This window comes from Pseudomonas soli, from assembly GCF_021283165.2.
In the GTDB taxonomy this organism is placed as follows: domain Bacteria; phylum Pseudomonadota; class Gammaproteobacteria; order Pseudomonadales; family Pseudomonadaceae; genus Aquipseudomonas; species Aquipseudomonas soli.
Genome location: NZ_CP128543.1, coordinates 2,482,907 through 2,598,249, shown reverse-complemented (window position 1 = coordinate 2,598,249; position 115,343 = coordinate 2,482,907). Strand labels below are relative to the sequence as shown.

Below are 115,343 nucleotides of genomic sequence, written 5' to 3'. Positions count from 1 at the left end.
CGCGGCGAGTTGGAGGGCGTCATGCTGTACAGCCCGGTGAGGTGCCACTGGAACTTCTTCTCGTCCTTCCAGCACTTGCCCCCGTTGTTCGCGCACAGGTCGAGCACCGGGTTCAGGGCAACGGCATCCTTCGGTCGGTAGGACAGCTCGGTGCCCACCGCCCAGTCGCCGAGCGGCAGGTTGGCACTGATGCCATACATCATCCGGTCTTCGGGATAGACCCAGTTCTGCGACACGGCGAAGGTGTCCGGATCAAGCAACCGAGTGGTCAGCGAAGGCAGCTTGTCGTGGTAGCGCATCACGTACACGCCCACGTTGAGGTCGCTGTCCTGGGGCTGCCAGCGCAGCGAAAGCCCCCACTGGCCGCTGTCGCGGGCGTTCTTGTCGTCGAAACCGTACGACTTCATGCCCTTGCCGAGCGCGGTGGTGTACGACCAGTAGCTGCCCACCGGCGGCAGTTCGCTCTTGTTCCAGGCGAACTGGTAATAGGCCTCGACGTTGATCCCGGCCCCCAGCCCAGAGGCGACGCTGAGCATCGGCGCCGGCAGCACGGCTTCCTTGAGCTGCACGCCCGGGCGCGACAAGGCCTGCACATCGTAGGCGTTGGTGTTGTTGATACCACCCTGCACGAACAGGCTTTCGCCCCAGTTGATCACCTGGTTGCCCAGCCGGGCGCGTACGCGCTGATCGCCCACGTCGAAGCCCTTGCTCACCCACAGGTCGAGCAGGCGCGCCTTGAACTCGAGGTCATCACGTGCCGAACGGGTCAGGCCGTCGCTACCCACGTCCGCCGGTGTGTTGAAGGACAGCGCACCCGTCGTGTCGCTGGCGGCGAAGTCGCGAATCCAGCTGCCCCGGGCCATGAAGGTGAAATCCTCGGGCATCTTGAGCAGCAGCTCGTGAGTGCCCTTCAGGTAGTGGGTGAACAGGTCGCCCTTGTCGTAGTTGAGATCGCCCTGGTCGCCGATACCTGAAGTCTGGGCCAAGCACCCCGCAGGAGGGTGATGGCCCGTCGCCCCCTGATTGATCAGGTTGCAACCCCGGGACTCGGTGCGTACGCCCATGCCATAGGAAATCGTCGAGTCGAAAGCCCCCCTGACGGATTCGGTTTCAAAGGTGAACCCCATTGCCAAGGGGGTCATGCACGCAATAGCAAGGCCTGAAACTTTTGTGATTGTTTTTTTCATGACGGCGCTCTAGAGGTGAAGGTTCAACGTTCGCTGATGGCCCGCAGGTTGTCGGAGGTGTAGAAATCGCGCTTCAGGCGCGGGTTACCGGCATCCTCGGTGAGCCAGCGATGATCCTTGTTGCCAACGCCGATGGAGGTCATGTCGTAGAGATAGCGGCCATCGACCAGGTTGTACTGGGCCTGGGCCTCCATGTCGCAGGTGCCGGTCTCGTAGACCGGGATGGTGTAGCCCTCGCGAACCTTCCAGATCTGCCCCTGTTTGTCGTAGTCGACCGCCATCAGGCCGTTCCAGCTGTCCTCGTCGATGTAGAACACCCGCTTGGGCGCCTGGTGACGCATGCCTTGGCGCACGTTGGCCTCCACCACCCAGACCCGGTGCAGCTCGTAGCGGCGTGCCTGGGGCGCGATGGCGCTCTGCTGCGCGACATCCTCGATGCGCGCCGAACCGTCATAGGCACCGAACGCGTTGTACGGCACCAGCAGCTCCTGCTTGCCGACCAGCTTCCAGTCGAAGCGATCCATGGGGCCGAAGAAGATGTTCGACTCGTCGATGGTGTACTGGTTGTCCAGGCCGATCTGCGGTGCATCGTAGGAGTACGACGGCATGCGCCGTACCCGTCGCTGCCCGGGGAAGTAGTAGAAGGTGCTGGCCTGCTCCCCGGCCTTGGTGGTGACCACCCCCGCCTGGCCCGCCAGGGCGGCCGGCTCGTAGTAGTTGAAGTAGGTGGCCACTTCCAGGCGGTCGAACGAGGAGAACAGCGCACTGCCCTTCTGCCCCCAAGGGGTATACATGAACCAGTCGGTGGAAGTGCGCAGCCAGCTTCCGCCCGCCTCGCGCGGCGACAATCCGGAGACCGTCTTGGACATGTCGAAGCCGACCCCGCGGTAGCGCATCTTCATGTTCCACATGACCTCGGCCCCCGTCGTGGGCAGAGGGAACGGAATGCCGGGAACATGGGCCTCTTGCAACGCCAGGCCTTCGCGGTCGAGAGTGGCGAAGCCGACGTTCTTGCGCGTGTTGTCGACCACGAAGTCCGGCGCGCCGCAGCTGCGCCGCGTCGGGTAGACGTCCATGCGATAACCCGGGATCTTCTTGAACAGCTCGAGCTGGCCGGGCGACAGTTGCTGGGCATGTTGTGCCACATTGCCGGCGTCGATGCTGAACAACGGCTTGTCGTCCTTGAACTTCCAGTGCTGGCCGCGTACCTGGCCATAGCTCCATCCCGAGTCCTGTTTGCCGGGGACCACCCAGGCCGGGATCGAGCCGTCTGCGTTGGCCGCCACCTCGCCGCCCAGGGGGGTCAGCTTGCCGCCCAACTGCCCGGCGTCAGTCCCGGCAGCCTGGGCCGAGCCGAAGACGGCCAGGGCCGCGAGCGCCACCACCAACGGCCGGGCTACTGCGCAGCAGGCATGGCCGCCATAAAGGTGCTGAATCACGTCTTTCATTGGAAGGTCCTCATAGGCTTTGAGCTGCCGCCGGTCATTCCTGATGCCAGGAGTGAGGACGACAGGGTCAGTTCGACACCCCGGGCGCGTACCCGGGCAGAAAGCCTTGAGCAAACCACATGCCAATTTCGTAACAAGTGTTTTCTACATATTTATCATTTAGTTATCATTTTTATAACGATTGATATGTGATACTTGAAAACTCATCAGTGCACGTTGTTGGGACTACGCCTGCACCAAAAGCGTGAATTTACGAAACATGTGTTACCTAAATATGTTGTCGCTCCGGTCAGGCAATAAGGTGAGTGGTGGGGTTTTGCGCACCTATCAAAACGAGTCCCCTGCGCTCTGGTCTCCGACAAGCTCCCTTCCCAGCCAAACGATGAACGCTTGCACTGGCGGACACTCGAGCTTTTGGCTCACCTACCCGCACGCCACCCACGACAGGCACGGGCCGCTGCGCCTGGCGGCAAAGGTCCACGCCTGGCGTGAAGCGATACCGGGTGACGGTTTCCGCCCGCACATGACCAATGAATGGATCGACCTGGACGACGACCCACACTTTCCCCAAACGCCCCTGCAGGGTGGTTACGTGCTGCGCACAGGGCGCCATGGGCTGGTCGAACTGCTGGAGGAATGGCGCGAGGCCGGGGTGAACCACGCCGCGCTGGGACTGCAGATGGCCAGGCGTCCAGCACAGGAGATCATCCAGGAGCTGGCCGAGGAGGTGTTGCCATTGTTTCCGACGCTGCCTGGGCCGCAGCCTCATTCACAAAGCTGGTAGCGCCAGGCAGCCGCAGAGCCTGTCCATCGCGGTATGTCGGGTGGCCCCAGCCATGTGCGCCACCCGACCTGCCCGACGTGGATCAGAATGCGTAGACCAACGTCGCCGTGGCACTGCGCGGGGTGCCGTACCACCCGCGCCCACCGATCGCGGAGTAGTACTTCTCATCCAGCACGTTGTTGAGGTTCAAGGCGACGCTGGTCTGCGGCGTGAACGCGTACTGCGCCATCAGGTCGACCACACTGTAGGCGCCTTGGTTGAACGTCTCCTGGTTCGGGCCGGCGTTCTTCTTGTACTCCATCCCCTGCCAGCGCACACCGCCGCCAATCTTCAACTGTGGCAAGGACTGCAGTTGGTAACTGGTGAACAGCTTGAAGGTATCGCGCGGCACCTCAGTGAGCAGACGCTTGCCATCGGAATCTTCGGCCTGGGCATAGGTGTAGCTGGCGGAAACCTGCCAGTCAGGCAGGATCTGCCCCGCCATTTCCATCTCGAAACCACGGGTCTTGGTGCCGGATTCGGCGCGGTAGGCCTGGTCGCCGTTCGGTGCTAGCTTGTCGCCATCAGCCACGGCCAGGTTGTCCTGCTGCACCTCGAAGACACTGAAGGCGGTGGTCAGGCGCTTGTCCCAGAACTCGCTCTTGATACCCAACTCGTAGTTCACACCTTCCAGCGGCTCGATGTAGCCGCCACTGGCATCCTGTCTGCTCTGCGGCTTGAAGATCGCGGTATAGCTGGCGTAGGCCGACCAGTTCTCGGCGAAGTCGTAGACCAGCCCCACGTAGGGCGTGACAACCCCGGTTTCGCTGCGCGAGGTGCGCGTGGTCGCGCCGCTTGACAGGGTGGTCCCGGTTTCGTCGCGTTTCCAATCGATCACCCGCGCGCCGGTGATCAGCGACAAGTCATCGGCCAGGCTCCAACGCACCGACGCCACCAGGCCGTCCTGGGTTTCGTCCAGCGCATCTTGCGAATACTTGTTGTGGATGGCGTCCGGAATCGCCAGCGAACCGTCCCAGGTATGAATGTTGTCGATCGGCTGGCTCGTCCATAGCTGGTAACCGGGATTACGGTAGTAGGCCCGGTAGTGGCTGGCGCCGAGGTACGCTTGATGCTCGCGAGAAAGCAGCTCGAACGGGCCGCTGGCGGACAGGTCGAACGACGTCTGCCGGGGCTCACCCGCCCAACGCCCGGTCCAGGTGCTGATACCGCTGCCATCGGGCTTGACGCTACCGGCGGCGGCAGTGGCGAAGGTGTCGTCATAGCTGCGGCGACTGTGCTCGGCATTCAGTTTCAACTGCCAGCCGTTGTCCAGCTGGTGTTCCAGCGTGGTGAACAGCGTTTTCGTGCGGCGCTTGTGGTAGCTCCAGTCCGAAGCCGAGTTGAACGATCGCGACGGTTTGAAGTGACTGCCATCGGAATTGAACATCGGGAAGCCGTGGTTGCCTGCGCCGTCGTTGTCCATCTCCTGGTACTCGGCGCCCACGGTCAACATCGTGTTGTCGGTGACGTCCCACTCCACCACGCCGTAGGCTACCTGGCGCTCCAGCGACTGCCGGTCGACATGGCTCTGGCTGTCGGTGGTCGAGGCGACGAGACGCCCGCGCACGTGGCCGCTCTCCGACAGTTTGCCGGACAGGTCCAGCTCGGTACGGTAGCTGTCCCAGGAGCCCGCCTTGAGGGTCAGCTTGCGCTGCGTCTCGAGGGTCGGCTTCTTGCGCACCAGGTTGATGGTGGCACCGGGATCGCCAGTCCCCGACATCAGGCCGGTCGCTCCGCGCACCACCTCGACCCGGTCGTACGACACCATGTCGGCCAGGTCGTCGCGAAAACCGAAGGTATCGGGGCGGTTGACGCCATCGACCTGGATGCTGCCGACCTGGAAGCCGCGCACATAGATATGGTTGGCGTCGCTGCCGGCCGGCCCCATGCTGTCGACGACCACGCCCGGCGTCTGCTCGAGCACCTGGGTGACGTCCGTCAGGTTCTGGTCCTCGATCTGCTGACGGGTGACCACGCTGACCGACTGCGGCGTCTCGCGTGCCGACAGGCGCAGGCCGGTCGCGGTGCTGGCAGAACCTGTGGTGTAGCTGCCGGTGCCTTCGCTGGTGCTGCCCAGGCCCAAGGCATCGACGCTGGTAGCGCCAAGCTCGACGGCGCCGTCGTTCTGCACCTTGCTCAGCACATAGCGCTTGTCGCCCACCTGCTGCACGCGCAGCCCCGATCCCTGCAGCAACGCGGAGAAACCTTGCTCCAGCTCGAAGCTGCCGTGCAGCCCCGAGGAATGCAGCCCGCTGGTTTCGTCATTGCTGAAGCTGATGGTCACGCCGCTGGCGGCGGCGAACTGGCTGATCGCGGAAGCCAGGCTGCCGGCCGGGATATCGTAGCGCTGCGCGGCGGCCCAGGCGGTCGAGGTCGCCAGCGCGGCGCCGCAAAGGCTCAGTGCGAGGGTCGCCTGGCGAATACTGCAGGCTAGCGAGGTACGGCGTGCGGACATGAAAAAGGGTTCCTGTTTCGGGTTGGCTTGGGCACGCTTGATGCGCGCGCCCTCAAGAGCCGAAGCAGCGAAGGAAATCTGCTACCCCAAATGCGAAAAATTCTCGAATGTTTGAGAGCGGATGAGATTTCACCCACGGTTCCCGGCTCGGGCCTCCACGATCGTGGGCCCCCTACCCCTTGCCGATTGGCTCCATGCGCACCCAGTAGCGCGTCATGCGCCGTGCGCGAACCGGCAACGCGTCTTCCAGGCTGGCCAGGGCGACGTCGGTGTCGTCCAGGTTGAATGCGCCAGACAGGCGCAAGCCCGCGACCTCACCGGCGCAGCCGAGATAACCGGGGCGGTAGCGCGCCAGCTCGTGGACCACCTCGTCCAGGCGCCAGTCGACACTGACCAGCATGCCCTCGGCCCAGGCCTGGCCGCCGGGGGCCAAGGGTTGCAGGGGGCCGATGTGGTCGGCGGCAAAACTCAGGCTGTACCCACTGTCGATACGCACCACCTGCGACGCCCGGCTGGGCCGCACCTCCACGGCATGGGCGGCCACCGCCACATGGCTCACGTCGTTGTCCTGACGCACGCTGAAGCGGGTACCCAGGGCCAGGATGTCGCCTGCCACGGTGCGCACGCTGAGTGGCCGCGCATCCTTGGCGGTTTCCACCAGGATCTCGCCGCGCTGCAGCTGGATCAGGCGCTGGCCCGCGTCGTAGCGAACATCGACACGGCTGTCGGTGTTGAGGTCCAGGCGCGTGCCATCGGCCAGGGTCAGTCGGCGGCGCTCGCCGATCCGTGTCGCATAGTCGGCACTCCAGGGCGAAGCCCGGTACCCCTGCCAACCAACGGCCCCGACGCCGAGCAACAGCGCCAGTGCCTTCACGGCATGGCGCCGGTCGCGCCGGGCGATTTCCAGAGTCTGTGCGGCACCGCGGGGGGCGCTGCCCAGGCGGCCTTGCAGTTGCTCCAGGCGCGCCCAGGCTGCGGCGTGGCGAGGGTCGGCCGTGCACCAGGCTTGCCATGCGGCGCGGGTGGCGTCATCGACATTGCTGTCATGCAGGCGCACGTACCAGTCCACCGCCGCGCTGAGAATGGCCTTCATGCGTCCTCGACCAGCAGGCAATGCATCAGCGCGCGGGCCAGGTGCTTGCGCACGGTGCTCACCGAAACACCCAGGCGTTCGCCAGTCTTCTCGTAGCTCAGGCCATCCAGTTGCACGGCAAGAAACACAGCCCGCGTGCGCGGGCCCAGCCCATCGAGCATACGGTCGATGGCCATCAGGGTATCGAGGATCGCGGCGTGGGTTTCGGCCGAGGGCGCATAACGCTCCGGCTGCTGCGCCAAGGCTTCAAGGTAGGCGCTTTCCAGGCTGCGGCGGCGGTACAGGTCGATGGTCAGCCCGCGCGCGATGGTCGCCAGGTAGTGCCGCGGCTCCTTGAGGGTGCCGGCGGTGCGCGCCAACAGCACCCGGATGAAGGTGTCCTGGGCCAGATCCGCGGCATCGGCGGAGTTGTTCAGACGCTGGCGCAACCAGCCGTGCAGCCAGCCGCTGTGCTCACGGTATAGTGTTTCCAGGCCGGTGTGCGCAGTGCCATCGGGAACAACGGTGGACATCACGCCTCCCTAAAAAAGATTACCAGGTGCAAATAAGAACTTGTCTCAAGTGTACTCAGTGAGGAAGGGATTGGGAATGCTGGCATGTGAAAGGGTTCGCAGGGATTGAGGTCCGGCAGAAAAACTCCTCATGAAGCCAAACTCACGACGCCAATGCTGCCCCTGGCAGCGGAGCGTTCTAATCTCAGGCTAGGCATGGGTTCGTGGCTGCCCTGTCAGTGCAAGCTTTGCCAGGCGCGCAGCACTGCATAACCGCGCCAGGGTCGCCAGCCCTGCGCGGCTTGCGTTGCCGCCTGTGCGCTGCTCACCCCCAGGGCTTTTTGCAGCGCCACATCGCCCGCCGGGAAGGCATCGGGCCAGCGCAACGCACGCAAGGCGATGTATTGCGCGGTCCAGTCGCCGATCCCCGGCAGTGCGCGCAAGCGGGCACAGGTGGCCGCGATGTCCACACCCGGGCTCAGGACCAGGCCACCCTCCAGCACCGCCTCGGCCAGTGCCTTGAGCGCCGCCTGGCGTTGGCGCGTGATGCCCAGCCGGCCCAGTTCATCCCCGCTGGCCGCAATCAGCGCGGCGGGCGTGGGGAACAGACGGTCCATGCCAGCCAGCGGCGTTGTGATGGGTTGCCCGAAAGCCGCGGCCAGGCGTGCGCCCAATGTGCGCGCAGCGGCCACGGTGATCTGTTGGCCCAGCACGGCGCGCACGGCCAGCTCGAAACCGTCAACCGTTCCCGGAACGCGCAGGCCCGCGCCCGAAGGGAACGCACTGTGCAGCACGGCGTCGATGGCGAGCGGGTCGGCATCCAGGTCGAGCGCGGCGCGCACGCGGTTGATCACCGTGGGCACGACGCCCGTCAGGGAATCGCTGATCCTTACTCGCACCTGGGTGCCCGCCTCGTCAAAGGCCACGCTCAACCAGCCGCAATGTTCCTGACCGTCCTGCATGAGATGCAGCGTACGGGTGTATATCCCCTCCTCCACACGCTCCACGCCGGGTATCGCCCGCAGGCGCAGAAAGCCGAGCATTGCGGCAGTGTCATAGGGCGGACGCCAGCCCAGGGCAACACAGCCGTTCGAGCGCGCATCGTGCGCTTTCAGTGCCAGGTAACAGGCGTCGTTTTCGGTAGTGTCGTTGATATTGGCCATGGGTGACATGGTAGCCCCTGTGGGTAGCAGTGACTCGCCATTTTCGTACCGGCGCCCTAGTGTGGTGTTTTGCAAATACGACCAATAAATCGCGAGCGATTTTTGCGCTCAGGCAAGGCGTCGCGACCAGTCGTAGCCCAGCTACGGCGAGGAGCGACAACACCGCATGAGCGCAAAAAGCGCCGCGAGTTATGGTCGTTATTTGTGAAACACCACACTAGCGACCAGGCACAAAAAATCCGATGCCTTGCGGCATCGGATCTTCATGCGGTGATCAAGCCGACAGGCCTCGACTGTCGGGCATCAGGCACGTCTGCCGGATGCTAGCTCGATCAGGCGTCGGTGGACGCCGTGGCCTTGTTGCCACTGTTGATCAGCGGCCCGTAGCGCCGGCTGAACTCCTGGTTGTAAGGCACGTGGTTCTTGTTGACCCCGCTGTCCCAGTTGACCGACCAGGTCATCAGGCCCTTGATCGACACGCCCTTGGCGTAGAGACGCTTGAACGCGTTGGTCACTGCCGTCGGGTTGATCACATAGCCGGTGGCGGCGGCGTCGACGTTGGCCGGCAGGCCGATGACGAACTTGTCGGCCGGGATCCGGGTGAAGCCGCGGGTGCCACTAACCAGGCTCTCGGTCAGGTAGAACAGGAAGTCCTCCTTCATGGCATCGTTGTTCTGCGCGATCCAGGCGCCGTTGCCATTATTGGCCTCCTGCACCCAGAGTCCGTCGCCCCCCTGGTTGTAGAACTGCGGGGCGATGAAGTCGTAGTACCCCTCCAGTGCCTTGAGGTAGTCGACGTAGCGCCCCGCGCTGGTCAGGTAGGGGAACTCCGGTGCCATGCTGATGATGAAATGCTTGCCCTCGGCGGCGTAGTGATCCTTCACCAGTTTCAGAGCGGCAGGCAGGACCGTCTTGTTGGCGGCGAAATCGATCGCGCTCTGTTCAAGGTCGATGTCCAGCCCGTCGAAACCGTAGGTCTCCACCAAGCGGATGATTTCATTGGCCAGCGGCTGTTCATGGCCCGGGTTCAAGGCGATATGCGCATCGGCGCCGCCCAGGGACATCAGCACCGCCCTGCCCTGGCTGTTGAGCACGCCAACCTGGCGCCGGAACTCGGCATCGGACAGGTTGTAAGGCTTGAAGGTCGGTATGCCGCTGCCCTTCATGAAGGCCACCGCCACCACGTTGTAGTCGCGCGGCACCTCCTCCAGGCTCATGTTGGCGAACTGCCCGCGTTGGTAACCATCCGCCGGGCCGGCCGGCCAGTTGTGCCAGTAGCCCATGAGGATCTTCTTGCCCGCCAGGCTGGGCATCCGCGATGCAGCGTCATCCTGCGCTGCCTTGAGTTGGGTAAAGTCAATCGTTGCCATGTTCTAATCCTTCAGAACGTGTGTAGATCCCGCGGACTTACTGGAAGTCGACGTCGAATGCCTGGTAGAAGGCGTTGCCGGTATTGGCGACGATCCACATCAGCACGATCACGTGACGGCCCTTTTTGTTGGCCGGCAGCTTCACTTCGTGATCGACCTTGGCCTTCAACTCGCCGGCGTGGCTGTAGTACGGCACCTGCGGGTAGAAGTCCTCGGCGAACGGCTTGTCTTCCAGTTGCGCACGGGTGATGCGTTGTTTCGGGTCCCAGCCGTCCTTGGTGATCAGCCAGCGATAGCCGCGGGTGGTATGCGGCGCGGTGTAGCGCCAGGTCACCTTGAACACTTGCCCGGCGTCGACATTGATCAGCGGCCAGGTGAAGGCGCGGTTGAGCTTCTTGCCCATCTCCTCGTCGGTGAAGTTGACGCAGTCACGGGCGTCGGTCTTGCCACCGCTGAGGATGTAGCCATCGGCGGGCGGGGCGACGCTCGGGTTGTCCGACTGGAACGGCGCCGGGAACGGACCGGCGGCCAGGGCCGGGAAGTTCTTGCCGCCTTCCATTTCATCGACCTGCCAGCCACTCAGCACGCCGAGGTCGATGGCGACCGCGCCACGCGAGGCTGGGGAGGTGACACGACCGTGACGAAGCGGGTTCTGGTTTTCTGGTTGGTTCATCGTTGTAACTCCATGTGGTTTGTGAACTCTCCCTTTCCGAAGGAGAGGCCTTCAAACTAACGGAGCTGGATTTATTGTCCACGCAGCCATTTTGGGCCCTGGCGTACCCGAAGCATGGAACCTCCAACAAATACTGGATGGATATACAGCACACCCTAAAATGTACTACCTACCTTGAAGGAAAACACCTACACACCAGCGCGACATTTGGCCAGTGTCCGCGCCTCCGGGCCAATGAAGCACTGCCCAGACCAACACCACGACATGGGTGCCGGCGATGGCGCGAACGCGCAGGTAGTCGCCAGTAGCGGGTGCTCGCCTGGGTGCGCTCCGTGCAGGAAAGCTACTTGAAGGATGCACGAACCTTGATCTGCTGGTTGTCTGGAGTGCCGCCGGCTGGGCACGGCGTCGGCCCGAGCTGCTTGTCCAGGCAGACCCAGAGCTCTTTCAAACGGTTGCCCGAACCCACCGATACCCGCAGGCTCTGCGCAGGCAGCGCCGGGTTATGGGCCAGGAACGCCTGCTTGATGTCGCTCACCTTGGCGTCCACCAATTGGTTGGGGCCCGCTTCGCTGCCGAGCATTTCCTGCAGGGAGGGCCGCTGCAGCGAGTCGTAGACCCGCTGGATATCGGCAAAGTAGCGCTCCGGCGACGACCAGCCGCAGGTACCGTGGGCCTGCCATTCGTTCTGCATCAGGTCCGGCCCGGGCATCATGCACAGGTGCTGCCTGACCAAGGGTGCCGGTAGCGAACCGACTGTCTGGCAGTTGCGCGGATGGTCCTGGTTGGACCTGGCGTAGCCATTCTGCGGCCACAGGCCGTGCACCACCCATTCGAAACGATTGCCCGAGAAGCACTGGAAGGCATGCTTTTCGCGTTGCGCCTTGGGCTTGTTGCGCTGGGCTTCACAATGCTCCGGCGACCAGGACAGCACCAGGGCCAGGTAATCCGTGGGCAGGTCCTTGTTGACGTAGTCCACCGGGCGGGCCGGCGCAGGCTCGACGCTGTCGGGCAGCGCGCAGATTTGCTCGGCGAAGATAGGCGAGGCGGCGGCTGCCAGGCAGCCAAAGAGCAGCGCTTTCAGGCAGGTTGCAGATTGTGGCGTCCATTGCATGATGACCTCCTTGTCGGGTGCGACAGGCTCCGTGCCTGTCGCTCGGTTAAACCCGTCAGCTGATGGTGTAGCGCGAATATGACGATTCGTCAGTGGCGGTTTGCTGTATCGTTCGCCCTGCGGCCGCACCCAGCGTCAATGAAGTGGAATAACATGAACCGTCGTAAAAAGATCAACCAGCTGTTGAAAGCCCACGCCAAGAAGGCCAGTGCCAAGTTGGCGCCGAAAAACAGGAACCCCTACATTTCCAAGGCCGACCGGTTGAAACTGGCGGCCGAGGCCGGCCAGCCCGAAGCAGACTCGGTGAGCGACGTCGCGCCGGCACAGCCCTGAACCTTCTGCATGAGCGAGCAATGCGATGGACCTCAAGTTCAGCCACGTGGATGTACTGGTCGCCGATCTGGACGCCGCCTGTAGCTATTACGCACAAGTGCTGGGCGCCGACATTTCCCGCCCGCTGGTCTGGGAACGCGGCGGCCTGCACGTCCACTATGCGATCGCCCGGGTCGGCCAGGAGCGTTTCATGCTGGTCCAGCCGCTGGCGGGCAACCTCAAGGACCTGCTCGATACCCACGGCGAAGGGATGATCTACCGCCACTGCTACTCCACGCCGGACATCGAGCAAGCCTATGACCAACTGACGGCCAATGGCATCCAGCCCGAGGACGAGAACGGCAAGCCACTGGCTCGCGAGCACCTGCAGTCGCCTGCCGGAGCCCGCATCATCTGGTTGCCCAAGCGTTTCGGGCATTTCTCGATCGAGATCATCGAGGCCCAGGCCCTCGAAGCCTTCATCGCAGACGCGTTCAGCCCTTTGGCCGTTGCAGGCTGACTGCAGCGCCCGTCACTCGCCTGGCCCGGCAAACGCCCGCACCAACTGGTCGATCACCGCGCGCACCCGCGCCGTGTGGCGCAGGTCCTGGTGGGTGACCATCCACACCTCGTAGGGCTGGCTGCGCGTACGCTGGGGCCAGACTCGCCGCAAGCCGTCACGCTGCCCCAGCTCCACCGGGATCTCCCCCAGGCCCAGGCCTTCGGCGATGCCGCGGCGCAGCATCATGCTGGCGTTGGCCGCCATCACCACCCGCCCTTCGCCCATGGGCACGTCCACCAGGGTCGGTTCGGCACGGTCGCGCCAATACGGCTCATACACCACCAGGTCGTGGCCGGCAAAGCTGCCCTCTTCCGGCACGCCCCGGCGCGCCAGGTAATCCGCCGAGGCGAACAGGCCCATCTGCCAGCTGGCCAGCTTGCGCAGCACCAGGTCGGGGCTGTCCGGGCGCTGATTGCGGATGGCGATGTCGGTTTCGCGTTGCGACAGGTTGACGATCTCCGAGCTGCCGCTGAGCACCACGCGCACCTCGGGATGGGTCTCGTGCACCTGCCGCAGTGCCGGGATGACGAATTCCAGGGCCAGGGAGTCGGTAGTGGCGATGCGCACTTCGCCGGCCTCCTCGTTATCCGCGCCTCGGGTTCGGCGGGCCAGTTCCAGGGCCGCCTGTTCCATCTTCTGCGCCATTTCCACGGCCACTTCACCGATGGCGGTCAACTGGTAGCCGGCCGGCGTGCGCAGGAACAGGGTCGAGCCCAGGTCCGCCTCCAGCGCCGCCACTCGCCGGCCCACCGTGGCCTGGTCGACCCGCAGCACGCGGGCGGCGCGGCGCAGGGTCTGTTCGCGGCTCAAGGCCAGCAGCATGCGCGCATCATCCCAGTTCATTGGTCTACTCCTGATTCAGCGCAGCCACTGCCGGCTGAAGAAAATCTGCAAAGGTGCGTCGCAAAATCGCCGCGCGACCGGGCAACCCGGCTTGCATACCCTGTGATGCAACGGGCCGACACGGCCTTTCTTCAGAATGACAGAGGTCTTCATGCGTCACATCATCCCCAGCCAAATGAGCGCCATCGACATCACCCGGCCAGGCGGCCCCGAGGTCCTGCAGGTTGCCAGCCATGCCACGCCCCAGCCAGGCCCGCGCGAGGTGCTGGTGCAGGTGCATGCCGCCGGCGTCAACGGCCCCGACCTGCTGCAGCGCAAGGGCCTGTACGATCCACCCGCCGGCGCGCCGGCCATCCCGGGCCTGGAGATCGCCGGCAAGGTGGTGGCCATCGGCGAGCAGGTCCGTCACTTTGCCCTCGGCGATGCCGTGATCGCGCTGGTCCAGGGCGGTGGTTATGCCGAGTACGCCGTGGCCGACGAACGCACCACCGCGCACCTGCCGGAAAACCTGTCGATGGTCGAGGGCGCGGCGCTGCCGGAAACCTTCATGACCGTGTGGGTCAACCTGTTCCAGCGCGGCGGCTTCAAGGCCGGTGAAAGCGTGCTGATCCATGGCGGCGCGTCGGGCATCGGCACTACCGCGACGCAGCTGGCCCGGGCCTTCGGCGCGGCGAAGATCTTCACCACGGTCAATGGCGCCGGGCAACAGGCCGCAAGCCTCGAACTTGGCGCCGACGTGGCCATCGACTACACCCGCGAGGACTTCGTCGAGCAAGTCATGGCGCACACCGACGGCAAGGGCGTGGATGTGATCGTCGACATCATCGCCGGCGACTACGTGGCGCGGAACTTCAGGGCCGCCGCCATGGACGGGCGCATCGTGCAGATCGGCGTGGTCAAGGGCCCGGCCACCGAGGTCGACCTGTTCCCACTGCTGACCAAGCGCCTGACCCATATCGGCTCGACCCTGCGCGCGCGCAGCGCCGACGACAAGGCGGCGATCCTCGGCGAGTTGCAAGCCAAGGCCTGGCCCCATGTACGCAGCGGCGCGGTCAAGCCGCTGATCCACGCCACCTTCCCACTGGCCGCGGCCAGCCAGGCCCATGAACTGATGGAGTCGGGCCGGCATATCGGCAAGGTGGTGCTGAACGTCGCGCACAAGGGCTGAGTCAGTCGAGCGCACCGCTGCCCAGGGCGATCCTGATCGCCTGGGCGGTGGTGCTCACCCCCAGGCGCCGGCGGGCGGCGCGCAGGTGGTTTTCCACCGTGCGCAGTGATAGTCCGAGGGTGGCGGCGATATCGGCCTGGCGCTGCCCGGCGGCGGTCCAGGCCAGGACCTGGCGCTCACGCTCGGACAAACGCCCCTGGCCGCTGGGCACTTCCAGCAGCCGCCGAGCGCCCGCGAACGCGGCCTGGGCCAGCAGCGTCAGGGCCAGGCGTGCGGCAGGTGTCGCCACGACCTGCGCTCCACCGAAACTCATGGCGCCCTCCAGGCCTGCGGGACCGAACACCGGCACCTGCAAGCCGTGGATACCCGGCCCGCTCGGCGCCCGCACCACGCGATAACGCTCGTTGCCATCGTCCAGCCGCTTGCTCCAGAAGAACGGCTCGCGTGCCGCCAGCAGGTGACGGGTCACCGGACAGTGGCGCACGTAGGTCTGGGCGTCGACCGCCTGGCCATCGCCGAACCAGTCCCCCTCCACCCAATGGATACGCTCGACCACCTCGTCCCGCGCAGCGCTGGCGCTGAACAGCACGAAGCGGTCATAGCCCAGCGGCCGGGCGACATTGCGCACGGCCGACTGGATATCCGCGAGGTCAGTGGCCTGCGCGATCCGCTGGACGGCTTGCACCACCTGGTCGAATGGCAGGTCCCTCATCCGCCGTTGACTGCCTTGAGCAGCGCCGAGGCGGCCAGCTTGCCCAGGGCATTGCCGGCCAATGGACTGTCGCCGGTGAGCAGCTTGCGGTCCTGGTGGACGGCACCGGAGATACCCTCGTTGATGATCTCGACGCCTTGGGCCTGCAAGCGTTCGCCGAACTTCCAGGTCAGGTGTCCGGGCATGTAGCCGATGTCCGGGGTCTTGGCATCCAGATCGTCAGGGAAGGCGCAGATCTTGTAGCCGTCGTAGAGCTTGCCGCCGGCCAGCAGCGCCGCCGGGCCGTGGCACAGGGTGATGACGAACTTGTCGTGGTCCGCCGCCCATTTCAGCACTCGCCCGACTTCCTCGCTTTCCGGCAGGCCGATCAGCGCGCCGTGGCCGCCCGGGATGAACACACCGATATAGTCCGAGTCCTCACCCAGGGCCTGTTCCAGCACATCGGCGAGCTTGCGCGGCTGCTTGAACGCTGGCTTGTAGCGATCGAACAGGCCCAGCACCTCGGTGTCCTCGCCGGGCATGGCCCAGTATTCGAACTTGACCGGGTTGCCCGACAAGGTCGCGACGTCGAAGGCGAAACCGGCCTTGTCCAGGTGGTACATCGGCAGCAGGGTTTCCACCGGGTGGTTGCCGGTGGAGAACAGCGTGCCGTTGTCGGTGAGCAGGTAGCGCTCGTCGGCGCCGATCAGCAGGACCTTCCAGCGTCCGCCACGGTAGGCGTCGGGATAGTCGGCGCCGCTGAGGTCGGACTTGCGCGAGGTGAACTGGCTGAGGGAGTACGGCGAAGGGAAGAAGGCGTTGTCCTCGGCCGGGTCGGGGGTTGGGCGTTTGTCGTCGTTGGGGCTGGTCATGGTAGTGCTCCTGTGGCCTGGGGTAGGTAACCGGATCCATGCTAGGAGGCCGCCGGATGAGCGGCAATGAGGGTTTTCCCTCAATGGTGGCGTCGGTGACGCAGCGGCCCCCGGGCAGTCTAGCCGAGCGCCGAGGGCGTATCGACGTCGCGCAGCACACCGCTGTCCTGCAATTCCAGGAGCAAAACGCTGCTCGCATGCCGCCGCAGCACCGAGCGCGCCCCTTCATCACCAACCAACAGCGTCAGCTCGGCCCAGTAATCCCGGCCGAACACCACCGGGTGGCCGTTCTGCCCCTGATGACGCGGCACCACGATGACCGAGGGCGCCGCCGAGGCGAGCAGACGACGGAAGGTCTCCGCCCCGATCCACGGCATGTCCCCGAGCAGGATCGCCACTGCCTGCGCCTCGCTGTCACCCAGCGACGCCGCGCCGGCCGCCAGGCTATGACCCATGCCCAGGCCCGCCTCGGGGCTGTGGACGACCCGGCAGGCTGGCGGCAGCCCAAGATCCTCGGCCCGCTCGCCTGCGCGCAGCACCACGCGCACCTCGTCGAACACCGCCAGGGCGCGCTCGACGCAGTGCTGCAGCAGGCTGCGCCCATCGGCCAGCAGGGCCTGGCGCTTGTCCGCGCCGAAGCGCGCGCCCTGCCCGGCCGCGAGCACCAGGGCGACGACCTTCACAAGGCCTCGCGGGCGATGCCGCTGCGGGTCCGCAAGATATCTGCGAGTACCGCCAGGGCGATCTCCGCCGGCGTCTTGCTGCCCAGGTTCAGGCCGATCGGCGCATGAATGCGCGCCATGTCGGCATCACCCAGCTCACCGATACGGCGCAGGCGCTCACGACGCTTGGCCGAGGTGGCCTGTGAACCCATTACCCCGATGTAGAACGCTTCGGTACGCACTGCTTCGAGCATGGCCAGGTCGTCGATCTTGGGGTCGTGGGTGAGCGCCACCACCGCGGTGTCGCGATGGCAGCCGCCGTTGGCGATGAACAGCGAAGGCAGTTCACGACGGATTTCTATCCCGTCCAGCGCCACGTTGTCCATCACCTCGTCGCGAGGGTCGCACAGCACCACCTCGAAGCCCAGGCCCTTGCCGAATTCGGCGCAGAAATGCGCGACGCTCGAATACCCCGCCAGCAACAGGCGCTGGGCGGCGCCGATGCGCAGGCGCACGCAGTGCTCGCCACGCTCCACCCGTGGCCCCTGGCCGAGGTCATCGCTCAGCCGCCGTTCACCGCTGCGCAGGTCGACCTCGCGCAACAGCCGCCGACGACCGAGCAAGGCGCTCTCCAGCTCGGCAAGATGCGCCTGGGTGGCGCAGTCGCCGGGCAGGTTCTCCACCAGCACGTCGAGAATGCCGCCGCACGGCAAGCGAATGTTGCCGCGGGTGTCGCTGCCGTCGCCATAGCGCACCACGGCAACCGCCGTGGCGAATTCGCCGGCGGCGACCCGCTCGAGGAAGTCATCCTCGACGCAGCCGCCCGACAGCGATCCCACCCAGTGCCCGCCCTCGCTTACCGCCAGCAGCGAGCCCGGCGCGCGCGGCGCCGAGCCATAGGTGCACAGCACGCTGCACAACCATACGCGCAGGCCGTCGCGCGACCATTGCGCCGCCTGGCGCACCACCTGCAGGTCGAGATGCTGCACGGGTCAATCCGCCTTCAGCTGGGCCAGCTGCTGGGTGGTCAGGTCGCCCGGCAGGCCGCCCCAGGCTTCGCGCAGGTAGTTGACCATGTCGGTCAACTGCTGGTCGTCGAGCTTGTCGGCAAAGCCCGGCATCGGCTGCATGCGCTCGAAGCCGGTGAACTGCTGTTCGCGGATGCCGTCGACGATGGCCTTGACCAGGTTGCGCGAGTCGGCCTGGCGCAGCACGGTGTTGCCCTGCATGGCCACGGCGATGTGCGGCTTGCCCTCGCCATCGCCGCCGTGGCAGCCGGCGCAGACATTGAGGTACTGCTGGCGGCCACGCTTGGCGCTCTCGCCCAGGGTTTCATGGGCCACCGCCTGCACCACCTTGGCCGCCGGCGGCTGGTCGCCCAGCAGGTAGGTGGCCATGGCCGACAGGTCGCTGTCTTCAAGGTGCTGGGTGCTGTGGTGCACCACCGGGTACATCTCGTTGAACATGCTGCCCTGGGCACTGATACCGTGCTTGAGGAAGGTCGCCAGGTCGGCCTGGTTCCAGCCGCGGTCGGCCAGGTCCTGGGCCAGCAGGCTCGGCGCCAGGTAGCCCAGCAGCAGGCCGCCGGTCAGGCGTTTGTCCTGCTGCAGCGCGCCGATGGGGTTGCGCGGGGTGTGGCACTCGCCGCAATGGCCGAGCACTTCGACCATGTACTGGCCGCGCTTCCATGCCTCGCTGTTGCCCTTGCCTTCCTCCAGCTGCACGCTCTTGCCGTACAGCAGGTTCCAGCCCATCAGGCCGGTGCGCACGTTGAACGGGAAGCTCAGGCTGGTTTCCGGCGCCGGCCGGTTGATTGGCGCCACGCTCATCAGGTAGGCGTGGATCGCATCGGAATCCTCACGCTTGATCAGGTGGTACGAGGTGTAGGGCATGGCCGGATAGAGGTTGGCGCCGTCCTTGCGCTTGCCCTCGGTGAGGGCGGCGAAGAACTCGTCGCTGCTGTAGTTGCCGATGCCGTGCTGCTTGTCCGGGGTGATGTTGGTGCCGTAGATGGTGCCGAACGGCGAATGGATCGGCAGACCGCCGGCGTAGGGCGCGCCGCCTTCGGCGGTGTGGCAGGCCATGCAGTCGGCGGCGCGGGCGAGGTATTCGCCGCGCTTGATCAATGCCTCGTCGGCCGCCTGGACATTGCAGGCGACCAGCGCGCCAATGGCCAGGGCCAGGCTGCTCAGAACTCGCGTCATGCTCAACCCTCCTTGACCAGGCCGAGGTCGCCCAGCACGTCGCGGGTCCCCTCGTAGTAGCGCACATAGCCGGTGCAGCGGCACACATGGTGGCCGAGGCTGGCTTCGATGGCCTGCTCCAGCTCGCTCTTTTTCAGCGGCTTGCGCTGGGCCTTCTCCACCAGCACCGTGGCGGCGTTGACGAAGCCCGGGGCGCAGTAGCTGCACTGGAAGGCGAAGCGGTCGACGAACTTCTGCTGGATCGGGTTCAACTCGGTGGGGTTGCCCGCATCGTCGCGCTTGGCGTGGCCTTCGATGGTGCGCACTTGCTTGCCCTCGAAATAGTGCGCGCCGGTGATGCAGGTGCGCACTTCCTCGCTGGTGCCGTCGGGGTTGTCGACGATCACCACGCAGGCATGGCAGATGCCCTGCCCGCAGCCCAGGCGCGAGCCGGTGAGGTTCTGGTACTCGTGCAGGTAGTCGATCATCGCCAGGTCATCGGGGACCACCTCGGTGACGACAGATTGACCGTTGAGGGTCAGTTGCAGCTTGCGGTCAGCCATTGAGGGCCTCCTTGACGCGGGCGGGGGTGATGGGCAGGTCGCGGACACGCTTGCCGATGGCATGGGCCACGGCGTTGCCGATGGCGCCGACCACCGGGATCATCACCACCTCGGCGATGCCCTTGGACGGGTCGGTCGGCGACAGCGGCGGCAGGATCTCGGACGTCTGTTTCCACACCGCCACATGCCGGGCCATCGGCAGGCGGTAACGGTTGAAGTTCCAGTCGCCCTCGCCCGGGCCACCCTCGTACAGCGGCATCTCCTCCAGCAGCGCATGGCCGATGCCCATGGCGATACCGCCCTCGAGCTGGCCCTTGACCAGCTCGGGCACCAGCACCCGGCCGCACTCGACCCAGCTGTGGTGGTTGAGCACGCTGACCTCGCCGCTGCCCTTGTTCACCTTGACCTCGACGATGGTCGCCACCGGGCTGTAGTAGGTGACCATGGCGTTGTTCAGCTGGGTGGCCGGGTACTCGACGTTCTGCCGGTCGAGCAGGTGGAAGCCGGCGCTGTTCATCTGCGCCTTCTTCGCGTTCAGCGCACCGTCGCCGTACTTCACCGCCAGGGCATCGAGCGGCAGGCGCTCGCGCACGCCGTCGATGACGAAGTCGGCCTCGGCCCAGCTCCAGCGGTTGAAGCCATGTACGCTGACGCCGGTAATCAGGCCCATCTCGTGGGCCTTCTTGGCAAGCTCCGCGAACGGGATCGGCTCCAGGCCATTGCCGGTCAGCGCGCCGTTGACCCACACCGCGTTCTCGCGGCGCACCACCAACGGATTGGCCTGGCCGCCGAACGGGCCCTGGCTCCACAAGGCCATGGCCGCCGGCCACAGGCCGTGGTTGAACAGCACTCGGGCCGCCTCGCGGGTGGCGTGGCTGAAGTAGAACGCCGAGTTGGTCGCCGACGACGGCGAAGCCAGCTTGGCGACCCAGCGCGGGTTGCGCAGCGCGGCGTCCTGCTCGGCCTGGCTGATCAGGTAGGGGTTGCCGCTGGTGCTCAGTTGCAGCTCAGGCCATTCGGTCTGGGCGGTCTGCACGTGATCGGCGACGCGGCCGAGGAAGTCGCTGACCACCAGGGCCTGGGAGGTCGACATGCCGGTGCCCAGCTCGGTGCCGATATGGCGCAGAGTAATCTGGCCATCGGCAGTGAACTCGACCGCCGCCATCGGCGCTTCGGCGCCGGTGCCGAAGTCCTTCTGGGTGATGGCGAAGCCCACGCCGTACCAGTTGTCGTGGTCCTTGGCGTCTTCGGCCTGCTTGCGCGCATGGCGGTTCTTCCACCAGTCGTGTTCCGCGGCCTTGTCGAGGATCTCGTGCAGGCGCAGGGCACCGGCGGGTACCGCGCCCTGGGTGTTCTTCATGCCCGACTTGAGCGCGTTCTTGCGGCGCAGCTCGATGGCATCCACGCCCAGGCGATCGGCAATCTCGTCGACCATCATCTCGGTGGCGGCCATGCTCTGCAGGGTGCCGTAGCCGCGCATGGAGCCGGCCTCGACGCCGCGCGAGTGGTAGGCGGTGACCGACAGGTCGTTCTGCGGCATGTAGTAGATCGACTGCGCGGCGGTAGCGCCCACCGAGGCCACTGACGGGCTGTAGTTGATGCGCCCGCCGCCGTCGACGGTCATGTCGGCGCGGAAGATCTTGAAGCTCATGTCCTTCTTGTCGACGGCCAGCTGGTAGCGGATGTCGAACGGGTGGCGCTTGATGCCGCTCTGGAACTGCTCGTAGCGGTCGTTGGCCAGGCGGATCGGCACGCCCGCGCCGTACAGGGCGGCGACGGCGGCGTAGAACACGAAGATGTTGTTGTCCTTGGAGCCGTAGCCGACGGTGTAGCCCGGGTGCATGTTCAGGTGCTTCAGGCCGAAACGCGATGGCTTGATCATGTGCACGCATTCCTGCGCCACTTCGAACGGACACTGGGTGGCGACGACGAAATGCAGGGTGCCGGTGGCCGGGTCGAACCAGCCGTTGCCGTTGTCCGGCTCGAGGGCTGCGGGCTCGATCGACGGGGTCTTGTAACGCTCGTCGAACAGCAGCCAGTCTTCCGGCGGCTGCTTGAGCTGCTCGTCGATGCGCTGGGCGTAGAACATCCCCTGCTCGGTGAGGGTGCCATGCTGCTTGGGCTCGGCGGTCCATACCGGCTTGCGCGCCAGGATGGTGGGGAACAGCATGGTGTTCTTCAGGCTCGAGTATTCGTCCTCGTCGAACGGCGTCTTGCCGGCCACGCGCACGAAACGGAAGCTGCCGTAAGGATCGCGCTGGTACAGCGGGGCCTGGGCGCCGTAGCGGATCGCCTGGTCGTTGAACTGCAGCTTGAGCTTGGCCTTGCGGAAGCGCTCGAAGTCGTTCCAGATCAGGATCGCCACCGGGTGGCCGATGAACATCGGTACCTGGCCGGGCGGCAGCAAGGGGTCTGGCGAGTGGGCCTCGGGCCAGGCGATGCCGTCCTTCTTCAGGTCATCGGCGCTGACGACGCGGTCCGGCTGCAGCTCGGCGCCCAGCAGCGACAGGTCGTAGCCCGCGTAGATACGGTCGGCCTTGGTCGCCTTGAGCAGCATGGCGTGGCCTTGCTGCTGTGGCCAGCCAGGCATGTCCTTGGCACGGATGTCGCGGGCGAACACCTTGTTGCCGCAGACCTTGGACAGCGCGTCGTTTCGCAAACGCACCTTGCCGTCGTGGTTCATCCACTTCTGCGGCGAGGTGGTGACCTTGCTCTCCATCAGGGCGGCGAACGCCTGGCTGCCGAGCGGCGCCATGGTCACGCCGACACCGGCGATCAGCCCGCCTTGCAGGAACGAACGCCGGGAAATATCACGGTTGGACATGGTTGATCCTCTGGGCAGCTCTTGGGTTGCCCATGCTTTTTCTGCTGCTTGAGAAACTGAAAGGGCGCGCACGATCACAAAATCTGACCATGAAGTCAAGTTAACGATCGTAGGGTACCCTGCAAGTCAAGCAGACAACTTGTCGCGGGGCGCCGCGAAGGTTTAATCGGGCAAGCGATAGCGCTCGGCGAAGTACTGGCGGAAGAACTCCACCGCCACCCGCACCTTGGCCGAACCTGCCAACGGCGCGGTATAAACCGCCCAGATATCCGCCGCCTGCTGGTACTCGGGCAGCACTTGCACCAGGCGCCCGTCGGCAATGCTGTCATGCACGTCCCACCAGGAGCGCAACAGGATCCCCTGCCCATCCAGGCACCATTGGTGCGCCACCTCGCCGTGGTTGCTGGAAAGCCCGCCGGTGACGCGCACGCTTTCCTCGCCCTGGGGGCCTTCCAGGTGCCACAGGCCGAACGGGTGGTCGCGCTCCTTGATCACCAGGCAGTCATGGCTGGCCAGGTCGGCCAGCACCCGCGGCGTGCCATGCGCGGCCAGGTAGCCAGGGGCGGCGCACAGCACCCGACGGTTGCGTGCCAGGGGCTTGGCGATCAGGTGCGGGGCGATGACGTTGCCCACGCGGATGTCCAGGTCCACCCCTTCGGCGATCAGGTCCACCAGGCGGTCATGCACATCCAGGCGAATGTCCAGCCCTGGGTATCGCGCCGCCAGCTCCGACAGCGCCGGCGCCACGAAGCGCCGCCCCAGCCCAAGGCTGCTGGCGATGCGCAGCTGCCCCGCCGGCTCGCGCTGGCCGGCGTTGAGGTCGTCGTCCATGCGCCGCAGGGTCTCGAAGATCTGCTGCGCCCACTGGTACACGCGCTCGCCCTCCTCGCTCACAGTGACCCGCCGGGTGGTGCGGTGCAGCAGGCGCACGCCGAGGCTTTCCTCCAGCAAGCGAATACGCTTGCTGATGAACGCCGCCGACATGCCGCGCTCGTCCGCCACTGCGGCGAAGCTGGCGCGGCGGGCCACCTGCAGGAAGATGTCGAGGTCATCCAGGTTCGGCAGATTATTCACGTTTCGTGTACCAAGAATTGATGGATTGCCGGATTATCTCCGAAGCACAGCCTTATAGCATGGCGTGCATCTTCCCTGGACACGAGATGCGCCCCATGACCAAGACCTTCAAGATCGCCGCCATCCCTGGTGACGGCATCGGCAACGAAGTCCTCCCCGAAGGCCTGCGCGTGGTCGAGGCCGCCGCCCGCAAGCACGGCCTGGACCTGCAGTTCGAGTTCTTCGAATGGGCCAGCTGCGACTACTACCTGGCCCACGGCAAGATGATGCCCGACGACTGGTTCGACCAGCTCAAGGGCTTCGACGCCCTGTACTTCGGCGCCGTCGGCTGGCCCGACAAAGTCCCGGACCACATCTCGCTGTGGGGCTCCCTGCTCAAGTTCCGCCGCGACTTCGACCAGTACGTGAACATCCGCCCGGTGCGCCTGTTCCCCGGAGTACCCTGCCCGCTGGCGAACAAGCAGCCCGGCGACATCGACTTCGTGGTGATCCGCGAGAACACCGAGGGCGAATATTCCTCCCTGGGCGGGCGCATGTTCGAAGGCACCGACAACGAGTTCGTGCTGCAGGAATCGGTGTTCACCCGCCGCGGCGTCGACCGCATCCTCAAGTACGCCTTCGACGTGGCGCAGACCCGCGAGCGCAAGCACGTGACCTCGGCGACCAAGTCCAACGGCATGGCCGTGAGCATGCCCTACTGGGACGAGCGCACCGCCGCCATGGCCGCCCACTATCCCGAGATCAGCTGGGACAAGCAGCACATCGACATCCTCTGCGCCCGTTTCGTGCTGCAGCCGGAGCGTTTCGACGTGGTGGTGGCCTCCAACCTGTTCGGTGACATCCTCTCCGACCTTGGCCCGGCGTGCGCCGGCACCATCGGCATCGCGCCGTCGGCCAACCTCAACCCCGAGCGCAAGTTCCCCTCGCTGTTCGAACCGGTGCATGGCTCGGCGCCGGACATCTACGGCAAGAACATCGCCAACCCGATCGCGATGATCTGGTCCGGCGCGCTGATGCTCGAGTTCCTCGGCCAGGAAAACAACGATGCCCGCTACCAGGCGGCCCACGACGACATCCTCAAGGCCATCGAGACGGTGATCGCCAACGGCGACACCACCCGCGACATGGGCGGCAGCCGCTCGACCCAGGAAGTGGGCAAGGCCATAGCCGAGCTGCTCGGCGCCTGATTAGGCATCAGGTTATCGCGGGGCCGATGCGACTTGCCCCGCGATATCGCCAACCCAGCCCAATCATCCGGATTGTCCGACGATCCTATTGCCACCCACTTCGATTCAATGCAGAATCTGTCAACCAAAAGATACTTGTTATCTATTAGTTAACAGAAAGGAAACACAGAACCTCGATACGGACTTCCCAACGCCTGACGCCTACTACAAAAAAAATGCTCCAGGAGACAATTGATGTCCCCCAATAACAAAAAGATCGACGTGTTCCTGATCGCCGTGAGCCTGTTGGCCGTGCTGCTCACCGTGATCGGCCTTGCCGCCTTCCCTGCCCAGGCCGAAACCCTCGCCAACCAGCTGTTCGAAGTGGCCACCCGCACCTTCGGCACCAGCGTCCAGGTACTGGTGTTCGGCAGTTCCCTGGCCGTGCTGTACCTGGCCTTCAGCAAATACGGCAACATCCGCCTGGGTGCCGGTAAGCCCGAATACTCCACCGCCACCTGGGTGTTCATGTTCATCTGCGCCGGCATGGGTTCCTCGACCCTGTACTGGGGCGTGATGGAATGGGCCTACTACTACCAGACCCCAGGCCTGAACATCGCGCCGATGTCGGCCAAGGCCCTGGAATACAGCGTCAGCTACTCGTTCTTCCACTGGGGCATCAGCGCCTGGTCGATCTACGCCCTGGCCTCGCTGGCCATGGCCTATCACTTCCATGTGCGCAAGAAGAGCGGCCTCAACCTGGCCTCGATCATCGAGGCAGTCACCGGTTTCAAGGCCACCGGCCCGGTCGGCCGCGCCGTCGACCTGATCTTCCTGCTGACCATGATGGGCGCGCTGACCGTGTCGCTGGCGCTCACCGCCTCGACCCTGACCCGCGGCCTTGCCGACCTGGCCGGCACCCCCAACACCTTCACCGTGCAGTTGCTGGTGATCGGCGCGGTGGCGCTGCTGTTCTCGCTGAGCTCGTACATCGGTATCGACGGCGGCCTGCAGCGCCTGTCGAAGATGGTCTGCATCGGCGCCCTGGTGTTCGCCGCCATCGTCCTGCTGGTCGGGCCGACCCAGTTCACCCTGAACAACACCGCCAATTCCATCGGCCTGATGCTGCAGCACTACGTGCAGATGAGCCTGTTCACCGACCCCGCCGGGGACGGCGCCTTCACCCGCAACTGGACGGTGTTCTACTGGCTGTGGTGGGTGTCCTACGCCCCTGGCGTGGCGATGTTCGTCGCCCGCGTGTCGCGTGGCCGACTGATCAAGGAAGTGGTGTTCGCCCTGCTGCTGGGCGGTAGCTTCGGTTGCTGGTTCTTCTTCGGCGCGCTGGAAAGCTACAGCATGCACCAGTTCATCAACGGCCAGATCGACGTACCCAAGCTGCTCGGCACGCTGGGCGGCGAAGCCGCGGTGACCGACCTGTTGCTGGCCCTGCCCTGGGGCACGCTGTTCCTCGCCGCGTACCTGTTCATCATGGCGGTGTTCTGCGCCTCGCACATGGACGCCGCCGCCTACGCCGTGGCCGCCACCAGCACGCGCAACCTGCGCGAAGGTGAAGACCCAAGCCCCACCCTGCGCCTGTTCTGGTGCGTGGTGCTGACCCTGGTGCCACTGGCCATGCTCTTCGCCAAGGCCTCGCTGTCGACCATGAAGACCGCCGTGGTGCTCACAGCGATCCCGTTCATGGTGATCCTGCTGGTAAAGATCTACGGGTTCTTCAAGTGGCTGGCGGCCGACTACGGCCAGGTGCCGGCGTACCGCATCGAGGAAGAGGCCACCCGCCTGGCAGGTGAGGAACCGCAGCCGCAGGCACCGCGTAGCGCTGCCGTGGTGCACTGAAATACAACCTGGGAGGCGGGCTTGCCCGCCCCCGTTCTGGCAAATTTTTTTGCCCAGATTGTTAACCAACAGATACGCGTTAACCAATAAGAACCGAGATAGAGCCATGAACGATTTCAAACGCCTGCCCGCCGACTTCTGCGCCAACCCCGAGGAGGCCTTCACCCTCCCGGCCAAGTTCTACACCCAGGCCGCCGTCTTCGAACACGAGAAGGAAGCGATCTTCGCCCGCAGCTGGATCTGCGTCGGCCACCGCAGCGAAGTCGCCGAGAAGAACGCCTACATCACCCGCCAGGTGATCGGCGAGAGCATCATCGTCGTGCGGGGCCGCGACGACGTGCTGCGGGCCTTCTACAACGTCTGCCCGCACCGCGGCCACCAACTGCTCGAAGGCAGCGGCAAGGCCAAGAACGTGATCACCTGCCCGTACCACGCCTGGACCTTCAAGCTCGACGGCGAGCTGGCCCATGCGCGCAACTGCGAGAACGTGGCCAACTTCGACAAGGACAATTCAACCCTGGTGCAGCTGCGCGTGGAGGAATACGCCGGCTTCATCTTCATCAACATGGACAACGACGCAGGCTCCGTCGAAGACCAGCTGCCGGGCATGCAGAAGCGCATGCGCGAAGCCTGCGCGGTGATCGACGACCTGCATCTGGCCGCGCGCTTCGTCAGCGACACTCCGGCCAACTGGAAATCCATCGTCGACAACTACCTGGAGTGCTACCACTGCGCTCCGGCCCACCCCGGCTTCTCCGATTCGGTGGACGTCGGCCAGTACAGCCACAGCCTGCACGGCAACTGGACCCTGCAATACGGCCTGGCCAAACCGTCGGAGCAGTCATTCACCTTCGACGAGTCGGTGAAAGACCCGTCCTTCGCCGGCTTCTGGGCCTGGCCATGCACCATGTTCAACGTACCGCCAGGGGCCAACTTCATGACCGTGATCTACGAGTTCCCGGTCGATGCCGAGACCACCCTGCAGCACTACGACATCTACTTCCTCAACAAGGAACTCAGCGCAGAGCAGCACAAGCTGATCGACTGGTACCGTGAAGTATTCCGCCCCGAGGACCTGCGCCTGGTCGAGAGCGTGCAGAAAGGCCTGAAGTCCCGCGGCTACCGTGGCCAGGGCCGGATCATGGTCGACGCCCAGCGCAGCGGCGTCAGCGAGCACGGCATCGCCCACTTCCACAACCTGATCGCGGTCGCCCATCTGGACGACTGAACACACCCAAGCTCCCCCGCCCCGCGCCAGGGCCTGGCGCGGGGCTTTGTTGTCGAGGTACGCCATGGCCAAGCAATACGAGATGTTCAAGGTGCGCGTGACCGGTGTGGAACAGGCCACGCCGCAGATCAAGCGCTTCACCCTGGCCCGCGCCGACGGCGGCCCCCTGCCCGCCTTCAGCGGCGGCAGCCACGTGATCGTGCAGATGCAGTCGCCCTGCGGCAGCCAGTTCAGCAATGCCTATTCGCTGATGAGCGACCCGCGTCAATTGCACAGCTACCAGATCGGCGTGCGGCTCGAGGAGCAGTCCAAGGGCGGTTCGGCGTTCATGCACAACCAGGTCGCGGTGGGCAGCGAGCTGACCATCTCCACCCCCAACAACCTGTTCGCCCTGGACGCCGATGCCGGGCGCCATGTGCTGATCGCCGGCGGCATCGGCATTACCCCGTTCCTGGCGCAGTTGCACGAGCTGGAAGATGGCGCCACCCCCTACGAGCTGCACTACGCCTTCCGCGCCCCGGAACACGGCGCCTTCCAGGGCGATCTGGAACAAGGCCCGCATGCCGGCAACACACGGTTCTACATCGACAGCCTGGACCGCAAGCTCGACCTCGCCGCGCTGTGCGCGGGCCTGGCCGATGACGCCCACCTCTATGTGTGCGGGCCCAAGCCGCTGATCGACGCGGTGATCGCCACCGCCGCCGCCGCTGGCATCGCCGAATCGCGGGTGCACTGGGAACAGTTCGCCGCCGCCGCGCCGGCCACAGGTGCGGCCTTCACCGTGGTCCTGGCCCGGTCGGGCACCGAACTGCAAGTCGAGGAAGGCATGACCATCCTCCAGGCCATCGAGAAGTCCAAGGCCGCGAAGGTCGAGTGCCTGTGCCGCGAAGGCGTGTGCGGCACCTGCGAAACGGCGATCCTCGAAGGCGAGGCCGAGCATTTCGACCAATACCTCAGCGACGAGGAAAAGGCTGCCCAGCAGAGCATGATGCTGTGCGTGTCGCGGGCGCGCTCGGCGCGGTTGGTGCTGGATCTCTGAGGGGCAGAGCCAGAGCGTGTCCCACGGGGCCGAACGATGCCAACTCGGGGCAAGCCCGCGCCTGCAGGAATAGCGCGTGACCTGCAGGAACGGGCTTGCCCCGCGATAGCTTCGGGGGCGTCGATGCAAATGCGGGCCAGTGGATCAATAAATTGTTATGAGATAACATCTCAAATCCTCCGTTTGCGACTTTTCCAATGACCCGCCTCCAACTCCCCCAACGCCTGCAAAGCATCGACGCCCTGCGCGGCCTGGTGATCCTGTTCATGCTGCTGGACCACGTGCGCGAAACGTTCTTCCTGCACCGCCAGGTCAGTGACCCGATGAACATCGACGCCACCGAACCCAGCCTGTTCGCCAGCCGCACCCTGGCGCACCTGTGCGCGCCGGTGTTCGTGCTGCTTACCGGGCTATCGGCCTGGTTGTATGGCGAGAAGCACCAGGGCCGTGGCGATGTCTCGGTGTTCCTGTTCAAGCGCGGTCTGTTCCTGGTAGTGCTGGAATTCACCCTGGTCAACTTCGCCTGGACCTTCCAATTGCCACCGAGCGTGATCTACCTGCAGGTGATCTGGGCCATCGGCCTGAGCATGCTCGCCCTGTCGCTGCTGGTGTGGCTGCCGCGCCCGGCGCTGCTCGCCCTCGGCGCGCTGATCGTCGCCGGTCACAACCTGCTCGATGGCCTGCACTTCGGGCCGGAATCGGCGCTGCATGTGCCATGGGCGATCCTGCATGAACGCAGTTGGCTGGAGGTGGGCGAACATCTGCGCCTGCGCACGTCCTACCCGCTGTTACCGTGGATCGGCGTGATCGCCCTGGGTTATGGGCTCGGGCCGTGGTTTTCCCGGGGCAGCGACGCCGGCAAGCGCCAGCAGCGCCTGCTATGGGCCGGCGTGGCGTTGCTGCTGGGGTTCGGTGCGCTGCGCCTGCTCAATGGCTACGGCGAAGCCCCCTGGAGCCTCTACGCCAGCGTAGGGCAGACGCTGATGAGCTTCTTCAATATCACCAAGTATCCACCATCGTTGCTGTTCCTGGCCCTGACCCTAGGCGTCGGCCTGCTCCTGCTGCGCGGCTTCGAGCGTGCCGGCGACGCCCGCTGGATCGGCCCGCTTGCGGTGTTTGGCGCAGCGCCAATGTTCTTCTACCTGCTGCACCTGTATGTGCTCAAGCTGCTGTATGTGGCGTGCGTGGCGCTGTTTGGCCTGAACCAGGGCGGCTATTTCGGTTTCGATGGCATGGGCGCGGTATGGCTGACCGCCGTGCTGCTGCCACTTGCGCTGTACCTGCCGGTGCGCTGGTTCGCCCGGCTGAAAGCGCGCCGGCGCGATATCGCCTGGCTCAAGTACCTGTAAAAGCGTTTTCACCCGACAGCCCGATGGTCTACCATGCCGCCCGCCGGTTTCCACACGGAATCAAAAGGGAATCCCGGGCTCGCCACTGGCGATCCAAAGGGAACTGCCCCCGCAACTGTAGGTGCCGAGCCTGCGCCATCGATGCCACTGGGTCTGCCGACCCGGGAAGGCTGGCGCCGGCCTGGACGCACCAGTCAGGAGACCTGCCGGCACGCATTCACCAACCGGCGGGGTGTCCGGGATGGTCATCCGCCCCTGGCCGCGTGCTTGCGCACGGCTACCCGGCGATGCCTGTCCGTGGGCCATTCCGTGCACCACCCAGGAGATCGCCCCACCATGCCGTACCGCCTCGCCGCCCTCCTCGCCGGCCTGTCCCTGTCATGCCTGGCCCATGCCAGCGCCACCCAATACCCGCTGACCGTCGACAACTGCGGCTTGCCGCAGACCTTCACACAGGCCCCGCAACGGGCGGTGACCGTCGGCCAGGCCGGCACCGAGCTGCTCTATGCCCTGGGCCTGGGTGAGCGGCTGGCCGGCACCTCGCTGTGGTTCAACAACGTGCTGCCGGAATTCAAGGCGCAGAACGACAAGGTCCCGCGCCTGGCCGACAACGAACCGAGCTTCGAGGCGGTGGTCGGCAAACGTCCGCAACTGGTGACGGCGCAGTTCGAATGGATGATCGGCGCCCAGGGCGCGGTCGGCACCCGCGAGCAGTTCCAGGAGCTGGGCATCCCCACCTACCTGCTGCCCTCGGACTGCGAGGGCAAGGACAACCTGGTGGGCGCCGACGGCACCCGCCTGCAGCCGTTCAAGGTGCAGAGCATCTACAAGAGCGTCAGCCAGCTGGCCGAGATCTTCGACGTGCAGGAGCGTGGCGCGCGCCTGAATGCCGAGCTTCAGGGCCAGCTGGAACAGGCCAGGCAGCGCCTGGCCGGCCAGGACCTGGCGCACACCAGCGCGCTGTTCTGGTTTTCCAGCGCCGACCTCAAGACCGACCCCTATGTCGCCGGCCGCCAGGGCGTGGCCGACTACATGCTGCAGACCCTCGGCGTGCGCAACGTGGTCGAGTCCAGCGAAGAATGGCCTACCGTGGGCTGGGAGACCCTGGTCAAAGCCAACCCCACCTGGCTGATCGTCGCGCGCATGGACCGCCGCCGCTATCCGGCCGACGACTACCAGAAAAAACTCGACTTCCTGCGCAGCGACCCGGTCACGCGCAATATGAACGCGGTCAAGCACGGCCGTATCATCGTCCTCGATGCCGACGCCATGCAGGCAGGCATCCGCCTGTTCCGCGGCCTGGACGTGCTGTCCAGCGCCTTCGCCAGCGGTAAAGCGCCCCAGCCATGAGCCGCCTGCTGCCCATCAGCCTTTTTGCGTTACTCGCCCTGTGCCTGGCCATGCTTGCCGGGATTGCCATCGGCGAGACCCGTGTCGGCGCCGAGGCGATCTGGCAGGTGCTGGCCAACCAGCTGTGGCAGGCCGGCCATGCCGTCGACCCGATCGACGCCGGCATCGTCTGGAACTACCGCCTGCCGCGCACCCTGGTCGCCGCCGCCTGCGGCGCGGGGCTGGCGACCTGTGGGGTGATCCTCCAGGCGCTGCTGCGCAACCCGTTGGCCGAGCCGTACCTGCTGGGCCTGTCTGCCGGCGCCTCGACCGGCGCCGTGGCGGTGGGGCTGTTCGGCCTGGGCGGCGCGGTGCTGTCGCTGTCGGCCGGCGCCTTCATCGGCGCGCTGGCGGCGTTCGCCCTGGTGCTGCTGCTGTCACGCGCCAGTGGCAGCCGCCATGACAATGCCCAGGTGATCCTCGCCGGCATCGCCGGGTCGCAGCTGTTCAACGCCCTCACCGCCTTCCTCGTCACCAAGTCGGCCACCGCCGAGCAGGCCCGCGGCATCCTATTCTGGCTGCTGGGCAACCTCAGCGGCGTGCGCTGGCCGTCGGTGTGGCTGGCGGTGCCGGTCGCCCTGTTCGGCCTCGCGATATGCCTGTGGCAGCGCCGGGCACTGGACGCATTCACCTTCGGCGCCGACTCGGCGGCCTCGCTGGGCGTACAGGTGCGCCGTACACAACTGCTGCTGATCAGTTGCGCGGCGCTGGTCACCGCGGTGATGGTGTCCATCGTCGGCGCCATCGGCTTCGTCGGCCTGGTCATCCCCCATGCCCTGCGCCTACTGCTCGGCCCCGGGCACAGCCGCCTGCTGCCGGCCAGCGCCCTGGGCGGTGCGCTGTTCCTGATCATCGCCGACATCCTCTCGCGCACCCTGATCACCGGCCAGGTGATCCCGGTGGGCGTGGTCACGGCCTTGATCGGCGCACCGGTGTTCGCGCTGATCCTGATCAGCCGCCGGGGGCGCCCATGAGCGTGATGACCACCATCGCCGACGCGCCGCTCACCTGCCAAGGGCTCGGCCTGCGCCTGGGCGGACGCGACGTGCTGCAGGGGGTCGACCTGAGCGTGCTGCCCGGCGAAACCCTCGGCGTGGTCGGCCCCAACGGTTCGGGCAAGTCCACCCTGCTCAAGCTGCTCGCCGGCCTGCGCACGCCTAGCAGTGGCCGCGTGCGCCTGCTCGGCGAAGCGCTGGAACGCATGCCGCGCCGGCATGTCGCCCAGCGCCTGGCCCTGGTCGAGCAACAGGCCGACACCCTGGACGCCATCAGCGTGTACGACGCCGTCGCCCTGGGCCGCACGCCCTGGCTCTCGGCCCTGGCACCGTTCGGCAACGATGACCGCGCCATCGTCGAACAGGCGTTGGCCGACGCCGACGCCAGCCACTTGCGCCGACGGCTATGGGGCGAACTGTCCGGCGGCGAGCGCCAGCGCGTGCATATCGCCCGGGCCTTGGCGCAACGGCCGCAGGTGCTGTTGCTGGACGAGCCGACCAACCATCTCGATATCCAGCACCAACTCGGTTTGCTGCGCCAGGTGCAGGCGCTGCCGGTGACGACGCTGGTGGCGCTGCATGATCTGAACCAGGCGTTGACTTGCGATCGGCTGGCCGTGCTCGATCAAGGGCGGTTGGTTGCCCTAGGCAAGCCGGAGGCGGTGTTGACGCCGGAGCGGTTGCTGGGGACGTTTGGGGTGCGGGGGCACTATCTGGTCGATCCGTATGATGGGGCGCGGGTTTTGCGGTTTCGTGCCTGAGTCGGCATGGAAAGCGCCGCTTACGCGGCACATCGCCGGCAAGCCGGCTCCCACACCGACCGCGCCAGCCTGAAACCATGCGCCATCCTGTGGGAATCGACTTGGCGGCGATCAGGCCGACTGGTTTACCTGCGGCAGCTGCCAGTCCTTCATCTCCTGCGGCGTCAGGCTGGCCAGCACCTGCATGAAGGTTTCGGTCAGCTCGCTGCTGACATTACCGTGGGCGCGGTAGTTGCTCAGCAGATAGCGCTTTACCGTATTCGGCCAGTTGTTCGCCAGATGGGCAGCCTTGATGATGCCCTTGGCGTCCTGATAGTTGGCGGCGGGCTTGACCTGGGTCAGCCGGCGCTCGAAGTGGCCGAAGCTCCAGTCGTCCTCGCGAGCCTCGAATTCGTCCAGCAGTTTCACCTTGTACAACGCAAGCTCGGGCATGCGTGATCTCCTTGTGATGGGGTGGAAGGAGACGGTAGGCGAATACGCCGGGAATGGAAATGAACACGGTGTTGAGCATGGCGGGTGTCGGTCGGGATGGCCTGTCAGACGCCGGCTGCAGGGGCCGGTAGCAAGGGCTAACGCGCGGGTAACGCAACCGGGCGCTCGCCCAGTTTCTGCGCCAGCCTCAACAGGTAGCCATCCGGGTCCTGGACCAGGAACTGGCGCAACCCCACTTCGACAGCATCTGCGCGATACCAGACCTCCTCGCACGCCTGGAACAACGGCCAGCGATGGCGCTCCAGCCGTTCGAGCAGCGGCGCGACCGCAGCGACATCAATCTGCAGGTTGATTCCCCGCCCGAAGGGCTTTTCCAGAGGCCCGGTGAGCCAGTGATCATCGGCATCGAGCTGCTCGAGCATCAACTGCGCGCAGTGCAGGTCAAGGTAGGCGAAACGCCGCTCCGGGCGTTGATAGCAATCTCGAAGCCCAGCAGCGATACCTGAAACGGATGCGGCCGCACAGGCAGCCGCCTTTGTAGGTAGTCATCGGGTCGCCTTCCTTGGGGGCCAGGATTGCCGCACAATAGCCAACTTCGCGCGCATGAACCGCCGTAAAAGTGTTACGCCGTATGGCATCCTGGCCTGCGCGCCCGCGCCACTGCTAAAGTGCGCGCCGCGGCCCTCCCGGCCCCAGCAATAATGGAAACCTGCCGATGGAAAGAATGATCCAGTTCGTGGCGGTGGTGGTGGTCTGTACCAGCATCGGCATCGCCTGCGAGCACTACGAAGTGAACCGCTACCTGAAATGGCTGCTGATGGCCCTGCCGGCGATTGTCTGGGTACGTCTGCGCAATCCGTTGCAACGCTGAACTTGCGCATGGGTTTGCAGTAAACTCGCAAGCCTTACCGTGCCCAAGGCTGCCCATGTCCCGCCTGACCCGATTGCTGTTGCCCGTGCTCCTGCTCGGCGCCCTCGCCGCCTGTGACCAGAAGCCCAGCCGCGAGGAACAGATCCTCGCCAACCTGCCCTTGCAGGAAGCCTACGACCACAACATCGAGCGCATGGCCGGACTGTTGGCGATGACTCACACCAAGGTGCCGCAGGAGCAGATCAAGGAGGTGCTGCGCAAGCACCTCACCGTCGAGGATCAGCGCCAGGACTTGTTCAAGCTGTACAGCGAGGAACACTTCAACGACGCCGAGTTCGCCAATATCGTCCAGGCGACCCGCGACCCCGCCAAGGCCAAGGAACTGGGCCAGAGTGACCAGGGCAAGCGCCTGAGCGAAAAGCTCACCCGGCTGATGCGCGAGAGCGCCAGCGACCCTCAGGTTCAGGCCCTGGCGCAAGCGCGCATGCAGGAGGTCGAGGATGACCTGAGCGCACTGGAGCAGGCCCTGCCCTGATACAAGGAAAGAACTGGAAACAACTGCGGCTGAGGCGGGTGCTGTGATTCTTGTGAGAAGCCGGAGTGCTCTCCATCATCCAATCCTGCAATTTCCCACCTGCATGGTGCAACGCGCGCCTAGCGCGTAAGGTGAGGCATCTGCTGCATCCCATGAGGCCAAGGATTGCGATTCATGTTCCCCTACGCTCGGCGCCCTGACCTGCGCTCACTCATACTCATGCTATGCGCCGTCACCGCGCTGGTGATGCTGCTGGCCAGCTACTTCGCCAGCTACCGGGTGCAACGCCAACTGCTGATCGACAACGCCCTGGAAGCCAACCGGGCGTACGCCGCAAAAGTGGCCGCCGTGACCGAGAACACCCTCGTCAACGCCCTGCAGCAACTGGCCTATAGTGCCAATCAATGTGCCCGGCACCCCGATGACGACAGCCTGGTACAGGCGGAAATCGACCGCCTGCAAGCGCAAAGCAACCTGTTCAACTCGACCTTGCGGGTCAACGCCCAAGGCGTATTGCGTACGCTTGCGCCTGCGCCGCTGCAACACCTGGCCGGCACCCTGACCCGCTCGGATGCCGCCCAGCAAGCCTTGCGCGAGCGCCGCACGCTGGTGTCCACGCCGTTCTTGTCGGCAGCCGGCAACCTGCTGGTGATCATGTCGCAACCGATCTTCGACGCCAACGGTCATTACCAGGGCTATATCGGCGGCAGCCTGTACCTGCGCGAACGCAACATGCTCAACAGCCTGCTGGGCACGCACTTCTACCAGAACGGCGCGTACCTCTACGTAGTCGATCGTAACCGTCGGCTGCTTTTCCACCCCGACAGCCAGCGGGTCGGCAGCCTGGTAGGCGACAACCCGCTGGTCGACGAACTGCCTCGCCTGGATCAAGGCACCCGGCGACTGATCAACAGCCAAGGCGTGGAGATGCTTGCCGGTTTTGCCACGGTGCCCAGCACCGGCTGGGCCATCGTTTCCCAGCAACCCCTGCAATCGACCGTGGCACCGCTGCGCCACCTGATCCTCAATGTCATCGCCATTTCCGCACCGCTGGCCCTGCTCGGCTGGCTGCTGCTGTGCTGGCTGACCCAAGTCATCGCTCACCCGCTCAGGCAACTGGCCACGGTCGCCCGGGGTACGAGCGAGCAGCAGACCACCGAGCGCATCCACCAGGTCCGCGCCTGGTATGCCGAGGCCGCGGAGCTCAAGCGCGCCCTGTTGTTCGGCCTCAACCTGCTGCAGGAGCGTATTGGCCGACTCAACCACGATGTCCAGACCGACCCGCTCACGGGGCTGTTAAATCGCCGTGGGCTGCAGCAGGCACTGCGCTTGCTGCAGGCTGAAAAACGCGGCTTCGCCGTTGTAGTGCTGGACATCGACCATTTCAAACGGATCAACGACAACCACGGCCATGACATCGGCGACCTGGTCCTGCATCGGCTGGCCGGCCTGATGCGTGGTACCTGCCGTGAGGGCGACCTGCTGTGCCGCACTGGCGGCGAAGAGTTCCTGATGCTCCTGCCGGGTGCAGGGCTGGAGGTGGCGAGCGCCATCGCCGGCCACCTGCGCCTGACCGTCGAGCACACCCCTATCGAACCTGTCGGCGGGATTACCCTATCGCTGGGCGTGGCCAACTGGCAGCCCCTGACGGGTGACGAGCCTGGCGATACCCTGCGCAAAGCTGACCAGGCGCTGTACCGGGCCAAGCAGAAGGGGCGCAACCGCGTGTGCATCGAACACCCGGTCTGACCTCTAGACAGCGCTGGCCGTCCACACCGCCAGCTCATAGCCATCCGGGTCGATGAAGTGGAAACGGCGCCCGCCGGGAAACGCGAACACTGCACGGCTGATGCGAGCGCCAAGTGCCTCGATACGCTGCTGGGTCTGTTCGAGATCATCGGCATACAGGATGACCAGCGGCCCGCCAGGGCAGACCGGCTCGCCCGTGGTGAATCCCCCGGTGATACGTCCGTCCCTGAATTCGGTGTAGGTAGGCCCATAGTCAGTGAAGGTCCAGCCGAACAATTGGCCATAAAACGCCTTGCTGCGGGCGATATCGGCCACATTGAACTCGATGTTGTCGATTTGCCGATCGTTGCTTCGTTCTGCCATGTACAGCTTCCTTGCGGGTGGGTGAGTGATGAACCCGATCCTAGTGGGATATTTCACAAATAACGACCCTAACTCGCGCCGCCACTACTGTCGTGTATCCGCCATGCCGTGGAAAAAGCCATGCACCGGCAGACTGCTGTAACATCCCGGGCTTCTGTTCAAGGAAGACGCGACATGCGCCGTTTGCTGTTCCTCTTGCTGGTGCTGAGCCTGACCTCGTGCGCCCCCCGCCTGCCCTCCCCAATACCTGCCGAGCCTGCCGCCACGCCACTGACCCTGCTCGACCACGGGCGCTTCCAGCTTTGGTACGACTGCCTGCGCGGCGAGCCGCACCGCTTCAGCTTCACCCTCGACAAGGACCAGGGGCATCTGCCTCGGGTCGATAACTTCCGTATCGACCGTAGCCTGCCCGAGGGCTGTAAAGGCCAGTTCTCGGCCAAGGCTTACTCGACACCCAAGGGCTACCATCGCGGCCATCTGGCGGCCAACAATCATTTCGACGACGATCGGACGGCGATGGACGCCTCCAACCTGATGAGCAATATCGTCCCGCAGTTGGCCTCGCACAATAGCCGCACCTGGTACCAGACCGAACTGCTGACCGAGTGCTATCGCGACCTGCGCCCGGTGACGGTAATCGGTGGCGTGATGTTCGGCCATGCCGGCGCGGCCCTGGACAACGATGCCTTCATCCAGTCCCACGGCATCGCCACGCCCGAGGCGTTCTGGAAAGTGCTGCTGACCGAGGATGAACACGGACAGCCCCAGGTCATCGCCTGGTGGATCCCGCACCAGGTGGATCTGGGCACAGACCTCGACCCGTACTTGCGCAGTGTCCGCCAGATCGAGACTGCGCTTGGCCCGGACGAGCCGCCGATCGAGGTGCCTGAGCACCTCAAAGATCGGCGCCCACCCCACACCTGGCCGCTGCCTGCGCGTTGCGACCGTGAGTGAGAGAAAGCTTTCCCCCTGAAGTATAAGGCGCAGCCACGTTAATCTACGGCCCCTTTTCAAACCGGTATACGCAGGTACCGGTGTTTGCCTCCAAGGACGTTCCCGTGTCGAAGATCCCGCTGTTCACTCTCCTCCCGCTGGCAGCGCTTGGCCTGCTCACGCTCTTGGCCTGCAGCGCCAACCCCGAAGCCAACGCGAAAGTCGACGCCGCCGCCCTGGCCGGTTTCACGGCGGCCATGCAGAGTGCCCTCGTCAACCGAATCAATGCCGCCAACCAGGGCACCCTAGTCGGCGTGGTCACGCTCAAGCTCACTCTGGACCGCAGCAACCGCCCCGTCGCCTGCAAGGCCGTACGCAGCTCGCCCGCCCATGAACGCCTGCTGCCCGTCTGGGTCAATGCCTCACCCTTGAGCCAATTGAAGCAACTGGTCGAGCACGAATGCTGGAGAACCACTTACCCACCCGTTCCCGGCAGCCTGTTCGAAGACGGTCATGTCGATGTGATCGCGCCCCTGGTACTCATGCCTCGTCTGCCAACCCCCATGCCACTGCACTGAACCTGCTTTCCGGTGCTAACAGGCATCCTGATGTCGCCCCCGACAAAGCACCCTCGCCTTGCCGCTTGTCTACTGGCCCGAGAACAACGACGCCGCGCCCCGAGCGCGGCGCATCCGTCCAGGCTGCCAAGACCCCCGGAGAGCACCCTATGTCCATCGCCCACGAGGTCCCACCCGCCACCTTGCGGCGGGTGATTGCCGCCTCGGCCATCGGCAACTTCGTCGAATGGTTCGACTTCGCCGTCTACGGTTTCCTCGCCACCCTGATCGCCAGCCAGTTCTTCGCCAGTGAGGACGCCAGCGTCGCCCTGCTCAAGACCTTCGCCGTATTTGCCGTGGCCTTCGCCCTGCGCCCTTTGGGCGGCATCGTGTTTGGTGCGCTGGGCGACCGTCTCGGGCGCAAGCGCATCCTGTCGCTGACCATCCTGCTGATGGCCGGCTCCACCACGCTGATCGGCCTGCTGCCGACCTATGCCAGCATCGGCGTGCTGGCCCCGGCGCTGCTCACCCTCGCCCGCTGCCTGCAGGGGTTTTCCGCAGGGGGTGAATATGCCGGCGCTTGCGCCTACCTGATGGAGCACGCGCCACGGGGCAGGCGCGCGTTCTACGGCAGCTTCGTGCCGGTCTCGACCTTCTCTGCCTTCGCCTGCGCGGCGGTCATCGCCTATGGCCTGGAGGCAAGCCTCACACCCGAGGCGATGAACGCCTGGGGTTGGCGTATTCCGTTCCTGGTCGCCGCGCCCCTGGGCCTGGTCGGCCTTTACCTGCGCTGGCGCATGGAGGAAACCCCGGCGTTTCGCCAGGCAATCGCCGAAGGCAAGGCGCACAGCCATTCGCCGCTCGGCGACACTCTGCGCCACCATGGCCGCACCATCGGCAACCTTGGCGCGTTCATCTCGCTGACGGCGCTGTCGTTCTACATGTTCACCACCTACTTCGCCACCTACCTGCAGACGGTCGGCCACCTGAGCCGCGCCCAGGCGCTACTGGTCTCGACCGTGGCGCTGCTGTTCGCCGCGGCCGGCTGCCCGCTGGCGGGCGCCTTTTCAGATCGTGTCGGACGGCGCCGGACCATCGGCTTCACTTGCCTCTGGGTAATGGTCGCGGTGTTCCCGGCCTACTGGCTGGCCAGCTCGGGGTCGCTGGCGGGGGCATTGCTGGGAGTGATCCTGCTGGCCATCGGCGCGCTGATGAGTGGCGTGGTCACCGCCGCGCTGCTGTCGGAATCCTTCCCCACCCGCAGCCGCTACACCGCCTCGGCGATCACCTACAACGTCGCCTATACCCTGTTCGGCGGCACCGCGCCGCTGGTGGCGACCTGGTTGATCGAACAAAGTGGCAGCCGCCTGGCCCCGGCGTTCTACCTGGTGGTGATTGCCTTGCTGGCATTGATCGGCGGGCTGGCGTTGCCGGAGACCGCGCAGGTTTCGTTGCATGAGGAAAACCCTGGCACCGACCCGTTGCAGGGATCCCAGGGGCTTTAAGCCTGGGTTAGCAAACATCGCGGGGCATGCCGCATCGAAGCGCCGATGCGACATGCCCCGCGATCGGCGTTATGCCAGGTCGAACCTGTCCAGCTCCATCACTTTCACCCAGGCCGCGACGAAGTCCTTGACGAACTTCTCCCTGGCATCGCTGCTGCCGTATACCTCGCTCAAGGCACGCAGCTGCGCATGGGAGCCGAACACCAGGTCGACCCGGCTGGCGGTCCATTTCACCTGGCCGGTCTTGCGGTCACGGCCTTCGAACGCTTCGTTGTCCGCCGAAGTCGGTTTCCATTCCACGCCCATGTCCAGCAGGTTGCGGAAGAAGTCATTGCTGAGCACGCCGACCTTGTCGGTGAACACCCCCTCCTTGCTGCCGCCATGGTTGGCGCCCAGCACCCGCAGGCCACCGATCAGCACGGTCAGTTCCGGTGCGGTGAGCGTCAGCAACTGGGCCTTGTCCAGCAGCAATTTCTCGGCCTTGACGCTGTAGCGCGCCTTGCTGAAGTTGCGGAAACCGTCGGCCAGGGGCTCGAGCACGGCGAACGACTCGACATCGGTCTGCTCCTGCGAGGCGTCCACACGCCCCGGGTGGAACGGCACGCTGATGCTGTGCCCGGCATCCTGGGCGGCTTTTTCCACCGCTGCATTGCCGGCCAGGACGATCAGGTCAGCCAGGGAGACCTGGTTCCCGCCCTCGCTGCGGATCTTCTCCAGCGCCATCAGCACCTTGTCCAGCCCCTGGTTTGCCGTCCAACCGTTCTGCGGTGCCAAGCGCAGGCGACCGCCGTTGGCACCGCCGCGCTTGTCGGAGCCGCGGAAGGTCGAGGCCGAGGCCCAGGCGGCGGACACCAGTTCACCGACACTCAGCCCCGAAGCCAGCACCTTGGCCTTGAGCGCGGCGATATCGGCGTCGCTGGGTTGAGGCCCGGCCTTGGGCAACGGATCCTGCCACAGCAGCTCCTCGTTGGGCATTTCCGGCCCGAGATAGCGCGCCAGCGGGCCCATGTCGCGGTGGATCAGCTTGTACCAGGCACGGGCGAAGGCATCGGCGAGCTGGTCGGGGTTGTCCTTGAAACGCCGGGCGATCGGCTCGTAGATCGGGTCGAAGCGCAGCGCCAGGTCAGAGGTGAGCATCGACGGCGCGTGCTTCTTGCCGGGATCATGGGCATCAGGCACGGTGCCGGCGCCCTTGCCATCCTTCGGCCGCCACTGATGGGCGCCGGCCGGACTCTTGGTCAGCTCCCATTCAAAGTTGAACAGGTTGTTCAGGTACTCGTTGCTCCATCGAGTCGGGGTCGAGGTCCAGGTCACTTCCAGGCCGCTGGTGATGGTGTCGCCGCCCTTGCCGGTCCCGAACTTGTTGCTCCAGCCCAGGCCCTGCAGCTCGAGGCCCGCCGCTTCCGGCTCGGCGCCGACGTTGTCGGCGGGGCCGGCGCCGTGGGTCTTGCCGAAGGCATGGCCGCCGGCGATCAGCGCCACGGTCTCCTCATCGTTCATGGCCATTCGGCCAAAGGTCTCACGGATGTCCTGGCCGGACTTCACCGGGTCCGGCTCGCCCTCCGGTCCTTCCGGGTTGACGTAGATCAGGCCCATCTGCACCGCCGCTAGCGGGTTTTCCAGGTTGCGCTCGGCCGACAGGTCGCGGTTCTGCTCCTCGCCATGCTTGGCAGGCTCGGCTACCAGGTCACCCTGGCCGGGTGGCTGGGCCTTGACCTGTTCCTTGCCGTAGCGGGTGTCGCCACCCAGCCAGACCTTTTCCGAGCCCCAGTACACGTCTTCGTCCGGCTCCCATACGTCGGCGCGGCCACCGGAAAAGCCGAAGGTCTTGAAGCCCATGGACTCCAGGGCCACGTTGCCGGTAAGCACGATCAGGTCGGCCCAGGAAATCTTGTTGCCGTACTTCTGCTTGATCGGCCACAGCAGGCGCCGGGCCTTGTCCAGGCTGACGTTGTCCGGCCAGCTGTTGAGCGGGGCGAAACGCTGCTGGCCAGAGCCAGCACCACCTCGGCCATCACCAATGCGATAAGTGCCCGCGCTGTGCCAGGCCATGCGGATGAACAGCGGGCCATAGTGGCCGAAATCCGCCGGCCACCAGTCCTGGGAGTCGGTCATCAAGGCTGTCAGGTCTGCTTTGAGTGCCTGGAAGTCGAGGCTCTTGAACGCCTTGGCGTAGTCAAAGTCCGGGTCCATCGGGTCGGACTTGCTCGAATGCTGGTGGAGGATCTTCAGGTTGAGTTGGTCAGGCCACCAGTCACGGTTGCTGGTGCCGCCACCGGCGGTCTGGTGAAACGGGCATTTCGATTCGTTCGCCATCTGCTGCTACCTTTTGGGTCGGTTCAATTCAGATTTCCGGGCGTTGTTGTCATTGCGCTGCCAGGTGTTGAATCAGGCGTTCGCCAAACGCGCCTGCCCCTCGTCGGTTATGGCCGGGCACGCCTGTGCGCCGGCTTTTCACGGAACCAGCAGAAAGACTAGCCGAGCCTGGGCAGAGGTCTAATAGAGCCGATGTTGCCCTGTGATAGTCTGCGCCTTTCAAGCACCAGCAGCAGAACCGGCCAGGATCAAGGGAACAGAAAACAATGAGACGGATGTGCGCGAATCTGCTTAGGGCCTTGATTGCGTGGTGCAGTCGGCATCGCGCCGCCGCCGTTGGCGGAATCGTCTTGAGCGTCTCTGCACTGAGCTTATGGGCCGGCCTTTTCCAGGACCTGTTCAAACCCATGATGGAACACTGGCAACAGGTCGCCGAACTCAGGCAACCCCTTGCAGTGGAGATCAAGACAGGCCGCACAACAGGCGCTCAATGGGAAGCGCAGGACAAGATGTTCGTGGGGGAACCTGACCTGGTCACGCTCCTGTTGAACCGCGTGCCGGTGAAAACCCTGGAGGTTGCACATACCGCAAAGGATCAGCGTTTCCGGGACTATCCACCCACCGCCCCATTGACCTACCACCAGATCCCCACCAACGTCCGATACCAAGTCCTGGACTTGGATGACGATGACATCCCCGAGGTGGTACTGACACTCACCAATCAGCTTTACTCCCTTCACGATGACCGGCTGATCAATGTCCTGATCGTCGACCCGCGGGGCCGGCTGCTCAGTGGCACGCCCGTTCCCCCTGAGGTTGAGGGGCTGCGCACGGGCGCGCTGTCACCCTACAGTGCCTACCGCAGCACCGGTGTCATGAAAGACCTGATCAGCGGAGACACCACGCCCGTCACGTTCGCCAACGGCTTTGCCGTACAGATCGAAGGCAAGCGCAAGTTACTGCGATTTTCCTGGGTCGTGGACAGCGCGAGCTTTGTCAGCGAACACCTGCATGTCACGCAGTCATTCGTCTTCAGCGATGGCCGCCTTCAGCCTTCAGGGGCCCCACAACTCTACATTTCCAGCCTCTGGGAACAGCCATGGGTAGATGAAACACCGGTAACGCTGGCTGAGGCGCAGAAGTTTCTGGACGATAACAACATGCCCACCTTTTCCACCATGATGGGTCGTCCTGATCAGCAAGCTACTCCACCAGCGCCCCTGCTGCCCGCCAGTCAGCCCTGAACCGGCGTGTGCGAGCCAGCCCCTGAACCGACGTCGGTAGACCGTTTGCACAACATGTCGCGTCCATCGGATTCTTCCTGGTATGCCTCGTCGCCAACCAGCATGGTCATCTTGATCTGGTCAACTTGGTCACGACCCGCGGCAAGTACAGCTCGCACCGAGGACCGGACCATGGAACCGGTGGGGTTTCCCTTGCAAAACGCGGCACGACTCTGACGAAATGCGCCTCGCGCCCTTTCGTACCGCGGCAAGTGAAGGCACAATGCGTGTCCTTTTTTTGGCCGGCCTGGCCGGGGGCCTTTAAATGATCAAGACGCCGTACTACCTCATCGACAAAACCAAGCTGCTGAGCAACATGGAGAAGATCGCCTACGTGCGCGAACACTCCGGTGCCAAGGCACTGCTTGCCCTCAAGTGCTTCGCTACCTGGTCGGTATTCGACCTGATGCAGCAGTACATGGACGGCACCACCTCGTCTTCGCTGTTCGAGCTCAAGCTCGGCCGCCAGAAGTTCGCCGGCGAAACCCATGCCTACAGCGTGGCCTGGGCCGACGACGAAGTCGAAGAGATGCTCGAAAACTGCGACAAGATCATCTTCAACTCCATCGGCCAGCTCGAGCGCTTCGCCGAGCAGTCCGAAGGCAAGGTGCGCGGCCTGCGCGTCAACCCGCAGGTGAGTAGCTCCGACTACCTGCTGGCCGACCCGGCGCGCCCGTTCAGCCGCCTCGGCGAGTGGGATCCAGAAAAGATCGAGAAGGTGATCGAGAAGATCTCCGGTTTCATGTTCCACAACAACTGCGAGAACGGCGACTTCGGCCTGTTCGACAAGATGCTCACGCACATCGAGGAACGTTTCGGCCACCTGCTGCACAAGGTCGAGTGGGTCAGCCTCGGCGGCGGCATCCACTTCACTGGCGAGGACTACGCGGTGGACGCCTTCTGCGCGCGCCTGAAGCAGTTCGCCGAAACCTACGGTGTGCAGGTCTACCTGGAGCCGGGCGAAGCGGCCATCACCAACAGCGCCTCGCTGGAAGTGACCGTGCTCGACACCCTGTACAACGGCAAGCACCTGGCCGTGGTCGACAGCTCGATCGAAGCGCACTTGCTCGACCTGCTGATCTACCGCCTCAACGCCAAGATGGCCCCCAACGACGGTGCGCACACCTACATGGTCTGCGGCAAGTCGTGCCTGGCCGGCGACATCTTCGGCGAGTACCAATTCGACAAGCCACTGGCCATCGGTGACCGGCTGTCGTTCATCGACACGGCGGGCTACACCATGGTCAAGAAAAACTGGTTCAACGGTCTGAAAATGCCCTCCATCGCGGTCAAGCAACTCGACGGCAGCGTCGAAGTGGTGCGCGAGTTCGGTTTCGAAGACTACGTTTCGAGCCTGTCGTAAGACAGGCTTTCATGAAGGAGAGCAGCTGAATTGAAGAAGAACGTTCTTATCATTGGTGCAGGAGGTGTCGCCAAGGTGGTGGCCCACAAGTGCGCACAGCATAACGACGAACTGGGTCGTATTGCGATTGCGTCACGGAACATCTCCAAATGCCAGGCCATCATCGACAGCGTCAAGGCCAAGGGTAGCCTCAAGGTTCCCGCCGACATCCAGGCCTTCTCGCTCAACGCCCTCGATGTCGAGGCGACCAAGGCCCTGATCCGCGAGACCGAATCGCAGATCGTGATCAACGTTGGCTCCGCCTTCCTCAACATGTCGGTGCTGCGCGCCTGCATCGATACCGGTGTCGCTTATCTTGACACCGCCATCCACGAAGAGCCGGGCAAGATCTGCGAGACCCCGCCGTGGTACGGCAACTACGAGTGGAAACACCTCGAAGAGTGCCAACAAAAGAACATTACCGCCATTCTCGGCGTCGGCTTCGACCCGGGTGTGGTGAACAGCTACGCGAAACTCGCGCAGCAGCAGTACTTCGACCAGATCGACTCGATCGACATCCTGGACGTGAATGCCGGTTCCCACGGCAAGTACTTCGCCACCAACTTCGACCCGGAAATCAACTTCCGTGAGTTCACCGGGCAAGTCTGGAGCTGGCAGAACAGCCAGTGGACCAGCAACACCATGTTCGAGGTCAAGCGCACCGACGATCTGCCGGTAGTGGGTTCGCAGAACCTGTACCTGACCGGCCACGACGAAGTGCACTCGATCTCGAAGAACCTGAACGTGCCGAACGTGCGTTTCTGGATGAGCTTCGGCGAACACTACATCAATGTGTTCACCGTGCTGAAGAACCTCGGCTTGCTCAGCGAGCAGCCGGTGAAGACCGCCGAAGGCCTGGAAGTGGTACCGCTGAAAGTGGTCAAGGCCGTGCTGCCGGATCCGGCCTCGCTGGCCCCGGGCTATACCGGCAAGACCTGCATCGGTGACCTGGTCAAGGGCACCAAGGACGGCCAGCCGCGCGAGGTGTTCATCTACAACGTGGCCGACCACGAGGAAGCCTACGCCGAGACCGACAGCCAAGGTATTTCCTACACCGCAGGCGTGCCTCCGGTAGCCGCCGCGCTGCTGGTTGCCCGTGGCCAGTGGGATGCCGGGCGCATGGTCAACGTCGAGGAGCTCCCGGCCGAGCCGTTCCTCAAGGCGCTGGACGTGATGGGCCTGCCGACCCGCGTCAAGGATGAAAAAGGCGATCGTCCGTGGGACGCTGAAGCCTAAGCTGCACGACGAAGGGGCGCCAGATGGCGCCCCTTCTGTTTAGGAGCTGTCTGTGGCAGCGGGCTTGCCCCGCACCGGCAGATCGTTACCCGCATTCGCGATGCCCAAAGGAACTGTCAGCATGTTTTCCAGCCGTACCCTCGTCCTCACCCTGGGCGTTGCCTTCATCATTCTCGACCAGTGGGTAAAACTGATCGCCCTGGTCGCCCTGAACGATCACAGCTATGTCTATGGCAACCAGAGCGTCTGGCTGGACCTGGCCCTGAGCCTCAACCCCGGAGCGTTCCTCAGCCTCGGCGCCGGGCTGGCTCCGTGGCTCAAGCAACTGGTGTTCGTGGTCGCCGTCGGCGTGGTGTGCGCCTGGGCCATGGTCTGGGCCTGGCGCCACTGGCAATCGGCACCGGTCAAGGCCAGCGCGGCCTGGTTCATCGCCGTGGGCGGGCTGTCCAACTTGATCGACCGGGTCTTTCGCGACGGCCACGTGGTCGATTACCTGGTCCTCAATATCGGCACCCTGCACACCGGCGTGTTCAACCTGGCCGACATCGCCATCATGGCCGGCGCCACGGTGCTGGTGGTGGACGGCATTACCCGGCCGAGCAAACGCTGATCCCGCCTCGCCAATGGGCCGTACCGCGGGCCGCCCCAAGCGAGACAAAGCCTGCGCACCTGAATGACCGAGGCCCTGCCAGCATCCGCAAGGCCTCAATCAGCTGCACTCGATCAGTTCTTGCGGCTACCGACACTCTCCAACTGCTCAAGCAACGCCTTGGCCAACGCCTTGTCGGAAAACGGATTCTGCCCGGTGATCAACTCGCGATCGACCACTACATGGGGCTGCCAGGCCTGGGCATAACTCATGTCGCCTCCTGCACCGGCCATGGCCTTGGCGGGATAGAACTGCAGACGCTGCTCCTTGAGTGAGCCCTCGAACACCTGCTCCTCAGGGTCGGAGAAAATGGTCATGCGATAGCCCCGGTACGTCCAGTCGCTGGCCGCCGGGGTTTCGCCACGGGCGAGCGCGGCGCGGTAGGCGACCGGGTCCTGCTGCGCCGACAGCAACGTGATCGGGCCGTGGCAAATGGCGGCCGTGGGCTTGCCGGCCTGGTGGAAATGACGCAACAGGGCACCGACGTCGGGGTTGTTGGCCAGGTCGATCAGCGGCGCATGGCCACCCGGGATGAAGATCCCGGCATAGCGGCCCATATCGCCAGCCAATACCTCCTTCACCGACAGCGTGTCGTCGATATCCGGCAGGCTATCGACCACCTGGCGGATACGCTGCATTTCGCGGGCATCGCCGCCGAAGTACATCGGATCGATCGAGCGCTCATCGACACTCGGCGCATTGCCCTTGGGCGTCACCAGCACCAGCTTGTAGCCGGCCTTGAGCAACTGGTCGGCAGGCACGCCGAATTCGTTGAGGTAGTAACCGGTGGGGTACGGTTTGCCGTCCTTGAGCTGCAGCTGGTTCTCGCTGGACAACAGCACCAGTACCTCACCCTTCGCAGCGGCGGCGGCCTGGCCGGCCAGCAAAGTACCAGCCAGTGCCAGCGCGACGGGAGCAATCATGTTCATGGTGTCTTCCTGATCAGTTGAATGGCGCGATATCCAGCCCGTGGGCAAGCTGGACTTGAGTCGGTGCGGCCAACCAGCCGGCGCTGGCGGCGCGATAGGCCTGGTAATGGGCACTGTTGCGATGGGCCTCGACGGCGGCGGCATCGACATACAACTCGAACAGCTCGAACGCCAGCACCTCGCCCTCGCGGACGAACAGGTCATAGCGCAGGTTGCCGGGCTCGGCGCGGGTCTGCCCCACCATCAGGCGCAAGGCCTGTTCTGTGACCTCACGGTGTTCAGGATGCGGCTGGATAGTGGCGAAGATGGCAATGGTCACGGGGCGTCTCCCTCAACAAGTTGGGCCCATCCTAACCATCGCGTTATGATTCGATAATTCGAAAGCACTTATTCCTGTGATTCGTTTTATGAATATCAGCAACAAGGACCTCAACCTGCTGCACCTGTTCCAGGTGCTCTATGAAGAGCGCAATGCCTCCCATGCAGCGCAACGGCTGGCCCTCAGCCAGCCCGCCCTGAGCCACAAGCTCAACAAGCTGCGCCAGCAGTTCGGCGACCCCTTGTTCGTGCGTGCGCCGCGTGGTCTCACGCCAACGCCCAGGGCCCATGAGCTGGCGCCCCGGATACAGCAGCTGGTTGCACAGCTACAGGACTTCTACAGGGATTGCGACGGCGATGATTTCCTCTCCCGCCCGACCCAGGTGCACCTTTACAGCACCGACTACCTGGAGCAGACCCTGCTGCCCAGGCTGCTGCCGATCCTGCGCACCCAGGCACCGAACCTGACCCTGATCACCCACAACACCCAGGGCAACCTGCCACGCGAGGCGCTGGAAAAAGGCACCTGCGACCTGGCCATCGCCGGTTTCTACAACGGTTTGCCGGACACCTTCCATCAACAGCGCCTGCTCAGTGAGGACTTCGTGGTACTGGCCGCCGCCGACAACCCACACCTGACCGAGGGCATGAGCCTGGAGGCGTTCCTGGCCTGCGAGCACCTGCTGACCACACTCACCGGCGACCTCGATGGCCGGGTCGATCACGCCCTGCGGGCTGTTGGTCGGCAACGTCGGGTGGTGGCCGGCCTGTCCAGCTTCATTGCCCCTACGCGTCTGGTGCGCGGCACCGACCTGCTGCTGACCTGCCTGCGCTCGCTGGCCATCGAAGCGGTCGAGCGCGACCCCGGCCTGCGCCTGCACACCCTGCCCCTGGCGCTGCCCCGGGTCGAAGTGATGCAGATCTGGCACGCGCGCACCCACGCCGACCCCTTGCGTCGCTGGTTCCGCCAACAGGTGTGGGAGGTGGCGCAGCAGGTCACTGCACCAGCTGGTTGATCTCGATGATCAGCATCAGCACCGCCAGCCACCGTCGGCGTGCACATGTCCACTGAAACTCTCGGACGGCCCGACGGGTCACAGCCAGTGCATGCAACAAGGATCACACCTTCAAGGAGACTGGACATGCCCTACCCCATGACATTCACACCCCCCTTCCGCCTGCTGGCCCTGGCCGGTGCCCTGCTGGCCTGCGCCACCTTGGCCAATGCCGACGACGTGCTGCTGGTCGGCAACAAGGCCGACGCCAGCGTGTCGGCCCTGGACACTGGCAGTGGCCAGGAAATGATCCGCCTGCCGGTAGGCACCGGCCCCCACGAGGTGGTGGTCAGTGGCAATGGCCTGCTCGCCGTGGTCGGCAACTACGGCGCGCAAGGCACGGCGAACAACAGCCTGAGCGTGATCGATTGGCCGACCCGGACGGTCGTGCGCACCATCGACCTGGGCGAAGACACCCGCCCCCATGGCATTCGTTTCCTGCCCGACAGCCAGCGTGTGGTGGTCACCACCGAAGCCAGCGAACGTCTGCTGGTGGTCGACCTGGCCCAAGGTAAAGTGCTCGACCGCATCGACGTCGGTGGCGGCAAACCGCACATGGTCGCGCTGTCACCCGGTGCCGACCGCGCCTACGTCAGCCATGTCGAGAGCGGCACGCTGTCGGTGGTCGACCTGCTGCACAAGAAGAAAATCGCCGAGATCCCCACGGGCGCCGGCAGCGAAGGCGTGGCGGTGACCCCCAGCGGCACCCAGGTATGGGTCAGCAACCGCGACGGCAACGAAGTGGTCATCGTCGATAGCAAGCGCCTGGAAGTCACCGACCGTATCCGCACCGGCCTGTTCCCGATCCGCGTCGCGATGACCCCGGATGGCAAGTATGCGCTTGTCACCTGCGCCAAGTCGGCGGAACTGGCGGTGATCGATGTGGTGGCCAAGAAAGAGATCAAGCGCATCGGCCTGGCGCGCGAAGGCGCCGAATACCGCCGCACGATGCTCGGCGAAGAGGCGCTGCCGATTGGCGCGGTGGTCTCGCCGGATGGCAAGCGGGTCTATGTGGCGATCAGCGGCGGCGATGAGGTCGCGGTGATCAGCACAGCCAACTGGACCGAGAAGGCCCGCTGGAAAGCCGGCCCCGAGCCGGACGCCCTGGCGATCGTGGTGCAGCCGAAGGAAGAGAGCTGAGCACCGCAAAGGCGCCTCGCGGGAGGCGCCTTTACACCACTGGCCTTGGCTGAATGGAAGAACCCGGCCAAGATCCGCCCCCTCTTGCGTTCACAGCTCAACCCTCCTTCTTGATACTGGTTCCGCCAACAAGGTGTGGGAAGTGGTGCAGCAGGTCACTGCACCAGCTGGTTGATCTCGATGATCGGCATCAGCACCGCCATGACGATCAGCAGCACCACCGCCCCCATGATCACGATCATCAGCGGCTCGAGCAGCGCGGTCATGCCCATGGCGCGGCGCTCGATGTCCTTGGCCAGGCTGTCGGCGGCGCGGTCGAGCATCGGCGGCAGGTTGCCGGTCTTCTCGCCGCTGGCGATCAGGTGGATGAGCAGCGGCGGGAAGACCTTTTCCACCGCCAGCGCCGAGGCCAGCCCGGCGCCCTCGCGCACCCGTGCGGTGGCCTCGCTGACACACTGGTCGAGGCGATCGTTGCCCAAGGTCTGGCGCGCCGCCTCCAGCGCACGCAGCAGCGGTACCCCGGCGCTGCCGAGGATCGCAAGCGTGGAAGCAAAGCGCGCCGTGTTCAGGCCCAACACGAAACGGCCGAGCAACGGCAGCCGCAGGATCCGGGCGTGCCAGGCCAGGCGCGCCGCCGGGGCGCGCAAGTAGACCCGCCAGGCCCAGACCGCCCCAGCCATCAGGGCGAAGCACAGCACGCCCCATTCACGCACGAAGTCACTGGCCGCCAGCATCGCCAGGGTCAGCCCGGGCAGGTCCTGACGTGCCTGGGTGAAGGCGCTGACCACCTGCGGCACCACATAGCTGAGCAGGAAGATGACGATGCCCACCGACACCAGCCCGACCACGCCGGGATAGATGAAAGCGGTGAGTATCTTGCCGCGCAAGGTGTTGCGCTCCTCGATGTAGTCGGCCAGGCGCTCCATTACCTGGGCCAGGTCGCCGGACTCCTCGCCCGCCGCCACCAGCGCCCGGTAGATTTCGGGGAAGTCCCGCGGCCGTTCGGCCAGTGCGTCGGCCAGGCGCATGCCACTGCGCACATCGCCGCGCACTGCCGCCAGCAACTGCGCCACAGGCTTGCGCTCGGCCTGTTCCAGGGTCGCGCCCAGCGCCGCCTCCAGCGGCAGGCCGGCGGCCAGCAGGCTGGCCAGCTGACGCGTGGCCCATGCCAGGTCGCCATCACTCAGCCGGGCGCTGAACAGGCCCGCGCCCTGCACGGCAGCGGCCTGGGCCTCGACCTCCAGCGCGGTCAGCCCCAGGCCGCGCAATTGCGCCATCGCGGCGCCCGGACTGTCGGCTTCGAGCAGCCCTTTGATGATATGCCCCTGGGCGTCGGCGGCTTCATAGCGGTAACGGTTCATCAGGTATCCCGTGTCACGCGCAGGATTTCTTCCAGGCAGGTGCTGCCGCTGTCGACCCAGCGCTGGCCGTCCTCGCGCATGCTGCGCATGCCGTTACCCCGGGCGGCGGCGCGCAGGGCCTGTTCATCGGCGCCCTGGTGCACCAGGGCGCGCACTGCGTCGTCCACGCAGAACAGCTCGTGGATGCCGGTGCGCCCGCTGTAGCCTGAGTGATTGCAATGCGCGCAGCCCACCGCCCGGTACTGCCCGGGCGTGGCCGGATCGGGCTCGCGGCAGTGCGGGCACAGACGCCGCACCAGGCGCTGGGCCAGCACGCCGAGCAGCGCCGAGGCCAGCAGGAACGGCTCGACGCCCATGTCGACCAGGCGGTTGACCGCCGACACCGCATCGTTGGTGTGCAGCGTGGCCAGCACCAGGTGCCCGGTCAGCGAGGCCTGCACGGCGATCTGCGCGGTCTCCAGGTCGCGGATCTCGCCGATCATGATCACGTCCGGGTCCTGGCGCAGGATGGCGCGCAGGGCCACGGCGAAGCTCATGTCGATACGCGCGTTGACCTGGATCTGGCTGATCCCCGGCAGGTCGTATTCCACCGGATCCTCGACGGTGAGGATGTTGCTGACACTGGCATCCAGCCGCGCCAACGCCGCGTATAGGCTGGTGGTCTTGCCCGAGCCGGTGGGGCCGGTGACCAGCACGATGCCATGCGGCTGGCGGATCAACTGGTCCAGCCGTGCCAGCACCGCGGCGTCCATGCCCAGCGCCTCCAGGCGCAGGCGCCCGGCCTGTTTGTCCAGCAGGCGCATGACCACGCGCTCGCCATGGCCGGTGGGCACGGTGGACACGCGGATATCGATGGGCCGCCCGGCCACGCGCAGGGCGATGCGGCCGTCCTGGGGCAGGCGCTTCTCGGCGATGTCCAGCTGCGCCATGATCTTGATCCGCGACACCAGCGCTCCGTGCAACGCCTTGCGCGGCGAGACCACGTCGCGCAGGGTGCCGTCGACCCGGTAGCGCACCAGGCAGTGGCTCTCGAACGGCTCGATATGAATGTCGCTGGCCTGGTCGCGGGCCGCCTGGGTGAGCAAGGCGTTGATCATGCGGATCACCGGCGCGTCGTCCTGGGCCTCGAGCAGGTCGGTGACTTCCGGGATGTCCTGCAGCAGGCGGTCGAGGTCCACCTCGTTCTCCGCCGCGCCCACCACCGCCGCGGCGCTGCCGGTATCGGCGTAGGCGCTGACCAGCAACGCGTCCATGTTCGCGTCGGTAACCGCTTCGACAGCCACCGCGCCAAAGCGCCGACGCACCTCTGCCACCGCCCAGCCCGGGCTCGAAGGGCAACACGAGAGTACCGCCCTCGCCTCGTCATCGGCCTGCAGCACCACCCGCTGGGCCTTGGCCCAGGCATACGGCAGGCGGCTCAACGGGCCACCTCGTCCACCGGCACGGCACGGATCGAGGCCCGTGGCGCCTGCGATGACACCGGCCGCGCGCGGCCCTGGTCGGGCACGCCCTGCTCCACCGGCGGCAGCAGCGGCATGTCCATGTCCGGCAGTGCCCAGGAGTGCTCGGGCTTGAGGTTGCCCTGGGTACGACGGATGAAGTCGTAGCGGTTCAGGGTGATGCTGCGCCCGGCCGCGGCATCGCGCACGATGTACGGGCGCAGGAACACCATCAGGTTGGTCTTGGTGCTGGCCCGGCGCTCGCTGCGAAACAGCGCGCCTACCCCCGGCAGCCCGGACAGCCACGGGATGCCCTCGTTGCTCTGGGTGTAGCCGTCCTGCAACAACCCACCGAGGACCATGATCTGGCCATCGTCGAGCAGGATGCTGGTGTCGATGGCGCGCTTGTTGGTCACCGTGCCGGCGGCACTCGAGGCACGCTGGTCGACGCTGCTGACCTCTTGGTAGACGTCGAGCTTGACCGTGCCGCCCTCGGAGATCTGCGGCCGCACGTTCAGGCGCAGGCCCACTTCCTCGCGCTGGATGGTCTGGAACGGGTTGTTGCTGTTGCCGCCGCCATCGGTTACGTACTGGCCGCTGACGAAGGGGATGGTCTGGCCGACGAAGATGCTCGCCGCCTCGTTGTCCAGGGTCAGCAGGTTGGGTGTAGACAAAACGTTGCTGCCCCCCTTGCTGGTCAACGCACGGGCCAGCACCTTGAGGTCGAGCACCTCGCCGATGCCGGGGATCTTCACCGTGCCATCGACCACGCCCACCGACAGCCCCTTGGGCAGCACATCGATGCTGCTCGGCCCCTTGACCAACCCGCTGCCACCGAGGTTGGCACCGCCGAACACGCCATTCTTGCCTAGGTTGCCGGCCTGCCACTGAATGCCGAACTCATTGGCGTCGTCCTCGCCGACCTCGACGATCAGGCTTTCCACCACCACCTGGGCGCGGCGTTGATCAAGCTGGTCGATGACCTCGCGCAGGCTGCGATACAGCGGCTCCGGGGCGGAAATCAGCAGGGTGTTGGTGGTCTTGTCGGCCTGGATGGTCGCGCCGCCGGCGGAGAACGCGGTGCCTTGGTCGTTCTGCTGCGCGCTGGCGCCGTAGCCGTTCGGCGTGCTGCCGGCGCCCAGGCTGTTGCCGCGGTTCTGGCTGCCAGTTGTACTGCTGTTCTGCGTGGCGCTGTTGTTGCCGGTGCTGGCGCCGTTGCCGTTGCCACTGCCGGCGGTGAGCATGCCGCCACCGCTGAGCAGCGCACGCGTGCCGTCGGCAGTGGCACTGTCGCTCTCGCCGGTCAGCAGCCCCCGCAGGCTCTGCGCCAGCTTGTCGGCCTGGGCATTGCGCAGGTACACCACGTGCAGGTTGCCGGCGCTGTTCTGCGCATTGTCGAGCTTGTAGACCAGGTCACGGGCCAGCTGGGTACGCTCGGGGCTGCCGGAGCGGATCACCACGCTGTTCGAGCGCGGATCGCCCAGCACGCTGATCTTCTGGGTCGGGTCGCTACCCTGGCTGTCGAGCAGTTCGTTGACCATGCTGGCGATGTCGCTGGCGATACCGTTGTTGATCGCCACCACATCGGTGTCGATGGCGCTGGGGATGTCGACCCGGTCAAGGATCTGCGCGACCCGCTCGAGGTTTTCGGCGTAATCGGTGACGACCAGGGTGTTGTTACCCGGGTAGGCGTTGATCGGGTTGTCCGGCGAGACGATCGGGCGCAGCACCGGGATGAGGTTGACGGCGTTCTCGTACTGCAGACGGAAGGTCCGGGTGACCATGCCGTTGCCGGCGTCGCGGTCGCCGCTCACCAGCGCGCCGCCGAGCAGCTTGGCGTCGGCCTGGGGCACCACCTGGGCCACGCCGCCGACATCGACCACGCTGAAGCCCTGCATGCGCAGGGCCGACAGCAGCATGGAATAAGCCTTGGCGGCAGGCACCTCGCCTTCGGAAACCAGGGTCAGCTGGCCCTTGACCCGTGGATCCACCAGGAACTGGCGACCGGTGGCGCGGGACAGGCCGCGCACCACTGCCTGGATATCGGCATCGACGAAGTTCAGCTGTACCGGCTGGTCGCCCAGTGGATTGGCCGGCGCGGGTGCGGCCACGGCGCGGCTGTGGCGCTGGCCGACCCGGGGCGGCGACTGGCGCTGCAGCGGGCGGCTCTGCGGTTCGCGGTGATCCAGGGTGCCCGCCGTGGCACCGGCTTCGGCCAGCGGACGGCCCAGCTCGCTGCTGGCCAGGGGACGTTGCACGCTCGGCGCGCTGGCGCAGGCGCTGAGTGCCAGGGCCAGGAGCAAGGGCGCGAACGGCAGTCGCGGTGAACGGAGGCACGTCATGAAGGGTCCTTAGCGCCATGCGCCTGAGTCATGCGAAGGGTTCCGGAAAAGGTCACCGGGCTGCCGGGCTCGCCGGGGTCCCGGCGCAATGTCAGCTGGCCAACACCGAGCCCAAGGCGCAGCGGCACAGACTGTAGCCAGGCCATGGCCGCCTCTGCGGGGGCCCGCTGCCAGCCCAGGTGCCAGGTATCGCCCTCGCCGTCGAGCAGTGACTGCGCCAGCAGGCCAGCCTGCTCCAGGCTCTGGCGCAAAGCCTGGGCGGTATCCGCAGGCCGTTGTGCCAGGCGCTCGCCGAGCAAGGCATCGAGCGCCTGCGCCTGGCTGCGCAACTTGGGTGTTTCGGCCTGCCAGTGGTCGATCCGGGCCAGGGCTGGCTGCACCAGTACCTGCCAGCAGAACAGCGCGCCGAGCAAGCCGCCTGCCAGGGCGACCGCACGACGCTCCCTCGCGGCCAGGGCTTGCCAGCGTTGCCGGGCCTGACCGCGCAGCAGGCCCAGGCGGGTCTTAATCGACATGGGCCAGCTCCTCGCCGGATGGGTTGGCCGCACGCAGGGTCCAGCCTTGCCCACTGGCCTGGCCTTCGATGCCGCGTGCGGCGAGGTCGGCCTGCCAGGCACTGTCCGCCGGGGCCTTGCCGCCATCGTCCAGGGGAGTGAGGCGCAGCACGCCATCCTGATAATCCAGCGCCTCGACATTGCCTGCCAAAAACGGCATGACCTGGCCGGCGCCGTCGAGCAAGACCGCCAGCCCCGAGCCAGCGCCACCCTGCCCGGCCTGCAGTTGCTGACGTGCCTGCTGCAGGGGGTTGAGCACTACCGGCAACTGCGGGAAGGCCATGCGCACCTGGGCGACCATGTGCGCACGCAACTGCTCACCCTCGTCGGCCAGGTGCGCGGCATAGAGGTTCAAGCCCAGGCACCAGATCACTGCCGCCGCGCCCCAGATCGCCAAGGTGCGTCCCAACGCTGGCGATTTCACAGGCCCGGCAAGCCCGCCGGCCAAATCGACTGACGACGCGGTATCCTCCTGCCGGGCGAACAGCCCGGCCACGCGGATACCATCGGCCTGCAGCCATGCCTGCAAGCGCGCCATCTGCGCAAGGCCCAGCCAGGCCACGGCGACGTTCCCATCTGCCTGGCGCGGCCCGTGCGCCACGTGGACCTGCCCGGCATCGCCGAGCACCAGCCCCTGGACCGCGCAACCCACCGCCGCGCTCAAGCGCTTGCCCGTCAGCGGTGGCAAGGCCAGGACCAGGGCCAGGCTGTCGTGCGCATGCAAGTGCAGGCGCCAGGATCCACCCTTGATCTCGCGCTGCAATTGCCCGCGTGTGGCCTGGCCGCCACGCTCGGCCTGGCGGTAGTCCAACAGCGAGGCATCCTCCAGCTCCGCCAACGGCGGCAGCTGCACATCAACCAGCGTACTCATGCGCCCACCCGGCTCCAGATGACATCCGGCAACTGCCCCTCGCGCTGGCGCAGCAGCGCCTGCAGGGGTAGTTCGCGGCTGCCCAGGCGCGCCTGGCCGCGCAGGCGGAACCAGTCGCTGTTGATCCCCACCCGCACATTGGCCATGGCCAGCTGCGGCATGCGCAAACGGTTGACGAAATCGCCCCGGTTGATGAACCAGCGCCCACTGTCGCGCTCGGCCACCAGCGCCATGGCCTGCTGCAGCGGCAGGCCCGGCACCTGCGCGGCGAGCACTTCGGCACTGGCGGTGTTGCCATTGATCCAGGTCATCGCCGGCAGCACCGTGACGAATCGGCGCAGGCGCTGCAGGGCCTCGGCGTCCATGCCCTTGAGCCCGACCAGGGCATCGACGCTGCGCAGCATCGGGCGCCTGGCCGGCAACGCCTCGGCGGCAACGGCCGGCGAGGTCGCACGGCCGCCTTGCAGGCCCTGACCGGCACTGCCGGGGGATACCGGCGGACGCTGTGGGTAGCTGTCGATCACCTGCCCGGCGATGGCCGTGGCCAGCCGCTCGCCGATGCCGATCAGCGCGCACAGACGCTGGAAGGTCGCCAGTGCCTCGCTGTCCACCTGGCCATCGACCACCAGGTTGCGCAGGTTGAACTTGCCCTGCTCATCCTCCAGTTGCCCATCGAAGCGCACGCTGCCGGACGGCACATCGCGCAACGGTCGCGTCCAGGGTTGGCCGCCACGTACCAGCGGATCGCGCAGGCGTTGTTCGAACAACACCCTGCGGCTAAGTTGCAGGCCGCCCTCCAGGGCCCATTGCCCCTGCAGCGCCATCTGGCGGTTCTCCACCTGCCGGGTCTGCAGCCCCTGGCGTTCGATCATGCCTGCGGCGATCACCGCCACCACCGCGGCAATCAACAGCGCACTGATCACGGCCATGCCGTCCTGGCGCGCCATGGCCGGTCACAACTGCCAGGAGCCGAGGTCGGCGTTCACCCCATCGCCCCCGGCCTGGCCGTCGGCGCCCAGGGAAAACACATCGATCTCGCCGTTGGCGCCCGGGTTCAGGTACTGGTAAGGGCGGCCCCAGGGGTCGTTGGGCAGGCGGTCGAGGTAGGCACGCCATTGGCCATCCTTGGCTTGCGCCGGCTTCTCCACCAACACCTTCAGGCCCTGGTTCTGGTTCGGGTAGGCGCCGTTGTCCAGGCGGTACAGCTTCAGTGCCTGCATCAACCCGCCGATGTCCTGGCGCGCCGCCGTGGCGCGGGCCTGGTCGGGGCGGTCGAGCACCTTGGGCACCACCATCGCCGCGAGGATCCCGAGGATCACCACCACCACCATGATCTCGATCAGGGTGAAGCCTTGCTGGCGCAAACGGCAGGCGGGAAGGTTGCGGCGGGCGATCTGCATCTCGGCATTCCTTGCGTGAGTTCGAATCGGGGGCCGATTGTGGCAAGGCGGTATGTCACGGATATTGAAAAAGCTCGGGAGTCGGCGTCGTCAAAGCGTCATCGGGCCGCTCTACAGTGCCGCTTTGCCCTGCGCGAAAGGTGCCCTGTGCGTGCCACCGAGGATGGTTTCACCCTGATCGAAGTGCTGGTGGCGTTGACCATCGTGGCGGTGGCCATGGCCGCCGCCGTGCGCGCCAGCGGCTTGATGACCCAAGGGAACGGGCTGTTGCGCGACAAGGCGCTGGCCTTGCTCGCCGCCCAGGGACGCCTGTCCGAACTGCGCCTGGAAGGCAGCGCCAGGCCGGGCGTCAGGCAGTTCGAATGCGACCAGGGCCGCCTGCGCTTGCGCTGCGAGCAGCGTGTATCGCGCTCGCCCCACGGGCTGCTGGAGGTGTCGCTGCAGGTGTTCGACAATCAACATGAAGGACCGGCGCTGGCGCGTTTGCAGACCCTGCTCGTTGCCGCCGAAGCAGCGCCCGCTACCTAGTGTGGTTCATGCAAAAAAATGTAACAGCCTGCCATTCGGCAAGCCCGGCGTCCGCGTCTAGGCTCAACCGTATGTGATGCCGGGCCCCTCTGACGGTTTGCGCCGCCATGTCGGAATCACTGTTGCCATGCAACGTCGACAATCAAGGAGGGGCTCATGACGGCTCTGCACACATTCCTTTTCACGCCTTTTCTCGGCACCAGCGCCTGGTTGTGGCTGGTCTTCATCACCATCGTCATCGCCTTGCTGGTCCTCGACCTCGGTGTGCTGCACCGCCAGGACCGCGAGATCGAGATGCGCGAAAGCCTGTTGCTGTATTCGGGCTACTTCAGCGTCGGCGTGCTGTTCGGCGTATGGGTCTGGTATGAACTCGGGGCACAGCCGGCGCTGGAGTTCTATACGGGCTTCCTGGTCGAGCAGTCGTTGTCGATGGATAACGTGTTCGTCATGGCGATGATCTTCAGCTTCTTCGCCATCCCCCGCCGCTATCAACACCGCGTGCTGTTCTGGGGCATCCTCGGGGTAGTGGTGCTGCGGGCGATCATGATCGGCGTGGGCGCCGCACTGGTGCAGCACTTTGCCTGGGTGCTGTATATCTTCGGCGCCTTCCTGCTGTTCACCGGGGTGAAGATGGCCCTGTCCAAGGATGACGCCCACCCGGACCTGGCCAACAACCCGGTGCTGCGCTTCGTGCGTCGGCACATGCGGGTAACCGACCAGCTGCATGGCCGGCACTTCTTCGTCCATCTCACGCCGCCCGGAACCGACCGCGCCATCCGCTATGCCACACCGCTGTTCCTGGCCCTGGTGCTGATCGAGCTGGCCGACCTGGTGTTCGCCGTCGACAGCGTGCCGGCGATCTTCGCCATCACCCAGGACCCGTTCATCGTCTACACCTCGAACATCTTCGCCATCCTTGGCCTGCGCTCGCTGTACTTCGCCCTAGCGGCGCTGATGCACCGCTTCGTCTACCTCAAATACGCGCTGGCGCTGGTGCTGATCTTCATCGGCTGCAAGATCTTCTGGCACGGGCTGGTGGGCAAGGTACCGGCCGGGATTTCGCTGGGGGTCACGTTCGGGCTGTTGCTCGGCGGCGTACTGCTGTCGTTGCTGCGCACGCGCAATCAGCAGCAACCGGCCGAACAACAACCCGTGCAGGACGAACCACTGCCCGCAGTGGACAAGCCGCCAACCACTCCCAGCGACAGCAATCCCGAGAAGAAAGGCCCTCACCTGCGGGTCTGATCAGGGCGCGAGCCCCTCGACGATGATCACCTGCGCCATCGCCGCACCCTGGCGATGGCGGCAGGCCTCCTGGTACAGGTCCGAGCGATAGCAGGCCACGGCCTGCTCATAGGAATCGAACTCGATCACCACGCTGCGCTGCGGCGTCGCCCGCCCCTCCAGCGCCTCGCTACGCCCGCCCCGGGCCAGGAAGCGCCCGCCGAAGGCGACGAATGCCGCCGGGGCGCGCTGGGTGTATTGCAGGTATTGCTCGGGGTCGGTGACGTCCACGTGGGCGATCCAGTAGGCCTTCATTCGTCGCGCTCCTGTTGCACGGTCATTTTCGTATTATGGTATACCATAAAACTTTCTTGACCAGCATGAGCGTGCAACATGGCCTTCAACAGCATCGAAGAACTCCTCGAGGACTATCGCCAGGGCCGGATGGTCTTGCTTGTGGACGACGAGGACCGGGAAAACGAAGGCGACCTGCTGATCGCCGCCGAGCGCTGCGACGCCCAGGCCATCAACTTCATGGCCCGCGAGGCGCGTGGCCTGATCTGCCTGACGCTGACCGACGAACACTGCCAGCGCCTGGGCCTGGAACAGATGGTGCCAAGCAACGCCAGCGTGTTCGGCACCGCCTTCACCGTGTCGATCGAGGCCGCCAGCGGCGTGACCACCGGTATTTCCGCCGCCGACCGGGCGCGCACCGTCGCTGCGGCCATGGCCGCCGATGCCCGCCCCGAAGACCTGGTACAACCAGGCCACATCTTCCCCCTGCGCGCCCGCGAAGGCGGCGTGCTGACCCGCGCCGGGCACACCGAGGCCGGTTGCGACCTGGCCCGCCTGGCAGGCTTCAGCCCGGCTTCGGTGATCGTCGAGGTGCTCAATGACGACGGCAGCATGGCCCGCCGGCCGGACCTGGAAGTGTTCGCTGCCCGCCACGGCATCAAGATCGGCACCATCGCCGACCTGATCCACTACCGGCTGAGTACCGAGCAGACCATCAAGCGCATCGGGGAACGTGCATTGCCCACGGTGCACGGCACGTTCCGCCTGGTGACCTACGAAGACCGCATCGAAGGCGGCGTGCACATGGCCATGGTCATGGGCGAGATCCACCGCGAGCAACCCACCCTGGTGCGCGTGCATGTGATCGACCCGCTGCGCGATCTGGTCGGCGCCGAGTATGCAGGCCCAGCCAACTGGACGCTGTGGGCGGCGCTGCAGAAAGTCGCCGAAGAAGGTGCCGGGGTGGTGGTGATCCTGGCCAACCATGAATCCTCCCAAGCCTTGCTCGAACGCGTGCCGCAATTGACTCAGCCAGTACGGCCCTACCAGCGCGGCCAGTCGAAGGTCTACTCGGAGGTCGGCACCGGCGCGCAGATTCTCCAGGACCTGGGCGTGGGCAAGCTGCGTCACTTGGGGCCGCCACTCAAGTACGCGGGGCTGGCCGGGTACGAGCTGGAGGTGGTGCAGAGCATTCCGTTCGAGGGCAATTGATTTCACGTGGCTGCAAGCACTGCCTGTCAGCTGGCTCCCACAGGGACCTCGCAATTCCTGAGACCCGCGCCGTATCTGTGGGAGCCGGCTTGCCGGCGATGGGCCGCAAAACGGTCCTGTCGCCACGCGGAGTGATGGCCGGTCAGCGCCGACCTCTTGCGAAAAGTTTGGAATACCATAATATGACATTCCGTAGACCTTGAATTCTGCCGGCCGCACCTACACTGACATGACGGCCATGCTCCACCCGTTTGACGCTGCTCCCCGAACATGATTGGCGGGCGACAGAAGCCCGCCTCGAATAACAAAAGCAACGAGGGCGTAACCATGCTGTTGAGCAAACGAGTAACCGCAGTGCTGTCCGCCAGCCTGCTGACCCTGGCCTGCCAGGCCACCCAGGCGGCCGACAGCCTGAACTTCGTCAGCTGGGGTGGGACCACCCAGGATGCGCAGAAGGCCGCATGGGCCGAACCCTTCAGCAAGGCGTCCGGCATCAAGGTGGTGCAGGACGGTCCCACCGACTACGGCAAGCTCAAGGCCATGGTCGAGAGCGGCAACGTGCAGTGGGACGTGGTCGATGTCGAAGCCGACTTCGCCCTGCGCGCCGCCAGCGAAGGCCTGCTCGAACCCCTCGATTTCAAACAGATCCAGCGCGACAAGATCGACCCGCGCTTCGTCTCCGACCATGGCGTCGGCTCGTTCTTCTTCTCCTTCGTGCTCGGCTACAACGAGGGCAAGCTCGGCGCCAACAAGCCGGTGGACTGGTCCGCCCTGTTCGACACCAAGACCTACCCCGGCAAGCGCGCCTTGTACAAGTGGCCCAGCCCCGGCGTGCTCGAACTGGCCCTGCTGGCCGACGGCGTGGCGCCCGACAAGCTGTACCCGCTGGACCTGGACCGCGCCTTCAAGAAGCTCGACACCATCAAGAAAGACATCGTCTGGTGGGGCGGCGGCGCCCAGTCGCAGCAACTGCTGGCCTCGGGTGAAGCCTCGCTCGGGCAGTTCTGGAACGGCCGCGTGTATGCCTTGCAGCAGGACGGCGCGCCGGTCGGCGTGAGCTGGAAGCAGAACCTGGTCATGGCCGATTTCCTGGTCATCCCCAAAGGCGCGAAGAACAAGGACGCAGCCATGAAGTTCCTGGCCAACGCCAGCAGCGCCGAAGGCCAGGCCGAGTTCGCCAACAAGACCGCCTATGCCCCGGTCAACGTCGACAGCGTGGCCAAGCTCGACAAAGACCTTGCGCCGAACCTGCCGACCGCCTACGCCCAGGACCAGGTGACCCTGGACTTCGCCTACTGGGCGAAGAACGGCCAGGCCATCGCCGCCCGCTGGAATGAGTGGCTGGTCAAATGAAAGTCGCCATCAATGCCCTGCACAACGCGCAAGGTGCCCCCAGCGGCACCGGCGCTCCCGGGGCGGCCGAGCGTCGCCCGCCCATCAGCCAACGCTGGCGCGGCAGCCGCAACCTGCTGCCGGCGCTGCTGTTCCTCGGCCTGTTCTTCTTCGCCCCGCTGGTCGGCCTGCTGCTGCGCGGGGTGCTGGAGCCCGAGCCGGGCCTTGGCAACTATGCGCAGCTGTTCGCCAACTCGGCCTATGCCCGGGTGCTGTTCAACACCTTCTCGGTGGCCGGCCTGGTCACCCTGATCAGCGTGCTGCTGGGCTTCCCGCTGGCCTGGGCAATCACCCTGGTGCCCAAGGGCTGGGGTCGCTGGCTGCTGAACATCGTGCTGCTGTCGATGTGGACCAGCCTGCTGGCGCGCACCTACTCGTGGCTGGTGTTGCTGCAGAGCTCGGGGGTGATCAACAAGGCGTTGATGGCCATGGGCATCATCGACGCCCCGCTGGAGATGGTGCACAACCTCACCGGCGTGGTGATCGGCATGAGCTACATCATGATCCCGTTCATCGTCCTGCCGTTGCAGGCGACCATGCACGCCATCGACCCGATGGTGCTGCAGGCCGGTTCCATATGCGGCGCCAGCCCCTGGACCAACTTCTGGAAGGTGTTCCTGCCGCTGTGCCGCTCGGGGCTGTTCTCCGGCGCGCTGATGGTGTTCGTCATGTCGCTCGGTTACTACGTCACCCCGGCCCTGCTCGGCGGCGCGCAGAACATGATGCTGCCCGAGTTCATCATCCAGCAGGTGCAGTCGTTCCTCAACTGGGGCCTGGCCAGCGCCGCCGCCGCGCTGCTGGTGGTGATCACCCTGGTGCTCTTCTACCTGTACCTGAAGCTGCAGCCGGAGTCTCCGGTCGGCAACGCGAGGTAAACCGCCATGCTGCTTTCCCCCAATGCCATGGGTCGCCCGCTGCGCACCGGGCTGTACCTGACCACCGGGCTGATCGCCGCCTTCCTGCTGCTGCCGGTGGTGTTCATCATCCTGCTGTCGTTCGGCTCGTCACAGTGGCTGGTGTTCCCGCCGCCGGGCTGGACCTTCAAGTGGTACGCGCAGTTCTTCGCCAACCCCGAGTGGATGGACGCGGCGCTGGCCAGCCTCAAGGTGGCGCTGCTCACCACCTTCGCCGCCGTGGCGCTCGGCCTGCCCACCGCCTTTGCCCTGGTGCGCGGTCGGTTCCCGGGCCGCGAGCTGCTGTACGGGCTTTTCACCATGCCGATGATCGTGCCCCTGGTGATCATCGCCGTGGCGGTGTACGCGCTGTTCCTCAAGCTGGGCTACACCGGCACCTTGTTCGCCTTCGTGGTGAGCCATGTGATCGTCGCCCTGCCCTTCACCATCATCTCGATCATCAACTCGCTCAAGCTGTTCGACCAGTCCATCGAGGACGCCGCGGTGATCTGCGGCGCCTCGCGCCTGCAGGCGATCTTCAAGGTGACCTTCCCGGCAATTCGCCCGGGGATGATCGCCGGCGGCCTGTTCGCCTTCCTGGTGTCGTGGGACGAGGTGGTGCTGAGCGTGATGATGGCCAGCCCCGACTTGCAGACCCTGCCGGTGAAGATGTGGACCACCCTGCGCCAGGACCTGAGCCCGGTGATCGCGGTGGCCTCGACGCTGCTGATTGGCCTGTCCCTGCTTGTGATGTTCATTGCCGCCGCCCTGCGCCGGCGCGCCGAAAACGCCTGACTGCCCGGAGACAATGACAATGAGTGCAGTGATCAAAGACGATACCCGCAACCAGACCCTGGTCAGCCTGCGCGGCCTGAACAAGCACTACGGCGACTTCACTGCCGTAGACAACCTGGACCTGGAGATCCAGGACGGCGAGTTCCTCACCTTCCTCGGCTCCAGCGGCTCGGGCAAGTCCACTACCCTGTCGATGCTGGCCGGCTTCGAAACGCCCAGCAGCGGCGAGATCCTGGTCGACGGCCAGTCGCTGGTCAGCGTGCCGCCGCACAAGCGCGACATCGGCATGGTGTTCCAGCGCTACTCGCTGTTCCCGCACCTGAACGTGCGCGACAACATCGGCTTCCCCCTGGCCATCCGCAAGCTCGGCGCCGACGAGACCCGCAAGCGCGTGGAGGCGATGCTCAAGCTGGTACGCCTGGAACCCTTCGCCCACCGCAAGCCCTCGCAGATGTCCGGCGGCCAGCAGCAGCGCGTGGCGATCGCCCGCGCGCTGGTGTACGAGCCGCGCATCCTGCTGATGGACGAACCGCTCGGCGCACTGGACAAGAAGCTGCGCGAAGACCTGCAGGACGAACTGCGCCAGCTGCACCGGCGCCTGGGCATCACCATCGTCTACGTGACCCACGACCAGGAGGAGGCGATGCGCCTGTCCCAGCGCATCGCCATCTTCAGCCATGGCCGCATCGTCGGCCTGGGCACCGGCTACGACCTCTACCAGAACCCGCCGAATGCCTTCGTCGCCTCGTTTCTGGGCAACTCCAACTTCCTGCGTTTCACTGCCAGCGGCAACGGCGCCGGGCACTTCGAGGGCCAGCCGGTAACGGTGCGCCTGACCCCGGGCCTGGCCAACGACCAGGAAGCGCTGATCATGGTGCGCCCGGAGAAAGCCCTGGCGCTGACCGTTGAACAGGCGGCGCGTGAACCCTTGCCGGCAGGCTGGAACGAAGTCACCGCCACGGTCGCAGAGCTGCTGTTCCTCGGCGAAAGCCAGACCTGCCATGTGGTCACCCAGGGCGGCACGGCGCTGACGGTCAAGGCGCTGTCCGCCGCGGGCATGCCCATGCAGCCGGGCGACCAGGTCAGGGTGCGCTGGGCCGTGGCGGATGCATGCATCTACACCGACTGGGCCGAGAGCGACCTGAGCAAGGGCGCCGGGGCGCATTGAGCCAACCAGGGGCCGTGGCGCGGCCCCTCACAGCAACAGGTTGCCCCGCTCCTCCTCGGTCAATTGCGCCTTGGCCCGCTCATCCAGCGCCCCCGCGCCCAGCACCTGGACCGGGCTCTGGCGGTTGTACTGCGGGTTGAGGCTCGCCCCGTCCTGCCCCGGCACCAGCCGCTCGCCACCGAAGCCCAGCACCTGCACGGTGATCACCGACGGCAGGCGCTGGCGCGACGCGGCCTGTTGCTGGCGGCCCGCCTCCTCGGCCGCCTGGCTCGCCGACGACGCCGCGGCGCTGGCCGAAGCGATCGCCCCGGTATTCACTGCGGCCACCACCGGCATGCCCTGGGCATCGCCCTGGACCTGGATGTTGGCAGCGTTGACCACCTGCAGCGCGGCGATGTTGACGTTGCCCGACACGCGGATCCCCGCCTCGCCGGCATCGATGGTGCCCAACGGTGCGATCAGGTCGATATCCCCCGGCGCCACCTCGGCAATCGGGTTGAGCGTGGCGATACCGGCACCGGTGCTCGGCACGCTCGGCGCCAGGCCGACGTTGCCCCAAAGGTCGTAGGTGCGCTTGGGCGGCGTGTACACCACGGTGGTCTTCGAGCCGCGACCGGCGTTGATGTCGCCCTGGGCCGACCAGCCGAGGATCGAGCCGCCGAAGGTGGTCATGATCCGGCTCTGGCCGAGCAGGATACTGCCCTGCGAGTACAGCTGGATATCGCCGCTGCCCTGGGTGATCACCCCGGCGGTGGACGGCGGCGCTTCGCCCTCGATGCCGAACACCTGCTGGCCACCCGGGGTCAGCACCTGGATGCCACCGCCGAAATCGGTGTGGATACCCGCGCCGCCATAGAAGGTGGCGCTGCCGTCGTAGCGGATCGAATTGCCAGCCACGTCCTTGTCGGGGAACAACGCGGCGATCGCCTGGCGACCGCGCAGGTAGCTGCCGGTACGCGGGCCGTTGAAGTCGTTGTACTCGCGCCCGCCTTCACGCAGCTCGCTGAAGTAGACCTGCCGGGCAAAGATGCGCTGCTGCTCGGCGGGCAAGGCGGCGAAATAGGCACGGCTTGCGGCGTTGTCGCCGATGAAGCCGAAGCGTTCGCGCAGCCAGGCCTGCAGCTCCTGGTCGTAGACCTTGAACGGCTGGTCCGTCGGGGTCTGCTCCGTGCCCAGGTAACGCCCGAGCAGGCGGGTATAGTTCGGCCCGGTCTTGCCGGCGCCGACAACGATGGCGATGGCCGCGCCGTCGTTACCGCCACCGCTGCCATCGACCCGACCGACACTGTTGATCGCCGCCTCCTGATAAGCCGAGCCCACGCCCTGGCCGGACTGGAACAGGTTGCGCCCGGCGACCACTTCCAGCAGGCCAGGGCCGGCGACATTGAAGGTGCTCAGGCGAATGTCGCGCCCGGCACTGATCAGCGAGACATCCAGAGCATCGCCATGGATGACCAGGTTGCCCGAGGAATAGACGTTGCCTTGGTCCCCCGCCACCATGCCTGGCGCGCCGAAGCGCTCGACACCCAGCGCCTTGCCGGCGTTGACGATGTCGCGCCCCGCCATCACCCGCACCGGCCCCGCGCCCTGGTACAGCTTGAGCCCGGTCTGCTGGTACTCGATGATCTCGCCGCTGTTCAAGCCGACGATATCCCCGGCCAGGGCATAGAAGCGCGCCGGTGTCTGCGGCCGCGACCCGGCCTTGTAGGTGTTCAGGCCGTAGGTGAACAGTGGCGACGCATCCAGGCTCGCGGCGATATCCGCGCTCAGGTTGCTGGCCCGGTACACGTACGAGAAGTCCTGGCCAAGCATTGCCGGCCGTTGCGGCGTGGCGATGGCCGAGGTGTCGGTGCCCGCCTGGCTGATCACATAGCCGCCGGCATAGATCGACTCACCAGCGATCAACTGCAGGTCGCTGCGCGCCGAGGGCGCGGTCATCAGCGAATAGGCGGAGGTGGCGATGCCGCGCTCGCTGGCCGAACCGCCGTAGTACAGGCTGCCGTTGGCCGCCGTCACCCGCAGCGCCGTCGGGTAGAACAGACGGCCACCGTAGAGCGGCAGGTTGCGGCCCGGACGCAGCTCATCGAAGCTCACCGGCGTGACATTGCCGCCCAGGGCGAGCATGTCCACGGCGGTGGTTTCGCGCCACAACGAGAACCAGCTGTTGCCCTGCCCGGTGTAGCGCACACCGTTGTCGCCGAGGAAGCCGGTCATGTTGAACTGCGGCACCCGGCCCGGGTCACCGACACCCTGCACCACCAGGTCGCCGCGGCTGTCCAGGCGCACCGCGGCATCACCGGGCATGAGCGTCAGGCCACCCAGTGCCGCGGCCTTGGTCGAGGTATACGGGTCGTAGGCGCGCGACTCGCTGCTGTCATTAAAGGCAAAGCTGCTGCCATACACCTGCCTGACCACCCCGACGCTGCCCGCCTGGACATTCAGGGCACCGCGAAGGTTGACCAGCGTGCCGCCCAGGTCGGGGGTGACCCGCGCCATCTCCAGGGCCGCGGACGCCGGGTTGATGCCACCGGCCACCCGCAGGTTCAGGTCGCCGCCGCCGGTCTGCACCAGGCGACCATCCTCGGCGATCCGGCCGCTGCCGCCGACCACCAGGTTCAGGCCCTGGCTGCGCTCGGCCTCGACGCCCGCGGTGTTGCTGGCCTGCAACAGGCCGGCCGAGCCACCCACGCCGACGTCCAGGTTGCCACCACCCAGGGTGCCGATGCCGGTGAAGCCCACCAGCCAAGGTTCGGCCACCGAGGCCTGGGGCTGCTGGGCGAAGGTACCGAAGTTGACCCACCACGCCGCCGGGGTATCGGCGCTGGTCTGGCCCTGGCGCCACAGCCAGTTACCCAACGCGGCCGATGCTACTTGCGGCCTGGAGAGGGCGCCGCCGGTCTTGCTCGCCACCAGGTTGCCGGTAAGATCGCCCCCGGCCGTGATCCGCAGGTTGCCGCCCTGCTCCGGATACCAGGCGCGGTACAGGCTTTCGGTCAACGCCTCATAGGGCGCGCCGGCGCTGCCGAGCAAGCTGCCATCGGCCAGCCGGCCACGGGCCAGCTGATGCGGATCGACGCCGTCGCGCCACAGCGGCGGCGCCTGGGTGCCGGCGGTGTAGACGCCGAACAGCGAGTCCATGCGCCAGTCACCGGCGCTGAGCAGGTCAAGGTCGCCGGTACCCGTGCGCAACACGCTGAACATCAGGGTCTGCGGCGTGACCTCGATGCGCTCGGGCTCGGTCGGCGCGTCGATCTCCACGCACCAGCCGGGGATGGAGCACAGCTCCATGTCGGCGTCGGCCACCGGGGTGCCGGGCTCCATGCCATAGGTGTTGTCCGGCCCCCAGACCCAGATTTTCTTGCCCCCCAGCGCCTGGTCCACGCACCAGCCGGCAATGTCGCACAACACCAGGTCCTCGGGCGCCACCGGCGTGCCCGGTTCCATGCCGTAGGTGTTGTCGGGGCCCCACACCTTGATGCTCTTCACCGCCGGCTCGCACCAACCGGCGATGTCGCACAGCGCCAGGTCCTCGGGGGCGACCGGGGTACCGGGTTCCATGCCGTAGGTGTTGTCCGGTCCCCAGACCATGCCGGTGCCGCCAGCCCCGCCCCCGCTGCGCTTCTGCTGCGCGATGTAGTGCAGGTCGGCCAGGCGCAGCACGCCGGCATCGATGTCGGGACGCGTGATGCGGCTGTCGGCGGCGTCCAGGTCGGCGCCGGCCACCAGGCGCATCGACCACGACTGCGAGCCTGCCGGCAACATCTGCGCCAGCGCCCAGTTACGCCCCTGCTGGCCATTGCTTGCGGGGCGCAGCTCGATCAGGTCGACCCCTGCGGCGAGCTTGACATCGGTGCCCGCCGGCAGCCGCGAGCCCACGGCCAGGGTGAGCGCGCTGCCTTGGGTCAGGCCGCCACTGGGCAGGGCAATGCCCTTGCTCCAGATACCGCCCTGCACAGCCACGCTGACTGGCAGGCGGCTGCCGGCGTCCAGGCGCGTGCCCGAACCCAGGGAGACCGCCTCGCGCAGCAGCGTGCCGGCGGCGTACAACAAGTTGCCGCCAGCGTCACGTACCGCGGCCTCGAGTACCGTGCCCGCGGGCAGGGTCAGCGGCGCCGACAGGCTCATGGCGCTGGGCAGGCGCAGGTTGGCCGGCAAGGTGGTGGCGGCGAACGGCAGGTCGAAGTTGAGCAGGCTGCCTTCGGGGAACTGCGTGCCCTCGGCAAGCTCCACGCCGCTGCGCGGGATCACCAGGTCGCTGTCGAACGGCTGCTTGCCGGGCAGCAGCAACCAGCCCTTGCCGTCCATGCGCGCTTCGTCGCTGGCCAGGTCCAGCGGCATGAAGCCGTCACTGATGCTGCCATACACCTCCAGGTTGCCGCCGGCGCGCAGCACCAGGTTGCCTACCTCGCCCGAACCGTAAACGCCAGTCTTCGGCGTCAGCGGGTTGAGGCTGGCGTAGCGGTGGCCGGACAGGTCCAGGTCACCCTGCACCACCAGGTCGGTGCCGGCATCGACCGTGGCGATCTCCACACCCGGGCGCAGGTGCAGGGCCTGGGCGTAGCGGGCATTGTTCAGCCCGGCCAGGCGCACGTCGAGCAGCTCGCGGTTGCGCAGCAGGTTGTCGATGAACAGCACACTCAGGTCGTGCTTGCGGGTCAAGTAGTCCTGGTCGATGACCTGGATCGGTCGGCCACTGGCCGAGGTGCCGCCCGGCGCCGCGTCGATGTAGCGCTGGTTGCCGATCACGGCGATGGAGCGCGCGCCGAGAATGTCCACCGGACCACGCACGTCGATGGCGATGTCGCCCGCCGTATCGCCGCCCAGGCGTGGGGCGATCAGCTCCAGCGTGCCGCGCTGGCGGCCATCGCCCTGCCCGGAGGCGATGCCGTGGCGCAGGTCGATGCGTGCGCCGCTGGCCAGGGTCAACTGGCCCTGGCCGCTGTTGAGCTCGACCACGGCACGGTTCGGCGCATCGATAATTGCGCCGTAGCTGTCGACCCGCAGCACACTGCCATGGGCGTCAAGCAAGGCTCCGGCGCCCAGGGTCAGGCCTCGATTGGCGGCCAGGCGGATGCTGCCGACCTGCTCGCCGCTGGCATCGACATGGCCGTTGACCGTGAGCTGCCCGTTGTCCAGCGACACGTTGATCTGCTGGGCCTTGAGCTCATCGCCGATCATCAGGTCGCCGTGCTTGATCTGGAAGCTGCGCGCACCGAACACCTGGTCGCGGTTCAGGCGCTGGTTGAGGCCGGCAAAGTCGTCCAGCTGCCGGGCGCGGATATCGACCACCCCGCCCGCGTACGGGACCTGCGTGCCGGCAGCGTCGTAACGGCCACTGGCCGCGCCAAGGATCTGGCCGAGCAGCTCGATGCGCCCGCCCTGCTCGCCCAGGGCGATGGCCGTCAGGCGCCCGGCGCGGTTGCCGCGGGCACTGAGATCGATCAACGCGCCAGCGGCCTGGTGAATATTGCCGAACTGGCTGCCCAGCACCAGCTCGCCGCCCCAGCTGTGCTGGGTCACGTCATTGAGGGTCAAGGTACGCCCGGCCAGGTCCAGCCGCGCGGCGTCGCCCAGGCGCAGGTCGTCCAGCGCCTGCAGGGTCAGGCGGCCGCTGGGCAGGCTGAAGGTGCCATCGACCAGCAGTTGCCGCGCCTTCAGGCTCAGCTCGGCGCCCAGGGCCTGACGACCGCTGGCAAGCAAGCCACCGCCGCCCTGCACGCGCAGGGTGCCACCGGCCTCGATACGATTGAGCGAGCCGGCGCTGCCGGTCCACAGCGGTGTGTCCACCAGCAGGTCACCACCGCTATAGGCGAAGCTGCCGTTGGCCTGGTAGTCGCCACGGCGGTGGTGGACCAGCAGGCTGCCCTTGTGGTTGGCGCTCACCTGATGGCTGGCGTGCAGTTCCACGCGGCTGAAGCCCAGGGTCTGGCGCGCCATGTCGGCGCTGCCATCGGGCTGGCTGTTGGTGCCGTAACCGAACTCCAGGTCCTTGACACGGATTGCCAGCAGGCCATCGCCACTGCCGGCCCCGCCCGCGATCGGCGCGCCCGCGGCGTTGCGCGTGCCGCTCCAGATCAGCCGTTCGGTGCGAATGGTCGCCCGGTCGCCGGCCTGGCCATGGCCATAAATGGCCGGCACGCCGAGCACCAGCGCCTGCAGGCGGTTCTTGCCGGTGACCGGGTCGTAGGTGTCGAGCGCCGTGGTGCCGAAGAAGTTCAGCGAGTCGGACGCCGCCAGGGTCAGGGTCTCCAGTGCCGGCACAGCCTCGGCCGGGCTGCCCTGCAGCAGGCGGTCGAGCACCTGCTGGTTGAGGGTCAGGCCCTGGCCCAGCACGCCGTCCGCCAGGGCGCGAGCCAGCGCGTCGGCACTGCCGACGTTGATCCGCCCGACCGCCAGGCCCAGGTGCCGGGTCCCGAAGGCCACCCCGTCATCGAGGCTGAAGGTCTTGTCGGTGGCGGCGAACAACGAGCCGTCCGAATACAGCCGGGTGGTGCCCTGGCAACCGCCGGCGCTGCAACCGCCAATCAGGATGGAGCCCGGCGACCAGCTGCTGGTGAACTGCGACGACACCACATCCAGCCGCCCATTGGACACCGCCAGCAAGGCACGGCCGTTGCTGTTGATGAAGTAGCCGTCATTGGCATCGAACGGCACCGCGCCTCGGCCAAGGGTGACGATCCCGGCCCCCTGCTCGACGACGATGCCGCCACGCGGGTCGTTGTTGGTCAGGAACACTTCACCGGCCTGCAGCACCGCCCCCGAACGCAACCAGATATCACTGGTGCCTTCGAGGAAGGTCATCTGGTTGCCGCCCTGGCCGTAGAGCACATTGGCGCGGCCGCCCAAGGTCAGCCGGGGTGCCTGCAGGGCATTGAGCTCGCGGGCCGACAACACCGCGATGTTCTCGCCACTGGCCTGGCCGGCGCCACCATCGGCCACCACTTCGAGACCACGGGCGCCGAACACCGCCGCGCTGCCGGCATGACCGCCTTCGGCGGCGGCGAAGTTCACCCGACCAGCGACGCGCAAGGTACTGGCGGCCTCGGTATTGCCCTGCACCCGCAGGTTCAGCCACTTGCCATCGGCCTCGATCGCCGCGCGCGGCACGCCTTTGGCCACGGCATCGGCACGGGCGAACGCGGCGTAGGAGGTTTCGTTGTACTGCGAATAGCGCCGCAGTACGTCGCCCGAGGTCAGGATCACCTGGCTCGACAGCGGCTGGCGGATACCGGTGTTGGCCACCGACAGGCTGCCCGTGGTAGTCCAGGAGCCGTTGCGCATCGCCAGGCTGGCAGCGCTGCCCCCGGCCATGGCCAGGCCATTGAGCTCGACCCTGAACGCCCCCGGCAGCAGCGCAAAGCTGGCCGGCAGCAAGGTGTAGGTGCCCGCCGCCAGGCCTGGAACGCTGCCATCCAGGGTGATCTGCTGGCCGATCCCCGGCGCCGTCACGCCGGCCTCGCCGGTCACCGGCGCATAAGGGCCGGTGAAGCTCGGCACAATGGCGTAGACCGGGTTGCTGCCCAGCGTGGGCAGGACCAGGCGGCCCTCGCCATCGAGTTGCATCAGCGGGTGGTAGCGGGCGTCGGTGGAGCCGCCACGCCCGGAGACGAAGCCGGCGCCGGTCAACGTGCCGCCTCCGGACAGGTCGATCAGCGCGTCCAGGTGGATGTCGATGGACTTGCCGTTGAGCGATACCCCATACAGGCTGTCACCCGCCGCGCCCAGCAGCTTCACCGCCTGGCCTGCGAATAGGTAGCTCAGGCCATCCACCGTCCCGCCGTAGGGCATGACCAGCCCTGCCGCGCTGACCGAGGTGATGCTGCCCGGCAGCAGGGTGACGGACTTGGTGCCCCCCGTTTCCTGCCCCAGCGACAACCCGCCCAGGGGCGCGCGCAGCACACCGCCCTGCTCGACCCTGCCGGCGACCAGCGCCAGCCGGCCGAACACCGAGAACGGCTGGTCGGGTGTGCCTTGCCCGGCCCTGCCGATGCGCAAGGTGGCGTCGCTGCCCGTCTCGATCTGGCCGAAGGCGCCGGTGGTCGGGTAGATCTGCGCAGCGAGCAGTTCCAGGTCGGCATTGCTGCGCAGCAAGGTCCTGTCGGTGCCTTCGCCGACCTTGGCCAGTACCCGCAGGTCGCCCTGGCTGCGCAGGCTGCCAAGGGCAAAACCACGGCGGTCGAAGTCCAATACACCACCGGCGGCCAGCGCCAGGCTGCCATGGGCGCCGAGGGTCACGGCGTCACGCAGGTCCAGCAGGTGGGCATCGACCTGCAACAGCGCCGCGCTGCCTTGCGTCGACAGCCCACCCTTGAGGGTCGGCCGGGTCGCCTGGTCGGCGCTGCGATGGTTACTGCCGGCAAGCCGCACATAGGGCGCCTGCAGGTGGACGCGGGCGTCGCCGGCGCTCCCTTGGGCCAGCACCAGCGAGCCGGTGTACAGCTGCAGGCCGCGGGCCATGCGCAGGTCGAGGTCGCCGTCGAACGCCACCACGCCGTCGCTGAGCAGCGAGAGGCTGTCGAAGCCCCCTGCGTTGATCCTGGCGACGTCGAGCCGTCCCTGGCCATAGCGCAGCGGGCCGTCCTCGACGTTGGCCGCGCCCTGGGCAAGGACCAGCTCGCGGGGAGCCTTGACTCCGTCGACCAGGCTACCGTTGAGGTAGAGACCACTATCCAGCGCCACCTCCAGGCTGCCGCCTGCGGCGCCAAGGCCACCGGAAGCAGCGCTGAAGCTGCCGTTCAGGCGCAGCCCGTGGCTCGACGCCAGGCTGATGCGCCCGCCGTTGCTGGCCATGGCCAGCGGCCCCTGGCCACGGATATCCAGCGTGGCCTGGGCACCATCGGCGCGCAGGCGAGCGCCCTCGGCCATGTCCAGGAACAGGTAGGCGCCGTTGCTGGTACCTTGGTCATGGTCGATCTGCCCGCCGATGACGATGCTGCCGCCAGCGTCGACCCGCCCATAACGGCGACCTTGCGCATCCAGGGCGCTGAACGCCCGCCCGGACACATCGATCAGGGCTTGGTCACCCAGGCGGATCGAGCGTTGGTGCGCCCCTTCCGTCACCCCGGAGTCCATGGTCGGCAACCATTGCTGCAGCAGGCTGACACTGCCGCCCCAGGCATTGAGGGTACCGTTCAGGCTCAACTGCGCGGTGCTGGTCAGGCTGATGGACTGCAAGGGGTCGACGCTGATCGTCGCGCCGCGCCCGACCTCAAGCACCGCCGCTTCACGGCTCGCCTGGTCGAAGCGGCTATCACCCGCCGCCAAGGCCAGGCTCGCGCCGGCGCGCGGCTCCAGCTTGCCGGCCACCGCGTTCTGCGCCAACGGCGGCGCCAACACGATCAGCGCCGGATCGCCGAGCGGCCGGCTGGCGTCGAGCTGCTCCACCGGCCGGGTGACGTCGATACGGCTGCCGGCGGCCACACTCAGGCCATGGTTGCCGGTGATGGCGTAATGCGCGAAACCACGGTTGAAGAAGTCCTCGGCCAGGTGCACGCCGGTCTCGCCCTGCGCGCTCCCCCCCACGCTCACCCGCTCGGCGGCCACGGTCAGGGTGCCCGCACCGCTGCTGCCGTAACCGCGCAGCTCACCGTCGAGGCGCATCCGCCCGGTCCCGGCGCTGTTCAACGCGCTGCTGTGCAAGGTCAGGCTGCCGCCACTGCCACCGAGCAGGCGGTTGGCTTCGCCGCGTACCACGCCGCCGGACACGTCCATCACGCTGCCGCTGTCCAGCAGCACATCGCCGCTGCTGCGCAGGCTCAGGCTGCCACCGTTGCGCCAGGCGCGCTCGCCTGAGTCCGTGCCCTCGCTGCGCAGACCGCTGACATCCAGGCGCACCCCGGCGCCCACGCCGACCTGCGCGCGCAGCCCTGCCGGGGTGGCCAGCGCCTGGTCCTGCAGGCTGGCGAGAACACGCTGGCGGAGCACATCGCCCAAGGCCATCTGCCCGCCCCTGGCGGTCAGGTCGGCATTGACCTGGACTTGCGGGGCATAGAGGGTCAGGCTGCCGCCATCGGCCAGACGCACGGCATCATCGACCTCGATGCGCCGCTGGGCGGCAACACTCAAACCACCTAGCTCCAATCCGTTGAGCCAGTCGCTGTCGATTGCCAGCTGGCCACGGCGCCGCTCAGCCAACGGTGCCTGCAGGCCGACGTCGGCGCTCTGCCCCCCGGCGCCCTGGCGTATCAGCACCTGCTGCATGACCGGGGTCAGGCTGAAGCCGAGCTCCTTGGCGTCGCTGAGGTAGCCGGGCAGCTGTTGGCCGATCACCAGTTGCGCGCCCTGGGCCCGGGCAGTGTGTACCTGGCGATAGCCGTCACGCCCGCGTACCGGCGCCTGCACCTGGCGCTCATCCTGCCAGGTCTGGCCGATCAGTTGGCCATCGAGCAGCGCGCTCTGGGTCGCCACCACCAGGCTGCCGGCGTCGCGGCCCACGGTATAACCCTGCTCGTAACGCTGACCGGGGGCAATCAGCGGGTTGTAGAAGGTGCGGGTCTGGTCCCAGCGCGCGCTGTGCGCCTCGTAGCCGTTGTAGAGGCCGGTGTAGAGCAGGTCGCCCGGGGCCCTCGACAGTTCGTAAAGGCGGCCGTCCTCACCGCGCAGCCAGCTCTGGCGGATGTAGCCGTCCTGCACCGCCAGGGTGCCGCCGGACAGGTTGATCTCGGCACCGGCGCGAGTCACCAGGTCCTGGCCGGTAAAGGTCACCGTACCGCCCTGGGCCATCCACTCGCCGACGCTGTGGTTGCGCGTGCCCAGGTAACCGCCCACCTCGAGCAGGCCACCGGCGGTGTACCAGCGCTCGCTGGCATAGCCGTTGATGCCTTTCTCGACATGCACCAGCTCACGCACGTCCACCCACACATCGCGGTTGATCAGGCCGCCCTTGTCACGGTTGCCGGCCGCATCGCGCTGTTCGTTGCCCTGCACATTGATCTTGATGACATTGCTTTCCATCGCCACCTTGACCCCGAGGGCCCCGGCCACGTCGATGCGCGCGCCATCGTCCACCAGGCTGCGCAGCCCGGCACTGACGGCCACCTGGCCGCCGGTGGCCAGGGTCAGGGCGCCCTCCTGGAAATGCACGGTGCCGCCGCTGACCACCTCCACCCGCGACTGCTCGGGGCGGTCGATGACCTTGCTCAGGTTGTCGAAGCGGCCCGTGGCATTGTTGCCGCTGACCCCATCCACACCCTGCCGCGAGGCCTCGCGCTGGCTGTCCAGGGCCTGGCTGTCGTCGAGCAGCACGGCGGTGACGCTGCCCTTGCCGAAACTGACCGAGCCGCTGGTGTCGCTGGCCGGGTTGAGCAGGTGGATGCTGCCGCGCCTGTCAACCGCAGTGCTGGCAAGGGCCACGCCATCCTGGCGCACGGCATGGCCAGTCAGGGTGATATCACCGCCTGCCGCCTGGATCAGTCCGTTGTTGACCACGCTGCCGCTGCTGCTGCCGGGCTTCAGGCTGCTGGCGACCTCGTTGCCACGGGTGGTGGAGAAGGCGTTGGCCTGGGTGCCCCTGCCCCGGCGGATGTAGAAGTCGTCACCGGCGGCAAGCGTTGCCTGGCCCTGGGGTGTGATGATCTGGCCTTCGTTGTTCACCTCGCTGCCCAACAGCAGCACATAGCCGCCGCCCTCGGTGGAGGTGGCTGGGGCGCGGGTCTGCAGTTGCGCGCCACGTTGCACCACGACCTTGCCGCCGGCCTGGGTGAAGGTGGCCTGGCTGCCGTTGCTGTCGACATACAGCCCGCGTTCGCGGAACTGCTCGTCGCTGACCTGCGCCGCCGCCGCCACCAGGTTGCGCACGTTGACCTGGCTGCTGCCGTCGAATACCACGCCATTGCGGTTGACCAGCATCACCGTGCCCTGGGCCTCGATCTGGCCGTGGATCTGGCTCGGCCGGGCATTCGGGTCGTTGACCCGGTTGAGCACCGCCCACTGCGCCTGCTGGTCGAACTTGACCGTGGTGTCGCGGCCGACGTTGAAGGTCTCCCAGTTGAGAATCGCCTTGTCGGCGGTCTGTTCGATCAGCACCTGGGTCTTGCCGCCCACCTGGCTCTGCTGCGGCGCCTTGGCGTTCTGCCAACCCTTGGTCAACGGGTTCTCGTCGACCTTCAGACCGCCCTCGCCCAGGCCGTTGGGCACGGTCTGCGGCTGCACCTGCGCCAAGGTGCGGCCGGCGGCCTGAGCCGCCTGCTGCGCGGCGATGGCGGCCACGGTGTTGTCGAGGTTGCCCAGGGAGCGCTGGAACCGTTGCTGCAGGCGCTGCTGCTGGGCCAGCGGTGGCGGCGCGCCGGGCACCTGCACTTGGCCACCTGCAGCGCCACCACCGGCTGCGGGCGCCGCGCCCTTGGCCGCGAACCAGGCCGAGCTGAACGGCTGCGCGGCCTGGGCCGTGCCTGACAGCAACAGCAGCGCGATGGCCTGGGCCAGGGGCTTGAGCAGCATCGGCGCGTGGCCTGCAGGCTGGCGACGCCGGTGGGCGACGGTGGCTGGTAGGTCTGGCTGGTGCTGGCCGCGCGACATTGCAGGGTTCCTTGTGCAGGGTCATGGAAGGCAGGTCGGTGCGGCGGTGATGCCGCTTTGCCATAAGGCAGTCGGCCTGGCCGCAGACCGAAGCTTTGTCATGCAAAGTTCATCTGCCTGGGGTACGCGCACACGCGAAAACCGACGGTGCCGTGCCGGCCACCGTCGGTTGTCAGCCCGTTGCGGGCCTGGCGCTTCGCGTGACGCTTACAGACGGCCGATACCGTTGCAGACCGAAGCGTTGGCGATGTTGGTGCCTTCGTTGTAGCCGTTGTCCAGGAACACCTTCTTGATCTCGGCGGCGTAGGCGGCCGGCAGGCTGACGAAGGAGTGCTGGGCGATGGTGGCGGCCTTGGCACCGGTATACAGATCGGTCAGGAAGCTGCGGATGGCGGTGGCATCGGCGGCGGTCTGGTAGCACTGGCCGACCAGCAGGTTGGTGTAGCCGACGATCGGGTAGCCCGAAGTCGGTACCACGCCACCGGCGTTGAAGATCGGCACCCACTTGCTTGGGTCGGCGCGGTCGGCGGCGGTGCTCGGGGCGACAGCGGTACCCAGGGCGGTGCGGGCGTTGGCGGCGGTTGGCAGCGGCGCGGTGCCGGCGGCCATGGCGTTCTTGCTGACGCGGGCGACCACGGCGTTGTTGCTGGTGGCGACATAGTCAGGGCTGACGTAGCCGATGGTGCCATCGGTGGCGTTGACCGCGTTGACCACGTCGGCGCTGCCGGCGACGGCTTGCCAGGTGGCCGGTTCGCTGCCCACGTTGGCGGTGGTGAAGGTGCTGCTGACCACGAAGGACGATGGGCAGGAGTCAGCCAGGAAGCGCGACAGCAGCTCGGTGGTGCCGCTGCTGCCGGAACGGTAGATGACCTTGATCGGCGTGGTATCGGCGGTGCCCAGCACTTGGCCCCAGGTGGTGGTGGTGCCGGAGAACACGCCGCACAGTTGAGCGCCGGTCAGTTGCAGGTTGGTCACGCCCGACTTCTTGTAGGGGATGGCAACGGAGGTGCCCACCGATGGGATCTGCACCAGCTTGCCCCAGGTGGCGGCCTTGCTGCTGTTGTAGGTCGACAGTTCCGAAGCGCTCAGCACCGAGTCGCTGCCGGCGAAGTCGACGTTGGTGCCGGCTGGCTGGTTGATCGAGGCCGCTGCGTTGGTCAGGAACGCCGTCTTGCCGCCACCGCTGCCGACACCGGTGTAGCTGAAGTCGGCCGGCAGCAGGCGCGGCAGGCTCGAGGTGCCGTTGTAGAGGTTTTCCGGCAGGGTGGCGCCGCCACCGACAACAGCAGCCATGGATTGGGCCGAAGCCAGGGTAGCAGCCACCAGGGAGGCGGCGATCACAGTACGCTTAAACATGAAGCAATCTCCTATCGTCGTGTTCATACGTTGAGTGGGTCGCGCATTGCCGTGGCCACAGGCCGTATACCCTGATCCAGAGGGGCTGAGGCCTGTCCACGGGGCCAACATTCGCAGCTTGTGGTGACAGGCAAAGGAAAAAACATCGGGAGTTCGGCGGGGAAAGACTCGGGTGTCTGAGGGCGCTTTTCGGGCTTGTGGCGGGCTGGCCATGAGCCGGCACAGGCGGTACGGGAGGGGACGGTCCGGAGGATGGCGGATCAGGCACTCGGGAGTTTGGCCAAGGGGAGAAAAAACAGTGTGGCAGTGCCGGCCACTTCACAGTGGCCGGTTGGTCATGACCGGGTCTTCAGGGCGCGGCCACCTCGCTGGGCGATGCCAGTTGCAGGAGTTCGCTGGTATAGCTCCACTCTTCCTGGACCTTGTCCGGATGCTCGTTCAGGCGGATGCCGTAGGACGGAATGATCTGCTTGATCTTCGCCTGCCACTCAGGCGTGGCCACCTTGTCCTTGAACACCTTGTTCAGCAGATCGAGCATGATCGGCGGCGCGGTCGAGGCGCCCGGCGAGGCGCCGAGCAACCCGGCGATGCTGCCGTCCTTGGCGGTGACCACCTCGGTGCCCAGCTTCAGCACCCCGCCCAGGTTGTCGTCTTTCTTGATGATCTGCACCCGCTGCCCGGCCTGCCACAGGCGCCAGTCTTCCTTCTTCGCTTCGGGGAAGTAGGTCTGCAAGGCGGCGAAGCGGTCATCATCGGACTGCATCAACTGGCCGATCAGGTATTGCACCAGGTCGAACTCGCGCACCCCCACCCGCACCATCGGCCAGGTGTTGTGCAGCGACATGCTGGCGAACAGGTCAAGCAGCGAACCTTCCTTGAGGAACTTGGTGGAGAAGGTGGCGAACGGCCCGAACAGGATCATGCGCTTGCCGTCGAGCACCCGGGTGTCCAGGTGCGGCACCGACATGGGCGGCGCGCCGGTGGCGGCGATGCCGTAGGCCTTGGCCATGTGGCGCTGGGCGATGGCTGGGTTGTCGGTGACCAGGAACGAGCCGCCCACCGGGAAGCCGGCGTAGTCCTTGGCCTCGTCGATGCCCGACTTCTGCAGCAGGTGCAACGCGGCGCCGCCGGCACCGATGAACAGGAACTTGGCGTCGGTGGTCGCGGTGCCACCGTCCTTGAGGTTCTTGTACTCGACGTGCCAGCTGCCGTCGTCGTTGCGACTGATGTCCTGCACCTCGCTGGACAGCTTGAGGTCGAAGTTCGGCCGGGTCTGCAGGTAGCCCACGTACTGGCGGGTGATCTCGCCGAAATTGACATCGGTGCCGATCGGCGTCCAGGTGACGGCGAGCTTCTGGTTGGGGTCGCGCCCTTGCATCATCAGCGGCACCCACTTGGCGATCTGCGCGTGGTCCTCGGAATACTGCATCGGCTTGAACAGCGGGCTGGCCTGCAACGCCTCGTAGCGCTTCTTGAGGAAGCGGATGTTGTCGTCGCCCCAGACGAAACTCATGTGCGGGGTGGTATTGATGAACGAACGCGGGTTCTTCAGCACCCCCTGCTTGACCTGCCAGGCGAGGAACTGACGGGTGACCTGGAACGACTCATTGATCTCCACCGCCTTGCTGATGTCGATCTTGCCGTCCTTCTCCGGCGTGTAGTTGAGCTCGGCCAGCGCCGAGTGGCCAGTGCCGGCGTTGTTCCAGCCGTTGGAGCTCTCCTCCGCCACCTTGTCCAGGCGCTCGACCATCTGCATCGACCAACCCGGCTCCAGCTCGTTGAGCCACACCGCCAGGGTGGAACTCATGATGCCGCCGCCCACCAGCAGCACATCGACGCGCTTGCTGTCGGCGGCCTGGGCATGCAGCCCCAGGGCCAGGGTGAGGGCCGCCAAGGCCCATCTGGGCGTTTTCTGGATGTTCATGTGCTCTCCCGTATTGGTCATTCCGTGCGCCTGGAGGACAAGCTTAGCCGAGTGTTTTGCTCGGGCATGGTCGCTGTGTTTTCTGGCCCCTTGCCCCGCGACAAGGCCAGCAGCGCGAGTTCGATAATCGCCCGTTTTCAACGCTCCGGGATTTGACGAAACTAACCAGATAGTACAAATATCGATCTACTCAAAAACAACAAAGCGATACCCGCCATGACACCCCGAATCCTCGTGCTCAACGGCCCCAACCTCAACCTGCTGGGCACCCGCGAACCCGCCCAGTACGGCCATGAAACCCTCGCCGACCTGGCCAGCCTGTGCGCCGGCAGCGCTCGCGAGCTGGGCCTGGAACTGGAGTTCCGCCAGACCAACCACGAAGGCGAGCTGCTCGACTGGGTTCACGCCGCCCGTGGCCGCTGCCACGGCATCGTGATCAACCCCGCCGCCTGGACCCACACCTCGGTGGCCATCCGCGATGCCCTGGTGGCCTGCGAGCTGCCGGTGATCGAGGTTCACCTGTCCAACGTGCACAAGCGCGAGCCGTTCCGCCACCTGTCGTTCGTTTCCAGCATCGCCGTGGGGGTGATCTGCGGCCTTGGCAGCCAGGGCTACCGCATGGCCCTGGGCTATTTCAGCGAACAGCTGCGCGAGCACGCGGCATGAGCGCCCAAGGTATCCTTGCCGGCCTCATCGGCCGTGGCATCCAGGCTTCGCGCACACCGGCGCTGCACGAACACGAAGGCGATGCCCAGGCGCTGCGCTACCTGTACCGGCTGATCGACGCCGACCAACTGGGCCTGGACGACAGCGCCCTGCCGGCGTTGCTCGACGCGGCCCAGCGCACCGGATTCAGCGGGCTCAACATCACCTACCCGTTCAAGCAGGCGATCCTGCCGTTGCTCGACGAACTGTCGGACGAGGCCCGTGGTATCGGCGCGGTGAACACCGTGGTGCTGCGCGATGGCAGGCGGGTCGGCCACAACACCGACTGCCTGGGCTTCGCCGAAGGTCTGCGCCGGGGCCTGCCCGGCGTGGCCAGACGCCGCGTGGTGCAGTTGGGCGCGGGAGGCGCAGGCGCGGCGGTGGCTCATGCGCTGTTGGCCGAAGGCGTCGAACAATTGCACGTGTTCGAGGTGGACCCGGCCCGCGCCCAGGCACTGGTGGACAATCTCACGCAGCGCTTCGGCGCTGGCCGTGCCATGCTCGGTAGCGATCTGGGCGAGACCCTGGCCAGCGCCGATGGTCTGGTCAACACCACGCCGGTGGGCATGGCCAAGCTGCCGGGCACTCCCTTGCCGCCGGCGTTGCTGCACGCACGGCTATGGGTGGCGGAGATCATCTATTTCCCGCTGGAGACCGAGTTGTTGCGCCAGGCCCGGGCCCTGGGCTGCCGCACCCTCGATGGCGGCACCATGGCGGTGTTCCAGGCGGTCAAGGCGTTCGAGCTGTTCAGTGGACGCCCGGCGGATGCCGCGCGAATGCAGGCGCATTTCGCCAGGTTCTAGTCGCCAGGGAGCTCATCGCGGAGCATGCCCGCTCCCATGGAAGAGCGAGCGGGCATGCCCCGCGCCTGCATTCAGGCCTTGATGTAACGCATCACCGCCTCGCAGATCACCTGCTTGTGGCGTTGCTTGATCTGCTCGTCGGACAGGTCGATCTGGAAGATGTCGCCAAAGGTATGGCGGTTGGACACCCGGTAGAAGCAGAACGAGCTCATCAGCATATGCAGGTCGATCACTTCGATGCCGGGGCGGAACACGCCCTGGGCAACGCCACGGGCGAGGATCTTGCCCAGCGCGTCGAGCACCATGCTGCTCATCTCGCGGATCACCGGCGACTGCTTGACGTACTCGCCGTAGTGGATGTTCTCGGTGCAGACGATGCGCACGAAATCGACGTTGTTGGCATGGTGGTCGAAGGTGAACTCCACCAGGCGCTGGATCGCCTGCTCGGGCGCCAGCGAGTCGAGGTCCAGGCTGTGCTCGGTCTTGCGGATGTCGCCGTAGAGCTTGACCAGGCACTCGACGTACAACTGCTCCTTGCTGCCGAAGTAGTAGTAGATCATGCGCTTGGAGGTGGCGGTGCGCTCGGCGATGGCATCGACCCGGGCACCCGCCAGGCCTTGCTGGACGAACTCGGTGATGGCGGCCTGGAGAATGTTCTCGCGGGTCTTTTCCGGATTGTTCTTGCGCGTCTTGCGCAGGCCTTCGACTTCAGGCTTGACGACCGAATCACTCATACCGACTCACAGGCTCGTTGTAGTAATCCGGGCAATTATCCGTGAGCCGGGCGATGCTGGGAAGCGCAGTGTTGGTCGGCTGGTCAGGTTTGGCCTAGAGCCCCGTCGCCGGCCAAGGGCCTGGCTCACAACACAACCTTGCGCCCTGCCCCGCTGCGCGCCTTGGCCATCGCTGCCAGACGCACCGCCACGTTGGCCGCGCCATAGCCGGCATAGCCGCCCTTGCGCTGCAGGATCTCGAAGAAGAAGCGCCCTTCGAACGGCTCGGTGTACACATGGAACAGCTCGCCGCCCTGGACATCACGGTCGTACAGCACGTTGTAGTACGCCAGCTCGCTGAGGAACTCGTCGTCGAAATCGAAGCGCGCCGCCAGGTCGTCGTAGTAGTTCAGCGGGATCTCCAGCAACGGCACGCCGGCCTCCTTGGCCCTGGCCACCTCGCGGAAGATGTCGTCGCAGTCGAAGGCGACGTGGTGCACGCCGGAGCCGCGATAGCTGTCCAGGGCATGGGCGATGGCGGTGTTGCGGTTCTCCGAGATGTTCAGTGGCAACCGTAGGGTGCCGCAGTGGCTGCGCAGGGCACGGCTCTTGACCAGGCCATAGGGGTCAGGCAACACCACCTCGTCGTCGGCGGTGAAGTCGAACAGGCTCTTGTAGAACAGCACCCAACTGTCCAGGGCCTCGGCCGGCAACGCCAGGGCCATGTGGTCGATACGTTTGAGGCCACCGCTGGCGCGGGCTGTCGGGTCCAGGCGGAAATCGGTGTCGTAGAGGGCCTGGCCGTTGCCGTCGGGCTGCACCAGGTACAACAGGCTGCCGTCCGGCGCGCGCACCGCCGGGATCTCGCGCTCGTTGGGGCCGACCAGGCCGCGGAACGGCTGGCCACGGTAGGCCATGGCGCGCTGCAGGGCGTCCTGGCAAGCGTTGACCCGCAACGCCGTGGCGCACAACGACGGGCCATGGGCTTCGAAGAAGTTGTGGGCGAACGAATAAGGTTCGCCATTGAGGACGATGTTGATATCGCCCTGGCGCAGCAGACGCACGGCTTTGCTGCGGTGCTCGCCCGCTTCGGCGAAGCCCAGGCGCTTGAGCCATGCGCCCAGGCGTGCGCCGACCGCCTCGTCGACGGCGAACTCGAGGAACTCCACGCCGTCGTAGCGGCTGGCGGCCGGCGGCGCGAACAGCACGCCCGGTTCGACCGCCCGCGCCTCGCGCTCGAGCTGGCGGCGGGTCTTTTCCTCCAGGTACAGCAGCGAGCGCAGGCCATCGGCGGCGTTCTGCCGGGGTGGCGCTGCGCGGAAACCGTCATTGAAGATCTCCAGCGACAGCGGGCCGCGATAGCCGCTGGCCAGGACCGGCGCGAGGAAGCCCGCCAGGTCCATTTCCCCCTGCCCGGGGAAGCAGCGGAAGTGCCGGCTCCATTCCAGCACGTCCATGGCCAGGATCGGCGCATCAGCCATCTGCACGAAGAAGATCTTCTCGCCGGGGATATCGCGGATGCCGCTGGGGTCGCCGTTGAGCGACAGCGTATGGAAGCTGTCGAGGATCACCCCCAGCGCCGGGTGGTCGGCCTGGCGCACCAGGTTCCACACCTGTTGCCAGGTATTGATATGGCGACCCCAGGCCAGGGCCTCGTAGCCGATGCGCAGGCCCCGCGCGCCGGCATGCTCGGCGAGCAGGCGCAGGTCGTCCACCAGCAGCTGTTCGTCGCCCAGGGCGTCGGGCTGGACATTGCTGCACACCAGCACCAGGTCGGTGCCCAGTTCCTGCATCAGGTCGAACTTGCGCTCGGCGCGGTCGAGATTCTTGCGCAGGCGGTCACGGCGGCAGCCCTCGAAATCGCGGAACGGCTGGAACAGGGTGATGGCCAGCCCCAGGTCGGCGCACAACTGGCGCACCTCGCGGGGGCTGCCGGCGTAGTACAGCAGGTCGTTCTCGAAGATCTCGACGCCGTCGAAACCGGCGGCGGCGATGGCCTCGAGTTTTTCCGGCAGGGTGCCGCTCAAGGAAACGGTGGCGATCGAACGGTGCATGGCGGGTGTTCCTTGTTATTGAGTGAGGCCTGCACGATCGATTATTCGCAGGTAAAGTCGCCCCGGCAACGAACTTTGTACGGAACAGTTAGTTTTTGTTCGATTACCGAACAAAACCCGTTCCAGCGAATTGCTTCACCCACCCCCGTGAACAACCATGAACACCAGTCGCAGGCCCGCCAGCCCTTCTCGCCGCAACGCCGGTCGTTCGGCGGAACCTGCGCTGCACTACCCAACGTCACCACATAATAAGTTCAAGAAAACGGGTACCGAACTATGCACACCTTGCTCGCCCTGCGATCCGCGCCGCCTCGTTCGTCTTCTCCATACAGCCCCTGCCCGCGCCTCAAGCGCTGACCAATCCGGCCCCTGACAAGAACAACGGAGACAACATGGCCCGCTCAAGCTCCCAAGCCAAGAAAGCCACCGCCAGCGGATGGATCGGCTCTGCCCTCGAGTATTACGACTTCTTCATCTACGCCCAGGCCGCGGCGCTGATCTTCCCGCAGATCTTCTTCCCGTCCGCCGACCCGAAGATGGCCATCATCGCCTCGCTGGCCACCTACGGCGTGGGTTACCTGGCGCGCCCGGTCGGCGCCTTCGTGCTTGGCCACTGGGGCGACACCCGCGGGCGCAAGAACGTGCTGCTGCTGTGCATGTTCCTGATGGGCCTATCGACCATGGCCGTGGGCCTGCTGCCGACCTACCACGATGTCGGCCTGCTGGCCCCGGCGCTGCTGGTACTGCTGCGCCTGGTCCAGGGCTTCGCCGTGGCCGGCGAGATCTCCGGCGCCAGCTCGATGATCATGGAGCACGCGCCGTTCGGCCGCCGTGGCTACTACGCCAGCTACACCCTGCAAGGGGTGCAGGCCGGCCAGGTGATGGCCGCCGCGGTGTTCCTGCCGCTGGCCTACTTCATGCCCAGCGAGGCCTTCAACGACTGGGGCTGGCGCATTCCGTTCCTGATGAGCGCGCTGGTGCTGGTAGCTGGCTTCATCATTCGCAAGGAGGTCCACGAGACCCCGGCCTTCGTTAGGGAAGAGAAACAGGACAAGGTGGCCAAGTCGCCGATCAGCGAGGCCTTCCGCCACAGCTGGAAGCACATGGTGCTGGTTATGTTCATGGCGCTGATGAACGTGATCCCGGTGGTCGCCACCATCTTCGGCGCGGCCTACGCGGTGCAGCCGGCCTACGGCATCGGCTTCGACAAGAGCGTGTACCTGTGGATCCCGGTGGTGGGCAACATCGTCGCGGTGCTGGTGATCCCCTTCGTCGGCAACCTTAGCGACAGGATCGGCCGGCGCCCGACCATGATCGCCGGTTGCCTGGGCTCGGGCCTGCTGGCGTTCGTCTATCTGTATGCGATCAGCATCCAGAACGTGCCGCTGGCCTTCGCCGCCTCGATCGTCATGTGGGGCATGGTCTACCAGGGCTACAACGCGGTGTTCCCGAGCTTCTATCCGGAGCTGTTCCACACCCGCTACCGGGTCTCGGCCATGGCCATCGCGCAGAACCTCGGCACCATGATCACCGCCATGCTGCCGGCGTTGTTCGCCGCAGTCGCGCCGCCGGGTTCGGACAATATCCCGCTGGTGGTCGGCGGGCTGGCGTTTCTCATCACCTGCGTGTGCGCGCTGGCCGCCTACCTGGCACCGGAAACCCACCGGCTGGCAATGGAAGACCTGGGCAACCCGCAGGCACAACCCATGGCGCGGGAAGCCTATGAAGCGAGCCGCAAGGGCAGCCTGAAAGTGTTCGGCCACTGACATCGGCGGTGCCGAAAAAAAGACGCCTCGTCAGAGGCGTCAAGACATTCACCAGCAACCAAAGGAGCACGGGGCTTCTCAAGGTGAATCCGGGTGGTTCAGAGAATCGACAACGGGTACTCGACGATCACCCGCACCTCGTCCAGGTCCGACTCGAAGGCCGTCGCCCGGGTGGTGGCCTGGCGCACGCGCAGTGCCAGGTCCTTGGCCGCGCCGGTCTGTACCACGTACTTGACCTCGATGTCGCGTTCCCAGCGCTTCTGGTCGGTGAGCGGGTCGCCGTTGCCATCCCGGCGCATGTAGTAGGCGTTGGCATGGCTGTAGTCGGCATCGCTGCCACGGCCATAGCGGGTCATGAACGACAGCCCCGGTACACCGTAGGCGGCCATGTTCAAGTCATAGCGCAGCATCCATGAGCGCTCTTTCGGCGAGTTGAAGTCGCTGTACTGGATGGAGTTGTCGAGGAAGATCGAATCGGACTGGCGCAGGTAGTCGAAGTCGTCGTCGCCGTTGTTGCGCTGGTGGGTCAGGGCCAGGGTATGGGCGCCGTAGCGCACGCCGAGCCTGGCGCTCCAGATGTCGTTGTCGAACTGGCCCAGGCGCTGACGTCCTTCGTCCCTGGCGTTGTAGAAATTGAACCCGCCGATCAGCGCCAGCTCGTCGGACAACGGCCAGGTCACGCTGGTGCCGGCGTAGTACTGGTTCCACACATCCTTCAAGCGACTGCCGAACAGGCTGACGCTGACGTTTTCGTTGATCGCGTAGTCGCCACCGCCGTAGGCGATCCACGGCGAATCCACCGGGCCGCCGTAGAATGTCACGAAGTTGTCGCGCAAGTTGCTGGACACCGGCTGGCTCATGGCGTGCAGGCGCCCGCCCTGCAACGTCAGGCCTTGCACACTGGTGTTCTCCAGGGTCACGCCGCGAAAGCTTTCCGGCAACAGCCGCGAGTCGCCGGCCGCCACCACCGGGTTGACCGGGAACACATCGCCCACCCGCAGCACGGTGTCGAACAGGCGCACCTTGGCCGCGCCGCCGAGCTTGCTGTATTCGTCGCGGGCCTCGCCATCGCGGTCCACCGGCAGCACGTCGAACGAGCTGCGCCCACCGTTGCGCCCGCCACCAGTGTCGAGCTTGAGCCCAAGCATGGCGAAGGCGTCCACCCCGACGCCCACCGTGCCTTGGGTGAAACCGGACTCGAAGCGGGTGATCACGGCATGGGCCCAGGCCTCGGAGTAGCCGTTGCCGCTGTCCTTGCCGCTGTTGTAGGTGGGGGCCGGGCCATCGCGATGGTCGCGATTGAAATAGTAATTGCGGTTGAGCACGCTCAGGCGGCTGCCCTCGATGAAACCTTCCTTCTGCTCTTCTGCGGCCCAGGCCGCCGGGCCGAAGCCGGCCAGCGCCACCAGGGCGGCCAGGGAAAGTGTCGGATTGCTCTTCATCCACTGCTCCTTCGATTGCGGCTGTTCTTGTTGTCAGGCCCTGGCGCTGGAGCATCCCTGGTCTGGCCAGATGCGCACGCACCCAGCCCCATTGGCCGAGCCTGATGCTCGCCGCTGGCGGATAACGGGAAGGTGATGGGGGCATTACAATCGTGTCATGCGCAGCCCGGGGGAGCTGCGTACACGCCCAGCTTTCATATCTGTAACCCGGCCGTCATGCCCCTGTTGGCCGGGCATCGCTAGCGTGGTCTGCGAAACGAACCTTTCGGAGGCACGACCATGCTACGACCGACCCTGACCGCCGCCCTGCTGGCGCTTTCCCTCTCGACCCAGGCCAGCGGCTTTTCCAGGCTGGACAGCGAACAGCTGCTGGCGGACCACCAGCAGGCCGTGGCGGCCTATGCGGCCAAACGGGCGAAGCCCATGCCGGAGATCGTCGACTACCGCTACGGCATGAAGCTCGACGTTGCCCGCCTCGTGCGCCAATCGGGCGACCCGCGCACCTGCGAGGTGGTGCCGCGGCTGATGACCTTCGAAGACAGCCAGGGCACCTTGCGCACCGTGCGCTACGCGGTGCAGTCGCAGTGCATCAACAACAAGTAGTTCAGCCGCGCAGCCCGTCGACCAGTTGCAGGCTGTTGCGCCCGCTGCGCTTGGAGGCGTACAGCAGCACGTCGCCTTGCTCGATCAACGCCGCCAGGCTGGCCGGTGGGCGGTCGAACAGGTTGGCGCCGATGCTCAGGGTCACCGCCTCGGGGGTGCGGAACGACTGTTCGGCGGTGGCCTGGAACTGCTGGCGCAGGGCCTCGGCCAGGCGCTGTATACCTTCGCGCGACGCCCCGGCCAGGAGAATGACGAACTCGTCGCCGCCCAGCCGTGCGGCGATCGCCCGCTCCGGCAGCATGGTCCGGATCATCTCGCTCAAGGCCACCAGCAGACGGTCGCCAGCGGCATGCCCATGCAGGTCGTTGACCAGTTTGAAGTGGTCGATATCGATCAGCAGCAAAGCCCCGGGGTTTGCCGGGGAAACCTCGTTGAACAGGCTCGCCGCGCGTACTTCCAGGGCGCGGCGGTTGTACAGCGCGGTCAGCGGATCGCGCGCGGCCAGGCGCTCGATGCGCTCCTCGCGGCGGTAGCGCACGGTGCCAGTCATCGACAGGGCGATCAGCATGATCGCCATGGCCCCCTCCACCAGCGATACCTGGATGATCTGCCCGCGAAACGCGCTCAGGTCGATCAGCGTTCCCGGCAGCAGCGCCGGCAGCGTCTTGGCCAGGTAGAACAGCCCGTGCAGCAGCAGGATGCAGCGCAACTGCACCGCGCCGACGCTGAACGACTTGCCGTGCGGGCGCAGCAACGCGCTGGCGTACAGGGTGAACGCGGCGACCAGCAGCGAGTTGGCCACCAGGAAGGTCTTCGACCAGGTGGGCCACTGCGGCAGCAGCAACAGGCTCAGCCAGGCCAGCGGGGCGAGGTAGCAGAGCCGTGACAGACGGGTTTCGGTAAAGCGTGACACCCCCAGCAGGAACAGCCAGTGGGCGGCCACCAGCATGCCGTTGGCGAACCAGATGCCGGTGAACAGGTAGCCGCTGCCACGCAGCAAGGCGAGCGAGGAACCGACACTGATGGTAGCGAAGCTGGCGCTCCAGCACAGCAGCGAAGACTCGCGCACGCTGCGCCACTCCACGGCCAGATAAAGCGCGGCGGCCGCGGCCAGGGCGATGGTGAGGGTCAGCATGGTGGAAGCGTCGAACGCCATGGGTGGAAGTGGCCTGTATCTGGGTTACCGTTCAGAACGGTGATTGTATGCGTTCAAGGGTCAATGCACAGGCATAAATGATATCCAAATGATGGCATTCGGACGGGCAGCCCATTCATTCGCCTACCAGACGACAGTCACCTGTCATTGCCCGGAGAGGAAGCTCACCAGCTGTCGCCCATGCGAGCTGAGCGCTTCCCAACTGCGAAAACAGATACGCAACTCCAGGGTCGCCCAACGCTCCTCCAGCGCCACCCGGCGCACCGCCAGTTCCTGTTCGGCGCGCACGGCCGCCGTTTCCGGCAGCATGGCGATACCCGCGTGCTGGGCCACCAGCTGGGCGATGGCTTCGAAGCTCGGTGCCCGCACCCGCACCTTCAGCGGCATGGCCAGGTTCATCGCCAGTTCCTCGACGAAGCGCTGCATGGCGCGCTCGGCGGGCAGGCAGACGAAGGGAAAACCCAGTGCGTCCGCCAGGCGCAGCTGGCCGCGCCCGGCCAACGGGTGATCGAGCGGCACCAGCAGCACCAGGCGCTCGGTACGAAACGGCAGCGACACCACGCCCTCGTTGACCAGGTTGCCGTCGTACACGCCGATCTCGCACTCCCCGGCCAGCACCACCCGCAGTACATCGATGCTCTTGTGCTCGACCAGTTGCAGGTCGACCTCCGGGTAGTCGGCCAGGAACGGCCCCAGCACGGCCGGCAACAGCGTGCTATTGGTCACGGTGGACGCCGCCAGGTGCAGGGTGATGCGCCGCTGGCCGGCGAGTTCGCGCAGCGTGTCCTGCAGTTTCTGCGCCTCGCCCAGCACGCCCCGCGCCGACTCCAGCACCAGGCGCCCGGCCGGGGTCAGTTGCATGCCGTCGGCCTTGCGCAGGAACAGGGTCAACCCGCTGCGCGCCTCGAACAGGCGCAGGCGGGTGCTGGCGGCCGATACCGCCACCGGGAAGGTCGCCGCCGCCTTGCTCAGGCTGCCGGTGGCGGCAATAGCGGCGAGCAGCCGCAGGTCGGCCAGGTCGAAGTGCATCAAGGCTTCTCCAAATCAGAACGCCATGTTCGAGAAAAAGCGATTCTAGCGCGGTTGCGTTCTGCGCAGAATAAACCGCACTTCTTCTGTGCCACGGACCCGCCATGACCCGCCTGCCCGCCCCGCTCCAGCGCGCCCTTGCCAACGGCAGCCTGTACGCCGTACTCGCCGCCCTGGGCTTCAGTTTCAAGGCCATCTTCGTCAAGCTCGCCTATGCCGCAGGCCCGGTGGACGCCATCAGCCTGCTGGCACTGCGCATGGCCCTGTCGCTGCCGTTGTTCGCCTGGCTGGTATGGGCCAGCCGTGGCCAGGGTGGCGCGCCGCTGAGCGCCGGCGACGGCCTGCGCGTGGCCTTGCTCGGCCTGTTCGGCTATTACCTGGCCAGCCTGTTCGACTTCTACGGCCTGCAATACATCAGTGCCGGGCTCGAGCGGCTGATCCTGTTCACCTACCCGACCCTGGTGCTGGTGATCCAGGCCATCGTCCAGCGCGAACGCCCGACCCTGCGCACCCTGGCGGCCATGGGCCTGTGCTACCTGGGGCTGGGCATCGCCTTCGTCCACGACATCGGCGCCGCGGGTGGCGGCAATGCGGTATTGGTCGGTTCGCTGTGGGTGTTCGCCAGCGCAGTCACCTATGCCCTGTACTACTCGGGCACCGGCATGATGCTCAAGCGCATGAACTCGATGCGCCTGGCCGGATTGTGCGGCACCGCCTCCTCGCTGATGGTGCTGGCCCACTACCTGCTGGTGGCCGATGTCGCGCCGCTGTTGCAGCTGCCCGGCACGGTGTGGCTCAACGCGGCATTGATGGCGCTGTTCTCCACGGTGCTGCCGATCTACTGGGTGGCGCTGGCGATCCAGCGCCTCGGGCCCACGCACACGGCGGCGGTGGGTAACCTGGGGCCGGTGCTGACGATGCTGGCCTCATGGCTGATCCTGAGCGAGGCGATCAGCGTGTACCAGGTAGCCGGGTTGGTCCTGGTGCTGTTCGGGGTATCGCGGCTGAAACCGGCGAAAAAGCCAGAGGCGCCAACCGCGCCGACCCCGGCCTCGGCGCGGCCCCTGTAACGACAGCGGTGCGCCTGCAAGGCGCCATGCATGCGCTGCGGGCACGCATTGAATTTGCCCTGCACGGCGAACCCATGGCATAGAGAGGCTGTCCACGTCCTTACCCGGCCGCATCGCGCCCTCCAGGAGATTCCCATGAGCAAGCCCCCTTATGTTCCGCCCAAGGTCTGGACCTTCGAGGCCCCTTCCGGCGGCCAGTTCGCCAGCATCAACCGCCCGGTGGCCGGCCCCACTCACGACAAGCCGCTGCCCACCGGCAAGCATCCGCTGCAACTCTACTCGCTGGCCACGCCCAACGGAGTCAAGGTCACCATCCTCCTCGAGGAGCTGCTGGCCCTCGGTCATGGCGGCGCCGAGTACGACGCATGGCTGATCCGTATCGGTGAAGGCGACCAGTTCGGCAGCGGCTTCGTGCAGGTCAACCCCAACTCGAAGATCCCCGCCCTGCTCGACCGCAGCGTCGAACCGCCGGTGCGGGTATTCGAGTCCGGCGCGATCCTGCTGTACCTGGCGGAAAAATTCGGCGCCTTCCTGCCCCGGGACCTGGCCGCGCGCACCGAGACCCTCAACTGGCTGTTCTGGCAGATGGGCTCTGCACCTTACCTGGGCGGTGGTTTCGGCCACTTCTATGTCTACGCGCCGGAAAAGTTCGAATACGCGATCAACCGCTTCACCATGGAAGCCAAGCGCCAGCTCGACGTGCTCGACCGGCGCCTGGGCGAAAGCGCCTACCTGGGCGGCGATACGTACAGCATCGCCGACATCGCCGTATGGCCCTGGTATGGCCAGCTGGTGCGCGGCAACCTGTATGGCGCGGCCGAGTTCCTGGCGGTACACGAGTACGCCAATGTGCAGCGCTGGGCAGAGGCCATCGCCCAGCGCCCGGCGGTACAGCGCGGCACCCGGGTCAACCGCACCTGGGGCGAGGAAGCCAGCCAGGTGGCGGAGCGCCACGCAGCCAGCGACCTGGCCTGAGGGGTTCAGGTTCGCGCGGCCGAGCATGGCCGGCATAAATAGTGGCATTTTGCCCTAAAGCTGCCGGCCCCTCGGCCGTAAACCTTGATCAGGTTCAACTCCGATCAAGGATGACATCACTTGAAGAAACTGTTCCAGGCCAGCGCCGTCGTTGCCTTGCTGACGATGAGCGGCTGCGTCTCCTACAACGTCATCGGCCCGGTGGGCACGCCGCCCCACGCCTCCACCGTCGCCAGCCCACGCAGCGCCCAGGTCGCCGATGTGCAGGTCAACGCCCCCGGCATTGACAACGCCACCGGCCAGGCCATCAGCCGCGCCCTGACTCCGCAGCTCAGCCAGTACGTGCAGCGCGCCGGCTACTTCAAGGCCGTCACCGAATACCCCACGCGCCTGGACGAACAGGACGTGCTGCTCAAGTTCGACATGACTTCGCTCAAGGGCCATCGCGCCCCGCACCCGGCGTACTTCCCCGGCGCCCTGCTGACCCTGACTTTCTGGATCTGGTTCAACGGCCCGATCTACGTCGACAGCTTCGACGTGGCCGGCAACCTGGTGATCGTCGACCGCGACGGCGTCGAGTTGGCCAGGGCCAAGGAACAACTGCGCTTCGAACACAACGTCGGCCTGTACGGCGGCGAGTACTGGGCGCCTTCGATGGGCGGCAAGCAACTGACCAAGCTGGTCGGCGAACTGCTCGACGACGCCACCGTGAAACTGGCAAAACGCTGATAACAGGAACACTTCGATGAACATCTGCAAACACGCCCTGCTGCTCGGCGCCCTGCTGCTTGGGGGCTGCGTCTCGTATTCCACCGGCGACCTGGCACCGGTCGGCACCTGGCCGCCGGCGGCGAGCACCGCCGCGGCCAAGCCCAACGCCTACCTGCGCAGCACCGCGCTGTACCAGGTCAACGACGGCGCGGCCGTGGCCGCCGCCGGCGCCCACGCCGACATGTGGGAGAAGACCATCAGCGAGACCTACCAGCAATCCGGCCGCTTCACCCAGGTCAGCACGCAGAAGGGCGAAGCGGACCTGTACGCCGAATCGACCCTGACCAACCACGAGGAGTTCGTGACCGCGTCGGCGTTCATCACCGGCTTCACCCTGTTCCTCATCCCCTCTACCGCCAAGAACACCTTCACCCTGCAGACCGTGTTCAAGGACAAGGACGGCAAGGAGATCGGCCGTGTCAGCAAGAGCGAGTCGATCCGTACCTGGATGCAACTGGTGCTGATCGTCGGCCTGCCATTCCAGGCCGACACCCGCGACGTGGTGCGCGAGCTGGCCCGCAGCACCCTGGACGAGGCGGTACAGCGCAAGCTGCTCTGATCGTCACCACCGTTCGAATCGGCGGGCTTGGCCCGCGATCGGCGCCAACCGGTCGCGGGCCAAGCCCGCTGCCGTTTCAGCCCCGCCATCCGGCGCTCAGCGTGCCGCGCTGCAACGAACCATTTCCCCGCTGCATGCCTGCGCCCACCAAGACCTTCTTGCTACACTAGCCGCCATGATTTTCCACCTGCACAACTGTGGTGACAGCATGATCGAGGTAACCGAGGTTTCCATTGCCGAGCTGCGCGACGCGCTCGAGTCCGGCCGCACGACGGCCGTCGAGCTGGTCAAGGCGTACCTGGCCCGCATCGACGCCTACGACGGCGCCGACACCGCCACGCGGCTCAATGCCGTGGTGGTGCGCAACCCCGAGGCCCTGAAAGAGGCCGAAGCCTCCGATGCCCGCCGTGCCCGTGGCGAAACCCTCGGTCCGCTGGATGGCATCCCCTACACCGCCAAGGACAGCTACCTGGTCAAGGGCCTGACCGCCGCCTCCGGCAGCCCGGCGTTCAAGGACCTGGTCGCCCAGCGCGACGCCTTCACCGTCGAGCGCCTGCGCGCCGGCGGCGCGATCTGCCTGGGCAAGACCAACATGCCGCCGATGGCCAATGGCGGCATGCAGCGTGGCGTGTATGGCCGCGCCGAAAGCCCGTACAACGCCGCCTACCTCACCGCGCCCTTCGCCTCCGGCTCCTCCAACGGTGCCGGCACCGCCACCGCCGCCAGCTTCAGCGCCTTCGGCCTGGCCGAGGAAACCTGGTCCAGTGGCCGCGGCCCGGCCTCGAACAACGGCCTGTGCGCCTACACCCCGTCGCGTGGGGTGATCTCGGTGCGCGGCAACTGGCCGCTGACGCCGACCATGGACGTGGTCGTGCCATATGCGCGGACCATGGCCGACCTGCTGGAGATCCTCGACGTGGTGGTGGCCGACGACGCCGACAAGCGCGGCGACCTGTGGCGCCTGCAACCCTGGGTACCAATCCCGGCCGCCTCGAGCGTGCGCCCCGCCTCGTACCTGGACCTGGCCGTGGGCGCCGAGACGCTCAAGGGCAAGCGCTTCGCCGTGCCACGCATGTACATCAATGCCGACGCCGAAGCCGGCACTGCCGAGAAACCCGGCATCGGCGGCCCGACCGGCCAACGCATCAATACCCGCGCCAGCGTGATCGAACTGTGGCAGCAAGCCCGCCAGGCCTTGGAAGCGGCCGGCGCCGAAGTGGTCGAGACCGACTTCCCGCTGGTCTCCAACTGCGAAGGCGACCGCCCCGGCGCGCCGACCGTGTTCACCCGCGGCATCGTCAGCAAGGAGTTCCTCCACGACGAACTGTGGGAACTGTCCGGCTGGGCCTTCGACGACTTCCTGCGCGCCAACGACGATCCCAAGCTCAACCGCCTGGCCGATGTCGATGGCCCGCAGATCTTCCCCCACGACCCCGGCACCCTGCCCAACCGTGAAGACGACCTCGCCGCCGGCATGGACGAGTACGTCAACATGGCCAAGCGCGGCCTGAAGACCTGGGACCAGATCGCAACCGTGCCCGACGGCCTGCGCGGCCTGGAAGCCACCCGCAAGCTCGACCTGGAAGACTGGATGGACGCCCAGGGCCTGGACGCGGTGCTGTTCCCCACCGTGGCCGATGTCGGCCCGGCGGACGCCGATGTGAACCCCGAATCGGCGGACATCGCCTGGAGCAACGGCATCTGGGTGGCCAACGGCAACCTGGCGATCCGTCACCTGGGCGTGCCGACCGTGACCGTGCCCATGGGCGTGATGGCCGACATCGGCATGCCAGTGGGCCTGACCTTCGCGGGCAAGGCGTACAGCGACAACAATCTGTTGAAATTCGCCGCCGCCTTCGAGTCCACCGGCTCGCGCCGTATCGTCCCGCCACGCACGCCGAAACTGGGCTGACGCACTTGATCGCGGGCCCTCCCGCTACTGCCCAAGGCAGGAACGGGAGGGCCCGCGATTGCTTTTGAGGGTTCGACACCTTCGCCAAATTCAACTTTTTGTGTAATATTCAACACAATATTGAATCTGGTGCCGATCATGCTCACCCTCGCCCACGAACGCCAGCTCACCCTGAACGTGCTCAAGACCGCCCTGCAGGCCTTGGGCAGCGTCGTCCCGCGCAATGTGGAAATCCTTCTGCACGACCTCGAACACCCGGAACGCTCGGTGGTGGCGATCGTCAATGGCGAGCTCTCCGGCCGTCAGGTCGGCAGCCCGATACTCGCCGCTCCCGAACAGGACCAAGGGTTCAAGGCGTTGATGCAGGCCGCCGCCGACCAGCAGGGCTGCGACCCAGTGGTGCTGCCCGACTACCCCACCACCCTCAAGGGCCGCAGCCTGCGCAGCGCCACGGCGATCTTCCGTGACAGCACCGGCCAGCCCTTCGCCAGCCTGTGCGTGAACACCGACGTCACGGGCCTGGACGCCGCCATGGCGTTCCTGCGGCACTTGCAGCCGCTGGGCGCCGCGCCAGCCACGGTATCCGGCGACGAGCCCGCCGACATGACTGCATTGATGGCCGGGATCATCCAGGACGCACTGCAGCGCAGCGGCCAGGGGCGGATGACCAAGCAGGCCAAGGTCGAGGCCGTGCGCGTGATGCAGGAGCGCGGCCTGTTCATCGTCAAGGGCGGCGTCGAGAAAGCCGCCGAGGCCCTCGGCGTGACCCGCTACACCGTCTACAACTACCTGGAGCAGCTGCGCGGCGAGCCCGCCGCGGCTGCCCGCGACTGAGCCACGGAGCCCACCATGCCCTTGCATATCCCAACCCCGCTGATCGAATCCCGTCCGCTGTCGCTGAGTGCCGGCCGCCCGGTGTGGCTCAAGCTCGAAGCCCTGCAACCCTGTGGCTCGTTCAAGCTGCGCGGCGTCGGCCACGCTTGCGAGACGCACCATGCTCGCGGCGCCCGTCACTTCGTCTCCTCGTCCGGCGGCAATGCCGGGCTGGCGGTGGCCTACGCCGGCCGCAAGCTCGGCGTGCCGGTGACCGTGGTGGTGCCCGAGACCACCACCGAACGAGCCAAGGAACTGCTGCGCCTGGAAGACGCCAGCGTGGTGGTGCATGGCAGCTCCTGGCAGGAAGCCAACGAGCACGCGCAGACCCTGCTGGGGGCCGGCGACGCCTTCATCCACCCGTTCGACGACCCGCTGTTGTGGACCGGCCACGCCAGCATGATCGATGAAGTGGCCCAGGCCGGCTGCAAGCCGGATGCCGTGGTGCTGTCGGTCGGCGGCGGCGGCCTGCTGCGCGGCGTGGTCGAAGGCTTGCAGCGCAATGGCTGGCAGGACGTGCCGGTAATGGCAGTGGAAACCGCAGGCGCCGCGTCGCTGCACGCGGCCATGGCCGCAGGGCGCACCGTGGAACTGCCGGGGATCACCTCGGTAGCCACTTCACTGGGGGCCAAGCGGGTGGCCGAACAGGCGCTGGCCTGCACCCGCCAGCACCCGGTGGTCAGCCACCTGGTGAGTGATCGCGAGGCGCTCGACGCCTGCGAACGCCTGCTGCGCGATCACCGCCTGCTGGTGGAGCCGGCCTGCGGCGCGGCGCTGGCCTTGCTCGAACATCCCGAGGCAGTGGCGGCCTTCGGCAATGTCCTGGTGATCGTCTGTGGTGGCGCCACCGCAACGCTGGAGCAGATCCGCGCCTGGCGCGAAGCCTGCTGATTGCAGGCCCCTGAAGCAGTGACAGGCCTCTTGGCTACTCGGCCACCACCGCCTGCAACCGCGCCCACAGCCGCTCGACATGCTCGCGCTCAGTGGGCAGCGCCCCCACCGAGACCCGCACCATCCAGCGCCCGTCCAGGGTCGCCGGGGTCACGTAGGCATCACCCGAGGCGTTGAGGCGCTCGGCCCAGGCGCGGGTGTGGGCATCCAGCGCCTCGCCCTCGAGACCCGTCGGGCGATGGCGGATGCACAAGGTCTGCAACTGCACCGGCGCCAATACCTCCCACGTGGGAGCCGCCTCCACCTGCGCGGCCAGCCACTGCGCGTTTTCCAGGTCGCGGCGCAGGCGTTGCTGCAGGGCCTCGACACCTTCGCTGCGCAGCATGAACCACAGTTTCAAGGCGCGGAACCGGCGCCCCAGGGGGATGCCCCAGTCGCGCAGGTTCTTCACCTCGCCATCGACCGCCGACTGCAGGTAGCTGGGGTTGGTGCTCATCACCCGGATCAGGTGCTGCGGGTCGCGCACATAGTAGATCGAGCAGTCGAAGGCCACGCCCAGCCACTTGTGGGCATTGACCACCACCGAGTCGGCCAGCTCGATGCCGTCCCACATCCAGCGGCATTCCGGGAGGATCATCGCCGAACCGGCCATGGCCGAGTCTACGTGCAGCCACAGCTGGTTGGCCTGGGCGATCTCGCCGATCGGGCGCAACGGGTCCAGCGCGGTGGTGGTGGTTGTGCCGGTGGTGGCGACCACGGCGCAGGGCTGGTTGCCGGCGGCGAGGTCCTGGGCGATGGCTTCGCGCAGCGCCTCCGGGCGCATGGCGTAGTGTGCGTCGGTGGGGATCAGGCGAATGTTTTCACGGCCGAACCCGGCCAGCAGCGCGGCCTTGTCCACCGAACTGTGGGCATGGGCGCTGACGTAGACCACCAGGGGCTTGCCCTGGGCCTGCAGGCCGCCGCGCACCTGGGCATGGTCGGTGGCACGCTCGCGGGCGCAGATCAGCGCCACCAGGGTGCTGGTCGAGGCGGTGTCCTGGATCACTCCGCTCCATTGCCCGCTAAGGCCGAGCAGCTGGCGCAGCCAGTCGAGGGTGGTTTCCTCGAGTTCGCTGAGGGCCGGGCTGGACTGCCACGACAGTCCGAGCACGCCCAGGCCGGTGCTGAGGAAGTCGCCGAGCACCGATGACAGAGTGCCGTTGGAGGGGAAGTAGCCGTAGAAGTCCGGGTGCTGCCAGTGGGACAGGCCGGGCATCACCAGCTTGTCGACGTCGGCGAGGATGGCCTCGAACGGCTCGCCTTGCTGCGGTGCGCCCTGCGGCAGCGCGGCCTTGAGGTAGCCGGGTTCGACCTGGGCCATGACCGGGCGTTCGCCGACGGTCTGGCGGTAATCGGCGATCAGGTCGATCAGTTGGTGGCCGTATTGGCGGAATTGTTCGGGGGTCATGAGTGGTCTCCTGGCAGCACAATGCCTCGCAGTCTAGGCCTCCATCACCCGTCGAATAACCCCGCTTCGCGCATAGCTGCTATGGCAAAGGCGCATGCCCACCCTGTACGCCGAACTGCGACTGGCGCCACACCTCGAACACCCGGTTGCGCAACCAGCGATGTTCGGCCGAGGCCTGCAGACGCTGATGCCATACCACCCAGTAACGCTGGGTGTGCTCGACAAAGCCCATGGGCCGCCAGCTCAACCCATGCAACCGCGCCAGTTGCCGGGCGATATGCTCGGGCACCGTGGCCAGCGCCTGGCCGTTGCCGACCACCTGGACCATGGCGCTGAAGAACGGCACCTCCAGGCTGACGCGTCGTTGCAGCCCCTGGGCGCGCAGATGGCGGTCGATGAAGCTGTCCTTGTCGCCGCCACCGGACACCCGCACATGCTTGAAGGCCAGATAGTCGTCCTGGCTCAGTTCGGCGCGAGCGCTCAGCGGATGGTCATGGCGCATCAGGCACACCGCCCGGTCCTCACCCAGCAGCCGGCCATGCAGGTTGGGTGGCGACTCGTCGAACAGCGTGGTGGCCAGGTCGATCTCGCCGCTGGCGAGCCAGGCGTACTGCCCGGCCTGCCAGGTGCGGTACTCCAGCGACACCCCCGGCGCCTCCTGCTCCAATGCTTTCACCAACTGCGGCAGCATATGTTCGGCCACGTAGTCCGAGGCCGCCAGGCAGAAGCGCCGCTCGCAGCGTGCCGGGTCGAACGCTGCGGGCTGACGCAGGGCGTTGAGCTCGTCCAGTACCTGGCGCAATGGCTCGACCAGCGTTTCGGCGTGTTCGCTGAGCACATAGCCACGCCCCTGGCGCACCAGCAGCGCATCGTCGAAGGCCTCGCGCAGGCTGGCCAGCTGGCGGCTCAGCGCCGATTGGCTGCAGCCCAGACGCTCGGCGGCATGGCTGAGGTTCTTCAGCTGCAGGAGGCAGTCGAGGGTGCGCAGGTGGGCGAGGCTGAGGGAGGCGAAGGTGGGGTGCATGGCACAGGTCCGGAAATGATCGCGGGGCAAGCCCGCTCCCACAGACACACTGGGAGAGGGCTTGCCCCGCGAGGATTACGCGCGGCTCAGTCAGTCAGGCCGACATAGACGTTCTGCACGTCTTCGTTCTCGTCGATAGCCTCGAGGAAGGCCTCGACCTCGGCCAGGGCTTCGGCGCTCAGGCTGGCAGCACTCACCGGGTTCTTCGGGGTATAGCCGATCTTCGCCGAAGTCACGGTGAAACCATGCTCCGGCAGGGCTTTCTGCACGGCATCGAGGTCGGTGGTGTCGGTGATGAACAGGGTCGAACCTTCTTCCTCGCCGTCCTCGAAGTCCTGGGCACCGGCTTCGATGGCTGCCATTTCCGGGTCGGCGTCGCCTTCCGGGGTCGCCTCGATCAGGCCGACGTGGTTGAAGTCCCAGGCCACCGAGCCGCTGGCACCCAGCTGGCCCTTGCGGAACAGCACGCGGATCTGCGCCACGGTGCGGTTGACGTTGTCGGTCAGGCACTCGACGATCAACGGCACCTGGTGCGGGGCGAAGCCTTCGTAGCTGACCGCATGGTATTGCACGGCCTCGCCGTCAAGGCCGGCGCCTTTCTTGATCGCGCGCTCCAGGGTCTCACGGGTCATCGAGGCTTTCTTGGCCTGGACGATGGCCAGGCGCAGGCGCGGGTTCATGTCCGGGTCGGCGCCGGACTTGGCGGCGATCTGGATCTCCTTGGCCAGCTTGCCCATGATCTTGCCCTTGGCGTTGGCCGCCGTTTCTCTATGCTTGGCTTTCCACTGTGCGCCCATATCGACTCTCTTTGTTTCAACGGCCGGTTCAGGAAGCGACCGGCCAAAAAGTGGGGAGAGTTTATACGCCCTGCGCACCGGGTTCGACAAGAAATCGCATCAGCTTCAGCCCTTGTCGGCCTTCCCCGCCGCCGCCGCGAACTTCGCCAGGCGCACATCCAGCCCGCGCGGACGCACGCCGCGGTCTTCGGCGCGCTCCTTGCGGCGAATGGCGTTGCGCACCAACAGCGACCCCAGGTAGCGCACCGGCTCCGGCGGGAAACGCCCCAGCGGGCCCTTGACCAGCGGCGAGCGGGTCCAGGGGTTGTCCAGCCCCAAGGCCAGCGACGAGAGGATCTGCCCGCCCATATGGCACGGCCCCACCCCGCTGCCCGAATAGCCGAAGCCGTAGAACACGTTGCCCTGCCCATCGAGCCGGCCAAAGAACGGCAGACCGGTCACCGAGCGGTCCGACGGCCCGTTCCAGCTCGCCGCCAGCGGCACCTCGGCCAGCGCCGGGAAAAACTCGGCCAGGCTGTCGCGCAGCAACGGCTGGTACGGCGACGGCTGGTCGAACACCGGCAGCATGCGCCCGCCGTAGGCGAAGGTATTGCCGCCCTTGCCGAGCATCAGCCGGCCATCGGAGGTGTTGTGGTAGTAGTGCACGAAGATCCGCGAATCGAGCACGCTGACACCGCTGTCCAGGCCGATCTGGCGCAGCAGTTCGGGGCATGGCTCGGTGATCACCATGTCGCTGGAGACGATCGCCACGCTGCGCTCGAACTGCGGGAAGGCCCGCGCCATCCAGGCATTGAGGCCGAGGACGACGCGGTCGGCGCGGATGGTGCCGGTAGCGGTGCGCACCTGCGCCGGCGCGCCATGTTCCAGGCCGGTCATCGCCGTGCCTTCGTGGATGCGCACGCCACGTTGCAAGGCCACCCGGCGCAAGCCGCGCACCAGCCGCCCCGGCTGCACCGTGGCCGCGGCCGGCGAGTACCAGCCCTCCAGGTGCCGCTGGGAGCCGGCCAGGCGCTGCACCTGCTCCAGCGCCAGGCGCTGGAACGAGTTGATGCCGCGGCGCTCCAGCGCGGCGATCACCGCATCGGTGCCGCCGACCTGGGCCTGGTTGGTGGCGGTGTAGAGCGTGCCGTCCATGCGGAAATCGCAGCGGATGCCATTGGCCGCGCAGAACTCGCCGATGGCGCCGATGCTGCGTTCGGACTCTTCCACCAGGCGTATCGCCTCGGCCACCCCGAACAACCGTTCGAGGGTGAAGTACTTGGCCGACCAGGACAGTGCACAGCCTCCATTGCGCCCGCTGGCCCCGGCGCCACAGATGTCGGCCTCGATCAGCAGCACCTCCAGCTGCGGCGCCTGTTCCTTGATCATCAAGGCAGTCCACAACCCGGTGTAGCCACCGCCGACGATGCACACGTCGCAGCGCGCATCGCCAGCGAGCGGCGGGCACAGAGCCTCGTCTTCCTGGTCCAGGGCCTGTTGCAGCCAGAAGGGTCTCATCTGCTCGCTTTCCTCTAGGTACGCAGTGGCTTGATCGCCATGCCGGTATTGGGGGCCACGTCGGTGGCCTGGGGTGCCGTTGCCGGACGGCTGTTCCAGTGCGGCAGCAGCACCAGGGCGGAGAACAGCGCGGTGCCGGCGAAGACGATGAATACCGTGACGCTGTCGAAGTAGCCCGGCAGCAAGCCGCCAAGCACCGCGCCCACCGAGCCGCAGCCGTTGACGAAACCGGCCGCGGTGGCGCCGGCCTTGGCGGTGCCGAAATCAATGGCTGCGGCGCCGCTGATCATCGAGTCCGGGCCATACAGGGTCAGGCCCATGACGAACAGCAGGGTCACCACCAGCACCACGCTGCCGGTGTGCATCGCCGCCATGAAGCCGGCCAGGGTCAGGGTCAGCAGCACCAGGCTGATCACACAGGCCGGCATGCGCCGGGCGCCGAACAGCTTGTCCGAAGCCAGGCCGATGAGGATCGGGCCAAGCAACCCGGCCAGCTCGAAGGCCGTGGGGATGATCGCCGCGCCGACCTTGCCCACCGAGGGCATCTGCTCGAAGACGATCACCGGCCCCCACAGCAGGATGGCGTAGCGCGCCGGCTTGAGCATGAAGTAGGCCAGGCCCAGGGTCAGCACCGTGCGGTTGCGCAGGATCTCGCGCAGCGGTGCCCAGACGCTGCACAGGTTCGCTCCCGGGGCCATGCTCTGTGGTTCGGGCTCCACCGCCGGCAGGCCAACGTCCTCGGGTTTGTTGCGCTGGAAGATGAAGAACAGCACCGCCACCGCGGCCACCACCACGGCACTGGAAAAGAATGCCGCGTGCCAGGTGCCGACCAGGGTGTAGGCCCACCAGCCGGCGAACGGCGAGGCCACCAGGCCGCCGAAGGCATAGCAGGAACTCCACAGCCCTAGCACCCGTCCGCGCTGGGACGCCGGGAAGAAACTGCCAATGTTCTTGCACAACCCCGCCCAGCCGGTGGACTGCGCCAGCCCCTGGACCAGCATGCAGGTGGCGAAGATCGGGAAGGTCGCGTAACTGCCCATTACCACCGCCGCCGCCGCCGAGATCAGCAGCCCACCAAGCACCACCACGCGCGGCCCGAAGCGGTCGGCGAGCATGCCCCAGGTGAACTGGCCCACGGCATAGGCGGCCAGGTAGATGGCGTCGAGGTTGGCCATGGCGGCCTTGTCGAGCATGAACGAGGGGTCTTCGCCGATGCCGAGCTTGGCCACCGAGAAGGCTTTGCGGGTGAAATAGAAGGCGGCGTATGCCAGCCAGGTGATTGCGAAGATCTGCACGCGCCAGCGCTTGATGGCGCCCAGGGATTGGTTCATTTGACTCTGACCTCTTGTTTGAGTGTGCCGGCAGAATGTGAAGAAACGCCTGTCTTGTTGTTGTGTTGCGCACTGCGTGACGGAGGGACGTCACTTGGTCAGATGGCGGTGGTGCCGCCATGGCCGACATGCCGCTGCTCGTGGCAGAGGCGCCGGGTTGAAACACATGGAAACAGCTGCTGACTGATAAATAAAATCGATTTATCGTATTTCACACATAAGCCCAGCTTTTAAGTGGAGTGTTCGATGTCGGTCTCCCATGCTCAACTCAAGGCGTTCCACGCGGTTGCCGAACAGGGCAGCTTCACCCGCGCGGCGCAGAAGCTGTTTCTCACCCAGCCGGCGGTGTCCGACCAGGTGCGCAAGCTCGAGGAGCGCTTCGGCGTGTTGCTGTTTCACCGCAACAAGCGTTCGGTGCAGTTGACCGACCTGGGCGAGCGGCTGCTGGGCGTCACCCAGCGTCTGTTCGCCTGCGAGGCCGAGGCCCTGGAGCTGTTGCAGGACTCACGCGCCCTGCACACCGGCAGCCTGACCCTGGCGGTGGACGCGCCAGTGCATGTGCTGCCGCAGATTGCCCGGTTCTGCCAGCGCTATCCGGGGATCCAGGTGAAGATCGAGACCGGCAACACCGATGAGTCGCTGGCGCGGCTGTTCAGCTACCAGGCCGACCTGGCCCTGCTCGGGCGCGATGTCGATGACGAGCGGCTGTTCTGCGTGCCAATGCGGCGTGACCCGATGGTGGCGTTCGTCTCGCACCAGCATCCTTGGGCCAGCCGTGGGCAGATCAGCCTGGCGGATCTGGACGATACGCCGCTGGTGCTGCGCGAGCCGGGGTCGGTGACGCGGCAGACGCTGGAGGAGGAAATGCAGCGGGCGGGGTTGCGGATTCGGTCGGCGATCCAGGTCGAAGGGCGGGAGGCGGCGCGGGAGGCGGTGGTGGTGGGGATTGGTGTGGGGGTGGTGTCCGCGGCGGAGTTCGGGGCCGATGCTCGGGTTTGTGCTTTGCCGATTGTGGATTGTCAGCGGCATTTGACGGAGACGTTGGTGTGTTTGCAGGAACAGCGGATGCGGCGGGTGGTGGCTACGTTTTTGGAGATGGTCTTGGAGGAGGGTTAGGTTCTTTGGTTATTGTTTTCATTTTTGTATGCGCATTCGTAGGTGATGTCGACATTTAGGCACCTTCCGCCCTTACGGCGGGTTACTTTGGTCTTGGCCAAAGTAACCAAAGCCGCCCCGCTCCGTTCATCCGGCCCCTACGCTTCGCTCCGGGGTTCCCTCGCTCCGTTCTTGCTCCCGGGAGTACCGCGCTGAACGCCCCATCCTGGGGCGCAGCGCTTGACGGCCATCCATGGCCGTCACCTCCCTCCGCAAGAACTCCGCTCGGCCTCCTGAAGTCGCAATTAGTGGCGCCTGAACTATCGCGCACTTAGAAGCAAGAGCAAGAGCAAGAGCAAGAGCAAGAGCAAGAAATGCAAAGTTATTTAATTAAAGTTTAGTTATACATTGACTGTGCCGGCTATTTCGCAGGTATACGGCGGCTGGCTGCGTTCGAGAGATTAACTAATTACTCAACTAGCGACAGCAGCGCCAGTTCAGGCGCCGCCCCTAACTTCGCGACTTCAGGAGGCCGAACGGAGGTCTTGCGGAGGGAGGTGACGGGCATGGATGCCCGTCAAGCGCTGCGCCCCAGGATGGGGCGTTCAGCGCGGTCCTCCCGGGAGCAAGGCCGGAGTGAGGGAACCCGGAGCGAAGCGGAGGGCCGGATGAATGGAGCGCAACGGCTTTGCTTACTTTGGCCAAGACCAAAGTAAGCCGCCGTAAGGGCGGAAAGGTGACTATGCGTCGACATCGCAAATGAATGCGCTTACAACTGTAAAAACCCACACCAACTGCATTTGACTTTGACTTTGACTTTGACTTTGACTTTGACTTTGACTTTGACTTTGACTTTGACTTTGACTTTGACTTTGACTTTGACTTTGACTTTGACTTACACAGCGTGTGTTTTGAAAGCTATTGCGCATTCATTTTCCATGTCGACGCACAGTCACCCTTTCGCCTTTACGGCGACCTCCTTTTCTCTTGGGAAAAGGAGGCAAAACCGTTCGGCTCCGTTCATCCGGCCCCTGCGCTTCGCTCCGGGGTTCCCTCGCTCCGGGCTCGCTCCGGGAGGACGCGCCGACGGGCCATCCATGGCCTGATCGGCGCTTGACGGGCATCCATGCCCGTCACCTCCCTGCGCAAGCCCTCCGCTCGGCCTCCTGAAGTCGCAATTTGTGTCGCCTGAACTATCGCGCGCTTAGAAGCAAGATCACGAGCAGATCAAGTGCAGATCAAGTGCAGATATTTTGGTTTATTAATGGATGAAGTTTTGTTCTTCATTACGCCATCGCGGGTCAAGCCCACTCCCCCGCTGAATGAAACAGTTAAACTATCGTGGGAGCGGGCTTGCCCCGCGATGTTGATCTAGAGTTCCCACGATGGAAACTAGCGACTAGCTGCGTTAGTGCAGGCGCCGCCCGTAACTTCGCGACTTCAGGAGGCCGAACGGAGGTCTTGCGGAGGGAGGTGACGGGCATGGATGCCCGTCAAGCGCTGCGCCCCAGGATGGGGCGTTCAGCGCGGTCCTCCCGGGAGCAAGGCCGGAGTGAGGGAACCCCGGAGCGAAGCGTAGGGGCCGTATGAATGGAGCGAGCGGCTTTGCCTACTTTGGCCAAGACCAAAGTAGGCCGCCGTAAGGGCGGAAAGGTGAATAAGCGTCGACATAGCAAATGAATGCGCATACAACTATCAAAACAATCACCCCAAACTCAAGAACGAAAAACCGTGACACACTAACCCATCTCCCCCAGCAAGGCCCCACCCACCATGCTCCACCGCCTGGCCGCCGACACCCTGGTCCTGTTCCACCTCTCGTTCATCCTGCTCGTCCTGTTCGGCGGCCTGCTGGTGCTCTGGCGCCGCCGCGCCCTGCTGATCCACCTCCCCGCCCTAGCCTGGGGCCTGGCCGTGGAAGGCCTGCACCTGGAATGCCCCCTGACCGACTGGGAAAACCACCTGCGTAAAGCCGCCGGCGACGCCGGCTACCACGGTGGTTTCGTCGAACACTACATCTGGCCCGTGATCTACCCCGCCGGCCTGACCCCACAGATCCAGCTGTGGCTGGGCACCATCGTGCTGGCGCTCAACCTCGGCATCTACACCTATGTGCTCTGGCGCCTAACGCGTGGCCACCACAAATAGCCGCGGGAACGGCAACAACACTCGACCGTCGCTGGCCGCCGGGTAGTCATGCTGCATGGCCTGCAGATACAACTGCAGAAAATCCGCCTGCTCCTGCTCATCCAGCCGCGCCAGGTAAGGCCGCAACGCAGAGCCCTTGAACCACTCCACCACCGCCTCGGCGCCACCGATCAAGGGGTGGTGATAGGTGGTGCGCCACACATCCACCCGCGCGCACAAAGGGCTGAGCAAATCGTAGTAGAAACCCGCGTTGTGCCGCGGCGGCAGGCTGAAGTCAGCGAACCTGTCGGCCCAAGGCCCCTGGCTGGCAATCTCGCGCAAGCGGCGATGGGCCGGCTCGTCGAGGTTGTCCGGCGTCTGCACCGCCAGGCTCGCACCCTCGTTCAACTGCCGCACCAGATGCGGATAGAGGCTGGCATGGTCCGGCACCCACTGCAGCGAAGCGTTGGCGAGAATCAGGTCCTGGGGCACCTGGGCCGCCCAGCCGGCGATCTCGCCAATCTCGCAACGCACCCGTGGAATGCTCAAGCGTGGCCGCTGCCGGGCCTTGTCGACCATGTCCGGATCGCTGTCCAGGGCGACGACCTGCGCATCGGGGCAACGTTGCAGCAACACTTCGGTGGAGTTGCCCGGACCGCAGCCAAGGTCGGTGGCGTGGCGCACCGGGCGCGTCGGCACGGCGGCAAGCAGGTCACGTACGGCGCGGGTGCGTTCGTCTTCGAACAGCGAATACTGGGTGGCGGACCAAGACATGGGACGACTCCTTGTAGGGCAATTGCGTGCAGCATAAGCCATGTCGGCACCGCACAACGTAGGGATGATCCGATTGGCGAAAACGAAAACGGCCGGCCCCTTGACGGAGACCGGCCGTTGCGCGAGGCGCTACCGTATTCAGTGACGCTTGGCGGTACGCATCTGGTGCACCACGCCCATGGCCACCACGATGGCTGCGGCGATGCCGGTGGAGATCACCAGGATCTGGTAGTCCGGCATGAAAGCCATGGTCACCAGCGCCGCCACGATGAACACGATCACCAGGTAGGTCAGCCACGGGAACAGCCACATCTTCAAGCGCACTTCCTTGCCCTCGGCCACCAGCTTGCGACGCATGCGCAGCTGCGAGAAGGCGATCACCAGGTACACCAGCAAGGCGATCATGCCGGTGGTGTTCATCAGGGTTTCCAGTACGTCCTTCGGGCGCAGGGTATCGCTGAAGTTGATCAGCGCGCAGAACACCGCCACCAGGCACGAGCCGATGATCGCGTTCACCGGTACGCCAGTGCCGGTACGGGTGAACTTGAACAGGCGCGGCGCATCGCCACGCTGGGCCAGGGAGAACAGCATGCGCGAGGCGGTGTAGTGGCCGGAGATCAGGCAGCTGCTCACCGAGGTCAGCACCACGAAGTTCATCAGCACTTCGGCATAGGGCACACCCAGCAGTTCCAGGGTGCGGCGGTAGGCGCCATAACCGGAGACGCCCAGGTGCGGGTCGTTCCACGGCACCAGGCAGACGATCAGGAAGATCGAGCCGACATAGAACAGGCACACCCGCCAGACCACCGAGTTGGTCGCCTTGACGATCTGGGTGGCCGGGTCCTTCGCTTCAGAGGCGGCGATGGTGACGATCTCGGCGCCGAGGAAGGCGAACATCACCCCCAGCAAGGCGCCGATTACCGTGGTGATGCCGTTGGGCATGAAGCCTTCGGCGGTCAGGTGGCTGATGCCGCGTACCTCGCCGAACTGCCAGACGTTCATCACCGCGGCGGTGCACACCACCAGGAAGCAGACGATCGCCACCACCTTGATCAGCGCGAACCAGAACTCGAACTCGCCGTAGTGCTTGACGTTGAAGAAGTTGACGGTGATCAGCAGCAGGGTCGTGGCCAGCACGAACACGTTGACGCTCACGTCGGGGAAGAAGCCGTGCAGGATCTTGCCTGCCACGTAGGCCTCCCAGGCCATGAGGATCACCCAGTACCACCAGTACAGCCAACCGATGGTGAAACCGGCCCAGCGGCCGATGGCGCGGTCGGCGTAGGTGGAGAACGAGCCGGTGTCCGGCGAGGAAGTCGCCATTTCACCCAGCATGCGCATGATCAGCACCACCAGGATGCCGCCGGCCAGGTAAGCCAGGACAGCGGCCGGGCCGGCGCTGTGGATCACGCTGCCGGAACCGACGAACAAGGCGCCGCCGATCACCCCGGCGATGGACATCATCGTCAGGTGGCGCGACTTGAGCGAGGCACTGAGCTTGCTCTCGTGCCCATCCTTCGCGGTGGTGGATGTGGATGTAGCGTCCATCAGTTATTTACCCCGTGCTTCTTTTTATCCAAGGAAAAACTGTGAAACCCCGATGGTTATCGGTCTCACCTGTACATCAGTGCTACTGCGGGCAGGGAGGTGTGCGCGAGCACACGCAGGCCATCCGTGGCGGCCTGCTTACGCGGCCAGAGGCGACCCTCTGGACGAACTGAACCATGCTGGGGACGGACGAGCAGCGTCCGGCCACGCGGGAAGAAGGTGCGAGGCGGACCTCGACGGTAAAGCAGCGATGTTGTGATTATTCATGGCGCTGTCATGTGCTGTGTTGGCTATATCTGACACGTAATGTAAAAATGTCGAACACATTGAGCCATGCACAGCGGCATGAAAAACGCACTGCACTGTACAGGCCGCCGATGCAATACACCCGCTGTGCCCCGCAGGCGCCTGGCGTCGCGCACACCTGAAGGCCCCCGAATGCTCCAGCTACACCCGGACTCCTCCACCCCGCTGGTCAACCAGATCATCGACGGCTTGCGCGCGCTGATCGACGACCAGACCCTCAAGCCCGGGGCGAAGGTCCCGTCGATCCGGGCGTTCGCCTCGACCTACTCGGTGAGCACCTTCACCGTGGTCGAAGCCTACGATCGCCTGGTGGCCCAGGGGTTGCTGGTGAGCAAGGGCAATGCGGGCTTCTTCGTCAATCGTGCGGCGAACGAGCTGCTGGACAAGCACAGCGTCGAGGCCGATACCAGCCGCCCCACCTTCAACTCGGAGTGGTACCTGCAGCAGATCTTCGAGATCCGCCAGCTGCCGTTCAAACCGGGTTGTGGCTGGCTGCCCAACGATTGGATGTACGAGGAAGGCTTGCGCCGCGGCCTGCGCCAGGTCGCCGGTAGCCCGCTGGAGCTGTCCGGCTACGGCGACCCCATGGGCCTGCCGGAATTGCGCGCATTGACTGCGCAGAACCTGCAGCAGGAACTGTCGATCGTCGCCAACCCGGCGCAACTCATGCTCACCCACGGTGCCAGCCAGGCCCTGGACCTGGCCGTGCGCACCCTGGTGCGCCCCGGCGACGTGGTGCTGGTGGACGACCCCGGCTACCCCAACCTGATGAGCATCCTGCGCACCCAGGGCGCCACCCTGGTGGGCGTGCCGCGCACCCCGGCCGGCTATGACCTCGACCAGCTCGAGCGCCTGCTGGCCCACCACCGCCCCACGACCTTCTTCACCCAGCCACACCTGCACAGCCCGACCTGCTCGCGCACCCCGCTGGCGCAGCTGCACCGCCTACTGCAGTTGGCCAGCCAGCATGGCTTCCGCCTGGTGGAGAACAACCTCTACGCCGACATGATCGCCGACCCGCTGCCCTGCCTGGCGAGCCTCGACCACCTGCAGCAGGTGGTGTACGTGGGCAGCTATTCGAAAAGCATCTCGCCCAACGTGCGCGTCGGCTACCTGCTGGCCAACCCCGAGCTGACCCAGCAACTGCTGCACCTGAAGATGCGCTCGGGCCTGACGACCTCGCAGGTGATGGAGCGCGTGGTGTACGCCGCGATCATCGACGGCCGCTGGCGCAAGCACCTCAAGCGCCTGCGCCAGCGCCTGGCCGAGGCGCACCAGGAAGTGGGCCGGCACCTGCATCGGCTGGGTTTCGAGCTGTTCATCGAGTCGGACGAAGGGATGTACATCTGGACCCGGCATCCGGCCATCCCCGACAGCGCCGCCCTGCTCGACGATGCGCTGGAGAAAGGCATCATGCTCGGGCCCGGGCAGTTGTTCATGGTCGATGCCAAGGCCACTGGGTGGATGCGCTTCAACGTGGCGTTCAGTACCGACCCGGCGATGTGGGAGTTGCTGGAGAAGGTGTTGGTGAAGCATGTGCGCCGGGGCGGGGTGTAATACCCATACCAACGCAATCGCGGGCCAAGCCCGCTTCCACCGTGGCGATTCAACCTGTGGAAGCGGGCTTGCCCCTCGACAGGCTTAACGCCAATCGCGCTCTTCGCCGAAGAATGCCCGAGCATTCGCCTCCAGGCTCTCCAGGTGGTACCCGCCCTCCTGCACGATCAGACACGGCAAACGCAACCCACGAATCTGTTCACCCAGCCGGGCGAACCCTTCGGTAGTCACCGCCACCTTGCTTTGCGGGTCCAGCTCGTAGATATCGAAGCCCAGCGAAAGCACCAGCACCTCGGCGCCGAAGTCCTTCACCGCTTGCAACGCAACCTCCAGCTGCGCCATGAAGTCCGCTTCACTCGCCCCGTGGGCCATCGGCAGGTTGAGATTGCAGCCCTCTCCTGCTCCGCTACCGCGCTCGTCGGCAAAGCCCGCTACTCCTGGATAGAAATTGGTCGGGTCACCATGCACCGAGACGTACAGCACGTCGTCCCGCTCGTAGAAAATCTCCTGGATGCCCTGCCCATGGTGCATGTCGGTATCCAGGATCGCCACGCGCTGGTAGCGGCCGCGCAACACCTGGGCCGCGACGGCGGCGTTGTTGAGGTAGCAGAAGCCACCAGCGGCGTCGTACCGGGCATGGTGCCCCGGCGGACGGCACAGGGCATAGGTGGCGGATTCTCCGTCAAGGATGGCCTGGGCCGCGGCGACGGCGCTCTGTGCCGACCAGTAGGCGGAGCGCCAGGTATGCTCCCCCACCGGGCAACTGCCATCGGCCAGGTAGCGCCCGGCCTGGGCAAGAATGCCGCGCAGGGCGTTGGGTTCGCGAACGAAGATGTTGGACATCACCTCGTCGCCCCAGTCCTCGGGCACCTCCTTCCAGCGCGCATGAGCTTCTTCGAGGAACGCCAGGTAGGCTTCGCCATGCACCGCCTTGAGCGGAGCAAGGCCGGCATCTTCGGGCTTGCGGATATCGAAGCCAAGGTCCTTGGCGGCCTGCAGCAGGCGCTGGGCGCGCTCGGGGACTTCCTGCGGGGTGCGCATGGCGCCGCGCGAATAGTAGCTGCGCGGGTGGTGGAGCAATTGTTCCGGGTGGAAATAGCAGCGCATCAGGCTTCTCCTTCGACAACCTGGCCGGCACGGGCCAGCACGGCGTTGAGCAATACATCGGCGCCCTGGCGGGCATCCTCGGGCAGCACATCCTCGGCCTCGTTGTGGCTCAGACCACCGACGCAGGGGATGAACACCATCGCCGTGGGGCAGTAGCGCGCCAGCAGGATCGCGTCATGGCCGGCGCCGCTGACGATGGACTGCTGGCTGTAGTCCAGGCCATCCACCGCCTGCTGCACGGCGGCCACGCAGTCGACGTCGAACGGGGTGGCCGGGCTGACCCAGTGGCGCTCGATGCGCACCGCCAGGCCACGCTGGCTGGCGATGGCCTGCAACTGCAGGCTGATATCGCGCTCCATGGCGTCGATGGCCTCGTCGCGGTGATGGCGCAGGTCGAGGGTGAAGCGCACCAGGCCGGGAATGGTGTTGCGCGACGACTTGGCGATGCTCAGCTCACCCACCGTGGTCAGGCCCTCGGGGGAGAAGTCGCTGGCCAGTTGTTCGATGGCCTGGATCATCCGTGCCACGCCGTACAAGGCGTCCTTGCGCAGCTTCATCGGCGTGGTGCCGGCATGCGCGGCCATGCCCTCGACGGTGACATCGAGCCAGCGGATCGCCTGGCCGCCGCTGACCACACCGATGCTCCTGACGTTGTCCTCGAGGATCGGGCCCTGCTCGATATGCGCCTCGAAATAGGCGTCCACCTTGCCGCCCAGCGGGCGTTGGCCGGCATAACCGGTGCGCGCCAGTTCATCGGCGACGCTGATGCCGTCGGCATCGCGGATCGCCAGGGCCTGGGCCAGCGGCAAAGTGCCGGTGAACACCGCCGAGCCGAACATGGCCGGGGTGAAGCGGGCGCCCTCCTCGTTGGTCCATACCGCGATCTCCAGCGGCTTGCGGGTACGGATACCCAGGTCGTTCAGGCGGCGCACCACTTCCAAACCGGCCAGCACGCCATAGACGCCATCGAAACGCCCGCCCTCGGGCTGGGTGTCCAGGTGGCTGCCCATCATCACCGGCGCGGCATGCGGGTCGCTGCCCTCACGGCGGGCGAACAGGTTGCCAATGGCATCCACGCTCAGGCTCATCCCGGCCTCGCGGCACCAGCGGCCGAACAGTTCACGCCCGGCCTTGTCCTCGTCGCTCAGGGCCAGGCGGCAGCTGCCGCCACGGGCGGTGGCGCCGATTTCGGCCATGGCCATCAGGCTCGCCCACAGGCGATCGCCATTGCTTTTCAACATTGCGGATACTCCAGATTCAGGCCAGCTCGAGCTGCCGGCCAAGGGCGTAGCGGCGCGCCAGCGCCAGCACGCAGACCAGGGAAGTGCAGGCGATCAGGCTGTAGAAGACCGCCATCGGCCACCATTGGCCGCTGAAACTGTGGGCCAGCCAGGTACCGATGAGCGGGGTCAGGCCACCGGCGATGGCGCCGCACACCTGATAGGCCAGGGAGATGGCGGTGTAGCGCACGCGGGTGGCGAACATGCCGCTGACGTAGCCTGCGATCACTGCATAGA

General features: G+C 66.0%; 92 protein-coding genes, 3 pseudogenes and 1 riboswitch (2 of these 96 running past the window's edge). Of the genes and pseudogenes, 45 read left to right on the top strand and 50 right to left on the bottom strand.

Annotation, left to right across the window (positions count from 1 at the left end; all coding sequences use genetic code 11):
* Both LU688_RS12150 and LU688_RS12145 read right to left on the bottom strand, forming a co-directional pair.
* Nucleotides 1–1,187, bottom strand: the 5' portion of a protein-coding gene (locus tag LU688_RS12150; protein ID WP_323873483.1) for a DUF1302 domain-containing protein. It extends 460 nt beyond the left edge of the window; only the first 1,187 of its 1,647 coding nucleotides appear in the window; the start codon lies at nt 1,185–1,187; its stop codon lies off the left edge, out of view.
* 23 nt (nt 1,188–1,210) lie between these two features.
* Nucleotides 1,211–2,635 carry a DUF1329 domain-containing protein gene (locus LU688_RS12145; RefSeq protein WP_094011113.1) on the bottom strand — a complete coding sequence of 475 codons (1,425 nt, stop codon included), beginning with the start codon at nt 2,633–2,635 and terminating at the stop codon, nt 1,211–1,213.
* A gap of 415 nt (nt 2,636–3,050) precedes the next feature.
* On the opposite strand from LU688_RS12145, the pseudogene LU688_RS12140 reads away from it, so the two are divergent.
* A pseudogene (locus LU688_RS12140) lies at nt 3,051–3,419 on the top strand (LLM class flavin-dependent oxidoreductase); the annotation flags it as partial.
* Nucleotides 3,420–3,501: 82 nt separating this feature from the next.
* On the opposite strand, the gene LU688_RS12135 reads toward LU688_RS12140, so the two are convergent.
* The 7 genes and pseudogenes from LU688_RS12135 to LU688_RS12105 form a co-directional block, all read right to left on the bottom strand.
* Complete coding sequence (locus LU688_RS12135) at nt 3,502–5,913, bottom strand: TonB-dependent siderophore receptor (protein WP_094011112.1); 2,412 nt, start codon at nt 5,911–5,913, stop codon at nt 3,502–3,504.
* A 172-nt stretch (nt 5,914–6,085) separates the two neighbouring features.
* On the bottom strand, nt 6,086–7,006 hold the full coding sequence (locus tag LU688_RS12130) for a FecR domain-containing protein (protein ID WP_094011111.1): 921 nt from the start codon (nt 7,004–7,006) through the stop codon (nt 6,086–6,088).
* Nucleotides 7,003–7,518 carry a sigma-70 family RNA polymerase sigma factor gene (locus tag LU688_RS12125; RefSeq protein ID WP_023630684.1) on the bottom strand — a complete coding sequence of 172 codons (516 nt, stop codon included), beginning with the start codon at nt 7,516–7,518 and terminating at the stop codon, nt 7,003–7,005. Before LU688_RS12125 ends, LU688_RS12130 begins: the two co-directional genes overlap by 4 nt.
* 215 nt (nt 7,519–7,733) lie before the next feature.
* Nucleotides 7,734–8,669 carry a DNA-3-methyladenine glycosylase family protein gene (locus LU688_RS12120; RefSeq protein ID WP_094011110.1) on the bottom strand — a complete coding sequence of 312 codons (936 nt, stop codon included), beginning with the start codon at nt 8,667–8,669 and terminating at the stop codon, nt 7,734–7,736.
* A gap of 353 nt (nt 8,670–9,022) precedes the next feature.
* A pseudogene (locus tag LU688_RS12115) lies at nt 9,023–10,030 on the bottom strand (chitinase); the annotation flags it as partial.
* Between the two features lie 37 nt (nt 10,031–10,067).
* Complete coding sequence (locus LU688_RS12110; protein WP_023630096.1) at nt 10,068–10,703, bottom strand: lytic polysaccharide monooxygenase auxiliary activity family 9 protein; 636 nt, start codon at nt 10,701–10,703, stop codon at nt 10,068–10,070.
* Nucleotides 10,704–11,046: 343 nt separating this feature from the next.
* Nucleotides 11,047–11,817 carry a ribonuclease T2 family protein gene (locus LU688_RS12105; RefSeq protein WP_094011109.1) on the bottom strand — a complete coding sequence of 257 codons (771 nt, stop codon included), beginning with the start codon at nt 11,815–11,817 and terminating at the stop codon, nt 11,047–11,049.
* A 153-nt stretch (nt 11,818–11,970) separates the two neighbouring features.
* Here LU688_RS12105 and LU688_RS12100 point away from each other — a divergent pair, with 153 nt between their 5' ends.
* Both LU688_RS12100 and LU688_RS12095 read left to right on the top strand, forming a co-directional pair.
* On the top strand, nt 11,971–12,150 hold the full coding sequence (locus tag LU688_RS12100) for a DUF2986 domain-containing protein (protein ID WP_046855970.1): 180 nt from the start codon (nt 11,971–11,973) through the stop codon (nt 12,148–12,150).
* Between the two features lie 25 nt (nt 12,151–12,175).
* Nucleotides 12,176–12,649, top strand: coding sequence for a VOC family protein (locus tag LU688_RS12095; RefSeq protein ID WP_094011108.1), 474 nt, complete (start codon nt 12,176–12,178; stop codon nt 12,647–12,649).
* Nucleotides 12,650–12,661: 12 nt separating this feature from the next.
* On the opposite strand, the gene LU688_RS12090 is transcribed toward LU688_RS12095, so the two are convergent.
* A complete protein-coding gene (locus tag LU688_RS12090; protein ID WP_038705920.1) occupies nt 12,662–13,534 on the bottom strand; it encodes a LysR family transcriptional regulator in 873 nt (290 codons plus the stop codon).
* Between the two features lie 175 nt (nt 13,535–13,709).
* Between LU688_RS12090 and LU688_RS12085 the strand changes: the two genes are divergently transcribed.
* The gene (locus LU688_RS12085) at nt 13,710–14,702 is read left to right on the top strand and encodes an NAD(P)H-quinone oxidoreductase (protein ID WP_177182907.1); all 993 of its coding nucleotides are present in this window, start codon (nt 13,710–13,712) and stop codon (nt 14,700–14,702) included.
* Nucleotide 14,703: 1 nt separating this feature from the next.
* Here LU688_RS12085 and LU688_RS12080 read toward each other — a convergent pair whose 3' ends face one another.
* From LU688_RS12080 to LU688_RS12045, 8 genes are all read right to left on the bottom strand, one after another.
* Nucleotides 14,704–15,414 (bottom strand): PA1136 family autoinducer-binding transcriptional regulator, encoded by a 711-nt coding sequence (locus LU688_RS12080; RefSeq protein WP_094011106.1) that lies wholly within the window; start codon nt 15,412–15,414, stop codon nt 14,704–14,706.
* Nucleotides 15,411–16,265: a glyoxalase III HchA gene (gene hchA, locus LU688_RS12075; RefSeq protein ID WP_094011105.1), complete on the bottom strand. Its 855-nt coding sequence runs from the start codon at nt 16,263–16,265 to the stop codon at nt 15,411–15,413. The genes LU688_RS12080 and hchA overlap by 4 nt, the downstream gene beginning before the upstream one ends.
* A 119-nt stretch (nt 16,266–16,384) precedes the next feature.
* The gene (locus LU688_RS12070) at nt 16,385–16,948 is read right to left on the bottom strand and encodes a nucleotidyltransferase family protein (protein ID WP_094011104.1); all 564 of its coding nucleotides are present in this window, start codon (nt 16,946–16,948) and stop codon (nt 16,385–16,387) included.
* A complete protein-coding gene (locus LU688_RS12065) occupies nt 16,945–17,916 on the bottom strand; it encodes an XdhC family protein (RefSeq protein ID WP_094011103.1) in 972 nt (323 codons plus the stop codon). Before LU688_RS12065 ends, LU688_RS12070 begins: the two co-directional genes overlap by 4 nt.
* A gap of 3 nt (nt 17,917–17,919) precedes the next feature.
* A complete protein-coding gene (locus LU688_RS12060; protein WP_038705916.1) occupies nt 17,920–19,131 on the bottom strand; it encodes a cytochrome c in 1,212 nt (403 codons plus the stop codon).
* Between the two features lie 2 nt (nt 19,132–19,133).
* Complete coding sequence (locus LU688_RS12055) at nt 19,134–19,673, bottom strand: (2Fe-2S)-binding protein (protein WP_232888019.1); 540 nt, start codon at nt 19,671–19,673, stop codon at nt 19,134–19,136.
* Complete coding sequence (locus LU688_RS12050) at nt 19,666–22,497, bottom strand: xanthine dehydrogenase family protein molybdopterin-binding subunit (protein WP_094011101.1); 2,832 nt, start codon at nt 22,495–22,497, stop codon at nt 19,666–19,668. Before LU688_RS12050 ends, LU688_RS12055 begins: the two co-directional genes overlap by 8 nt.
* A gap of 162 nt (nt 22,498–22,659) precedes the next feature.
* Complete coding sequence (locus LU688_RS12045; RefSeq protein ID WP_038705914.1) at nt 22,660–23,571, bottom strand: LysR substrate-binding domain-containing protein; 912 nt, start codon at nt 23,569–23,571, stop codon at nt 22,660–22,662.
* A 95-nt stretch (nt 23,572–23,666) separates the two neighbouring features.
* Here LU688_RS12045 and LU688_RS12040 point away from each other — a divergent pair, with 95 nt between their 5' ends.
* The 8 genes from LU688_RS12040 (at nt 23,667) to LU688_RS12005 (ending at nt 33,352) form a co-directional block, all read left to right on the top strand.
* Entirely contained in the window at nt 23,667–24,758 is a 1,092-nt protein-coding gene (locus tag LU688_RS12040; RefSeq protein WP_038705913.1) for a tartrate dehydrogenase, read from the top strand.
* A 234-nt stretch (nt 24,759–24,992) separates the two neighbouring features.
* Nucleotides 24,993–26,591 (top strand): BCCT family transporter, encoded by a 1,599-nt coding sequence (locus LU688_RS12035; RefSeq protein ID WP_094011100.1) that lies wholly within the window; start codon nt 24,993–24,995, stop codon nt 26,589–26,591.
* Between the two features lie 106 nt (nt 26,592–26,697).
* The gene (locus LU688_RS12030) at nt 26,698–27,819 is read left to right on the top strand and encodes an aromatic ring-hydroxylating oxygenase subunit alpha (protein WP_094011099.1); all 1,122 of its coding nucleotides are present in this window, start codon (nt 26,698–26,700) and stop codon (nt 27,817–27,819) included.
* Nucleotides 27,820–27,883: 64 nt separating this feature from the next.
* On the top strand, nt 27,884–28,858 hold the full coding sequence (locus tag LU688_RS12025; RefSeq protein WP_094011098.1) for a PDR/VanB family oxidoreductase: 975 nt from the start codon (nt 27,884–27,886) through the stop codon (nt 28,856–28,858).
* Between the two features lie 197 nt (nt 28,859–29,055).
* On the top strand, nt 29,056–30,207 hold the full coding sequence (locus LU688_RS12020; protein ID WP_094011097.1) for an acetyltransferase domain-containing protein: 1,152 nt from the start codon (nt 29,056–29,058) through the stop codon (nt 30,205–30,207).
* 27 nt (nt 30,208–30,234) lie between these two features.
* A riboswitch (cobalamin riboswitch) is annotated at nt 30,235–30,432 on the top strand.
* 111 nt (nt 30,433–30,543) lie between these two features.
* Entirely contained in the window at nt 30,544–31,557 is a 1,014-nt protein-coding gene (locus LU688_RS12015; protein ID WP_160290610.1) for an ABC transporter substrate-binding protein, read from the top strand.
* Entirely contained in the window at nt 31,554–32,570 is a 1,017-nt protein-coding gene (locus tag LU688_RS12010; protein WP_094011095.1) for a FecCD family ABC transporter permease, read from the top strand. The genes LU688_RS12015 and LU688_RS12010 overlap by 4 nt, the downstream gene beginning before the upstream one ends.
* On the top strand, nt 32,567–33,352 hold the full coding sequence (locus LU688_RS12005; protein ID WP_094011094.1) for an ABC transporter ATP-binding protein: 786 nt from the start codon (nt 32,567–32,569) through the stop codon (nt 33,350–33,352). Before LU688_RS12010 ends, LU688_RS12005 begins: the two co-directional genes overlap by 4 nt.
* A gap of 111 nt (nt 33,353–33,463) precedes the next feature.
* Here the strand turns inward: LU688_RS12005 and LU688_RS12000 are convergent, their stop codons facing one another.
* Nucleotides 33,464–33,784: a hypothetical protein gene (locus LU688_RS12000; protein WP_023631229.1), complete on the bottom strand. Its 321-nt coding sequence runs from the start codon at nt 33,782–33,784 to the stop codon at nt 33,464–33,466.
* 137 nt (nt 33,785–33,921) lie between these two features.
* Nucleotides 33,922–34,292 (bottom strand): annotated as a pseudogene (locus LU688_RS11995) (VOC family protein); the annotation flags it as partial.
* Between the two features lie 207 nt (nt 34,293–34,499).
* On the opposite strand from LU688_RS11995, the gene LU688_RS11990 reads away from it, so the two are divergent.
* The 3 genes from LU688_RS11990 (at nt 34,500) to LU688_RS11980 (ending at nt 36,939) form a co-directional block, all read left to right on the top strand.
* Nucleotides 34,500–34,655 (top strand): hypothetical protein, encoded by a 156-nt coding sequence (locus tag LU688_RS11990; RefSeq protein WP_156177603.1) that lies wholly within the window; start codon nt 34,500–34,502, stop codon nt 34,653–34,655.
* 55 nt (nt 34,656–34,710) lie between these two features.
* Nucleotides 34,711–35,190, top strand: a complete 480-nt coding sequence (locus tag LU688_RS11985; RefSeq protein WP_023631225.1) for a hypothetical protein — start codon at nt 34,711–34,713, stop codon at nt 35,188–35,190.
* Between the two features lie 174 nt (nt 35,191–35,364).
* Nucleotides 35,365–36,939, top strand: coding sequence for a GGDEF domain-containing protein (locus tag LU688_RS11980; protein WP_023631224.1), 1,575 nt, complete (start codon nt 35,365–35,367; stop codon nt 36,937–36,939).
* A gap of 3 nt (nt 36,940–36,942) precedes the next feature.
* Here LU688_RS11980 and LU688_RS11975 read toward each other — a convergent pair whose 3' ends face one another.
* The gene (locus tag LU688_RS11975) at nt 36,943–37,302 is read right to left on the bottom strand and encodes a VOC family protein (protein ID WP_094011093.1); all 360 of its coding nucleotides are present in this window, start codon (nt 37,300–37,302) and stop codon (nt 36,943–36,945) included.
* Nucleotides 37,303–37,476: 174 nt separating this feature from the next.
* Here LU688_RS11975 and LU688_RS11970 point away from each other — a divergent pair, with 174 nt between their 5' ends.
* The 3 genes from LU688_RS11970 (at nt 37,477) to LU688_RS11960 (ending at nt 40,297) form a co-directional block, all read left to right on the top strand.
* Nucleotides 37,477–38,256, top strand: a complete 780-nt coding sequence (locus LU688_RS11970; RefSeq protein ID WP_023631223.1) for a DNA/RNA non-specific endonuclease — start codon at nt 37,477–37,479, stop codon at nt 38,254–38,256.
* A gap of 104 nt (nt 38,257–38,360) precedes the next feature.
* Nucleotides 38,361–38,813: a hypothetical protein gene (locus LU688_RS11965; RefSeq protein WP_023631222.1), complete on the top strand. Its 453-nt coding sequence runs from the start codon at nt 38,361–38,363 to the stop codon at nt 38,811–38,813.
* A gap of 149 nt (nt 38,814–38,962) precedes the next feature.
* Nucleotides 38,963–40,297: an MFS transporter gene (locus LU688_RS11960; protein ID WP_160290609.1), complete on the top strand. Its 1,335-nt coding sequence runs from the start codon at nt 38,963–38,965 to the stop codon at nt 40,295–40,297.
* A 69-nt stretch (nt 40,298–40,366) separates the two neighbouring features.
* Here the strand turns inward: LU688_RS11960 and katG are convergent, their stop codons facing one another.
* A complete protein-coding gene (gene katG, locus LU688_RS11955; RefSeq protein WP_094011092.1) occupies nt 40,367–42,613 on the bottom strand; it encodes a catalase/peroxidase HPI in 2,247 nt (748 codons plus the stop codon).
* Between the two features lie 350 nt (nt 42,614–42,963).
* On the opposite strand from katG, the gene LU688_RS11950 reads away from it, so the two are divergent.
* From LU688_RS11950 to LU688_RS11935, 4 genes are all read left to right on the top strand, one after another.
* Nucleotides 42,964–43,857 (top strand): hypothetical protein, encoded by an 894-nt coding sequence (locus LU688_RS11950; RefSeq protein ID WP_143067542.1) that lies wholly within the window; start codon nt 42,964–42,966, stop codon nt 43,855–43,857.
* Nucleotides 43,858–44,161: 304 nt separating this feature from the next.
* Entirely contained in the window at nt 44,162–45,259 is a 1,098-nt protein-coding gene (locus LU688_RS11945) for a carboxynorspermidine decarboxylase (RefSeq protein WP_094011089.1), read from the top strand.
* Between the two features lie 30 nt (nt 45,260–45,289).
* Nucleotides 45,290–46,534, top strand: coding sequence for a saccharopine dehydrogenase family protein (locus LU688_RS11940; protein ID WP_038705903.1), 1,245 nt, complete (start codon nt 45,290–45,292; stop codon nt 46,532–46,534).
* A 121-nt stretch (nt 46,535–46,655) separates the two neighbouring features.
* A complete protein-coding gene (locus LU688_RS11935; RefSeq protein ID WP_094011088.1) occupies nt 46,656–47,144 on the top strand; it encodes a signal peptidase II in 489 nt (162 codons plus the stop codon).
* 113 nt (nt 47,145–47,257) lie between these two features.
* Here the strand turns inward: LU688_RS11935 and LU688_RS11930 are convergent, their stop codons facing one another.
* Together LU688_RS11930 and LU688_RS11925 are read right to left on the bottom strand one after the other, a co-directional pair.
* Entirely contained in the window at nt 47,258–48,112 is an 855-nt protein-coding gene (locus tag LU688_RS11930; protein WP_094011087.1) for a type 1 glutamine amidotransferase domain-containing protein, read from the bottom strand.
* 13 nt (nt 48,113–48,125) lie between these two features.
* Complete coding sequence (locus LU688_RS11925; RefSeq protein ID WP_094011086.1) at nt 48,126–48,431, bottom strand: putative quinol monooxygenase; 306 nt, start codon at nt 48,429–48,431, stop codon at nt 48,126–48,128.
* An 88-nt stretch (nt 48,432–48,519) separates the two neighbouring features.
* Between LU688_RS11925 and LU688_RS11920 the strand changes: the two genes are divergently transcribed.
* Together LU688_RS11920 and LU688_RS11915 are read left to right on the top strand one after the other, a co-directional pair.
* Nucleotides 48,520–49,446: a LysR family transcriptional regulator gene (locus LU688_RS11920; protein ID WP_038705901.1), complete on the top strand. Its 927-nt coding sequence runs from the start codon at nt 48,520–48,522 to the stop codon at nt 49,444–49,446.
* Between the two features lie 126 nt (nt 49,447–49,572).
* Nucleotides 49,573–50,625, top strand: a complete 1,053-nt coding sequence (locus LU688_RS11915) for a YncE family protein (protein ID WP_158659520.1) — start codon at nt 49,573–49,575, stop codon at nt 50,623–50,625.
* A gap of 155 nt (nt 50,626–50,780) precedes the next feature.
* Here LU688_RS11915 and gspF read toward each other — a convergent pair whose 3' ends face one another.
* The 7 genes from gspF to gspG are packed head-to-tail and all read right to left on the bottom strand — an operon-like array spanning nt 50,781 to nt 58,592.
* On the bottom strand, nt 50,781–51,986 hold the full coding sequence (gene gspF, locus LU688_RS11910; protein WP_094011084.1) for a type II secretion system inner membrane protein GspF: 1,206 nt from the start codon (nt 51,984–51,986) through the stop codon (nt 50,781–50,783).
* A complete protein-coding gene (gene gspE, locus LU688_RS11905) occupies nt 51,986–53,407 on the bottom strand; it encodes a type II secretion system ATPase GspE (RefSeq protein WP_038705899.1) in 1,422 nt (473 codons plus the stop codon). Before gspE ends, gspF begins: the two co-directional genes overlap by 1 nt.
* Nucleotides 53,404–55,767: a type II secretion system secretin GspD gene (gene gspD / locus LU688_RS11900; protein WP_104444041.1), complete on the bottom strand. Its 2,364-nt coding sequence runs from the start codon at nt 55,765–55,767 to the stop codon at nt 53,404–53,406. The genes gspE and gspD overlap by 4 nt, the downstream gene beginning before the upstream one ends.
* Nucleotides 55,764–56,282, bottom strand: coding sequence for a type II secretion system protein M (locus tag LU688_RS11895; RefSeq protein WP_094011082.1), 519 nt, complete (start codon nt 56,280–56,282; stop codon nt 55,764–55,766). Before LU688_RS11895 ends, gspD begins: the two co-directional genes overlap by 4 nt.
* Nucleotides 56,272–57,192, bottom strand: coding sequence for a type II secretion system protein GspL (gspL, locus tag LU688_RS11890; RefSeq protein ID WP_094011081.1), 921 nt, complete (start codon nt 57,190–57,192; stop codon nt 56,272–56,274). Before gspL ends, LU688_RS11895 begins: the two co-directional genes overlap by 11 nt.
* Entirely contained in the window at nt 57,189–58,139 is a 951-nt protein-coding gene (gene gspK / locus LU688_RS11885) for a type II secretion system minor pseudopilin GspK (protein ID WP_038705896.1), read from the bottom strand. The genes gspL and gspK overlap by 4 nt, the downstream gene beginning before the upstream one ends.
* Nucleotides 58,140–58,145: 6 nt before the next feature.
* Nucleotides 58,146–58,592, bottom strand: a complete 447-nt coding sequence (gspG, locus tag LU688_RS11880; RefSeq protein WP_094011080.1) for a type II secretion system major pseudopilin GspG — start codon at nt 58,590–58,592, stop codon at nt 58,146–58,148.
* A 147-nt stretch (nt 58,593–58,739) separates the two neighbouring features.
* On the opposite strand from gspG, the gene gspI reads away from it, so the two are divergent.
* Together gspI and LU688_RS11870 are read left to right on the top strand one after the other, a co-directional pair.
* Nucleotides 58,740–59,120, top strand: a complete 381-nt coding sequence (gene gspI, locus LU688_RS11875) for a type II secretion system minor pseudopilin GspI (protein ID WP_160290607.1) — start codon at nt 58,740–58,742, stop codon at nt 59,118–59,120.
* A 156-nt stretch (nt 59,121–59,276) separates the two neighbouring features.
* Entirely contained in the window at nt 59,277–60,365 is a 1,089-nt protein-coding gene (locus LU688_RS11870) for a TerC family protein (RefSeq protein WP_110605392.1), read from the top strand.
* Here the strand turns inward: LU688_RS11870 and LU688_RS11865 are convergent, their stop codons facing one another.
* Nucleotides 60,366–60,659, bottom strand: coding sequence for a DUF1330 domain-containing protein (locus tag LU688_RS11865; protein ID WP_038705893.1), 294 nt, complete (start codon nt 60,657–60,659; stop codon nt 60,366–60,368).
* Nucleotides 60,660–60,737: 78 nt separating this feature from the next.
* Here LU688_RS11865 and ribBA point away from each other — a divergent pair, with 78 nt between their 5' ends.
* The 5 genes from ribBA (at nt 60,738) to LU688_RS11840 (ending at nt 66,098) form a co-directional block, all read left to right on the top strand.
* The gene (ribBA, locus tag LU688_RS11860) at nt 60,738–61,850 is read left to right on the top strand and encodes a bifunctional 3,4-dihydroxy-2-butanone-4-phosphate synthase/GTP cyclohydrolase II (protein ID WP_094011078.1); all 1,113 of its coding nucleotides are present in this window, start codon (nt 60,738–60,740) and stop codon (nt 61,848–61,850) included.
* A 327-nt stretch (nt 61,851–62,177) separates the two neighbouring features.
* Nucleotides 62,178–63,203, top strand: coding sequence for an ABC transporter substrate-binding protein (locus LU688_RS11855; RefSeq protein WP_094011077.1), 1,026 nt, complete (start codon nt 62,178–62,180; stop codon nt 63,201–63,203).
* Nucleotides 63,200–64,117, top strand: coding sequence for an ABC transporter permease (locus LU688_RS11850; RefSeq protein ID WP_038705891.1), 918 nt, complete (start codon nt 63,200–63,202; stop codon nt 64,115–64,117). The genes LU688_RS11855 and LU688_RS11850 overlap by 4 nt, the downstream gene beginning before the upstream one ends.
* A gap of 6 nt (nt 64,118–64,123) precedes the next feature.
* Entirely contained in the window at nt 64,124–64,930 is an 807-nt protein-coding gene (locus tag LU688_RS11845) for an ABC transporter permease (protein ID WP_038705890.1), read from the top strand.
* A gap of 19 nt (nt 64,931–64,949) precedes the next feature.
* Nucleotides 64,950–66,098 (top strand): ABC transporter ATP-binding protein, encoded by a 1,149-nt coding sequence (locus LU688_RS11840; protein ID WP_160290606.1) that lies wholly within the window; start codon nt 64,950–64,952, stop codon nt 66,096–66,098.
* 27 nt (nt 66,099–66,125) lie between these two features.
* Here LU688_RS11840 and LU688_RS11835 read toward each other — a convergent pair whose 3' ends face one another.
* The 3 genes from LU688_RS11835 to mqo form a co-directional block, all read right to left on the bottom strand.
* Nucleotides 66,126–78,614 carry a putative filamentous hemagglutinin family protein gene (locus LU688_RS11835; RefSeq protein WP_160290605.1) on the bottom strand — a complete coding sequence of 4,163 codons (12,489 nt, stop codon included), beginning with the start codon at nt 78,612–78,614 and terminating at the stop codon, nt 66,126–66,128.
* A gap of 207 nt (nt 78,615–78,821) precedes the next feature.
* Nucleotides 78,822–79,970 (bottom strand): substrate-binding domain-containing protein, encoded by a 1,149-nt coding sequence (locus LU688_RS11830; protein WP_160290604.1) that lies wholly within the window; start codon nt 79,968–79,970, stop codon nt 78,822–78,824.
* A 349-nt stretch (nt 79,971–80,319) separates the two neighbouring features.
* Nucleotides 80,320–81,894 carry a malate dehydrogenase (quinone) gene (mqo, locus tag LU688_RS11825; protein WP_031316761.1) on the bottom strand — a complete coding sequence of 525 codons (1,575 nt, stop codon included), beginning with the start codon at nt 81,892–81,894 and terminating at the stop codon, nt 80,320–80,322.
* A gap of 216 nt (nt 81,895–82,110) precedes the next feature.
* Here mqo and aroQ point away from each other — a divergent pair, with 216 nt between their 5' ends.
* The gene (gene aroQ, locus LU688_RS11820) at nt 82,111–82,560 is read left to right on the top strand and encodes a type II 3-dehydroquinate dehydratase (protein ID WP_104444048.1); all 450 of its coding nucleotides are present in this window, start codon (nt 82,111–82,113) and stop codon (nt 82,558–82,560) included.
* Complete coding sequence (locus LU688_RS11815; protein ID WP_104444049.1) at nt 82,557–83,402, top strand: shikimate dehydrogenase; 846 nt, start codon at nt 82,557–82,559, stop codon at nt 83,400–83,402. The genes aroQ and LU688_RS11815 overlap by 4 nt, the downstream gene beginning before the upstream one ends.
* Nucleotides 83,403–83,473: 71 nt before the next feature.
* On the opposite strand, the gene LU688_RS11810 is transcribed toward LU688_RS11815, so the two are convergent.
* Entirely contained in the window at nt 83,474–84,136 is a 663-nt protein-coding gene (locus LU688_RS11810; RefSeq protein WP_038705885.1) for a TetR/AcrR family transcriptional regulator, read from the bottom strand.
* A gap of 125 nt (nt 84,137–84,261) precedes the next feature.
* On the bottom strand, nt 84,262–86,169 hold the full coding sequence (quiC, locus tag LU688_RS11805) for a 3-dehydroshikimate dehydratase QuiC (RefSeq protein WP_104444050.1): 1,908 nt from the start codon (nt 86,167–86,169) through the stop codon (nt 84,262–84,264).
* A gap of 392 nt (nt 86,170–86,561) precedes the next feature.
* Between quiC and LU688_RS11800 the strand changes: the two genes are divergently transcribed.
* On the top strand, nt 86,562–87,935 hold the full coding sequence (locus LU688_RS11800) for an MFS transporter (protein ID WP_104444051.1): 1,374 nt from the start codon (nt 86,562–86,564) through the stop codon (nt 87,933–87,935).
* Between the two features lie 98 nt (nt 87,936–88,033).
* On the opposite strand, the gene LU688_RS11795 is transcribed toward LU688_RS11800, so the two are convergent.
* Nucleotides 88,034–89,377 carry an OprD family porin gene (locus LU688_RS11795; protein WP_104444052.1) on the bottom strand — a complete coding sequence of 448 codons (1,344 nt, stop codon included), beginning with the start codon at nt 89,375–89,377 and terminating at the stop codon, nt 88,034–88,036.
* A 279-nt stretch (nt 89,378–89,656) separates the two neighbouring features.
* Here LU688_RS11795 and LU688_RS11790 point away from each other — a divergent pair, with 279 nt between their 5' ends.
* Entirely contained in the window at nt 89,657–89,980 is a 324-nt protein-coding gene (locus LU688_RS11790; RefSeq protein ID WP_046856021.1) for a DUF2790 domain-containing protein, read from the top strand.
* Between the two features lies 1 nt (nt 89,981).
* On the opposite strand, the gene LU688_RS11785 is transcribed toward LU688_RS11790, so the two are convergent.
* Together LU688_RS11785 and LU688_RS11780 are read right to left on the bottom strand one after the other, a co-directional pair.
* On the bottom strand, nt 89,982–91,136 hold the full coding sequence (locus LU688_RS11785; protein WP_094011071.1) for a GGDEF domain-containing protein: 1,155 nt from the start codon (nt 91,134–91,136) through the stop codon (nt 89,982–89,984).
* A 144-nt stretch (nt 91,137–91,280) separates the two neighbouring features.
* Complete coding sequence (locus LU688_RS11780; protein ID WP_038705881.1) at nt 91,281–92,165, bottom strand: LysR substrate-binding domain-containing protein; 885 nt, start codon at nt 92,163–92,165, stop codon at nt 91,281–91,283.
* Between the two features lie 104 nt (nt 92,166–92,269).
* Here LU688_RS11780 and LU688_RS11775 point away from each other — a divergent pair, with 104 nt between their 5' ends.
* The 7 genes from LU688_RS11775 to LU688_RS11745 all read left to right on the top strand — a co-directional run bounded on the left by LU688_RS11775 (nt 92,270) and on the right by LU688_RS11745 (nt 99,216).
* Nucleotides 92,270–93,235 (top strand): DMT family transporter, encoded by a 966-nt coding sequence (locus LU688_RS11775; RefSeq protein WP_094011070.1) that lies wholly within the window; start codon nt 92,270–92,272, stop codon nt 93,233–93,235.
* Nucleotides 93,236–93,370: 135 nt separating this feature from the next.
* Nucleotides 93,371–94,210 carry a glutathione-dependent disulfide-bond oxidoreductase gene (gene yghU, locus LU688_RS11770; protein WP_094011069.1) on the top strand — a complete coding sequence of 280 codons (840 nt, stop codon included), beginning with the start codon at nt 93,371–93,373 and terminating at the stop codon, nt 94,208–94,210.
* A gap of 165 nt (nt 94,211–94,375) precedes the next feature.
* Nucleotides 94,376–94,939, top strand: coding sequence for a hypothetical protein (locus tag LU688_RS11765; RefSeq protein ID WP_052062253.1), 564 nt, complete (start codon nt 94,376–94,378; stop codon nt 94,937–94,939).
* A 16-nt stretch (nt 94,940–94,955) separates the two neighbouring features.
* The gene (locus LU688_RS11760) at nt 94,956–95,540 is read left to right on the top strand and encodes a hypothetical protein (RefSeq protein ID WP_038705879.1); all 585 of its coding nucleotides are present in this window, start codon (nt 94,956–94,958) and stop codon (nt 95,538–95,540) included.
* A 208-nt stretch (nt 95,541–95,748) separates the two neighbouring features.
* Complete coding sequence (locus LU688_RS11755; RefSeq protein WP_104445277.1) at nt 95,749–97,452, top strand: amidase; 1,704 nt, start codon at nt 95,749–95,751, stop codon at nt 97,450–97,452.
* Nucleotides 97,453–97,590: 138 nt separating this feature from the next.
* Nucleotides 97,591–98,286: a helix-turn-helix transcriptional regulator gene (locus LU688_RS11750; protein ID WP_201754845.1), complete on the top strand. Its 696-nt coding sequence runs from the start codon at nt 97,591–97,593 to the stop codon at nt 98,284–98,286.
* 15 nt (nt 98,287–98,301) lie between these two features.
* A complete protein-coding gene (locus LU688_RS11745) occupies nt 98,302–99,216 on the top strand; it encodes a pyridoxal-phosphate dependent enzyme (RefSeq protein WP_160290603.1) in 915 nt (304 codons plus the stop codon).
* A gap of 34 nt (nt 99,217–99,250) precedes the next feature.
* Here the strand turns inward: LU688_RS11745 and LU688_RS11740 are convergent, their stop codons facing one another.
* From LU688_RS11740 to LU688_RS11720, 5 genes are all read right to left on the bottom strand, one after another.
* On the bottom strand, nt 99,251–100,663 hold the full coding sequence (locus tag LU688_RS11740) for a DOPA decarboxylase (protein WP_094011067.1): 1,413 nt from the start codon (nt 100,661–100,663) through the stop codon (nt 99,251–99,253).
* Between the two features lie 79 nt (nt 100,664–100,742).
* On the bottom strand, nt 100,743–101,687 hold the full coding sequence (locus LU688_RS11735; RefSeq protein ID WP_094011066.1) for a LysR family transcriptional regulator: 945 nt from the start codon (nt 101,685–101,687) through the stop codon (nt 100,743–100,745).
* Between the two features lie 86 nt (nt 101,688–101,773).
* Nucleotides 101,774–102,484, bottom strand: a complete 711-nt coding sequence (locus tag LU688_RS11730) for a YebC/PmpR family DNA-binding transcriptional regulator (RefSeq protein WP_023631852.1) — start codon at nt 102,482–102,484, stop codon at nt 101,774–101,776.
* Between the two features lie 105 nt (nt 102,485–102,589).
* On the bottom strand, nt 102,590–103,981 hold the full coding sequence (locus tag LU688_RS11725) for an FAD-dependent oxidoreductase (RefSeq protein ID WP_094011065.1): 1,392 nt from the start codon (nt 103,979–103,981) through the stop codon (nt 102,590–102,592).
* Nucleotides 103,982–103,995: 14 nt separating this feature from the next.
* Nucleotides 103,996–105,312 (bottom strand): MFS transporter, encoded by a 1,317-nt coding sequence (locus LU688_RS11720; protein ID WP_094011064.1) that lies wholly within the window; start codon nt 105,310–105,312, stop codon nt 103,996–103,998.
* A gap of 246 nt (nt 105,313–105,558) precedes the next feature.
* On the opposite strand from LU688_RS11720, the gene LU688_RS11715 reads away from it, so the two are divergent.
* Nucleotides 105,559–106,428 (top strand): LysR substrate-binding domain-containing protein, encoded by an 870-nt coding sequence (locus LU688_RS11715; RefSeq protein WP_094011063.1) that lies wholly within the window; start codon nt 105,559–105,561, stop codon nt 106,426–106,428.
* Between the two features lie 1,752 nt (nt 106,429–108,180).
* Nucleotides 108,181–108,555, top strand: coding sequence for a DUF2784 domain-containing protein (locus LU688_RS11710; protein ID WP_094010371.1), 375 nt, complete (start codon nt 108,181–108,183; stop codon nt 108,553–108,555).
* Here LU688_RS11710 and tam read toward each other — a convergent pair.
* On the bottom strand, nt 108,532–109,308 hold the full coding sequence (gene tam / locus LU688_RS11705) for a trans-aconitate 2-methyltransferase (RefSeq protein ID WP_023631698.1): 777 nt from the start codon (nt 109,306–109,308) through the stop codon (nt 108,532–108,534). The two genes, LU688_RS11710 and tam, sit on opposite strands and share 24 nt — an antisense overlap.
* 138 nt (nt 109,309–109,446) lie before the next feature.
* Nucleotides 109,447–110,856: an amino acid permease gene (locus LU688_RS11700; RefSeq protein ID WP_094010372.1), complete on the bottom strand. Its 1,410-nt coding sequence runs from the start codon at nt 110,854–110,856 to the stop codon at nt 109,447–109,449.
* A 438-nt stretch (nt 110,857–111,294) separates the two neighbouring features.
* Between LU688_RS11700 and LU688_RS11695 the strand changes: the two genes are divergently transcribed.
* Entirely contained in the window at nt 111,295–112,719 is a 1,425-nt protein-coding gene (locus LU688_RS11695) for an aminotransferase-like domain-containing protein (RefSeq protein WP_094010373.1), read from the top strand.
* 84 nt (nt 112,720–112,803) lie between these two features.
* On the opposite strand, the gene LU688_RS11690 is transcribed toward LU688_RS11695, so the two are convergent.
* The 3 genes in view from LU688_RS11690 to LU688_RS11680 are tightly spaced (at most 16 nt apart) and all read right to left on the bottom strand, a layout consistent with a single transcriptional unit that may run on beyond the window.
* A complete protein-coding gene (locus LU688_RS11690) occupies nt 112,804–113,826 on the bottom strand; it encodes a histone deacetylase family protein (protein WP_094010374.1) in 1,023 nt (340 codons plus the stop codon).
* A complete protein-coding gene (locus LU688_RS11685) occupies nt 113,826–115,067 on the bottom strand; it encodes a Zn-dependent hydrolase (RefSeq protein ID WP_094010375.1) in 1,242 nt (413 codons plus the stop codon). The genes LU688_RS11690 and LU688_RS11685 overlap by 1 nt, the downstream gene beginning before the upstream one ends.
* Before the next feature lie 16 nt (nt 115,068–115,083).
* Nucleotides 115,084–115,343, bottom strand: partial view of an MFS transporter gene (locus LU688_RS11680; protein WP_038705870.1) — the 3' end only. Its footprint extends 1,045 nt past the window's final position; the window shows 260 of its 1,305 coding nt (coding positions 1,046–1,305); its start codon lies beyond the right edge, outside the window; it ends in the stop codon at nt 115,084–115,086.

Bases quoted from the DNA above. Each gene is read 5' to 3' on its own strand.
- LU688_RS11685 (WP_094010375.1), bottom strand. From the start codon at position 115,067: ATGTTGAAAAGCAATGGCGATCGCCTGTGGGCGAGCCTGATGGCCATG.
- LU688_RS11710 (WP_094010371.1), top strand. From the start codon at position 108,181: ATGCTCCACCGCCTGGCCGCCGACACCCTGGTCCTGTTCCACCTCTCG.
- LU688_RS11985 (WP_023631225.1), top strand. From the start codon at position 34,711: ATGTCCCGCCTGACCCGATTGCTGTTGCCCGTGCTCCTGCTCGGCGCC.
- LU688_RS12105 (WP_094011109.1), bottom strand. From the start codon at position 11,817: ATGCAATGGACGCCACAATCTGCAACCTGCCTGAAAGCGCTGCTCTTT.
- ribBA (WP_094011078.1), top strand. From the start codon at position 60,738: ATGGCCTTCAACAGCATCGAAGAACTCCTCGAGGACTATCGCCAGGGC.
- LU688_RS12125 (WP_023630684.1), bottom strand. From the start codon at position 7,518: ATGTCCACCGTTGTTCCCGATGGCACTGCGCACACCGGCCTGGAAACA.
- LU688_RS12060 (WP_038705916.1), bottom strand. From the start codon at position 19,131: ATGACGCGAGTTCTGAGCAGCCTGGCCCTGGCCATTGGCGCGCTGGTC.
- LU688_RS11700 (WP_094010372.1), bottom strand. From the start codon at position 110,856: ATGGACGCTACATCCACATCCACCACCGCGAAGGATGGGCACGAGAGC.
- LU688_RS12135 (WP_094011112.1), bottom strand. From the start codon at position 5,913: ATGTCCGCACGCCGTACCTCGCTAGCCTGCAGTATTCGCCAGGCGACC.
- gspF (WP_094011084.1), bottom strand. From the start codon at position 51,986: ATGAACCGTTACCGCTATGAAGCCGCCGACGCCCAGGGGCATATCATC.
- LU688_RS12030 (WP_094011099.1), top strand. From the start codon at position 26,698: ATGAACGATTTCAAACGCCTGCCCGCCGACTTCTGCGCCAACCCCGAG.
- LU688_RS11975 (WP_094011093.1), bottom strand. From the start codon at position 37,302: ATGGCAGAACGAAGCAACGATCGGCAAATCGACAACATCGAGTTCAAT.
- LU688_RS12050 (WP_094011101.1), bottom strand. From the start codon at position 22,497: ATGTCCAACCGTGATATTTCCCGGCGTTCGTTCCTGCAAGGCGGGCTG.
- LU688_RS11920 (WP_038705901.1), top strand. From the start codon at position 48,520: ATGAATATCAGCAACAAGGACCTCAACCTGCTGCACCTGTTCCAGGTG.
- LU688_RS11990 (WP_156177603.1), top strand. From the start codon at position 34,500: ATGGAAAGAATGATCCAGTTCGTGGCGGTGGTGGTGGTCTGTACCAGC.
- LU688_RS12080 (WP_094011106.1), bottom strand. From the start codon at position 15,414: ATGAGGGACCTGCCATTCGACCAGGTGGTGCAAGCCGTCCAGCGGATC.
- gspL (WP_094011081.1), bottom strand. From the start codon at position 57,192: ATGAGTACGCTGGTTGATGTGCAGCTGCCGCCGTTGGCGGAGCTGGAG.
- LU688_RS11725 (WP_094011065.1), bottom strand. From the start codon at position 103,981: ATGAGACCCTTCTGGCTGCAACAGGCCCTGGACCAGGAAGACGAGGCT.
- LU688_RS12085 (WP_177182907.1), top strand. From the start codon at position 13,710: ATGAGCGCCATCGACATCACCCGGCCAGGCGGCCCCGAGGTCCTGCAG.
- LU688_RS11695 (WP_094010373.1), top strand. From the start codon at position 111,295: ATGCTCCAGCTACACCCGGACTCCTCCACCCCGCTGGTCAACCAGATC.
- LU688_RS11835 (WP_160290605.1), bottom strand. From the start codon at position 78,614: ATGTCGCGCGGCCAGCACCAGCCAGACCTACCAGCCACCGTCGCCCAC.
- katG (WP_094011092.1), bottom strand. From the start codon at position 42,613: ATGGCGAACGAATCGAAATGCCCGTTTCACCAGACCGCCGGTGGCGGC.
- LU688_RS11845 (WP_038705890.1), top strand. From the start codon at position 64,124: ATGCTGCTTTCCCCCAATGCCATGGGTCGCCCGCTGCGCACCGGGCTG.
- LU688_RS11800 (WP_104444051.1), top strand. From the start codon at position 86,562: ATGGCCCGCTCAAGCTCCCAAGCCAAGAAAGCCACCGCCAGCGGATGG.
- yghU (WP_094011069.1), top strand. From the start codon at position 93,371: ATGAGCAAGCCCCCTTATGTTCCGCCCAAGGTCTGGACCTTCGAGGCC.
- LU688_RS12100 (WP_046855970.1), top strand. From the start codon at position 11,971: ATGAACCGTCGTAAAAAGATCAACCAGCTGTTGAAAGCCCACGCCAAG.
- LU688_RS11755 (WP_104445277.1), top strand. From the start codon at position 95,749: ATGATCGAGGTAACCGAGGTTTCCATTGCCGAGCTGCGCGACGCGCTC.
- gspG (WP_094011080.1), bottom strand. From the start codon at position 58,592: ATGCAGATCGCCCGCCGCAACCTTCCCGCCTGCCGTTTGCGCCAGCAA.
- LU688_RS11690 (WP_094010374.1), bottom strand. From the start codon at position 113,826: ATGCGCTGCTATTTCCACCCGGAACAATTGCTCCACCACCCGCGCAGC.
- LU688_RS11945 (WP_094011089.1), top strand. From the start codon at position 44,162: ATGATCAAGACGCCGTACTACCTCATCGACAAAACCAAGCTGCTGAGC.
- quiC (WP_104444050.1), bottom strand. From the start codon at position 86,169: ATGCACCGTTCGATCGCCACCGTTTCCTTGAGCGGCACCCTGCCGGAA.
- LU688_RS11870 (WP_110605392.1), top strand. From the start codon at position 59,277: ATGACGGCTCTGCACACATTCCTTTTCACGCCTTTTCTCGGCACCAGC.
- LU688_RS11745 (WP_160290603.1), top strand. From the start codon at position 98,302: ATGCCCTTGCATATCCCAACCCCGCTGATCGAATCCCGTCCGCTGTCG.
- LU688_RS11740 (WP_094011067.1), bottom strand. From the start codon at position 100,663: ATGACCCCCGAACAATTCCGCCAATACGGCCACCAACTGATCGACCTG.
- LU688_RS12020 (WP_094011097.1), top strand. From the start codon at position 29,056: ATGACCCGCCTCCAACTCCCCCAACGCCTGCAAAGCATCGACGCCCTG.
- LU688_RS12055 (WP_232888019.1), bottom strand. From the start codon at position 19,673: ATGGCTGACCGCAAGCTGCAACTGACCCTCAACGGTCAATCTGTCGTC.
- LU688_RS11810 (WP_038705885.1), bottom strand. From the start codon at position 84,136: ATGAGTGATTCGGTCGTCAAGCCTGAAGTCGAAGGCCTGCGCAAGACG.
- LU688_RS11895 (WP_094011082.1), bottom strand. From the start codon at position 56,282: ATGTCGATTAAGACCCGCCTGGGCCTGCTGCGCGGTCAGGCCCGGCAA.
- LU688_RS11830 (WP_160290604.1), bottom strand. From the start codon at position 79,970: ATGTTTAAGCGTACTGTGATCGCCGCCTCCCTGGTGGCTGCTACCCTG.
- LU688_RS11775 (WP_094011070.1), top strand. From the start codon at position 92,270: ATGACCCGCCTGCCCGCCCCGCTCCAGCGCGCCCTTGCCAACGGCAGC.
- LU688_RS12010 (WP_094011095.1), top strand. From the start codon at position 31,554: ATGAGCCGCCTGCTGCCCATCAGCCTTTTTGCGTTACTCGCCCTGTGC.
- LU688_RS12090 (WP_038705920.1), bottom strand. From the start codon at position 13,534: ATGAACTGGGATGATGCGCGCATGCTGCTGGCCTTGAGCCGCGAACAG.
- LU688_RS11790 (WP_046856021.1), top strand. From the start codon at position 89,657: ATGCTACGACCGACCCTGACCGCCGCCCTGCTGGCGCTTTCCCTCTCG.
- LU688_RS11785 (WP_094011071.1), bottom strand. From the start codon at position 91,136: ATGGCGTTCGACGCTTCCACCATGCTGACCCTCACCATCGCCCTGGCC.
- LU688_RS11720 (WP_094011064.1), bottom strand. From the start codon at position 105,312: ATGAACCAATCCCTGGGCGCCATCAAGCGCTGGCGCGTGCAGATCTTC.
- LU688_RS11855 (WP_094011077.1), top strand. From the start codon at position 62,178: ATGCTGTTGAGCAAACGAGTAACCGCAGTGCTGTCCGCCAGCCTGCTG.
- LU688_RS11850 (WP_038705891.1), top strand. From the start codon at position 63,200: ATGAAAGTCGCCATCAATGCCCTGCACAACGCGCAAGGTGCCCCCAGC.
- gspD (WP_104444041.1), bottom strand. From the start codon at position 55,767: ATGACGTGCCTCCGTTCACCGCGACTGCCGTTCGCGCCCTTGCTCCTG.
- LU688_RS11750 (WP_201754845.1), top strand. From the start codon at position 97,591: ATGCTCACCCTCGCCCACGAACGCCAGCTCACCCTGAACGTGCTCAAG.
- LU688_RS12025 (WP_094011098.1), top strand. From the start codon at position 27,884: ATGGCCAAGCAATACGAGATGTTCAAGGTGCGCGTGACCGGTGTGGAA.
- LU688_RS11935 (WP_094011088.1), top strand. From the start codon at position 46,656: ATGTTTTCCAGCCGTACCCTCGTCCTCACCCTGGGCGTTGCCTTCATC.
- LU688_RS11960 (WP_160290609.1), top strand. From the start codon at position 38,963: ATGTCCATCGCCCACGAGGTCCCACCCGCCACCTTGCGGCGGGTGATT.
- LU688_RS12130 (WP_094011111.1), bottom strand. From the start codon at position 7,006: ATGAAGGCCATTCTCAGCGCGGCGGTGGACTGGTACGTGCGCCTGCAT.
- LU688_RS11730 (WP_023631852.1), bottom strand. From the start codon at position 102,484: ATGGGCGCACAGTGGAAAGCCAAGCATAGAGAAACGGCGGCCAACGCC.
- LU688_RS11840 (WP_160290606.1), top strand. From the start codon at position 64,950: ATGAGTGCAGTGATCAAAGACGATACCCGCAACCAGACCCTGGTCAGC.
- LU688_RS11980 (WP_023631224.1), top strand. From the start codon at position 35,365: ATGTTCCCCTACGCTCGGCGCCCTGACCTGCGCTCACTCATACTCATG.
- LU688_RS11930 (WP_094011087.1), bottom strand. From the start codon at position 48,112: ATGAACATGATTGCTCCCGTCGCGCTGGCACTGGCTGGTACTTTGCTG.
- LU688_RS12145 (WP_094011113.1), bottom strand. From the start codon at position 2,635: ATGAAAGACGTGATTCAGCACCTTTATGGCGGCCATGCCTGCTGCGCA.
- LU688_RS12120 (WP_094011110.1), bottom strand. From the start codon at position 8,669: ATGTCACCCATGGCCAATATCAACGACACTACCGAAAACGACGCCTGT.
- LU688_RS12005 (WP_094011094.1), top strand. From the start codon at position 32,567: ATGAGCGTGATGACCACCATCGCCGACGCGCCGCTCACCTGCCAAGGG.
- tam (WP_023631698.1), bottom strand. From the start codon at position 109,308: ATGTCTTGGTCCGCCACCCAGTATTCGCTGTTCGAAGACGAACGCACC.
- gspK (WP_038705896.1), bottom strand. From the start codon at position 58,139: ATGGCGCGCCAGGACGGCATGGCCGTGATCAGTGCGCTGTTGATTGCC.
- LU688_RS12015 (WP_160290610.1), top strand. From the start codon at position 30,544: ATGCCGTACCGCCTCGCCGCCCTCCTCGCCGGCCTGTCCCTGTCATGC.
- mqo (WP_031316761.1), bottom strand. From the start codon at position 81,894: ATGAACATCCAGAAAACGCCCAGATGGGCCTTGGCGGCCCTCACCCTG.
- LU688_RS11865 (WP_038705893.1), bottom strand. From the start codon at position 60,659: ATGAAGGCCTACTGGATCGCCCACGTGGACGTCACCGACCCCGAGCAA.
- LU688_RS11765 (WP_052062253.1), top strand. From the start codon at position 94,376: ATGAGCGGCTGCGTCTCCTACAACGTCATCGGCCCGGTGGGCACGCCG.
- LU688_RS12110 (WP_023630096.1), bottom strand. From the start codon at position 10,703: ATGAACCAACCAGAAAACCAGAACCCGCTTCGTCACGGTCGTGTCACC.
- LU688_RS11735 (WP_094011066.1), bottom strand. From the start codon at position 101,687: ATGCACCCCACCTTCGCCTCCCTCAGCCTCGCCCACCTGCGCACCCTC.
- LU688_RS12095 (WP_094011108.1), top strand. From the start codon at position 12,176: ATGGACCTCAAGTTCAGCCACGTGGATGTACTGGTCGCCGATCTGGAC.
- LU688_RS12035 (WP_094011100.1), top strand. From the start codon at position 24,993: ATGTCCCCCAATAACAAAAAGATCGACGTGTTCCTGATCGCCGTGAGC.
- LU688_RS11970 (WP_023631223.1), top strand. From the start codon at position 37,477: ATGCGCCGTTTGCTGTTCCTCTTGCTGGTGCTGAGCCTGACCTCGTGC.
- LU688_RS12040 (WP_038705913.1), top strand. From the start codon at position 23,667: ATGACCAAGACCTTCAAGATCGCCGCCATCCCTGGTGACGGCATCGGC.
- LU688_RS11780 (WP_038705881.1), bottom strand. From the start codon at position 92,165: ATGCACTTCGACCTGGCCGACCTGCGGCTGCTCGCCGCTATTGCCGCC.
- LU688_RS11715 (WP_094011063.1), top strand. From the start codon at position 105,559: ATGTCGGTCTCCCATGCTCAACTCAAGGCGTTCCACGCGGTTGCCGAA.
- LU688_RS11815 (WP_104444049.1), top strand. From the start codon at position 82,557: ATGAGCGCCCAAGGTATCCTTGCCGGCCTCATCGGCCGTGGCATCCAG.
- LU688_RS11760 (WP_038705879.1), top strand. From the start codon at position 94,956: ATGAACATCTGCAAACACGCCCTGCTGCTCGGCGCCCTGCTGCTTGGG.
- hchA (WP_094011105.1), bottom strand. From the start codon at position 16,265: ATGACCAGCCCCAACGACGACAAACGCCCAACCCCCGACCCGGCCGAG.
- LU688_RS11795 (WP_104444052.1), bottom strand. From the start codon at position 89,377: ATGAAGAGCAATCCGACACTTTCCCTGGCCGCCCTGGTGGCGCTGGCC.
- LU688_RS11915 (WP_158659520.1), top strand. From the start codon at position 49,573: ATGCCCTACCCCATGACATTCACACCCCCCTTCCGCCTGCTGGCCCTG.
- aroQ (WP_104444048.1), top strand. From the start codon at position 82,111: ATGACACCCCGAATCCTCGTGCTCAACGGCCCCAACCTCAACCTGCTG.
- LU688_RS12000 (WP_023631229.1), bottom strand. From the start codon at position 33,784: ATGCCCGAGCTTGCGTTGTACAAGGTGAAACTGCTGGACGAATTCGAG.